Source organism: Bartonella saheliensis (assembly GCF_902162175.1).
In genome coordinates this window covers 1-107519 of record NZ_LR607199.1, presented here as the reverse complement: position 1 = coordinate 107519, position 107519 = coordinate 1, and the positions used below count along the sequence as shown (strand labels likewise).

Here is a 107519-nt window from a genome sequence, read left to right as displayed (position 1 = left end):
TTTGTAAAGAGCTCTAAAAGAGAAAATGATACAAAATCATTTGTAAATGATTATTAATATTAAAAATGATAATTTTATACAACATATTGATATATAATAGTTATTTATTATTTCTTTATTAAAACACCCTGTCATCTTCATATCAAGAAAGCTTTTTAAACATTAAATTACCATCACTGATGCGTTCACTTAATTCATGAAGACGGCTTTGAGCAACACTCTATTTTCTGTAAAATTTGAGATTTTTTTTTATATTTCTTAAGGAGCTATTCCTTATCTTTTTTCCGATAATTGGCAAAGTTATTGTATATGTAGCTGAAAAAGAAATACAAGGAAATCACATACTTGAAGAGATTTATAAAGATGATCATACATTTGTAAGTATGCACATGATTGACAGATATAATATTGAAAGGAGCACATCATATATCTATGATGAAAATCGCTATAACCGATAGAATAACGAAAATAAGTGAGTTAAAAAACTAGCTAATTTGGGTACTCAATTTTATTTCTTCAACTCTTTAAATGAATACAACTTTCCTGATGAAGATCTTGCAAAATCACGCAATTTCAAACTTTTAAGAGATATTGAATGCGCATCTAGAATGATCTGATGTGGTATTACTACACCACCTTCTTACCACCCAAACATATGGGAATAATTAATTCAGAATTCCTTAAAAAGATGAAGAAAAATGCCATTTAGTGAACACAGCAAGAGAAAAAATTCTCAGCAATTTTGATATCTTAGAAAAGCATCCAAGCGAAAATCCAGAGCTCCCTACGCATTCCTTGATGTTTCCCCGTAAGGACCGCCCAATAGCGCCCCTCTTATTAAAGCTTAGAGAGACAATACTGACATTGTTTATCATCAAAATTGGTCATTAATCCACATAATACATATTTTTTACAAAGCTTACAGACAGATATAAGGAAAAATATTGTTTCCTTAGTGATATCTTTTCTATATAAAAAGAAAAAAACTTGGGGGTTTTCTATGATTAATAATATTTACTGCGTTGGACGCAATTATGTGGAACATGCCCATGAACTAGGTAATGTTATAGAAGATGAACCCGTTATATTTAGCAAACCGAATAGCTCTCTCATCTTAGGAAATCAAATTGATCTCCCTAATTTTTCCAAAGAAATACATTTCGAAACTGAAATTGTACTCAGAATCTCAAAGGATACCTTTATGGTCAATGAGAGAGAAGCTGAAGAATGTTATGATGCTGTAGCAATAGGTCTTGATCTAACCGCTAGAGATTTGCAAACGAAACTAAAAGAAAAAAAGCTTCCTTGGCTTTTATCTAAAGGCTTTAAAGGAGCTGCATACGTCTCTGACTTCATAAAAAAAGAAAAAATGAATGCCCCAATAGCCTTTACAATGAAGTTGAATGGTGAAACGAGGCAAGTTGGCAATACGAAAAATATGATCTTTAGCTTTGAAAAAATAATATCATTTTTAAGTCACTACACTCAGCTAAGAGATGGTGATATCATATATACAGGCACTCCACAAGGCGTAGGAAAACTTTCCTCATTTGATGAAATAGAACTATATCTCGAAGATCAATTAATTTCAGAGCTAAAAGTAAAATGAATCATCAAATACTGACCTTTTTCATCGTTTCATTTTTTTTAGTCATCTCACCAGGGCCAAATATGGCCCTTATCATTGATAATGCAGCGAGATTGGGGAAAAAGAATGCATTTGCTAATGTTTTAGGATTGTGTACAGCAACATACGCGCATGGTGCATTTTCCATACTAGGTGTATCAGCAATTGTTCTCAATAACAAAACGCTCTTTTTTTTGGTAAAGCTCATGGGGAGCTGCTATTTATTATATATGGGCATTAAATCGATTAAATCTGGAATTAACACCTTAAACTCAAAAGAAATAATACAAAAAAATGAAAAGAATACTGAAGCTAAAGTGAAGTTTTTAACCAGCTACGTAGATGGTTTTATGACACAAATACTCAATCCTAAAGTATCTATGTTCTATATAGCGGCCTTTCCTAAATTTTTGGCGTCTGGCGGCGGTCATAAAAAAGGTTTTGAACTTGTAACGATACATTCCTTTAATATCTTTGCATGGTTTACTTTAATGACCATTTTTATATCATTTGCTCGCACCACTTTAAAAAAGAAAAAAATAAAAGGATGCATTAATATAGCGACAGGAACAGTTTTGTCTCTATTTTCTTTTTTCATTTTCTTTGGATAACACTTCCTCTTTGATAAGAGATCGCAAAGCTAATTCCGTGATTCTGTCTATCGTTATGAATATTTTAACCTCTAACAGAGTTTATACAATCGCCTATTCTTTCTTATTTTCTTTGTAAAAATGAATGACGCTGCATTTGTCTCTCATAATCTAAAGAACTCATATATAAACAATATGAATTTTTTTACAATATTTTATCAATATCTAAATGAAACTCTTAATTCATCACTTTAAAAGAAAAGAGCTCCTTTTTACCTATGATTGCATCATAAAAATAAAAAAATAATTTTAGAAAGCATTTATATTTTCTATCGTTAAAGACTTTTCCTTAAATTAAAATGACAATTCTCTAACGCTCCTTGAGGAAAAACCAAAGCGCTCTCTATTATGAATCATAACAATATACTGATTACAAAAGATAGATTTTATAAGATCGTAAAAATTCCTAATAAGTTTTTGAAATAATTTTAAAGGAGTACTCTTTATCGAGTCCTTTTTATGAGCCATTTATTTGTTATTAAAACAATAAAAAGCGCCCTCTTCAAATACCTGTTATGTTATTTCGAGAGAAAAACATTCTCTTTTTTCAAAACCATATTCTTTTCTTTATCCACACAAAATCATAAAAAATGTTTTTTTTCTTTACACCTCATTTATATCATGCTTCGATACGAAATATACCTTTTTAGTGTCATTTAATCTCAAAATAATTCAAAGGGAACCCCCAAAAAATGAACCGTAAACAAAATTTAAAAGATGATCCTCAAAAGAAACTACAACGTGGCCTTGATAACCGTCACGTACAACTTATAGCCCTTGGTGGGGCTATTGGAACGGGACTCTTCATGGGATCAGGAAAAACAATTAGTGTAGCAGGCCCTTCTATCATACTTGTTTATGCTATTATTGGATGTGCCCTATACTTTGTCATGCGTGCGATGGGAGAATTATTGCTTTCTAATCCACAATATCGGTCTCTTATTGATTTTTCAACCGATATGCTAGGACCGGGAATCGCTTTTTTTGTTGGCTGGAACTATTGGTTAAGCTGGGTTGTAACTGGAGCGGCAGATATTATTGCTATCATTAACTATATGCATTTCTGGTGGCCAACACTTAATCCATGGATTGTTGTTTTTGCGTGCATTGGTTTCTTTTTAGTCCTTAACCTCCTTGCCGTAAAGTTTTTCGGTGAACTTGAATTCTGGTTTGGTCTTATTAAAGTTGTAGCAATTTTAGCATTAGTTATTGTTGGATTTTATATGATCGCTACAGGCTTTACCTCTCCAAATGGTACGGTTGCTTCTCTCAGTCACGTATGGAATGGCGGAGATATATTCCCCCGAGGAATTACAGGTTTTTTTGCTGGATTTCAAATTGCCATTTTTTCTTTTGTTGGGATAGAAATTGCTGGAACAACAGCAGCTGAAGTCAAAGAACCTAAAAAAGTTCTCCCTAAAGCAATTAATGCAATACCTGTGCGTATTGTACTTTTTTACATCCTTTCTCTTGCTGTGATTATGTCCGTTACACCTTGGAATCAAATTGTTCCAGAAAAAAGCCCCTTTGTCTCGATGTTTTGGCTTGCAGGCATTCCAATAGCTGCGGGTTTAGTCAATTTTGTTGTTCTCACCTCGGCTGCCTCTTCAGCCAATAGTGGTATTTTTTCGACGAGCCGCATGATATACGGGCTTGCAACACAAAAAGGTGCCCCTCCAATTTTGGGCAAGCTTTCTAAATACCGTGTTCCAGCCAATGCCCTCTTCTTTTCTTGCTTATGTATTTTAGTAGGATATACAATTGCATCATCATCTCCAAGCATCATAAGTGCTTTTACAATTGTGACCTGCATTTCAGCCATTGCATTTTTATTCGTATGGTCTGTCATTTTGATTAGCTATATTGTGTATCGTCGCAATCACCCTCATTTACATGCTGAGTCCGTCTACAAAATGCCAGGTGGTGTCATCATGTGTGGGATTGTGTTAGTATTTTTTGCTTTCATGCTCTATTTGTTGACATTAGAACATGATACCTTCACAGCTTTAAAGTACAGTATCTTCTGGTTTATTTTCTTAGGCATAATGTATTTTATGTTTATAAGAAAAAAATTGCCCCAAAAAAATAAATAAAATCTATACAAAACGTCTCAAAAAAGGGTAACTAAGGTTACTCTTTTTTTTTTACTAAATCTTCTTTGACACCTTAAAAGCGGATTTTTCCTAGCACCGGTTTGTAAACAATCTGACCTGTTAAAGGAAATGCTGCTGATCGCTTATATGGTTCACCTACATAAAGCTCTATGGGTAACCTCTCCCCTAAGTACTGACCACATAAAATACCTAATATATAAAATTTTCTATGCTTTATCACTGCTCTAAACAAGGGGGCAGGACATAATAGGATAAGGCACGAGCTATTCTATAAAGAATTTTCTATAAACTTCACCTACATTATTTATTAAAACATATTTAGATTTTACCTAAAATCCCTGAAATTTTTTATATAAAAATACTTTTTAAATAAACTATAGATTCTTATTTTTTCAATACTATTTTATTATATTATTATATATTAATTATAGTTATTATGAATATAAAATTAAAATATAAAAATTATAAATAGTAACAAGTAAATCATTATTATTTATATAATATAATTTTAATATAAATATGTATAAATAACAATAAATTAAAATTTTATACTAAAGTTTATATGACATAAATTCTATATAAAATAATTATTTCATTAAATTATAAATTTTTTCTTTATTTAAATAAAATAATAGAAAAAAATTCCTTTACTAATCAGCCATATCGTGTTCCGATAGAAGAGATTGACTTTATTAGGATAATTTTTATTTTAAAATAACTAAAGGGAACTTCCCAAAAATGAACAAACAGAATTTAGAAAAAAAAACTAAGAAGAAGTTGCAACGTGGACTCCATAATCGCCACATACAACTTATAGCTCTTGGTGGAGCGATTGGAACAGGTCTCTTTATGGGATCAGGAAAAACAATCAGTGTAGCAGGTCCCTCAATCCTCCTCGTTTATGCGATTATTGGTTGTGCCCTATACTTTGTCATGCGTGCGATGGGAGAATTATTGCTTTCTAATACGCAATATCGATCTTTTATTGACTTCTCGACCGATCTTCTGGGGCCATGTGCCGGATTCTTTATCGGCTGGACATACTGGTTGTGTTGGATTGTCACTGGAACTGCTGAAATTATTGCTATTGTCAGTTATGCACACTTTTGGTGGCCTGAACTCAATCCATGGCTTCCTGTTATCATTGGCCTTATGTCCTTTTTAATCCTTAACCTCGTCGCCGTCAAACTCTTTGGAGAACTTGAATTTTGGTTTGGCTTTATCAAAATTATAGCAATTTTAGTTTTAATTGTTGTGGGATTTTATATGATCTTCACCGGTTTTATCTCTCCAAACGGTACGATTGCTTCCCTTAGCAATATATGGAATGGAGGAAATCTTTTCCCACGAGGAATTACTGGTTTTTTTGCTGGATTTCAAATTGCTATTTTTGCTTTTGTTGGCATTGAGCTGGCAGGAACAGCTGCTGCTGAAGTAAAAGAGCCTCAAAAAGCCCTACCACAAGCTGTCAATTCAATACCAGTCCGCATTGTATTCTTTTATCTTTTCTCTCTTCTCGTGATTATGTCTGTGACGCCTTGGGATCAAATCAGTCCAGAGAAAAGCCCTTTTGTAACAATGTATGCACTTATTGGTATTCCAACTGCAGCTGGTTTAATGAACTTTGTTGCCCTTACAGCAGCCGCTTCTTCCGCAAATAGTGGAATTTTTTCTACCAGCCGTATGGTATATGGGCTAGCAACACAAAAAGGAGCACCTAAATTTTTAGGGAAACTTTCTCGTAATCACGTTCCAGCCAACGCATTATTCTTTTCATGTTTATGCATCTTATTAGGTTATGCAGTTATAACGTTATCTCAAACCCTCATAGCTGCTTTTACAATTGTTACGACAATTGCCGCAACGTTATTTATATTTGTGTGGTCTATCATTTTAATTAGCTATATTGTCTATCGTCGCAATCGTCCTCTCCAGCACACTGTCTCTCCTTATAAAATGCCTGGAGGTATTGTTATGTGTTGGGCGCTTCTCGTTTTCTTTGCATTCATTATTTATTTATTGTCATTAGAGCCAGATACTGCCATAGCTTTAAAATACATTCCAGTATGGTTTATATTTTTAGGCATTGTATATTTTCTTTTTGGAAGAAAGAATTATGCAAAAACTTAAAAAATAAAGCTCTTTAAACAATAAAGATTTTGTTACAAGAAAACCTATAAAAAAGGGTAACTCAAGTTACCCTTTTTTGATATTTGTCTATAAAATTATAACGGTGATAAAATATCTCCGAGGAGACTTCAATTACGTTCTTTATCAACCAAAGCGTTAGATTTTATCCAAGGCATCATAGCACGAAGTTTTTTACCAACTTCTTCAATAGGATGATTATCGTTTAAACGCCGCATACTTTTAAAATGAGCCGCACCTGCCTTATATTCTTGAATCCAATTTGATGTAAATTTACCTGTTTGAATATCTTTCAATATACGTTTCATTTCTGCCCTGGTTTCATCCGTAATCACACGTGGACCAGACATGTATTCACCCCATTCAGCTGTATTAGAAATAGAATAATTCATATTTGCAATGCCCCCTTCATACATGAGATCAACAATCAGTTTAACCTCATGTAAACACTCAAAATAAGCCATTTCTGGTGCATAACCTGCTTGTGTTAGTGTTTCATACCCTGCTCGAATCAGCTCAACAAGACCACCACACAGAACCGCTTGTTCACCAAAAAGATCCGTTTCACACTCTTCTTTAAATGTTGTTTCAATCACCCCAGCACGTCCACCACCAAGTCCACATGCATAAGATAATGCTACACTATGAGCATGCCCCGAAGCATCTTGTGCCACCGCTATTAAGCAAGGAACACCACAACCCCGTTGGTATTCATGACGAACTGTATGCCCTGGACCTTTAGGAGCAATCATCACAATATCAACGGTTTTTTTAGGTTCAATCAAGCCAAAATGAATGCTTAAACCATGGGCAAAAGCAATCGCCGCCCCATCACGTAAATGGCCATGAATATGCTCTTTATAAATATCAGCTTGTAACTCATCTGGTGTTGCCATCATGATGAGATCTGCCCATTTTGCTGCTTCAGCAACACTCACCACTTCAAAACCATCAGCCTTAGCCTTTTTAACTGTTTCCGACCCTGAACGCAAAGCTATTTGCACATTTTGGACGCCGGAATCTTTCAAATTTAAAGCGTGCGCACGCCCTTGAGAACCATAACCAATAATGGCCACTTTTCTTCCTTTAATAAGATTAACATCCGCATCACGATCATAATAAACACGCATAAAAATACTTCCTTCTTTCTCTATTTAAACTGGATTTCAGATTATTTTCATTAAATAAGAAACATTATCTTTAGTGCATTGCACACTCATAAAGATAAAAAATGCTGCTTATAAAAACACAGCAATTGAATAATCTTTTAAAGTTTACATATTGCATAGAAAAACTGTAGCCCCCCAAATATTCCCAAAACATATATGAATCCCCAAATAAACTTCAACTGCTGTCCTACAAAGGCGATACTTACACAAAACAAGATTTCTAAAGAAAATATATCTGCTAAGATTTTATTCTTCTATCGCACAACAAAACGTTATAGCCTAAAAATTAAGATACAACATATAACTTCTAGCATGAACCAAATTAATATGGATAGCAAGAAAAATTACAAAATAACAAGCGTTGTTTTAAGGCAGCCTTCAAAAACATATATATAACAATATCTCTGAAATAACAAAAAATATACATTCCTTTACAACTTTTACTTTTTATATTCTCTAATAGCCTCGCCTGTCACACAAAACAAAAAGCCCAAAATGGAGCACTCTTATGTTATTCACCCACGCATTAAAAAAATATCTCACTATACTCGAGCTCTTTTCAAGAAGTCCTAGCCTAAAATTTGTAAAAGTCTAAGATTTATTAGGCCCTATTTCCTTCCTAAAACGATAAGTTGATATTATCACTCTAGTTTTTTCTCCAAATGTTACAGCAACGCGTATTGCATTGATCTCATTTATAAAAAGAATAGAATATTTATAATACGTGCTAACAGGACTATTTATTTAAACAGATATAAAATTATTTTTTTTTAAGATAAACTGAGCTTTATAAAAATTTCTTTTCCAATTTTATGGAGAGAAAAGGATTAAGATAATAACCGGAGAAAACGCCGAACAGTCTCATGTATTCCATACTCCAACGCATCAGCAATAAGCCCATGGCCAATAGAAACTTCATCAAGCCAGGGAATATTTTTGATCAGAGCAGGAAGATTCATAATCGTTAGATCATGTCCAGCATTCATACCTAACTGTAACTCTTTTGCTTTTTTTGCGGCTAAAACAAGTTTATCGAGCTCTTGATCTTGTTTTATTTTATTCTGAAATGCACCACCATAAGGTCCCGTATAAAATTCTACACGATCAGCCCCTATTGCTTTAGCAATATCAAGACCATCAATAGAAGGATTAGCAAATAGTGATACACGAATTTTTTTTTCCTTTAAACGCTGAATAATAGGGGCTAAAAATTCTGCATTCTGAGCAAAATCCCACCCATGATCAGATGTTGATTGATCTGGATCATCAGGAACAAGAGTGATCTGGTCAGCATAGTTTTCAGCAATACCCAAAAACTGCTCACTTGGATAACCTTCAATATTAAACTCAGCCGTAGGAAAAGTGTTCTTTATTAAACCGTATATATCTGGCAAATCCGCAAAACGAATATGCCTTTCATCGGGGCGCGGATGAACCGTCAAACCTGCCGCTCCAGCAGCAAGCGCTATATGACCAATATTCTTGATACTTGGCCACGGAAGATTACGTCGATTACGCAAAACAGCAACAGCATTAAGATTAACCGAAAGTTTTACTGCCATGCCCATTTCCATTTTCTACAGTGTGTAACAAGATAGAAAAAAGGCGTTTTCTACCTGAAACTTGGATGATACACATATTTTTTCTATCGAACAATCGTTAAACGCTCTGCTGCACGAGTAATGCCCGTATAAAGCCAGCGTGCATACATATCACGAAAGGCAAAACTTTCATCAAACAAAACGACATTATTCCATTGAGAACCTTGCGCTTTATGAACCGTCAAAGCATACCCATAATCAAAATCGTCATATCGCTTTTTTAATGCCCACGAAATTTCCTGGTCAGGGTTTTCAAAGGCTGCTTTTAAAAGTTTAATCTTTGTTACCCCACGCTCACTTTCTTCTGGTTTCACAAGAAGATTAATACTTGGTTTTACTGTCTCCTTCTGTGAAGTCATCACCTTCCATAAAGAGCCATTTAACAAACCTTTAGGAGGATCATTTCGCAAACACACAAGCTTATCTCCAGCTTGTGGATAATCTGCTGTAAATCCCTTTAACATACGCAAACGCTGATTATAAAGGTGGCGAGTACGATTAATCCCGACCAAGACCTGATCCGCATCCAAAACCAATTGTTGATTAACCTCTTTACGTGTCACAACGCGCGCTTCTCCATAGTCACCATAAGCAATATCGCGTCCTTCACGCACGTCCATAGCAAGCCGGATAATCGGATTATCTCTCGCTTGCCGATGAATTTCTGAGAGAAGAAAATCTGGCTCACTATTAGAAAAAAATCCTCCTCCTGAGATAGGAGGCAATTGACCTGGATCACCAAGAACAAGAATTGGCGTTCTAAAGCTCATTAAATCACGCGCTAATTGTTCATCAACCATTGAGCACTCATCAACAATAATGAGTTTAGCTTGTGCAGCAGCACTTCTTCGATTTAATGTAAATGTTGGAGCAATAGACTTTTTTCCCGTAATTTCATCAGAAACTTCTTCTTCTCCACGCGGACAATAAATTAGCGAATGAATCGTACAAGCATTGCTTGCACCTTTAGAACGCAAAACCTGCGCTGCCTTGCCCGTAAAAGCAGCAAACTGGACAGAACCATCAACGGTCTCTGCAAAATAGCGCGCAAGCGTCGTCTTACCCGTTCCCGCATAGCCAAAAAGACGAAAAAGTGGAGAACGCCCTTCCCTCAACCATGCAGCAACAGCTTTCAATGCATTATCTTGTTCCAACGAAAATTGCATAATTTATCAAAATAAGATTCGTATAAAAAGAGCAAGTATTTTGCCAACAAAACCACTCTCAAGAAAAAGTTTATCATTTAAGAATTTTTGATCTCAAGCCATCTCACTCCTGTCACGGAACAATCATTATAGCAATGGCTCATCTTGCAAACACTTCAATAATTTAAATTTATATCCAAGCGAAATTTGCACTAACCTCCCACCACCTCCCCGTGAGGCAAAATATCCTTTCCTACAGCAGATAGACAAACAAATGAATGAAAGACACACAATAAATGGAAACAGCCTATACATTTCTGCTACCTCATCTTGAGAACTAAAGAGGATGGCTAAAAAAAACTTTTAATATATAGAATTGCAAATTCTTCATGACAAAACATTCCCCTTATACAAGATATGAAAAGTATAATCTCATGGATTCTATTCCATACTTTACGCCATCAATCAGCTCCCTTACCCATAAAAACAAAACGCGCATATCACAATGAAAATAAATTGAATATAATCAATAAAGCTGTCAAAGCTTTTTGAAAAGGAGATTAAAAAATTTAATAACAGTTTCTTAATCCTATCGAAGACCGCAAAAAACTTCTAACACTCTCCCTCGCATCACAACTTTCAACATATGCGTGTTTCAAGTATGCATGACACTCAAATCAAAGAAATATGGCAGCACACACCCTTACAATAATCCAACAAATGATTGTACATACTTTAAAAGAAACTAAAAAATAAGGAGAAGAATTAAGAGAAATCATTCAATTAGATGATCTATTGAGCATGAAACCTCATGCTATTTTTGTCACACAGCGCGTTCAACTTTGATTGAAAAAGGAACGATAGAAAAAATATCAAGTTTGGAAAGTTCTACTGACTTTGCGCGGGATGTTTATGACAGCAATCCAATATATGAGAGCAAACTATTGTAATCAGAGAGAGTTTCTTTGCGCACCGCATCTAGGCTATGTGACTAGAGAAAACTTTGAGAATTATACTGAAAAAGCTTGCCAAAATATATATAGTGTCTTTTATGAAGAGCACTTAATGCCGACTAGCCAATGTTTGTAAAATTTATTCTTTATCGCTAACATATCAAATTTGCACGACACATCATAGCTTATTTCCTGAAATTAAGCGTATTTCTTAGCTTTCATATGAAGAGCAACATATTGACAGATTTTTATGTAATCAGCATAAAATACCTCATTTATTGTTGCAATCCTTATTCAAAAAGGCTACGAAGGCCCTTTATTTGGAGGGGGACATAGTGAGCAATAATAAATTTATAGAAAAAAGTTATTATCGATGGATTATATTGTTTGTTGCCACTATCGCTCAAGCATCAGCTTGCTTCTTTATTCAAGGAATTGGTCCTTTAGCTGAATTTTTTAAGAGGGATTTCTCGCTGAGTGACTCTCAAATAGGTTTGCTGTCTTCAGCGGCACAGTTCCTACCTATTATTGGGTTACTTATAGCTGGCGAATTACTCGATAAGTTTAACGAGCGCTATATTGTTGGCGTTGGCGCAATCGGCGTTTCTGTTGCTCTTTTGTTGGGAGCAATCGCAGATAACTATATTTCCCTTTTGGTTTGTTTGCTCATTGTAGGGGGATTTTATAGTTCTGCTCAACCCGGTGGTGCTAAATCTGTTTCTTCATGGTTTCCACAATCACAACGCGGATTTGCAATGGGAATAAGGCAAGCAGGGCTACCATTAGGTGGTGCATTAGCCGGGATAGTTCTTCCTGCTAGTGCGCTTGTCTATGGCATACAAGGTGCATTTTTGGTCGGTGCCATCGTTTCTTTTTTAGGTGGATGTATTTTTATTATTTTTTATCACTCACCAACAAAAGATATCACTATCGTTCCAGAAAAAAGGGGAAGAATTTCGTTTTATGAAAATGTAAGCTCTCGTCTTGCAATGCTGGCTGCGCCGCATATGAAGAATATTATTTTTTCAGGCGTTTCACTTGTGATCGTCCAATACGTTTTAACTATTTTTATAAGTATTTATTTTTATAGAATCTATCACCTGTCTCTAGATAAAAGTGCTTATTTGTTTTTTGTTTCACAAGCTTCTGGTGCCTTAGGAAGAGTTATTTTAGCAGCGTGGAGTGATCATTGTAGAAAAGGACGATTTTTTCCTGTCTTGTTTTGCATGATTGCAGTCGTTTTTGGGCTTTTAATATTAATTTTGGGCATGAGTGGATCCATAATTTATTTAACTCTTTTATCTGCTTGGTTAGGTTTTTTTGGAATGGGATGGTATGGCCCTTGGGTTGCTTACATTGTAGACTCTTCACCGAAAGAAAGCGTTGGCTTTTCTCTAGGGTTAGCGATGTCTGTAAATCAAATCGCAATTATGACTGCTCCACCATTATTTGGATTAATCCAAGATTTTACAGACACTTATTTACTAACATGGTTGATTTTAATTTTTATGACTGTTTTTTCACTTTTCTTAATAAAAAAGTAGACAAATATAATTGGGGAAGAAATTATAACGATAAATGAAAATACTTGAGAGTTGAGCAATAGCGAAAGAGACAAGCTTTGGAAAACTTTAGATCAATATTATTTATAATCCATACGGTGGGTATTGAATATTCGGTTGAGCTAAAAAAATGTATTATCTAAAAAATGCAACAAAATAGCTATGAATGTGAAGATATGAATTAAAAAAACAAACAGCGCGTACCAATAAATTCAAATATCATTAGGCACACGACTTACAACATTTTTTAGATGAACAAATAATCATACACTCCATGTCTTTAAATAAAGCCCCATGTCTTTAAATAAAAAATGAAAATCATAAAATGATCTCTAAGGACAATACAAACACTCCACAAAGAAGAGACAGAGATGAAGACTCCAAAGAGTTCATCATCTCTTTCCTTCACTATTTTGCTAACATATTCATTTTATACAAGAATTTTTCCCGCAGAAGAAACAGCATTTGCAACAGTTTCCTCACTTGCTTCATCGGGTAATAACATCTCATTATGAGCACATCCCGATGGGATCATAGGAAAACAGTTTTCTAAATGATAAACACGACAATCAAAAAGAACAGGCTTATCACAATCAATCATCTGCTGAATTTTATCATCAAGTTCATCGGGTTTTGAACAATAAATTCCCACCGCTCCATAAGCTTGTGCCAATTTCACAAAGTCAGGCATAGATTCTGTATAAGAATGAGAAAGACGATTACCATGCAGCAATTGCTGCCACTGGCGAACCATTCCCATGTACTGATTATTTAAAATAAAAATTTTTACAGGTGTGTCATGTTGAATAGCTGTTGCAAGTTCTTGAATATTCATCTGAATGGAAGCATCACCAGAGATACAAACAACAAGTGCATCAGGATGGGCTATTTGAACACCAATTGCCGCAGGAAGACCATACCCCATCGTTCCAAGACCACCAGAAGTCATCCAATGTTTTGGTTCATCAAAATGATAATACTGCGCTGCCCACATCTGATGCTGTCCGACATCCGTTGTAATATAAGCACGAGAATCTTTGGTCAGTGCATAAAGTCGTTCAAGAGCATATTGAGGCATGATAACATCTTTTTTTTCCATATATGCCAATGAATTACGCGCTCTCCAGCGATTAATTTGCGTCCACCATATTTTTCGACTTTCTTGATCAAACTTTGATTTCTGCTCATGCAAATGTTGCATTATATCTGCCAAAACATGCCCCACATCACCAATAAGTGGAACTTCTGCTTTGACAATTTTATTGATTGAAGAAGGATCAATATCAATATGAATAATACGTGCATGAGGTGCAAATGCATCAAGGCGCCCCGTGATACGATCATCAAACCGTGCTCCAACAGCCAACATGACATCACAATCATGCATAGCCATATTAGCCTCATAGGTTCCATGCATTCCCAGCATTCCCAGCCAATTTTTATGAGAAGCAGGATACGCACCAAGTCCCATTAAGGTTGAAGTAATGGGAAAATCTCCCCATTGAACCAAATTACGCAAAAGCCGGATAGCCTCCTCCCCCGATGAAATAACACCACCACCAGAATAAATAACAGGGCGTTTTGCCTCAACTAAAAGAGAAACAGCAGTTGCAATAGCCTCACGATTATTCCCTTTCAACGGTAGAGAAGAATGCAAAGCCTCTTGAACTTGAGGCGCTCTATAAAATCCTGAAGCAAATTGAACATCCTTGGGAATATCAATCAAAACCGGTCCTGGGCGTCCCGAACGCGCAAGAGAAAAAGCTTCATGAATAATATTCGCAAGATCATTGACATCTTTAACCAACCAATTACGCTTCGTACAAGGCTTTGTAATTCCAACTGTATCAGCCTCTTGAAAAGCATTTGTTCCAATTAGCGTTGTCGCTACCTGACCAGAAAAACAAACAAGAGGGATAGAATCCATGAGTGCATCTTGCAAAGGTGTCACAGCATTCGTTGCCCCTGGACCAGAAGTCACAAGCATAACGCCGACCTTTCCAGTGCTGCGTGCATAGCCTTCAGCGGCATGTCCCGCAGCTTGCTCATGACGCACCAAAATATGCTGGAGTGTATCTTGATGATAAAGAACGTCAAAAATAGGAAGAACAGCCCCACCAGGATAACCAAAAATATGTGTAACCCCTTGATCTATAAGAGCCTGAATCACTATTTCAGCCCCCGACATTACTTTTCCATCTGTACTCTCTTGCTGTCTTGGATTATTTATCATTTTTCCCACTCACCTACTTGATAGGACAATAAAAAAAGCCCCTAACGGAGCCCATAAAAAAAGACTCTCAAGGAGCCCTCTACACAACACATATTGTATGATCTCCCCCTTTATTCCAACGCATAAAGTATATAAAAAAACTCTTTATAAAGAAATTTTTAATTCCATTGACCCCATTCGTCAATAAAAAATTAATATTTTCTCAAAATTTCTTCTTAAAGCTCCAGTTCTTTCATCAAGAACTAAGCCTCCATTCTTCATCAAATTGATGACGAAACCATGTCATTTGTCTTTTTGCATATCTCCTTGTTTGTGTTTTCACCGCTTCCAGAGCATTTTCAAAGCTTCTATATCCATCTAAATAAGCCATAAATTCAGGTATACCAATCGCTTTCATCGCTGGTAACGAAGGAGAAAGCATCAGTTTCTTTATGGCCATCACCTCTTCTAAAGCCCCTCTTTCAATCATAGAGTCCAAGCGTTTATGAATACGTTCATAAAGCAAAGAGCGGGGTGGCATGAGAAGAATTTTTTTAGCACAATGGGACGCAATAAGAGGTGTTGTTTTTTGCTTCTGCCACCAACTGAGCTTTTCACCGGTTGCCTCATAAACTTCCAAAGCACGAACAATACGCTGTCCATCTTGCGAAGAAATCTTTTCAGCAACAACAGCATCAATCTGTAACAACTGGCGATAAAGACTTGCAACACCCTCTTTATCAAGCAGCAAACGCCATTTTTGCCGCACAATATCTGGAACATGAGGGATTTGCGAAATCCCCTCTAAAAGAGCACGAAAATAAAGTCCTGTTCCACCAACAAAAATAATGGATCTCGATGTAAAGGTAACCAACAACTTCTCAACATCAGACAACCATTGTCCTACCGAATAGTTCACTGCAGGATTCACATGACCATACAAATAATGTGGAACAATCGCAGTATCAGTCGCCCTCGGCCGAGCTGTTAAAATATTGAGAACATCATAAACCTGCATGGAATCCGTATTAATAATGAGAGCATTTTTTTCTTGGGCCATTTGCAAAGCAAGTTTTGATTTTCCACTCGCCGTGGGTCCTGCTATCAATGTAATTGTTCTCTGTGTCATGAAGAGCAATTCCTACTAATCAGAAACTTATTGCAACGTGCATAACTACCTGCAAAGACCCTGTATTTTTCTCCATTATCATAAAGTAAAAACTTTACAAAAATACGAATAAGACTTCACCTTCAAGATAAAGAAAACTTGTATGAAAATTATAAAAGAAAAAAATGGATCTAATAACAACATCAAAGGAATTTTCCAAGAATCTTTGCTATCATACTTCAATAATAAACCCTGGTCATAATTATTCTGTCCATCAGAGCATTAAAAATAGGCTCTTCGTTCTCATTTATGAAAATAATACTAAGCTAAATCTATACAATCAAACAGATTTATTTTTCCTATAACAACAGCATATTGCTCTGACTTATAATAAGAGACTCTGAAACTTTCTTTTTTATCACTACTTTTTTTCATTTATCATGAAGATAAGATGTAAAATGCTCTCTACAGTACAAAAGGTATCATTACAAAATGAAAATCTCCCTCGGTAAAACATTACTTATAATAGTAATTGAGCATTTCGCAATTTACCTGCAAGCTTCATAAGATTAATTTATTTTGCTTCCTTTCTCATAAGGCATAAGATCATTCACCTGCGCAATCCAAAGATATAAAAATCACTTAAAAAAAAGACAGTAAACAATTGCTAACTTATACTTTTATTCAGCGCAAAAATGGAGCCATCCAATGGACTTTATGTCATACAATCCATACGCTCCATCATGAAATGAGCTTAAAAATACTAGATAGATGTTACACTGAGCCACCTAAATACCTATATATTAAGGCTAATAAAAACAAAAAACGAATTCTTCAAACATCAATCCTATAAGGCATCAATCCATTGGGATCGTTACGAACCGTAACTCTCCATCTGGACGTGCTACGATGAAGAGAGCATTTTTGCGTCCAGCTTCACGTAATTTATGAAAACGCTTTTTAGCCTCATCAATTGTTGTAATAGCACTCTGATTGATATCAACAATCACTTCACCAACGCGAATACGCTTTTTATCCGCAGCACTATTTTGTGTAACAGATGTCACCACGAGTCCTCGAAGTTTATCTGAAATTGAATAACGATGACGCAAATCCTCTGTCAATTCAGATAACGTCATGCCCATCAATTGCATTGTCACACTTTTCGGCAGATCATTATTTTCTTTATCCTCGACTTCTTCTTCTGTATCTTCATTGTCATCGGTCTCAATCAAACGTCCAAGCTTAACTTTTACGGTTTTTTCTTGTCCATTCCGTAAAATAGTAACATCCACAACTCTCCCTTCTGCACTCTCCGCGACTAAACGGGGTAAATCATGTGCATGCTTAATTTTGGCATTCCCAAAAGACAGAATAACATCTCCTGTTTGCAACTGGCTATTATCGACATTGTTTTTTTCCGTCTGTTCTATTTTACCAGCCACCAACGCTCCTACAGCATTTTCCAGCTTCAAACTTTTTGCAATACCTTCTGTCACCGGCTGAATACGAATAGCCAGCCAACCACGTCTTATTTCTCCAAAGTCACGCAATTGATTAATAATAGAAAGGGCCATATCTGATGGAATAGCAAACCCAATACCAATCGATCCTCCAGAAGGAGAAACAATGGCTGTATTAATGCCAATGACTTCACCATTTCTATCAAATAACGGACCACCAGAATTACCTCGATTAATCGCTGCATCTGTTTGAATAAAATTATCATAAGGACCAGCATTAAGATCACGGTTACGTGCAGAAATAATACCAACCGTTACACTCCCCCCAAAACCATAAGGGTTACCAATCGCCATAACCCAATCACCAATACGTGCTTTTTCTGAATCACCAAAACGCACAGCTTTTAATTTTTTACTTCCCGCATCCACTTGAAGCAACGCCAAATCCGTTTTGCTATCCTTGCCAAGGAGCTTCGCCTTAAGTTTTGCACCATCCGTAAAATTCACTTCAATATCATCAGCATCAACGATAACATGATAATTTGTAACAATAAGCCCTTTTTGTGCATCAATTACAAAACCAGATCCCAAAGAACGCACCTTTTGAAATTGACTATTTTTTTCCCCCTCTTTAGGTGTAAAAAAATCATTAAAATATTCTTCTAGTAATGAATCTTTTGGAATAACGGGTATCGAAGTATTTTCATCCTGTTCTGTTCCTTCAACAGTCTGTGCCGTAGAAATATTCACAACCGTCTCCAAAAGCTCAGAAGCTAAATCAGGAACGGAAGGCAATGTTTTATTTGTCTCTGCACTCCAAGACAAACGCATGGATCCTGATAAAAACAAAAGCACACAAAAAATAACTCTTGTGATAAAAGACTTCAAAAATATATTTCTACTCACAATACTTCTACCCATGGCATGCCTTTAAACCAAAGCTGTAAAGAGCCTTACTTAATACTTATTATGCAAAATCAGTATGGCTTAACATTCTCTTACATTCATCATAAAAACAAGGAGCTCATAGAGGATACTGCTCATATAAGTACCCTCCATACACTGTTTCATCTATTCCCCGCTGGACTTTGAATCAGTTTTATTCAAATTAGGACTCATTGTTGATGAAAGTTTTTTCTTTGCTTGCGGAGAATTTCGAAAATAAAAAAAGAAATCCTCATTTGGTGAAATTACCATCGGTATTCTCTCTAAATTTTTATACTGCTCCATCGCTAACCAAAAATCGTAAAAAGATGGATTAGCTTCTCGCGCTTTGAGTAAAATGCGAATACTTTCAGCCTGTCCTTCACCACGGGTAATTTCAGCATCACGTTTTGCAGCCGCCACAATTTCTTCATATTCACGATTTGCCTCTGCGACAATACGGTCTCGTTCTTGTTGACCACGAGCGCGAATATTTTCCGCAACGGCTTCCCGCTCCGCAGCCATTTGCCGATAAACATCTTCTGAAACAGCATCAGTTAAATCGGTTTTTCGAATACGCACATCAACAATCTTAATACCCAGCGAACCAGCATCTATAGAAAATTGCCTTTGAACCTCAGCCATCATCGCACCTCGTTCATCCGATAAGGCTGCTTTAAATTCTCGCTTACCATAAACAGCTCGCAAGGCATCAATAAAGCGTGGTGCGAGATTTTCACGCGCTGCAATTTGCGGGCGCCCTGAAGCAATACGCTGTAAAAATAATTTAGGATCGGTAATACGATAAATGAAGAACGCATCCACCTCATAATAAGCCCCCCCACGAACTTGCACAGATTGTGTAGGAACATCGTAACGCAGCAGTCGATTATCCACCACAATCATCTTATCCACAAAAGGTATTTTCACATAAATTCCAGGATTAGATTCTACCTTAACAATCTGTCCAAAACGCTTAATAGCAACTTGTTGACGAGGATAGACAACAAAAAATGACATCCACAATATAATCAAAAAAATTATTATAGTACTAAAAACAAACAAAAAACGAGATTGCTGCATGATTAACGTCCTCCAGAAATCTGAGTGTCCAAGAGCGATGTAGAACGTGCTGATTTTATTTTTGCTTTTTCTGATAAATTATGACGCAGCAATTCATTCAAAGGAAGATAAGGCACCGCAGGAGAATTAATTTGATCGAGAACCAATTTATTGGGTGAAGAAAAAATACGCCCCATCGTCTCCATATAAAGACGATACCGTGCAGCCTCTGGTGAAATTGCAGCTTCACGAGCTATAGCCTGAAAACGTTCAGCACGCCCTGTTGCCTCTTCAATCATTTGTGCTTTTTCACCTTTTGCGATTTCCCGTGTCCGTGAAGCTTCACCATTTGCTAAACCAATCTTCGTAAAACGCACACGATTCCCTTCTTCAATCATTCGTCCACGTTCCTGCTCAGCCTGCTGAACAGAATTAAACGCCGCAGCAACTTTGGTAGGAGGAGCAGCTTCACTGATCGATACACGACTTATTTCAACCCCAAGTTGATACTTATCGACAGTCAACTGAGTAATCTTTCTCACATCGTTAGCAACTTCTTCTTTTTTATCGCGTAAAACATCATCAACAGGTCTTGAGCCAATGACTTCCCGCATTGCACTTTCGGCGACCTGACGAACAGTTCCCTCTTGATCATTTACATTGAATAAAAATTGTCCTGGATGTGAAATGCGATAGTAAACGGAAAAATTGACATTCACAATATTTTGATCACTCGACAGCATCAAACCTTCACTCTGTTGTCTCTGTCCAGGCTGTCCACCAATTGCAATTGTTTTTTCCGTTAAAGGTACTTTCATATAAGTTTCAATTGGCCAAAAATGAAAATGCAAACCATCACCGATAATTTCTTCTTTAGGAACACCGAAACGCAATTCTACTGCTTGCTCATTTTGTTGGACAATATAAAGTGACTGATAGAGAAAGAAACACACAGCAAGAAGAAGGAACAAAATAAAAACGCCCCCCCGACTAAATTGTTTAAAATGATCCTGCCCTTTACGCAAAATATCATCGAGATTGGGACCATTTCCGCCACCATTATTGCCACCAGAACCAAAAAGATTCTTAGCCGATGTCTTTTTGTCACCACTGTTCTTATTTTTATCGCCACTCCATGGGCCACCACCATTTTGATTTGTCCAGGGCATTATCACCTCTTTAACTGACTACCATTCATTCAAATACCGATCCTTCACTTAAAGCCTATAGGTTTTTTCTTATCTCAATTACGCAACAGATAAACCCTTTCCACTTCATATCACAAAAATTATTTCCGCTCATAAACAACAAAACGTGTTGGATGACTATCTTTATCCCCTTTGGGGATATCTTGTGTTTGCACGATAGTCCACTTTTCTTTATCAAAAATAGGAAAAAAACTATCACCTTCTATAGAAGCTAAAACTTCTGTAAGAAATATTTTATCAGCAAGTCCAAACCCTTGTTTAAAAATTTCACCCCCACCAATAATAAAAATTTCCTCTACATCATTTTGAGAAGCGGCATTTGTTGCAAGAGAACAAGCCTGTGATAAAGAATGCGCAACAATCGCCCCTTCAGCACTAAAAGTACAATCGCGCGTAATGACGATATTTGTGCGCTTTGGTAAAGGTCTCCCGATAGAATCCCAAGTTTTTCGCCCCATTATAATAGGCTTACCCAATGTCAGCGCCTTAAAGCGTTGCAAATCTGTTGATAAATGCCAAGGCATTGTACCTTTACAACCAATAACGCCATTTTCTGCAACAGCAGCAATTAAACAAATGGAAATCTTCATATTGCTACCGGGGCTTTAATATGGGGGTGTGCTTCATAATTAAGCAATTCAAAATCCTCAAATTTAAAAGAAAAAAGATCTGTTACCGCTGGATTTATACGCATACATGGCAAAGCATTTGGTATACGAGACAATTGATATTTTGCCTGTTCAAAATGATTAGAATAAAGATGAGCGTCCCCCAACGTATGAATAAAATCTCCAACTTTAAGGCCACTGACTTGCGCAATCATCATCGTTAACAATGCATAGGACGCAATATTAAATGGAACTCCTAAGAAAATATCTGCCGAACGCTGGTAAAGCTGACAGGATAATTTACCCTCAGCAATGTAAAATTGAAAGAAACAATGACAAGGCGGAAGAGCCATTTCTTCTATCAAGGCGGGGTTCCATGCTGATACAATGAGACGACGAGAATGAGGCGTCTCCTTAATCATAGTCAATAGATTACTGATTTGATCAATATGACGCCCATCAGGAGCTGGCCAAGAACGCCACTGATACCCATAAACAGGACCAAGATCTCCTTGTTTATCAGCCCATTCGTCCCAAATAGATACACCGTTCTCTTTCAACCATGCGATATTTGTATCGCCTTTAAGAAACCACAAAAGCTCATAAATAATTGAACGCAAGTGTAATTTCTTTGTCGTCAACAATGGAAATCCTACTTGTAAATCAAAGCGCATCTGATATCCAAAAATAGATCGCGTTCCAACACCCGTTCGATCTGTGCGATCAATGCCCTGATTTAAGACGTGAGATAAAAGACTAAGATATGACTTCATGGAGTTATTATGTCCGATTCTTTTCATTATAGAAAATAAAAACTATAAAATCTGTATAAACATAATTCAAATCTTTTTCCAAAAACATCTTACACAAGAAATTATCATGATCTGACTAAAATTTTGATGCAAAAAATAAAATACTATAGACAGCTTCTAAGAAAATAACATAGAGGGATAATGAACAAAGATGGATGAACGTAAAATGAAGGGATTGACTATGGAAAAACAAGAATCTTTAGCACCACATGATACAAGAAAACGTGTTCTTTCGATTATATCGAGTGCATCAGGAAATCTGGTGGAATGGTATGATTTTTATGTTTATTCTTTTACATCTATTTATTTTGCCTCACAGTTTTTTCCCTCCAATGGAGATGTTGTTACTGAACTTTTAAAATCTTCCTTCGTCTTTTTTATAGGTTTCCTTATGCGTCCAATTGGCGGTTGGCTCTTTGGGTTCATTGCGGATCGTTATGGACGTAAACGCTCTTTGCTGATTTCCGTTTTTATGATGTGTGGTGGTTCATTTCTCATCGCTCTTCTTCCTACATATGAAACGATTGGAGCAGTAGCACCAATTCTTCTCATTTTACTCCGCATGCTTCAAGGTCTCTCAGTCGGTGGTGAATACGGAACAACAGCGACTTATATGAGTGAAGTTGCTCTTAAAAAACGTCGTGGTTTCTTTAGCTCATTTCAATATGCCACGCTCATTGGAGGTCAACTCCTTGCAAGTTTGGTTATGTTTATTCTCGCCCTTTATCTCTCTGAAGATCAATTAAAATCATGGGGCTGGCGTATTCCTTTCGCGATTGGTGGATGTGGCGCAATTGTCGCGATTTATCTGCGTCGTTCACTTCACGAAACAACCACTAAAGAAAGCCGTTCTAAAAAACAAGCTGGGAGTCTTAAAGAACTTCTACGCAATCACACAAAAGCATTCCTTTTAGTTATCGGTTTTACAGCGGGAGGATCGCTCACATTTTATACCTGTACGACTTATATGCAAAAATATCTGATAACAACAACTGGATTTGATAAACATACTGCGACAACAATAATGACTGCCGCACTATTTGTTTTCATGCTACTCCAACCCCTCTTTGGTTCTCTTGCAGATAAAATTGGCACAAAAGCTTCACTGCTTATTTGGAGTTCCTTATCTATCATCTTTACAATTCCTGCACTTAAAATTATTGGAAGTACTAATAATATGTGGATTGCTCTCTCCATTATTATTGGCATGCTTTGTATTATGAGCTTTTATACGTCCGTCTCTGGTATCGTAAAAGCGGAAATGTTTCCTGCTTCAATCCGAGCAATGGGGGTTGGTCTCTCTTATGCTATTGCTAACGCACTATTTGGTGGTTCTGCTGAAGCTGTGGCGCTTGAATTTAAAAAAATCGGCTATGAATCTATATTTCATTTTTACATAGCAGGCATGATGATTATTGCCTTCATCGCAATTCTCTTAATGCCAGATGCTCGCAAAAAAGGATATTTACAAGGAGATGATATTGATTAACTTTTGATCCTAACAAAAAAGCCCAGAATACTGGGCTTTTTTGTATTGTTATACGGAAATTAAAGCTTAAAATTTTTTATTTTTATCCCTCTGAACACGCTAAAGAAGAAACTTTCTCTCTTCCCGCATAGGGCACTTATAAAAATAAGCGATAGCTCTGCATTGTTATAAAGAGATGATTCTTTGGCTGAGTTTCATTTGCTGAAGACAAAAAGACATTTGATTTATTTTCACACTTCTATTCCTTAATCCAAAATCAAAGCCCAAAAACTATCCTACAAGAAGTTTTATCAATAATAAAAATGACATATTGTCTTACACTTTTGTTTAATACGTTCTTTTATGGCTCCCTACATGCAAAACAAAGCCCCATAAAAATAGAAAATACCCCTTATGTTATGAACTTCCGTACTTTTTTAAGATACATTGCCATTCTCAAATAGACTCAAGTCCATTTCACGATAGCGCCTATAACGAGCATGACAGTAAAGCTTTCTGAAAAAATAAAATTGCACAATACATTGATTTATAACGATATATCTACCATCTTTCAACTTGAATTAGTTCATCAAGAGATTTTTACCCACACACCAATCTCACATGTAATAGCCAATAACGCCATTTTACAACACAGCATCAAACCTATAAGCTAGAAAATCTCCATATCCTTAAAAACACTCTCATATGCAAATAACTCACAATGAAACAAAAAATTTCTTAAAAGACCCTAAAAACACACATTTACACAATAGACTATAAGCTCACAGCAGCATTAATCGCTCTAGAAAATCTTACAACGAAAGTTCTAAACTTTAAATGTGCAAGTTCATTCTTTTACCATCGTAAGTTTTTAATCTCTATAAAAGAATGTAATCATGAAATAAAAGACGATTTAGTGATTAAAAATAAGTATAAATTAAGTAATAACTCTTACTGCAATTTAATTAAAATTTATTTTATTATTTATTGATAATATAAAAGTTATTTATGTTGTCTAAATTTCAAAGAAAATCTTTTTTAAAAGACTAAAAATATAATAAATCAACTTAAATATTTTTCTAAGAAATTATCATGATACAATTTCATTTTTATGCTATACATCATGTAACAACTTTTACGAGCAGAAAAGTTATCAATCTAAAAGGGGAACATTTCATGAATAACCAAACAACTTTAAATCCACATGATACAAGGAAACGTATTTTTGCTATCATATCCAGTGCCTCAGGAAATCTGGTAGAATGGTACGACTTTTATGCTTACTCCTTTGCATCGGTTTATTTTGCATCACAATTTTTTCCTAAAGATAATGATAACGTTACACAACTATTAAAAACTGCAGGAATATTTTTTATTGGCTTTCTTATGCGCCCTATTGGGGCATGGCTCTTTGGTTTCATTGCGGACCGCTATGGACGCAAACGTTCAATGCTGATTTCTGTTTTTATGATGTGCGGGGGATCTTTTCTCATTGCTATACTTCCCACTTACGAAACCTTGGGAATAACAGCAGCATTCCTGCTGCTTTTAATCCGCATGTTTCAAGGGCTCTCCGTCGGTGGTGAATATGGTACAACAGCAACTTATATGAGTGAGGTTGCTCTTAAAAAGCATCGCGGATTCTTTGCATCTTTCCAATATGCCACACTCATTACGGGACAGCTTCTTGCGAGTTTCATTATCTTTATTCTAGCACTTTATTTCACTGAAGATCAGTTAAAAGCATGGGGCTGGCGTATTCCTTTTATCATTGGTGGCTTTGGAGCAATGGTTGCGATATATCTGCGCAGTTCGCTCCATGAAACAACTACAGAAGAAAGCCGCTCGACACAACATGCTGGAAGTATTAGAGAACTTTTACGCAATCATACAACAGCTTTCTTTTTGGTTATTGGCTTTACAGCGGGAGGATCGCTCACATTTTATACATATACCACTTACATGCAAAAATATCTGATCACCACCACCGGCTTCGATAAACACACTGCGACGACAATAATGACTGCCGCACTCTTTATTTTTGTGTTACTCCAACCCCTCGTTGGTTCTCTAGCCGATAAAATTGGCACAAAGATTTTGCTTATTAGCTGGAGTGCCTTATCCATTATCTGCACAATTCCTGTCCTTAAAATGATTGGCAATGCTCACAATGCGTGGGCTGCACTATTAATCATTATCGGAATGCTGTGTATTATGAGTCTCTACACCTCCATTGCTGGTATCATAAAAGCAGAATTATTTCCTGCTTCAATCCGAGCAATCGGTGTTGGACTTGCTTTTGCCATTGGAAATGCACTGTTTGGAGGCTCTGCGGAATATGTAGCGCTTGGATTAAAAAATATGGGATACGAATCTGTTTTCTTTTTTTACATAATTGGTATGATGATTATTGCCCTCATCTCAATTCTTTTAATGCCAGATATAGACAAGGGGGGATATCTGAAAGATGATGAGATCCATTAAATTTTTACACACAATAAAAAGCCCAAATCCTTGGGCTTTTTATGAATATGATAACGTCTTAAAAAACAGACATAAAACAATTCATTTTCGACCGTTTACCATACAGGAAAAACTTTTATGCTTCTTGCGCAAGGTGGGGAATCTATAAATCTATCTTATTGAGATTTTTCAAAGATCTTTAATCACGAAGCGACAAAATCATAAAAAATTACACAACTTTTTGCACTGTTCAAATATCCTATAGGAAATTCTTAAACCCGTTATTTAACCATTCTTTTTACCAACATTTCATCCCGCTTAAATCTCCTATTCAATGCCCCCTTCCCCTTACATACACTGTGATGCACTTTATCCTACAACAGCAATAATGCCCTCAAAAGGCTCACACCTGTATACAAACAGACTCTCTTAAATAGCTTTCATAAAAAATTACTATGATATAATTAGATTTTAGTGATACAAATTATAAAACAAACTTAATAATAAAAAAATAAATTATAAATCTAAAAGGGGAACATTTCATGAAAAATGAAACAATTTCAGCATCACAGGATGCAAGAAAACGTATTTTTGCTATTATAGCAAGCGCATCAGGAAATCTCGTAGAATGGTATGATTTTTACGTTTATTCATTTGCATCAATTTATTTTGCCTCACAATTTTTTCCTTCAGATGGTGATACGATTACGCCCCTGTTAAAAACTGCAGGTGTCTTTTTTATTGGTTTTCTTATGCGCCCTATTGGAGCTTGGTTTTTAGGATTTATCGCCGATCGTTATGGACGTAAATTCTCAATGCTTGTCTCCATTTTTATGATGTGTGGAGGCTCTTTTTTCATTGCCATACTTCCCACCTATAAAACTTTGGGAATAACATCAGCAATCCTTTTACTTTTAGCTCGGATGATGCAAGGACTTTCAGCAGGTGGCGAATATGGGACAGCAGCCACTTATATAAGCGAAGTTTCCCTCAAAAAACATCGTGGGCTTTTTGCTTCTTTCCAATCTGGCACCCTTATTACAGGTCAACTTCTCGCCAGTTTTACTATATTTATTTTAGCAATTTATCTCACTGAAGATCAGTTAAAAGCATGGGGATGGCGTATTCCTTTTGTGATTGGTGGATGTGGAGCAATCATTGCAATTTATCTGCGCCGTTCACTTCACGAAACAACCACAAAAGAAAGCCGCTCTCAAAAACACTCTGGGAGTCTTAAGGAACTTCTCACCAAACATACAAAAGCCGTAGTCGTGATTGCTTGCTTTGCATCGGGAGGATCGCTCACATTTTATACCTTTACGACTTATATGCAGAAATATCTGATTACAACCACCGGCTTTGATAAACATACCGCAACAACGATTATGACAGCTGTACTGTTTATTTTCATCCTGTTTCAACCCATAGCAGGGATCATAGCCGATAAAATTGGAACAAAAACTTTACTCATCATTTGGAGTATACTCTCTGCGCTCTTTACATTTCCTGGACTTTGGATCATCGGTAATACCCATAGTATATGGGTTGCCTTATCTGTCATTATTGGCTTGCTCTTCATTATGAGCATGTATACATCCATCTCTGGTGTCGTAAAATCAGCCATGTTCCCCTCTTCCATACGTGCATTAGGCGTTAGCATCTCTCATGCTATTGGCAATGCCTTATTTGGTGGTTCTGCTGAATACGTCGCGTTTGGATTAAAAAAAGCTGGACATGAATCACTCTTTTATTTTTACATAACCATCGTGATGATCATGGCTTTCATTGCGCTTCTCTTTGTCCCAAGTATGCGTAAAGGAGGATACCTCCAAGAGGATGAAAAACGTTAACGCCTTTTATAAACAAAAAAGCCCAAAAAATTGGGCTTTTTTATCAGTATCATAAACTTAATATTGTTTAAATTTTATCAAGTGCATTGAGTTGCTTAGCGACTAAATAATAAAAAGTTACACGACTTTTTCTACGCTCTCCAGCCATCATCTGAGCAACCTTTGAAACAGCCATTTTAGCACTCTGCTCATCAGCTTCTAAAACATCTTGAACCCATTTTTCAACACGTTCTAACTCTTTTGGATCCGATGTTGCAACAAGCGCTGCATCCTGCTTTTTCATCACCAAAGCTAAACGATGGCTAAGTCGTTCGACTGCTGCTGCATCAGGGTTTGAATCATATACTTTAATATCTGCTAGATTATTTGTCATTTTGCATCATCTCCTCTTCAAAAATGAGCAGCTATACTTTTATAGCCGCATCATATAGCTCCATAAATAATTAGAGGATTAAAAATATTAACAACCCCCCTTTTCCTAAGGCTGTTCTTCATCTATATTTAGAGAGCTGGCTTTCCAGCTATGGTAATAAATGGACGGTGAAATAAACCTATTGGACCCGGGGGCGGTACCCGGCGCCTCCACCAAAATATAAACAACCCAAATTATATTTTGGTGGGGGCGAAATAGGATCGACAAGGGTGTAAAGATCGCTCTTTTACTCGGCATTGTACCACCGTTATCGGGCTAAATGAGTAGTTGCAAATGACAACTATGCGGAAGCACGTCTCGCCGCTTAAGGTGGTGTGAATGTTTCAAATTGACTCTTAAACCGTCGCAGGTTTAAGCGGGGTTGGAAGGCACCTGGCAACAGAAGCCTTCACTTTTTAAAATGTTATTGATTGATCTTTCAGACATTATCAGACATTATTTTTTATGTTTTTTGATTCAATGAGGTATCTTGTAGACAAAATACTGCTAACTTTTAAATACATTCTATTACACAATATCAACACATCAATACGGCTCATTCTGCTACGTGAAATAAAAGGAATAAACTTCGATGGTTAAAGATCAAATCCGTTACGATATTCTCGTTCAGGATGCGCTTCGTGGAGTTATCCGTAAAGTTTTATCGGAAGTTGCTAAAGCAGGACTTCCGGGCAATCATCATTTTTTTATAACTTTTTTTACAAATGCCCCAGGCGTTAAAATTTCTCCTCGGCTAAAAAATCGCTATCCTGAGCAAATGACGATTGTCCTGCAGCATCAGTTTAGAGATCTCAGTGTTTCAGAAACAGCCTTTGAAGTAACCCTCTCTTTCAGAGAAATTACCGAAAAACTCGTAATTCCTTTTACTTCCATTCAAGTTTTTTACGATCCTGTAGCAACATTTGAAGCAGCATTTGATCTGCCCTCAAAACTTCCCTCTGTAGAAAGTGAGATTTCAGAAAATATCCCATCTACGCCCCTCACTCCACCAAACAAACAGAAAAAAGACAATATGCTCACAAAAGAACAAAATCTCAGTACCGATAAAGAACCTTCAAATAACGATACAAAACAAAGTGCTGATGTTGTCTCTTTAGATTCTTTTCGGAAAAAATAATTTTTCTCATGACTGAACTGATAAATCTTCGACAATTTCGAAAGCAAAAAAAGCGTGTAGAAAAAGCTCTTCATGCCGAAGAAAATCGTTATCGTTTTGGACGAACAAAAACTGAAAAACTTTTCGAGCAACAAAAATCTTTCAAAACACAAAAATTTCTTGATCAAAATCGTTTACGAAACGATGAGTAAAGGGGAAAAAATGAACGAAAGTGTTTCTATTGATTGGTCAAAAGTCATTCCGCAAAAGATATCTGTTCGCGTTGATGGACACGCAACCAGCGTCTCTTTAGAACCGCCATTTTTAGATATTCTCAAAGATATAGCCCGCAAAAAGGGACAATCTTTAGCTTTTATTATCACTGATATTGATAGCCAAAGACCACAACAAGTCAATCTTTCAGCCTCGTTGCGCGTTTACGCCCTTCAAAGTATTCTTACTCAACGTCTTTAATACTTGCTTTTAACATCTCTCATTCCATTTAAGACTGTTGTAGCTTTTATAAAGAAAAGTTTTTTAAACCTAGCACTTTAATGAAAAAAAGATTACAAAAAAGGTATAATGAATAATTTTTCCGATCACATACCTTTCTTTGAAGAGGATGCTCCCCCAACCCATGATGAAAAAGACTCTGGGATTTCTTCCTATGTTCTAAAGGAAAAAAAATCACATAACACAGACTATTTAGAACAGCTCAATCCAGAACAGCAACAAGCTGTTATGAATACTGAAGGGCCTCTTTTAGTTCTTGCAGGTGCAGGCACTGGAAAAACACGCGTCTTAACAACCCGCATTTCTCATATTCTGCGCTCTGGATTGGCCTCTCCTCAACAAATACTTGCTGTCACTTTCACCAACAAAGCAGCCCGAGAAATGAAAACACGTATTGGTGAACTTATTGGTGAAGTTGTTGAAGGCATGCCTTGGCTTGGAACTTTTCATTCTACTGGTGCTAAAATTTTACGCCGTCACGCAGAACTTGTTGATTTAAAAAGAAACTTTACAATTCTTGATAGCGATGATGTTCTTCGACTTTTAAAACAACTTATTCAAGCTGAAGGATTAGACGACAAGCGTTGGCCCGCGCGAAATCTTGCCATGATGATTGATTCTTGGAAAAATCAAGGACTTTCACCAGAACATATCTCAAAAAGTGATGCGCATTCCTTTGGCAATGGCATGGGACGCGATCTTTATCACAGTTACCAAAATCGATTAAAAGATCTTAATGCTTGTGATTTTGGCGATCTTCTGCTTCATTCTATCTCTATCTTCCAACACAATCCAGATATTCTTCGCGAATATCATTCTCAATTTCGCTATATTCTTGTCGATGAATATCAAGATACAAATACAGCACAATATCTTTGGCTCCGCCTTTTAGCACAACATCCTCAAGGTCAAAATGTTAATCTTTGTTGTGTTGGCGATGATGACCAATCCATTTATGGATGGCGTGGTGCAAAAGTCGAAAACATATTACGGTTTGGAAAAGATTTTCCTTCTGCCCAAATTATTCGTCTAGAACGCAATTATCGCTCAACATCTCATATTCTTAAAGCTGCTTCTCATCTAATTGCTCATAATGAAGAAAGGCTGGGTAAAGTTCTTTTTTCTGCTCACATAAAGAGTGAGGAAGAAAAAGTAAAAATTCATTCAGCATGGGATTCAGCAGAAGAGGCGCGGGCCATTGGAGAAGAAATCGAACGCGCTCAACAAGCCGGTCATGCCTTAAATCATATGGCTATCTTGGTACGCGCATCATTTCAAATGCGTGAATTTGAAGATCGCTTTGTAACACTTGGTCTTAATTATCGCGTCATTGGTGGTCCGCGTTTTTATGAACGAATGGAAATACGTGATGCCATGGCTTATTTACGTGTTGTTGTCCAACCCGCTGATGATTTAGCTTTTGAGCGTATTATCAATACACCAAAACGTAGCATAGGCGATGCAACCTTGCGCATTCTTTATGAAAGTGCACGCGCACGTGCTGTTTCTCTCTTTTCTGCGGCCGCTGACATCATTGAAACAGACGAGCTAAAACCTAAGGCACGCAGTGCTTTACGAAACCTTATTGAAAATTTCCGCCGCTGGCAAAATATGCTGCAAGACACCCCCCACAGAGAGCTTGCTGAGATCGTCCTTGACGATTCTGGTTATACAACCATGTGGTTAGAAGATCGCTCACCAGAAGCGCCCACACGACTAGAGAATCTTAAGGAAATGATCCGTTCCATGGAACAATTTGAAAATCTTCAAAGCTTTTTAGAACATGTTGCACTGGTGATGGAAACGGAAAATAATGAAAACATGGATGCCGTCAACATCATGACACTTCATTCCGCTAAAGGGCTTGAATTTGAAACAGTTTTTCTTCCAGGCTGGGAAGAAGGGCTCTTTCCTCATCAGCGCTCATTAGATGAAGGTGGACGTTCAGGATTAGAAGAAGAACGACGTCTTGCTTATGTGGGGCTTACAAGAGCAAAAAAACATTTACATATATGGTTTGTATCCAACCGAAGAGTTCACGGACTTTGGCAATCTGCTCTTCCCTCCCGCTTTCTAGATGAATTACCAGCAGAACATATAGAAGCCATAGCCATGGAAACATCTTATGGTGGTTATGGAAAATCCTCGTTTCCGCATCATGATTCCTTTTATAATGACTATGTAACACCAAAACAAAAGCACACACAAAAATACAAAAATATTGAAGGAAAAATTATCGCTCAATCAATCTCTCACGCACCATCAAACTTTTCTATCAATGATCGAATTTTTCATATAAAATTTGGTTATGGCCGTATTACAGCGATAGACGATCATAAATTGACAATAATGTTTGAAAAAGCTGGAGAAAAGCGTGTACTGGATAATTTTGTCGATAAAGCTTAACGAAAGAAAACCATAATCCGTTTTATCAAAGGACTATTTTAATCTGAATGTCTTTTCCATTTGCAAACAAAAGCTTCAATGGGCAAGTTTTGTATATCAGGTAATGCGTTGTAAATTTTATCAAGCGGCCAATCCCACCAAGCCATATCTAAAAGATCTTCTATCACATGATTGGGAAAACGCATCCGCAATTGTTGAGCTGGAACCCCAGCAACAATCGTATAAGGCATAATATCTTTTGTTATAACAGCGTTAGCTCCAATAATTGCACCATGTCCAACTATTACCCCAGGCATAATAACTGCTCCATGCCCAATCCACACATCATGCCAAATGGTAACACGTTTTGCACAACGCCTTTCACGAAAAGAACAATCGAGTGACTTATAACGAAAATATTCGTTTGGACGATAGGTTATTTTATGGGTTGAAAGACGCTCTATGGGATGCTCTAATGCATTTATCCGTACATGAGATGCAATAGAACAAAAACGACCAATATCGCTATAAATAGCCTCACTGTTACGTTCTAAATAAGAAAAATCTCCAACGGTTACATCCCGCAAAATCACCCGCTCATTAATTTCCACATAGCGCCCTAATTTACAACCATGCAATCGCGCCGTTGTGTGAATACGTGGTTTATTTTCATGAAATCGAAGATCGTTTTCAATATTCATATTACCTTCCATCAATTATTTCATCAAGAGATATGGAAAGACATACCAAGCAAATCCATAAAATCAACCGTGAAACAAACATTGCAAAACAAACCAACCAATGCTAGATTTTTTCAACACTTTTAAGAGAGACAAGCGATGAAAAATGTAATCCGCATCTTAGGACTAACAGTTATATTTCTTACGGGGATTTTTATTTATGATAGGTTGATCAATAAACCTTTAGGTGATGACTTTACTCTCACCGATTCAAATGGACAAACTGTTACGCAAGCTGATGTTCGCAGTAAACCTTCAATTATTTTCTTCGGTTTTACGATGTGCCCTGAAATCTGTCCTACAACATTAATGAATCTTGATCGATGGCTTACAGCCCTTGGGCCAGAGAGTGATAAATTAGGAAAATGGTTTGTAACTGTTGACCCTGAGCGTGACACCCCTGAAGTCCTTCATGAATACCTCAGTAATTTTAACAATAAAATTATTGGCATTAGCGGAGATCCTAAAAAAGTTCATAAAATGGTCAGTTCTTTTAATATCTTTGCTGAAAAAGTACCAGGGACAGATGAAAACTATACTTACGATCATACGGCTGCAATTTTTTTGCTTAAAAAAGGTGGCAAACTCGCTGGTATTATACCTTATGAACCCAACGAGGATGATAATGAATTAAAAGACCAAATCGCCATTGAGCGACTTAAAAAACTTGTCTCAAACTAAATAAAAAAGCCAATTATAAAGAAAGAACAAGATGTCACAGCAAATTCGTCTATATTATACTGCTTCTAAAAATGAAGCAGAGCGATTTTATACGCTTATAGAAGCAGCTTTTGACGAAGAAGGATATCCTTTGGCTCTTACAGAGATTGATGAAAAAAACACCATCTATGAACTTTCACTCTATATAGACCAAAACAATGAAGAATATGTATCGAAACGTTTTGCACAGATCCTTTCTATAGATCCCCATAAAATTAACCATGAAATTTTACCCAATATTGATTGGGTGCAAAAAAGCCTAGAAGGACTACAACCTGTACATGCTGGTCCTTTTTTCCTTCATGGAAGCCATAACCGTAATGACATCCCACAAGGTGTTTTTCCCATTGAAATTGATGCAAATCAAGCTTTTGGCACTGGACATCATGGAACAACAGCCGGTTGTTTGGAAATGATTGCCAAAATCATGAAACACGAGAATCCACAAAATGCCCTTGACCTTGGTACAGGGAGTGGAGTCTTAGCCATTGGCATGGCAAAGCTCAAACCTATTGCTATACTTGCATCTGATATTGATCCCATTGCTATCAAAGTTGCACAACACAATATCGCACTCAATGGCGTAGAAAAATATATTAGGGCAATTACAGCCACAGGCTTTGCCCATGATGAAATTGCATCACGTGCGCCCTTTGATCTTATCATTGCCAATATCCTTGCCAATCCGCTTATTGAACTTGCACCAGAAATGGTTCAATTCCTTCAAAAAGGCGGATCACTTGTACTTTCTGGAATTCTTGAAGAACAACATGACCTTGTATTGGAAGCTTATGTAAAACAGGGATTAAAACATCTTGAAACATACCACCGTCAAGGATGGGTTACGATACATCTTAAATAAATGAAAAGGACGTTGTTATGTATCAATCTTTTGAAGCAACAACAAATCCCAGCCATGCTCTCGAGCGTATTTCTTCTCTTCGTAAAGAGCTTGATCGTCTTGGGCTTGATGGTTTTCTTGTTCCCCGTAGCGATGAACACCAAGGAGAATACGTCCCCCCCCATGCTCAACGCTTAAGCTGGCTTACTGGCTTTACGGGTTCAGCAGGGATCGCTCTTATTTTAAAAAATAAAGCTATTATCTTTACTGATGGACGCTACAAACTCCAAGTTCGCCAACAAACTGATCCTCATATTTTTGAATATGAAGATCTCGTAACGTGCCCCCCCTCACAATGGCTTGAAAAAAATGGAAAACAACTTTCTATCGGCTTTGATCCATGGCTTCACACCATTGCCGCTACAGATGTATTGAAAAAATCCTTAGAGATAAAAACAGGTGGAAAGCTTATAGCAGTTCAACAAAATCCTATCGATCTTATCTGGCATGATCAACCATCCTTACCACAATCTCCCCTATCGATTCATCCTCTCCAATATGCAGGATGGGATAGCGATGAAAAGCTCTCTTTAATTCGCAAAACCATACAACAAGCCCATTCAGATGCTTTTATTTTTACAGATCCCTCCTCTATTGCATGGATATTCAATATACGGGGTAATGATGTTTCCAACACACCTTTTGTTCTTTGTTTTGCCCTCATACCTATAAATGAAACACCAGCCTTATTCATTGACAGCAAAAAGCTTGGTGAAGAACAAAAACGATATCTGGAACGCTATACAAAATTATACGAACCAGAACAATTTATTGCAAAGATCAAAAATTATAGTCAAAAAGGCATGATTTTTGCTTTAGATCCACAGTTAACATGCGAAAAGTTACGCACTGTCCTTGAAGAAAGTTGCAAATCTTTCATCACACTGACCGATCCTGCTGCTCTACCCCGTGCCATTAAAAATAACACAGAACAAGAAGGTGCACGTAGAGCTCATCTATGCGATGGTGTTGCTCTTACCCGTTTTTTTGCTTGGTTAGACAAACAAACACCAAGCGCAATAAATGAAATTTCTGCTGCTCAAAAATTAGAAGAATTTCGCATAAATACAGCAAAAGACATGGGAAAAAAACTAGAAGATCTCTCTTTTGATACAATCTCAGCAGCAGGTGCAAATGGAGCAATTATCCATTACCGTGTAACAAATGAAACCAATAAACCACTCAAGGCTGGTGAACTTTATCTTGTGGATTCAGGTGGACAATACCGTGATGGTACCACAGATGTCACACGTACAGTAGCAATTGGCGATATTGGAGAAGAAGAAAAACGCTGTTTTACTCTGGTTCTTAAAGGCATGATTGCTCTTTCAACAGCACTCTTTCCAAAAGGAACACGCGGACAAGATATTGATGTTTTAGCACGCATTGCCTTGTGGAAAGCCGGTTTTGATTATGCCCATGGTACGGGTCATGGTGTTGGTTCTTATCTCTCTGTTCATGAAGGACCACAAAGTATTTCGCGCAAAGGATTCCAAGAATTAATCCCTGGAATGATTATTTCTAATGAACCTGGATATTATCGTGAAGGGGCATTTGGTATTCGTATTGAAAATTTACTCATTGTAAAGCCAGCACAAAAAATTGCTGGTGGAGAAAAAGAAATGCTCTCGTTTGAAACACTCACCCATTGCCCCATTGATCGAAAGCTCATCCTTCCAGAGCTTTTAACACAAGAAGAGCGACAATGGCTCAATAATTACCACGCACGTGTTTATCAGATGAATGCACCTTATTTAAATGAAGAAGAGAGAGAATGGGTAAAAGAGGCAACGATGCCTCTTTAAGTGAAGAAATACAAATATCTCTTAAAGCTTCCAACTAGAGCATCCCTCCCCCTTTTTCAAAGCAAAAATACGCACTGAACGTGAGGACATGCTCCTCACTATCTTATTATCTTAATAAAACACCATCTTACAACATAAAAAAAATAACTATAAATTAGCTTTCAATATCAGTAAATCATCTCTGATGAGGAAAAATAAAAGACGAGCATATCCATCATGCTTGAGAAGTCATCCCTCTTAACCATAATGTCCCTCAATCAGCTGTAGCCAAGCTTCTTCATCGATAACCTCAACACCTAACTCCCCAGCTTTAGTCAATTTTGATCCCGCTCCAGGCCCTGCAATAAGAAGATCTGTTTTTTTAGAAAGTGAAGCAGAAGTCTTTGCCCCTAATCGCTCTGCCAATGCTTTTGCTTCATCGCGAGACATACGCGTCAAAGTTCCTGTAAAAACTATGATCTTTCCCGCTAACGGTGAAGATGCAGCCAAAACAGGCTCCTCATCGAGAGGAATCACTTCTTCAAGCAAAACAGCCAAAACTTCACGATTATGGGCTTCCTTATAAAAATCAATAATCGCACTGCCTACCTGTGGTCCAATTCCTTCGATATTGGTAAGCTCTAGCCAAACTTCATTGCCTTCTTTATTTTCCTGCTCACATGGTATAAGTGCTTCCATTGCCGCAGTTTCAAAAGCCATATAAGTTTGATAAGCACGTGCAAGACGCCGCGCATTCACCTCACCAACATGCCGAATCCCTAAAGCAAACAAAAAACGGCTTAAGGGAATTTTGCGACGTGCATTAATGGCATCATAAAGTTTACGCACGGAAACAGCACCAAAACCTTCCATATTTTCCAAACGGACTAACGAATTTTCTTGGCGCCGTTGTAAAGTAAAAATATCAGCAGGTGTACGAATTCGAAGCGCTTCATCTTGAGCGTGGAAAAAAAATTCTACTTGTTTTTTACCTAAGCCCTCAATATCAAAAGCATTGCGTGCAACAAAATGACGAATACGCTCAATCGCTTGTGCAGGACAAATAAGCCCCCCTGTACAACGACGTACCGCTTCTTCTGCTTCACGAACCGCATGACTCCCACAAGCAGGGCAGAGATGAGGAAAAACAAAAGCAGAAGAGTCTTTTTGGCGTTTTTCTACAACAATATCAACAAGTTGAGGAATTACATCACCAGCACGTTGTATAATCACCGTATCGCCGATACGAATATCACGCCCCTCACGAATGGGCTCACCTTTATGACCAATTCCTTTAATATAATCCTCATTATGCAAACTAGCATTGGTCACCACCACCCCACCAACAGTAATAGGCGTAAGACGCGCAACAGGTGTTAATGCACCGGTGCGCCCCACTTGAATATCAATACCCTCTAAAAGAGTCATAGCCTTTTCTGCTGGAAATTTATGTGCAATAGCCCAACGCGGCGAACGAGAAACAAACCCCAAACGCTTTTGGAGCATCAAATCATTAACCTTATAAACAATGCCATCAATATCATAGTTTAAAGAATAACGGCGTTCTTCTATATCATGATAATAGGAAATAATTTCTTCTACTGTCTTAAAAGCTTTTGTTAATGGATTGATAATAAAGCCATATTCTTTGAGCTTTTTCATCATCTCCATTTGGCTTTCTGCAAATATTTCACTCACCTCACCACAAGCATAAGCAAAAAATTGCAGCTTTCTGCTGGCAGTTATCCGTGAATCCAATTGACGCAACGATCCAGCCGCTGCATTTCGAGGATTGGCAAAGGTTAACTTACCCTTCTCTTGCTGGCTGATATTAAGCGCTTGGAAATCCTCCCGCCCCATATAAACTTCACCGCGAACCTCAATTATATCAGGAACGTTTCCTTGCAAAACTTTTGGAATATCAGAAATTGTTCGTGCATTCGCTGTCACATTTTCACCAACAGTTCCATCACCCCTCGTTGCGGCACATACAAGCCGCCCTTTTTCATAGCGCAAAGACAACGATAAACCATCAATTTTTGGCTCCGCTGTTATTTCTAACATTTGTGTTTCTGGAAGCCGTAAAAAACGACGCACACGTTCAACAAATTCAGTAACATCTTCAAAGCTAAACGCATTATCAAGGGAAAGCATCGGTTGTGTATGAACAGATTTTTCAAACTTCTCTAAAACCGGTGCTCCAATTTTATGTGAAGGAGAGTCTATACGAACCAGTTCAGGAAAGAGAGCTTCAATTTCTGCGTTACGCCGGCGAAGAGCATCATATTCTGCATCAGAAATTTCAGGTTGATCATCACGATTATAAAGAACATCATGACGTGCAATCTCTTTTGCTAACCACTCTAATTCACTTTCTGCTTCAAGAGCAGTAAGGTTTTTAATTCTGTCCTTATTCATAAAATCTATTCCAAATGGTGGACTATCATCATAAAAATCTTAACTTTTTAATTAAAAAGTGAATTCAAATGAACACATGCTTTTGTCAGCCTTTTTATCTTATCTCAATGATAACTAAGTAAGAAGCTTTTGAGCAGCGGCTCGTGCCTCCTCAGTAATCTGTTCTCCTGCCAACATACGAGCAATTTCTTCTGCACGCTCCTGCTCTTCCATTTTATGAATAGCTGTAACAAAGCGCCCTTTATCATCACTTTCAATCTTTGAAATAAGAAAATGACTATGCGCTTTCGACGCAACTTGGGGTGCATGCGTAATGGCAAAAACCTGAATATTTTCCGACAAACGTTGCAACCGTTGCCCAATAGCGGCCGCAACAGCGCCCCCAGCACCTGTATCAATTTCATCAAAAATCAACGTAGGAGCTGATCCGCGATCAGATAACACAACCTTTAATGCCAATAAAAAGCGAGATAACTCACCACCAGAAGCAACACTCAGCATGGGTCCAGCCCGTGTTCCAGGATTGGTTCGAACCCAATATTCAATACGATCACACCCCTCTGCACTTCGCCTTTCAACATCAGTCTGCATTTCAACAATAAATTCTGCCTTTTCTAATTTCAATGCCGGCAACTCAGCCATAACACTTTCAGATAAATGCTTTGCTGTTTCTCGACGTTTTATTGTTAAAGCTTGTGCCAATGTATCATAATTTTTCTGTGCCTCTCTTGCCTCATCTTCAAAATGCGTTAACGTATTCTGAGCCTCTTCAAAATCAGTAAGTTCAGCATCCATTTTATCGCGTAACTGAACCAATTCATCCGCAGAAACTTGATATTTACGAGCAAAACCGCGAAGGGTAAAAAGGCGTTCTTCTATCCGTTCCAATTCATCAGGTTCAAAATCCAATGCCCGCATAGCCGCCTCAATCCCTTCCTGTGCTGTTGCAAGTGCATGCAATGCCTCATCAAGAGATTTCACCACTGGTGTAATAAGCTCTTCTGCTTCAGGAATTTTCCGCTCTAAACGCCTTACCAAATTAGATAACACCGGAATTGGCGATTTTTGACCACTTAAAAGATCATCTGCTTCTTTAATATCCGTCGCTATTTTTTCTAACTTAAGCATATCAGCACGACGCAAAGAAAGAGCCTCTTCTTCACCAACTTGAAAATCAAGTTTTTCAAGCTCTTCTACACATGCCCGAAGATAATCCATCTCACGCGTTGCATTCTCTACTTTAAAACGCTGTTGTTGCAAACGTTCTTCACATTCATGCCATACCCGATAACATTGACGTAAATTTTTCACATCATCTTCAAGTCCGCCAAAAGCATCTAATAACTGGCGATGCGTCGCAACATCAACAAGCGCACGATCATCATGCTGTCCATGGATTTCAACCAAGTGACGACCAACACTCCGCATTAAGGAAACACTCGCCACCTGATCATTGATAAAGACACGACTGCGTCCATCACTTGATTGCACACGTCGTAAAATGATATCCCCCTCATCATCAAGACCATTCTCACGAATAAGCTGACGTGCAGGATGTGAAAGAGGGACATCAAAAACAGCGGTGACCTGCCCGCGATCAGTGCCATGACGCACAAGCGAAGCATCCCCTCGTCCCCCAAGAGCTAGCGACAAAGCATCAAGTAAAATAGATTTTCCCGCCCCTGTTTCTCCAGTTAAAACCGTTAACCCCGCCGTAAAATGAATATCGAGCGTTTCGATCAAAACAATATTATGAATCGAAAGCTGTACCAGCATGAGAGAATCAACGTGCCCTCTTCTTATCACCACCTAAAGCATTTGAGATCCAAGAAGATTTATGCTCATGTGGCGATATTTTATTCTTCTGCAAAAGATTATAAGAAAATTTATACCACTCACTTTTGGGATAATTCCGTCCTAAAATAGCTGCTGCCGTCTGTGCTTCCGCCGTTAAACCAAGAGCCAGATTAACTTCTGTCAAGCGGAAAAGCGCTTCTTCAATTTGATTTGTATCGGAATACTCTTCAACGACGGTACGAAACCGTCTACTTGCAGCAAGATAACGTCGCCCTTCTTCATAATAACGGCCAATCTGCATTTCTTTACCAGCCAACTGTTCGCGCCCGAAACGTATTTTATCCTTAGCATCCTTGACATATTCAGAATTGGGATAACGCTCTATAAGGAGCTGCATCGCAGCAATAGCGCGTTTCGTATCACGTTGATCACGTGTAACATCAGGAATCCGACGAAAAGAAGAAAGACCTATAATATAATAAGCATAAGCAGAATCATCCGATCCAGGATAAAGAGTAATATAGCGTTGAGCCATACTAATTGAATCATCATATTTTCCAAGACGATAATTTGTAAAAGCCCCCATGACTAAAGATTTACGACCCCAGTCTGTATAAGCATACTGTTTCTCAATTGTAAGAAACTTTTTAGCAGCATCTCCAAGCCGCCCACTCTCAAGGCTCGCAAGCGCTTGATTATAGAGAACATCTGGTGGATCCATTTTTAAAACATAAGCAGATGGATCAAGGGTATTTTTCTCTTTAAAGAGACATCCCGCTAACATACAGGTGCTTCCCAAAAGCACCACCCCTAATATCTTGCGTACAATGTTAGATTTTCTATATGCCATATTTCTAATGCACACATGAGATTTTTTCATAGTTTTTCCGGCCTCCACAGAACATCATCTTGCAGCAAAAATAATTTATTAAAAGCTTTTATACCACATCACTTTAAAATGCACATAACCAATTTAGCAGTTTAGGTCAATCATCCCCTTAAAAATCAAATAAACAATAAAAAAATCTTGTCAATTTTCTTTTACTCTTTCTATAAGAAGCTTTTTTCGTAATGTGATTCGTCTGCCAAAACAGCCTTCACCAATTGCGAATTCATTCTATGCCCACTACAAGAGGAACGAAATAATCCAATAAAAGGCGCACCAAGGAGAGCAGTATCACCAATCGCATCAAGCATTTTATGTCGAACACATTCATTTTCCCAATAAGGACCATCGGAATTTAAAATTTTGTCATTAAAACCGATAACAAGAGAATTTTCTAAAGAAGCGCCTCTCGCCTTTCCAGAACGCCGTAATTTCTCTACATCTTTGATAAAACCAAAAGTACGTGCACGTGACAAATCATCTCGAAACCCTCGTGTAGTAAGATCAAAACTGAAATGTTGCTTACCAATGGCAGGAGAAGGAAAAGAGATCGTTATATCAAAACGACGTCCATCAAATGGCAAAAGCTCTGCAAAACCATGTGCTCCTTCAACCCGTAACGGCTTTTTTATCATGAAATAAGAACGATATGCATTTTGCTGAACAATGCCAACATCTTCAAAAGCTTGGCAATATTGCCATGCAGAACCATCTAAAATCGGGATCTCATTATGCGACACTTCAATAACAAGATTGTCCAAATTATAAGCAGCAATAGCTGCCATCAAATGTTCAATTGTTTCAACCCTTACTTCTCCATCTCCAAGCACCGTTGATAACTCAGTTTTTCCCGTTTGCGATGCATGGGCTTGAAATATTTTCTCTGTTCCGTCTAATCCACAACGCTTAAAAAGGATACCACACCCAACATCTGCTGGACAAACCTTGACCTCTGACAAACAGCCACTGTGAACGCCAACCCCCTTAAATGTTACTGCTTTTTTAAGAGTAGACTGATATTTTGGCACCAAATTCATCATATTATTTTATTGCATTTCTTTTACATCTTTTAATAAAATTTATAAAACCATAAAAAAATATTCATAGTAAATAATAAAAAAAACCGCTTATTATAAGCGGTTTTTTTAAAACAAAGTATTTTATCTAAAACAACAGTATATTTTACTTCATAATTTCTGACTCATCGTTAAAGAGATCATAAAACTTCTTACTTTCCCTCATTTTTTTACCAATTAATTTGCCTGACGACGTAAAAATGCTGGTATTTCTAACTGATCTTCCTCACTGATAAAAGTACGCTGATCCTGTGGAACTTGAGGATGCAATTCTCCAGAACGACGTGGAACGTAAACAGAAGCATCTTGAGAAAGCGCCTGAGAGTTCTTATTGTAAGAAGACTCTTGCTGCTGTGAAGATCTCACAGCAGGTTCCAGCCTTGCTTCTGGCTCTTCATCCTCGCGATGTGTCAAGCTCTGTTTCAAACGCTGCCAGAGATTACGAGGACCTTGATCAGTCACAGATGATCTTTGTCTCTGTCCATGAGCAACAGGAGGAAAATCCTTTAACTCAGGCATCCGCATTGGAGCACGCGCTTGCATCTGTTGCGTTTGTCTTTGTTGTACTAGCTTTTCTTTTTGCTTCACAACCCCTGTCATCTCATCAAGAACATGCGCTGTAGCCTCCATACTCACGGGAGCCGCCATAGCTTGTTGAGAAGTACGACTTACTTGCATACGTGGAGTATTTGATATCTGATCCTGCACAACATTTGAACCATAAGAAACAGCTTTTGTCGCACTTCGCGTCGTCATTGCTTCTGCAGGCTGTGCAAAAATTTGACTTTTAGGACGGAATTGTTCACCTGTTGGCTTACCTTTTTCTATTTCAAGTGATTCAATGACTTCAACCATTGATTCAGAACGTAAGGGCGATGACTGAACATGAAAAGAACTATGTGACGTTCCAGAATCGTTCTTGCGTATTGAAGAGGTCGGTCTTTGAATCTGAGGCTGAGATGGCTGAACCACATCACTAACCTCACGATCAATACCGGTAGCAACCACAGAAACACGAATAACACCTTCCAATGACTCATCATCAATGGCCCCAAAAATCACATTCGCATCAGCATCTACTTCTTCACGAATACGATTAGCAGCTTCATCAACCTCAAAGAGAGTCATATCACGCCCGCCCGTAATAGAAATCAATAAACCACGCGCTCCACGCATAGAAGTATCATCCAACAATGGATTCGCAATAGCCGCTTCAGCAGCAGCTAAAGCACGCCCCTCACCAGATGCCTCACCTGTTCCCATCATGGCGCGCCCCATTTCGTGCATAACAGAACGAACATCAGCAAAATCGAGGTTAATCAAGCCCTCTTTAATCATCAAATCCGTAATGGAAGCAACACCAGAATAAAGCACTTGATCAGCCATAGCAAAAGCATCAGCAAACGTTGTTTTATCATTTGCGATACGGAAAAGATTTTGATTAGGAATAACAATCAATGTATCGACAGATTTTTGTAATTCTTCAATACCAGCCTCGGCCGTTTTCATACGACGAGCCCCTTCAAACTGAAATGGCTTTGTCACCACACCAACGGTTAAAATACCTTTTTCACGCGCTGCACGTGCAACAACGGGAGCAGCGCCTGTTCCAGTACCTCCTCCCATACCAGCCGTAATAAAAACCATATGAGAATCTGCAAGATGATCAATAATTTCATCAATACATTCCTCTGCCGCGGCTTGCCCAACTTCTGGTAAAGCCCCAGCACCCAAACCTTCTGTCACAGCAGCACCAAGCTGAATAACACGTTCAGCCTTTGACATAGCCAAAGCCTGTGCATCCGTATTTGCAACAACAAAGTCAACTCCCTGAAGACCAGCATTTATCATATTATTCACGGCATTCCCGCCACCACCGCCAACACCAAAAACGGTAATGCGTGGCTTCAATTCCGCGATATCTGGCCGATGCAGATTAATCGTCATTTTCTTTTCCTTCTCATAAGACACCGCAAGCCAAAGCGATGAAATTTATCCAACTAAACTTAACTAAAAACTCTCACGCAACCACTGACCAACACGCTGAAAATACCCACGCGTGCCCATCGATAAATGATTTCCTGCCGCCTGCATTGTTTTTTCTTCAAAACCCACCAATTGCGGATAAATTAACAACCCCACAGCAGATGTAAACGCCGCCCCTTTTGCAAGAGAAGGAAGCCTCGAAACCCCTAAAGGCCGCCCGATACGAACATTTCTTCCTAATATAGTACGTGCCATTTCCGGCAATCCTGTTAACTGGCTTGCTCCCCCTGTCAAAATAACACGCTTACCAATGACGTGACCAAAACCAGAACGATTTAAACAATCACGAACCATTTCTAAAATTTCTTCAACACGCGCACGAATGATGCGCCCAAGAACCGCACGAGGATATTGAATTTCACGCTGTTCACTCCCAATTTCTGCTACATTAATCATTTGTCGCTCATCAGCACTTGTTAAAAGTGCTGAACCATAAACAACTTTCAAACGTTCCGCCTCTGTTAGAGACATAGAAAATCCGCGCGCAACATCAAGAGTGACATGATGCCCACCAACTGCCAGAGCATCTGCATGAACAAATTTTCCCTCAAAAAATACTGAAAATGTTGTTGTCCCACCACCAAAATCAATACAAGCAGCTCCTAAATGCGCCTCATCATTCATCAAGACAGCAAGACCACTTGCAAAGGGAGTAGCAACCATTGCTTCAACACTCAAATGCGCACGATTAATACACGTTTCTAAATTACGCAACGAGGCTGTTTCTGCTGTTACTACATGCACATTGACGCCAAATGTTTCCCCTGCCATGCCGACGGGGTCAGAAATTCCTTTATCTCCATCCAAGATATAAGAAACTGGAACTGAGTGCATAATATGACGTTCAGCATCAAAAGCTTTACGCGAAACATCTGAAAAGGCCATACGCATATCACGCTTAGTGACTTCACGACCATTCAAATCGACCTTTCCCTGAATCAAAGCACTTTGTAATCGACTTGAAGAAAAATTCACAATTACTGAATCCACCACCAAACCAGCCATTTTTTCTGCCGCATCAACAGCCAAGCGTATTGATTGTTCTGCTGCAAACATATCCATGACAACACCGGATTTAATACCGCGTGAACGCTGTACTCCAAAGCCTAGAATTTCCATAGAATGCGTACGACCATGTAAATAGTGCGCATATTTCAAAGGACGCAAACAGGCAATAAGACAGACAATCTTACTTGAGCCAACATCAAGAACCGTTAAAAAACGTGTCTTACGCCCCCCCCAATGATGTGATCTGAGCAACATCATGGGTTTCCTACCTTTCGCGCTTTTAAAATACGTTCTTCTTCTGTCACACGAGCTTGATAACGCTCCAACGTTTCATCTGATAAAGAAACAGTAATTCGATCAGCAAGACGTAAATCAACACTGAGAATATCGCGTGATAAAAGATCTTGCATTGTACCGGATGAAATAAGAGAGGAAAGTCTTTCAAGAGCACCATTTTCAGGCAACATAACGCGCATTCCATTATTCAAAACAAGATCCCAACGCCGATCACCTACCCGCACAAAAGCACGAACACGATCATACACTTGCCGATAAACTGACAATGCTTGAATAAATCCTTTAGCGGCACTTTGCGCACCCTGCCCAACCACAAGAGGCAAATCCCGAACAATTCCTCCTTTAAAGGGCACAATAACACGCCCCGTATGATCAACAATATCCATTATGCTATCATGTTGCCAAATAGCATAAGGCTCACGCTCCACGATGGAAATACGCATTCTATTGGGATAAATTTTCTGAACATTTGCCGATTGAACCCAAGCCTGTTTTTCCAAAAGAGAACGTGCTTTTTCAACATCAAAAGTGAATATAGAAGGCGCAACATCAAGTTTTAGCATTTTCAAAATATCTTGCTTTGTCAAACGCTTATTACCACTAATATCAACTTGCGTGACCACAAAACCACTATCTGATATAATCGTGTTTATGATCATAGCCATCTGACCACTTGATGAAAGTCCATAAAAAGCTATCACAAAGAAAAACCATACAACAGCAAAAGAGCCCAAATGACGTGGAATATGAATGTTGACAAAAACAAACTCAAACATAAACCGAAGAAAACGACGATAAAGACGTGGCAAAGCCGGCACTGAAAGCACCTCCATCGGAATATTTATTTTATTAACATTCAACGCATACATGATGCGTCCTCCACCATCCATTGAACAATATCGCCGTAAGTACGACCGCTCGCTTTTGCAATATCAGGAAGAAGAGACGTCGATGTCATACCGGGTTGCGTATTAATTTCAAGCCAAACCAATTCTCCCGTTTTCTCATTAAAACGAAAATCAGAACGGCTAACACCTCGACACCCTATCGCCTGATGGGCTGCTAAAGACATTCTTTGCACACTTTGGTAAATATTTAGTGAAAGTTGTGCAGGACAAATGTGAAGAGAACCACCTATCTTATATTTTGAGTCATAATCGTAGAATGGAAAATATTGGCTGGGAAGAATTTCACACACATCCAGCACTTCATTGCCTAAAACAGCACACGTCAATTCACGACCAGGAATATATTTTTCAACCATCACCTCATCGGCATATCCCCAATCAGCTCCCCCAATACTATACGGTGGTGCAGCTTCATTTTCCTGGACAATGACAACACCAAAGCTTGATCCTTCACACACAGGTTTAATGACATAAGGAGGCTCCATGGGATGCGTTTGCCCAACAGCAAAGCGGTTCATAATACGAGAAGGAGCAACACAAACCCCAACACTTGCAACAATAATTTTTGCACGCCCCTTATCCATAGCCAAAGCAGATGCCATCACACCAGAATGGGTATAAGGAATTTTTAAATATTCAAGAATCCCCTGAATCCGACCATCTTCACCAAATGGACCATGCAATGCATTAAAAGCAATATCGGGCTGCAACTGTTCAAGAACAGAAGCGATATGAGGGTTAACATCCACGCGGCTCACACGATACCCTTGTGCCTCAAGAACATCAGCACAAGCCGCCCCTGAAGATAAACTTACAGAGCGTTCAGAAGAAAAACCTCCCATTAACACAGCTATATGTTTATCTTTCATAATAAATCACCCTCTTTCGCATACTATATGTAGCCTATATAGAAGACATCAGCACCACATACAGAAAAAACACAGTTTATCCTTGCGAATCAATAACCTAGCATTTTGCATAATGAATCAGACTCAAAAGCCTGATGCAAGATGTTCTTTGTTAATTTATTGATTCTTAATAGAAATTTTTCATTATCTCTTTGAAATGACTCAATTTTTTATTTGCACTTTTTTAGTGAACAATAAATCAATGAAATGGATCAAAAGGAGAAACATTTCGACCCTGCTCAAATTGACCAATACGCTCTATTTCCCATTGTAAAAGGTGAGCCGAATGTGCAAAAACACGCGCACGCACTGTTTCTCCCAATGCTTCAAGATCATAGCCTGTTGCTTGCCCTGTATTAATCATAAAATTACAGTGCATTTCACTCATTTGAGCGCCACCAATCCGTAAACCACGACACCCTGCTTCATCAATCACACGCCACGCAGATGTATCTTTAGGATTTTTAAAAGTTGATCCCCCTGTCTTTTCGCGGATAGGTTGCACAGTTTCTCTGTGGAGAGCAACTTCATCCATAGCAGCACGAATAGCATCTTTATGACCAGCTTCCCCCTCCAACAAAGCAGCCGTAAAAATAAAATCTTTAGGAATATCACAATAACGATAGGAGTAATGCATATCTTTTAAACTCAAGATATGACGTTGTCCCTTACGATCCAGCGCATAGACCTCAACAACACGTGCTGCGGTTTCAACACCATTTGCACCCGCGTTCATTTTGAGAGCTCCTCCAAGACCACCAGGAATACCATGATAAAAATGGAAACCTGCAATTTCAGCCTTTAAAGCAGCGGCAGCTAAATGTTTATCCGCCGTACCAGCGCCAACTAAAAAGCTTTTTGAAGAAACTTGCTGTACTTGCCCAAAATTTTTAGGTGAAAGACGAATCACAACCCCAGGAACGCCCCCATCACGCACCAGAAGATTAGAACCAATACCTACAATTGTTACAGGGATAGATTCAGGCAAATTTTGAAGAAAAAAGGCTAAATCTTCTTCATCAACAGGCTGATAAAAAAGCTCTGCCAAACCACCGGTGCGAAACCATGTCACCTTACGCATCTCAACATTCGGCGTAAGCTTGCCTCTTATACCTCCCAACAGCGGCTGCAATTGCGCCAATAGCGCCTCACCATCAATGTGCTGAAAATTTATCATGACCATCAAGTCCCGACAACTGATGAGGCAACGCACAAGCCCATTGTGTAATATTGCCAGCACCAAGAAAAACAACATAATCCTCTGCCTGAGCAAACTTTGAGACAAGAGACACAACATCTTCCAGACCGTGTATCAAACGCACATCACGATGACCAGCCATTTTAATATGCTCTACCAATTCTTGCGAACCAACCCCTACAATAGGCTCTTCTCCAGCCGCATAAACAGGGGCAATCAACACTGTATCAGCATCATTAAAACAAGTAGCAAACTCATCAAATAAATGATGCAAACGCGAATAACGATGGGGCTGTGCAATAGCAATGACACGCCCTTTTGCACTCTCACGTGCAGCACGCAAAACAGCTTTTATTTCAACAGGGTGATGCCCATAATCATCAAATATTTCAATGCCACGCCAACTTCCTGTTCGTGTAAAACGCCGTTTTACGCCTCCAAATTCCGCTAACCCCTTCTTTATTAATTCATTTGAAATACCAAGTTCATGCGCAATGGCTATCGCTGCTGTTGCATTGGCAACATTATGCTCTCCTGCCATGGGCAAAAGCAAATTTTTCAACTCAATCTTTCTTCCTGTCTTGCGTGAACGAATAAGAACATCAAAATAGGTTTTTTGACCATCCATCGAAAGATTAAGAAAACGAACATCCGCTTGTGGGTTTGCACCATAAGTAATCACCCAACGATCATCAATACGGCCCGCCAATGACTGAACCTCTGGATGATCAAGGCACAAAACAGCAAAACCATAAAAAGGAACATTTTCGACAAATTGCCGAAAAGCTGCGCGGACAGCATCAAAACTTCCATAATGATCCAAATGCTCAGCATCAATATTGGTAACAACAGCAATATCAGCAGGCAGCTTTAAAAATGTTCCATCGCTTTCATCGGCTTCAACAATCATCCAATCGCCCTCTCCTGTCCGAGAATTCGTACCATAAGCATTAATAATACCGCCATTAATCACCACTGGATCAAAACGACCAGCATCAAGAAGTGCTGCAACCATTGATGTGGTCGTTGTTTTACCATGTGTACCACCCACTGCAATTGCGCGCCGAAATCGCATCAACTCGGCAAGCATTTCTGCACGTCGGACAAGTGGCAAATGTCTTTCTTTTGCAGCAATATACTCAGGATTTGTTTTTTTAACGGCAGTAGAAAAAACAACAACCTCTGCATTTCCTAAATTTTCAGCACAATGACCAATATGAACGTTAATTCCTTTTCTCCGCAAACGTTCAACATTGGCACTCTCAATTTGATCGGACCCTTGAACTTTATAGCCAAGATTATAAAAAACCTCCGCAATTCCACTCATACCAATCCCCCCGATTCCAATAAAATGGATAACGCCTATATCAAGTGGCATTTTCATCAAAAAGCTCCTCTTTTATATCTGACAACAATCGCCCTGCAATTAAGGATTCAGCCATATCAGCAAGGCATCGAGTTGCATGGGGTTGCCCAACTTTTTTTGCAGCAAGCGCTTGTTCTTCCAATAAATGGGGGGCACAACAAGCCTGCGTTAAAAGAACAGAAAGCTTTTCTGCATCTAAATCTTTTTCTAATATAATTTGTGCACCACCCACACGTGCAAGAAGAGCAGCGTTAGCGGCTTGATCATGATCCAAAGCATGAGGATAAGGAACAAGCAAAGCAGGTCGACCAATCACCGCTATCTCACAAACCGATGAAGCCCCAGCACGCGACAAAATAAAATGGGCATGCGCCATACGTTCAGCCATATCATCAAAGAAAGGAGCAACTTCAGCTTGTACGCCCATATCGCAATAGGTTTTAATCAATTTTTCAGCGTCACCACGAATTTGCTGTACAATACGTAAGCGTTTACGGTTCTGATCATCAAGTAAAGCAATCGCTTCTGGAACAATATGTGAAAAAAAAGAAGCCCCTTGACTACCCCCAAAAATCAAAAAATAAAATGGTTCATCACCTGTAGAAGGCTGATAGGAAATTTCAGCCGCCTTCAACACAGCCTCACGCACTGGATTCCCCGTTAAAAGTGTTTTATGAGCATAAGGGCCATGTAAGGACAACAAACCACCAGCGATTGCACGTACAAAAATTGCCAACACTCGGTTAGCACGCCCCATAACAGCATTTTGCTCATGAATAAATGTTACACGCCGCATTAAGGCCGCAATAAAAAGAGGAGGAAAACTCGGATACCCCCCAAAACCACCCACCAGAACAGGACGTAATTTATAAAACAGCCCCAACGATTGCCCCATACCTTTAAGCAAAGACCAAAACGTTTTTATCAAAGCAAAAGGATGGCGTCGTGTAAATGTTGCCGATGAAACGATATGTATATGCTCTTTATCAAAGCTGCGTACAAAAGATCGCGCTCTTTCATCTGTTATTAAATGAACATCATATCCACGTCGCTTTAATTCAACAGCAAGTGCTTCAGCAGGAAAAAGATGTCCACCTGTCCCCCCTGCCACTAAAACAATAACTTTTTTATCATTCATGAAGAGCTATCCAAGACAGAAGAAGAAAAAGCTGAAAGACGGGACTCTGGCCAACGACGTGTTAAACTGAGTAAAATTCCCATTGAAAACGCAATTGCCACCATTGATGAACCACCATAAGAAATAAACGGCAATGTCATGCCTTTGGGAGGGATTAAGTGAAGATTAACAGCCATATTAATCGCTGATTGAAAGCCTATCATCATGGCTATGCCCGTAATACCTAGACGTATAAAGGAATCACGCGTATTCATAGCTATATATAATGAACGCATAACGATAAAGCCAAAAAGCATCATAATTAACAAACAAAGAATAATACCATATTCTTCAGCAGCAACAGAAAATACAAAATCTGTATGGCTATCAGGAATGATCCGTTTTACTGTTCCCTCTCCAGGACCTTGCCCAAACCAACCACCATTTAAAATAGCCTCACGTCCTACATCCACTTGAAAGGTATCTCCTTCCCCTGTCAAAAAACCATTGATACGATCGCGCACATGAGGCAGAAAAAGATAAGCGAGAATAATTCCTACAACGCCGAAAATGAGAAAGAAAAAAATAACCGTAAGAGGCACACCAGCAATAAAAAACAGCCCTCCCCATGTTGCACTTATTAAAATTGTTTGTCCAATATCAGGCTGTAAAACCAGAAGAACACAACAAATAGCATAAAGCAGAGTTGCTAACATATAACCTGGAATTCCCCTCCTGCGTATCTGTTCTGAAAAAAGCCAAGCCGACATCACCACAAAAGCCGGCTTCATAAACTCTGAAGCTTGTACAGAAAAACCAAAGAGCAAAATCCACCGCCGTGCTCCCTTTAATTCAGGACCCCAAAATAGGGTTGCAACCATAAGAACAAGCGTTACAATAAGCAAAAGAGCACATAAACGACGAATATTAGGAAGCGAAAAAAAGGAAATGGTAACCATCGTAAAAAATGCTGAAATGCTAAAAATGATATGCCAGCGAACAAAATAAAAACTATCAGCAATTCCGATTTTTTTTGCAATAGTGGGGCTCGCAGCAAAAGACAGCATAATGCCAATCCCCATTAAAATTAAACAAGCAGCAAAAATAGAGCGATCAATCGTCCACCACCAATTCGCAATTGGGTCTCTATCTGCACGCGTAATCATTTATATCCACCTTATCCGTTTTATAAATTATCTCAAAGTGATAAGGTTCCCCAACCTGTCTAACAAACACTTTAAACACTAAATTACACGAAAAAAGATTCTGGAGTCTTAACGCAAAAATATTTTTTTATAAGTAATGCTGCTTGTTATTGTAATTGCTTCACCAAAGAGATAAATGCTTCGCCCCGCACCTCATAATTTTTAAATTGGTCATAACTTGCGCAAGCAGGTGACAAAAGAACCACCACCTCCTTTGCTTTGCAATGCATTGCGTCAATGGTAGCTTCACGCACCGCATTTTCTAAAGTTAAGCTCATAGAAAAGGGAAAAGAAGATCCAATCATGCACGCAAATTCTTCTGCTGCACTCCCAATCAAATAAGCTTTACGAATTTTAGGAAAAAACTCTCTAAGAGATTCAATTCCTCCCTTTTTTGCCTGCCCCCCAACAATCCAAAAAATATCATTAAAAGCGCAAAGTGCTGGCGCTGTTGCATCTGCATTCGTCGCCTTGCTATCATTAATAAATAAAACCGCCCCCATTTGACGCACCTGCTGCATACGATGAGGTAATCCTTTATAGCTTGCTAAATGCTTGCTTATAGAGGGATCGGTTATTTTTAAAGCCTGCAACGTTGCCAAAGCCATAAGAGCATTTTGCGCATTATGACCTCCGCGCAAAGCAGCTACAGCAGCAAGATCTGCAAGCATATGTCGCTGTCCTTGACGGACAGAAAAGAGCTTGGTCCCCTCTGCATAAAAACCATTTTCTAGCAAGTGATCCTTAGAAATGGCCTCAATTTGATGCCCCTCGTGAAGCAATTGTTGATACAACATCTCACAAGCTGCATCATCAACGGAAATAAAAGCCTGAGAAGCCTGAGCAACCAAATGCCTTTTGGTTTGCACATAATGCGCAAAACTCCCATGACGATCAATATGATCAGGTGTCAAATTTAATAAAAGCCCAATGGTTGGCTGAAGAGAGGGCGTAAGATCAATTTGAAATGATGAACATTCAATCACATAGATACGTTTTTTAACAAAAGGCTTAAGCATCAATATTGCATTTCCAATATTTCCCCCCATTTGCACATCATAACCCATTTTTTCCAACAAATGTGCAAGCAAAGCCGTTGTTGTCGACTTTCCATTCGTCCCCGTAATCGCAATGAAAGGAACATCCTCATCACAAAAACCATAACGCTGTAAAAAATGATGGCGCGCACGAACAAATAATTCAATATCACCGATAATTTCTATATTTGCTTGACGTGCTTTTTCAACAACCCAATGGGGTTTAGGATAATTTAAAGGAACGCCAGGTGCGAGAATCAATGCTACAAATTCTAACCAATCTTCACTGTGAAGATCTCTTGTTGGAATATTTTGCCGAAAAGCTTCTTGCACGCTCGCAGGATGATCATCCCATGCGACCACTTCTGCACCGCCACGCATCAACGCTTTTGCCGTTGCTAATCCAGACTTCCCTAATCCAAACAGAGCAACTTTTTTCCCCTTATAACACGCAACAGAAATCAAAATCTCACCGCAATTTAAGTGTTGAAAGCCCAATGAGAGCAAGAACAATCGAAATAATCCAGAAGCGTATCACCACTTGGCTTTCAGTCCAGCCTTTTTTCTCAAAATGATGATGGATTGGTGCCATAAGAAACACGCGCTTTCTTGTCAATTTAAAATAACCAACCTGAATAACGACCGAAAAAGCTTCCACAACAAACAGCCCACCAATAAGAGCCAACACAATTTCGTGCTTTGTAGCAACCGCAACAGTCCCCAATAGTCCACCAAGAGCCAACGAACCAGTATCCCCCATAAAAATAGCAGCAGGTGGGGCATTAAACCATAAAAAGCCAAGCCCTGCCCCCACAACAGCTCCCAATAAAACAGCCAGTTCACCTGTTCCCGATACGTAGTGTATTTGGAGGTAATCAGCAAAATTCATATTACCACAAAGATAAGCAATCAGAGCAAAAGATAAGGCCGCAACCATCACAGGAACAATCGCAAGCCCATCAAGTCCATCCGTCAAATTAACGGCATTCCCCGTCGCGACAATGACAAAAGCAGAAAAAGGAATAAAAAACCAGCCCAAATTGATAAGATAATCTTTCAAAAAAGGCAAAGCGAATCCAGATGAGCCAATTTGCAGGATGACAAAAGCAGCAATTGCTGCAACAACAAACTCTAGGCTCAACCGTGCTTTCCCAGAAAATCCTTTGTCTGTTTGTTTTGTAACCTTAAGATAATCATCATAAAATCCAATTGCCCCAAAAGAAAGCATAACCAAGAGCGATACCCAAAAATAAATATTCGATAAATTACACCACAAAAATGCCGATACAACAATGCCGGTTAAAATCATTAATCCACCCATTGTAGGTGTTCCAGCCTTTTTAAAATGTGTTTGAGGACCATCGGCACGAATTGGTTGTCCTTTGCCCTGACGCAACTTAAGAGACGCAATGATGCTAGGTCCAAACAAAAAAACAATGAGTCCAGAAGTTAGCATCGCTGCTATCGTACGAAAAGTAATGTAACGGAAAACATTCACACCTGGAATCCAATCACTAAACGAAGAAAAAAACAGCATCATGGAACAAAAAACCTCTTAAAACTATGAAGAAACCGCTTTATAGCGCTCAAGTAATGCCGTCACAATATTTGATGAACAAAGGCTATTGGATGATTTAATCATCAAGAGATCCCCAGGAAAAATTTCTGCCAAAAGAAGCGGTAAAATTTTCTCAATATTTTCAGCATAATGAACCTCAACATCAGCAGATAAATCACTGACTAAAGATTTCATCGCCTCACCAAATAAAAAAACGGGATTAGCACCAGAAAGACGTATTGGCTCCCTTAAATCACGATGAAGCTTTTCACTATATCCCCCTAACTCTAGCATATCCCCTAAAACAGCAATTCGCCGCCCTCCTTCCCCAACTGGTCCTGTCGCAAGAAGCTCAAGAGCCGCACGCATAGATGCGGGATTAGCATTATAGCTTTCATCAATGAGATAAAATTCGCCGCCATTCAATAAAGACAATCGATAACGAACACCCCGCCCTTTTTGAGAAGAAAAATGACTCAAAGAAAGCACAATAGGATCTAAATCAACACCAATGGCATCACAAGCCGCAAGAACAGCTAAACTATTTTGCACAATATGGCGTCCAGGAGCACCAATTTTGACCTGCCTCTCCTGTCCTTCAATACGTACCATCATAGAAGAACAATCGGTTAAAAGACATATATCCCGCGCTTGATAATCAGCATTTTCAGCCTCACCAAAGCTTAAGATCTTTTTCACACCGCATTGCTTTGCTTTTTGAACGAGATAAGAAAAAAAATCACTATCTGCATTTAAAATGGCAATGCCCCCTTCATCCAATCCTTCAAAAATTTCAGCTTTTGCCTCTGCTATTTCTTCAAGATCTTTGAAAAAACCCATATGTCCTGCACAAATATGCGTAATGAGAGCAACATGCGGACACACCAATTTAACCAGAGAGCGAATTTCATCTTTATGATTCATGCCAATTTCAAAGATACCATAATCACTCTCCATCGGCATCCGCGCTAAAGTAAGCGGAACCCCCCAGCAATTATTGAAAGAAGCGAGATTGGCATGAACCTTTCCAGTTGTTGCAAGGACTTGTTTTAAAGCTTCTTTTGTTGTTGTTTTTCCCACCGATCCTGTTATCGCGATAATTTTAGCTCTTGAACGTTTGCGTGCAGCTTTCCCAAGTTTTTCTAGGGCTTGCAAAACATCAGGAACAACAATCAATGGAGCCGATATCTTTTCCATATCCTTCAAACGATTTTCCGCAACAATGAGAACGCCTGCACCTCGTGCATAAGCCTGCGCAGCAAAATCATGACCATCAAGATGATTTCCCTTAATACAGAAAAAAATATCGCCTTCTACAAGAGTACGACTATCAATGGAAACCCCAGAAAAAGTTTCCGGTAAATTCCCCACGACAAAGCCACCGATTGCGGTAACAAGTGCTTGTTTATCCCATAAAGCTGTCATCTCCTCTGGTCCTCTAGAGCTTCTATCGCTTTCAGACGATCTGAAAAAGGATAAGTTGTCTGCCCTATAATTTGGCCATCTTCATGACCTTTCCCAGCAATAATGAGTGTATCACCAGCTTTCAAAAGCCCCACCGCATAAGAAATAGCCTCACCACGATCTGCTATCTCTATGGCTGTTGGTACCGCCTGCAAAATATCCTTGCGTATTTTTTCTGGTATTTCTGTGCGCGGATTATCATCCGTTACAATAACAATATCCGCTTTATCTGCTGCAATTTTTCCCATCAAAGCTCTTTTTCCTTGATCTCGATCCCCTCCACAACCAAAAACAACAACCAAACGCCCTTGTGTAAAGGGACGAACAGAAAGCAAAACCTGCTCCAAAGCTTCTGGTTTATGGGCATAATCAATATAAACAGGTGCATTATTTTCTGTCTTTCCAATAAGCTCTAACCGACCAGGGGCCCCTTGCAAAATTTCAAGTGCAGAAAAAACCTTATCAGGAGAAAGACCTGTTGCAATGGCTAGTCCAGCCGCCACAAGTGCATTGGCCACCTGAAAATCTCCAGCTAAAGGCAAATCAAATGTATAAATCTTATTTTCCACACGACATTCGATACACTGTTTTGAGCGTTGATGTTCAACGCGATTAATTGTGATAAATTGTCCCTTACGTCCAATAGTCAAGACACGGCGACGCGCTTGTGTAACAGCATCAATAACTTTTTGTGAATAGACATCATCAGCAAAAATCAAAGCAGGAGCAGATACAGGCAAAAGTGTATCAAACAACCTCATTTTAGCCCGTAAATAATCCTCTACACATCTGTGATAATCCATGTGATCTCGCCCTAAATTGGTAAAAGCACCAGCCGTTAAACGCACTCCATCAAGGCGTCCTTGATCAAGCCCATGTGAAGAAGCTTCAAGAGCTACATGAGTCACACCTTCATGAGAAATTTCACAAAGAAGACGGTGCAAGACAACCGGATCAGGTGTTGTAAGAGAACCATAATCATTCCGGTGAGGTGAAACAACACCAACCGTTCCTATACTAGCAGCACACAATCCAACATGAGTCCAAATTTGCCGAACAAAAGAGACAACAGATGTTTTACCACTTGTACCGGTTACAGCAACCACCGTTTCAGGCTGAGAACCATAAAAACGTGCAGCAGCCAATGCAAGACTATGACGAACATTAGAAACACGTAAAATTGGAACAGATAACCCCTCAAGAATCTCCTCGCGATCAGTAACAATTGCGCGTGCTCCCCGCTTTATCGCATCATTGATATAGTCTCTTCCATCCCCTTGTTTTCCTCGAATAGCGACAAAAACATAGCCCGGTAAGACTTGTCGAGAATCTGCACTGATCCCTGTTATTTCCATTGAAGAAAGCTTCTGATCTTCAAGACATTCTGTAAAAACTGTTCCAAACAACATAACGACGCACCTTTATATTCATTTTACCGCTGTTTAACAAAACTTGAATGGCTCTTGTCACCTAAAAAAGGCTCATATTCTTTTTTAAAATCGGGTTTTATACCAAGAAAACTGGCTGAACGACGAACAATATTCGCAAGCATTGGTCCAGCATTCATCCCTGCTGTTGCGGAATGTTTTCCTTCCTCTGGCTTAGGTTCATCAATAATTGTTAAAACAACATAAGCAGGATCATCAATCGGAAAAGCAGCCAGAAAACTATTGAAGTTTTTTGTTTTTGAATATTTCCCATTTTCAACTTTCTCAGCTGTTCCTGTCTTTCCGCCCACCCGATAGCCCTCTACTTTAGCATTACGTCCAGAACCAATATCACTATTTAATTTATAAAGGTAACGCATATTTTGGCTTGTTTTGGCCTTCAAAACCTGTTTTGCATGGTGCAAAGTTTGTTCTTTTGTCCGTTTTAAAAATGTCGGTGCAATCAACCAACCACCATTCATTAAAGCAGCAGCCCCAACAGCTGTTTGCAAAGGTGTTGTCGCCATACCATGCCCAAAAGAAATTGTCATAGAATGGATATCCTTCCAATGATGAGGCACAATAGGATGGGCAACTTCAGGCAATTCTGTTCTAAGGCGATCTAAAAGCCCAAGTTTTTGTAAAAAATCACGATGTTTATCAATCCCTATCGCTAGAGCCTCTTTAGCAGAACCAATGTTGGAAGAATAAATAAAAACCTCCCATAACGTTAAAGGACGATTTTTTCCGTGAAAATCATGAATCGTATAGCCACTACTTGCTTTTATGGGCTTTGAAGCATCAATAACACTGTTTAAATGAAAAATACCGGAATCAAGAGCCATAGCGGTCGTAAAACTTTTAATGATCGACCCCATTTCAAAGGTTCCAGCCGTCATCCGATTAAGACGATCACTTTTTAAAGCTTCAATAGGATTTCCAGGATCAAAATCTGGAAGTGATGCCAAAGCCAAAATTTCCCCCGTATGTATATTTAAAATAACAGCACCTGCAGCAATTGCCTTATAACGCTTCATAGCCTGAATAAGTTCATCATGAACAATTGCCTGAAGTCGCACATCAATCGAAAGCTGAACTGGTTTTAGCGATTCTTCCACGGCAAGACCAGCTGCACGCAAAGCACTCAAGCCCGTATCATCAATATATTTTTCCATACCTGCAATGCCCTGATTATCCACATTGACCATGCCAAGAATATGGGAAGTTATAGGTCCATCAGGATAAAAACGACGAATTTCAGTCCGAAAACCAACTCCTGGAATACCAAGAGCCATAATTTGCGTTTTCTGCATGGGTGTTAACCCACGCTGTATCCAAGAAAAACCGGTTTTTCTTTTTAAACGCTTATAAGTTTCCTGCCAATTCAGATCAGGCAAAACTGTTGAAAGCAATTCAATTGTTTCATCTACATCAATAATACGTCGTGGCTCAGCAAAAAGTGAATAGGTTTTAATATCTGTTGCTAATAAACGACCATTACGATCAACAATATCAGGTCGTGCCGTCAATTGAAGAATGCTTGGTCCCTTTGCTTCTTCAATCTGTCCACCTTCCAACCCATAAGAAATAAGGCAAGCTCCCATGATGCCATATAAAACCAAAAAACAGAACAATGAAAAAAGCAAACGTGGACGGCTAGAGTACGGACGACGAATAGAAACATTAGGATGATTCAACGAATCCTTTAAGTACTTTTTTTTCTGTGAGGATAAACAAGCCGATTTCATTGCTGTACGCCTTTTTGAACAGCACGATTAACTTGAGAAGCCCTATTATTTGCCAAAATATCCTGATGATCTTCCAAGATATTTTGTTTAATGATTTCTTCAATTGGATCGTGTTCTCGTACCGGAATATCTTTAAGCTCTACGATTTGATGCGGCTCTATAACCTCTAACCCAAGTTGTTTTTGATAACGTTTTGCAAGTTTTTGCATGCGTGAAGGCTTTATCATGACAGCCCACTCAGCATGAAGCAAACTCACCGTATTTTTTGCTGCAGCAATTTCATGCTCAAGATGACGAACCTCGCTCATACGTTTTTGAACATCATATTTTACTTTATAAGTAAGACCAGCCATACAAATCATAATCATCACTAAAATCATATCAAATGTACGGAAAACTGTCATTTCTTGCCACCTTCAAAACCGGCAATCTCTGCTAAACCAAATAACTTCATATCCTCCCCAAGAGCTTCTGCTTCAGTCCGCACCCCCATACGCAATCTCGCAGAACGTGAACGAGGATTTTGCTGTAATTCCTCTTTATTTGCGGTTATTCCCCCTTTAAACAAAGGAAAAAATGTTGCTGGAGAATGCTTTATTTCAGGCAAATGGCGTGATCTCATACCTTCTCCAGAACGAGAGACAAAAAACCTTTTGACCATACGATCTTCAAGAGAATGAAAACTAACAACACCCAAACGACCTCCAGCTTTTAAAACGCGTTCAGCAGCAAATAAACCACGCGCTAATTCACCAATTTCATCATTAACATAGATACGAAGAGCCTGAAATACACGTGTTGCAGGATGAATGCGATCTCCAGGCTTTCGCCCTACCAACAACTCAATGGCATGCGCAAGATCACCAGTACGCAAAAAAGGCTGAACAACACGACGCTTTTCAATCATTCGTGCAATTCGTCCCGCATAACGCTCTTCTCCTAAGATCTTAAAAATACGCGCTAAATCTCTTGCCTGTAGATGATTTACAACATCGCTCGCTGTAAAACCCGTCTGAGCCATTCGCATATCTAAGGGACCATCTTTTTGAAAAGAAAAGCCTCTTTCTGCTTCATCAAGCTGCATTGAGGAAACACCAATATCCAGAATAACCGCATCCACTTTCTCTTCAACAACACGATCAAGCTGTGAAAATTTCATATGAACCAAACGAAGCCGTGGAAAAAATTCATCAACAAGAGATTGCCCCGCACCAATAGCGTGAGGATCACGATCAAGAGCAATCACCTGTGCCCCTGCCTTTAACAAGGCGCGCGTATAACCACCAGCACCAAAGGTGCCATCAATCACTTTTGCTCCAACCAATGGCATAAGCCCAGCCAAAACTGGCTGTAACAACACTGGAATATGGCGTTCAGCTCTTTGATCCTGTTTTATCAAAATAATCCGTCTTGAAGTTATGCTGTTTCAAATCAACAGCTCTCTCATAACAACCGATATAAGAATAACCCAACCCTTAAACTTTCATATTAATAGCTATAAAGGAGAAAAGCTAAAGTTATCCCAAGACATATCCTAGTGTATTATACTTAAAGAAATGTTATAATTTTTTAAAACACTCTTTATTCAAGTGCTTATTTCAAACACAGACTTCATAAAAGCCTATACATCATTGAACGTATAAAATATCACGTATCATCATGAAATATCAGTCGGCCTATAAGCCGGGTTCTGTATAGTAAAGCTCATACTTTACATGGCAACCATTCATCTGGGACGGATGTTACCATCCGCCTCATGCAACCTACCCGAATGACTCGCCCGGAAATCGGCTGCAATTAAATCTTGCACGTCATTTCTATTTGGTCTTGCTCCCGGTGGGGTTTACCTTGCCACATTCATTACTGAATGCGCGGTGGGCTCTTACTCCACCCTTTCACCCTTACCTATAAAAATAGGCGGTTTACTTTCTGTGGCACTTTCCCTAGGGTCACCCCCGCCGGGTGTTACCCGGCACCGTCTTTCCATGGAGCCCGGACTTTCCTCACCTGCCGCTTTTCAGCATTGGACAAGCGCGGTTGCCCAGCCAACTGACGCGTTAAATCATAAAACATTTTCTGCTCCGTGAAAAGAGCATCTTAAAATATTTTATAGCTATTCCCTTTCAAAAAGCATTTTTATTTTAATGAAGCTAAATACATTTTCACTTTTGCGCAATATTTTGCCGAAATGGAATTCATTTTTTTTGCCGCATGACCTGCGTTATATTTAAGGATTGTACCACATGTACTTCCACCACTGAGCTTATAGGCCCGCGCCAAATAACGCATACCATATTCAAGATTGGTCGCAGGATCGTACAAATCTTTTACAGAACCACTAAATCCCAACCCTCGCGCCGTAGAAGGTTTTATTTGCATTAAACCTATTTCGCCCGCGGCCCCTTTTATGCTTGCCTTATAATTACTTTCAACTTTTACAACAGCATGGGCTAAATTAACGGGAACATTATGCTTCGTTGCAAGTTTTCGAATAAGAAACTCATAAGGACGCGCAGGTATCTTAGAATCAACAATCACTGAGCCTTCTTTTGATTCTGCAATATTTAAGGCACTATGAGTCCAGTTTATATCAAATATAAAAAATACAGCACATGCTGTATTTAACAAGATTTTTAAAAATTGCATTTTCTTTCTCTTCACAACATTCTCAAATTCTATCCGCAAATAATTTGCAAGCATATTGTACAAAAAAGAAAGCAAAAGAACGGCTTGAAAAAGGAAATACTAAGACAATTTCAAGATAAAACTCTATATTAAAAGCAAATCTCTTTATGCACAAATTATAGATTTCCCTATATCATAAAATAAGAAAATTAAAGAGACTATAGTTAAGCTTATAGCATATTCAATGAATATAATATACTCTATCCATTTCTACTATTGCTGTTTTATTACCAATTTTTAGAGTACAAAGATAGCAATTTAAGTAGACATAATATTTTTTACAGACGATGATTAAATTCTTTGTTGAAATCAATCCCACAAAGCAATAGAGACAAAATCATCTTTATTGAAGAGCTTCAATATCGCAAAAGTTTCACAAAAATAAAAACCGCTATTTATGCTTCTCACGCGCCAATAAATGACCGCAACACTCTTTATCCTCAATAAACCATTAACCAAAACCAATCTCCCCCCCACCATCGTGCAAAAAAGCCCATAAATATACCAAAACTCTCATACTCTTTATCAATTTAAAAGATAGCAATAGCCCTTGGTCTTTGAGATAACTTAAAGACGCTTTTTACGTCTTTCTAAAAAGAGCTTTTATCCACAAAAGCCCCCCCGCTTTGTGTTGTGTAAAAAACTGATTTTGATTTCTTTAACAGATTGAAAACAAAAGAATTCTATAATATTCGAGATTCCCACTTCACATATAAAAGGATAAATGACTATTAAAAACAATATCCTTCTTTGTTCATACAACAAAGCTTAATAATTATTTTTATCTGTTTTTTAATTCTCAAAAATACAATATCCTCAAAACCTTTTAAAGAAAAATGGACCTCTCAACCTCATCTAAATATTTTTTACTTGATCCCAGATTATCATCTTATCAGTCTTGCACCCCATCTTTACAAATCGTATAAATGAATAAACATCTTAAAGTCCACAAGAAAAGGAAGATCAAGCCTTTTGGGAGTTTTCTATTCTCTTAACTCAAACAAAAAAATAACGGACATATAAAATCCGCTTAATATATTTTATTATAACAATTCATGCCTTTGCTTTGCTAGCAATAAGCGCTCTCAAATTATTCACCCCTTTATGAAAAGTCTGTTTTGATTTAAGCTGCTTTTTATTCTTTTTGTCACTGTAATCATTGATAATACAGTTAACCAGAATAGTTCTCGATAAACTTGCGATCACTCTTGTAATGATCACAACATGATTCTTATAACCCGATTGTTTTATCTTTTAGATAATATAAACTTTACTAATGATCTTACAATTTAACTATTTTCTTTGCACTTTTCAAAACGTTACGAAAAGCTCTACCCCTTAAAATCACATCCAAGAAACACGATTAAAAAATAATTAAAAATAAGCATTCGCAATGGAAGGACGAGACATCGCTTTTGTGAGAGCCATAGCGACAGTTTCACCAAACTTGTGTGCTTCTTCACGACTCTGACCACTTTCAGAAGCAAATGAAACCGCATCGCGACGCACTTGCTCAATAAACAGCTCTCGCTGCTGAGGACTCATCTTAGAAAGACGCTCAATAACATCTGGAAAAGCCATTGCCCATCTCTCTAGCAATAAAGCCTCTGTTACCTCAACTTGCTGAGAAGAAGAAGGAGAAGAAGAAGAGAACATGTAGTTGGAAAGAAGCTTATGAACCACAACACTCTGAGAAGCAAAAATGCCTACGCCAAAAAGAAGAAACATAAATAAAATAACAGCAATACGACCGGAGAAAAATCCCATCATCTCTCACCTAAAGATCACAGAATCAAACACAGATTCCCTTTATAGCACTCAATAATTTTTCAATAAAGAAAAACTCTCATTATGAATAATAAACACGATAACACTAACCACTCAGCAAACGCTTATCCCCCTAGGACTACATACTACGTAATAATAAACTTTACACCTTTTAAGGACCCTGAAAACATCTTACCAAGCCCTAAAAACAATTTACAAAAAAACCTGACTGAGGAAATCCTCAGTCAGGCCAGACAATCTAGGGGATCCACGCGGGGGGGGGGGAGGAGGTTCCCCGATCGTCTTCTCACATCGACCACTAAGATAGCCGATGCAATATTCTTGCTATGGAATAAAATGCTTTAAACAACAAGAAATTCTTATCATCTTCTACGCAAAAAAACAAAAAAGAATTATAAATTGTTTAAAAATGGTGAAATTTAGGCAAAAAAAATTTAAAATGCACCAATTTGAAGCAATTTTATTCCCCTAAGATATTGATCAGAATCTACAACCATCATAATTTTTATAATAATTTCTTTCATAACTCTGGTGATCATCATTAAAAAACAAGTAATCTGTATATATTCATCCTATAAAAAATAGAATCAGCAGAATCACTTGTCCAACAGAGCGATCACCACAAAAGAAAAATGTCGTCTTTAAGCCTTATACAATAACAGTAAAAACAGCTGTTCAAAAGAACAGATAAAATTATTTAAAATAAAAACAATAAATTAGAGAGAAAAATCTTATCTATCTTCATAAAATTTTCTGAAAATGGCCCTTTAAAAATACTATCAAATCTCTTGACTCTTAGTATCAATGAAGAGAGTTTAAATAGCTTATGAAAAAATGAAACTTCTGAAGGTATTTATTTCGAATCATACCCTATAATCATTCCCAATAACGATAAACTACCTTACAATAGCCAACCAACCCCTCTATTATCGTAACAAAAACGATGAATGCAGATATTTCCTTTTAATCTTTGCCATTTAAACTGTCTTACAAAATGATCAATAAAACAATTTTTGTATTCAAAAATTTCTCTACTCTTTTCATATATCAAGATATTGATTTTAATAATTATTGATCGTTTTCATATTAAATGACGGTCCCCAACCTTATAAGCACCCCTATTTAAAATCTTCCAATATGAATCAATCACAGCCACACTATCGCACGTCATAAATAAGATTGGCATGGGAATAAAAGTAATAAAAAAGAATCAAAATATCTCCGATGAGCCATTTTAAAGCAAGGGTGATACAATATTGAAAATTGGAAATAAAATGATAATGCTAGCTTATTAACTTTTATTTAAACGAAAAAAGATACTGCCCTATGAATTTTACGCTATATCACTCATAAGCTGTACCAAAAGATGCCCCTGCGTAAGCAAAAAAAAAGAAATTCACTTTTGGCAAGAAAAATGGACTTATTTAATAACCTTCATGATTTTTCATGATCAAGAGATATAACGCTTTCATTTTCTTATTGCTTTCAACCACGGATTACCCATAGATCACCGCCAATCTAATTTTTATAAATATAACACAAAGCATATATATATGAATGCTTGTAAGATAAGATTGAAAAGCACCATCTTTAACATTTATGAAGGTACAAACCACCACCATATTATATTGTAGCTGCTCTCATATTGAGAAATATGTAGGAAAGGTTCATAGCCTTTTTCAAACGATTTTATTGACACAAAACCTCTTTTGTAACAGAAAAACAGACGCTTTTGGAATTTTAAAAGATCATTCATCTTTTAAAATCAATTTATTGATGAATTAATAACACGATATCAAGACACCTGAAATGATAATTCTTACAGCCTTACTCTATAAGAATTACAAAGGCCTCCACGCCGCTATGAAATACCAATACCCTCATATAAAGGCATAATACGAATACAAAAAAAACAATAACTTCTCAATAATTGAATAAAGTTTTATCTCTGCGCTATTCCTTGAGAAAGATCATAGAATAAAGCATATTAACAAACATGGTTTATACAAAATCGATTTGTTTATCTTTAATATCATCAACCAATAAACGTGGATCACGAGCAAGCCAAATTGTCACCACACACGCCTCACTGTTTTTACTTTGTATAGGAGTAAGACAAACTGTTTGTTCTAAAACAAGCCCCGCATTTTTAAGCCACTGTTCTATTTGTAAAGCCGAAAATCCAAGATGTATCGGCTCTTGATCAGAAGATGAAGATTCAACTTTATGATCACAAAAATCCACAATTAATAAACGCCCATGAGGACGCAAAATATCTGATATCTTATGAAGAACCATTTCAGGGTTTTCAAGAAAATGTAAAACCCAATGAAGAATGACTAAATCAAAAGTTGTCTCTCCAACAGGCAAGTGCAAAACATCACGATCAAGCACAACTTCAACCGCATGCGTATAAAGATCAGAAAACAATTTTAAGACAGAATCTCCCCCCATCCCAATATTCAGCATCGTCTGAAATGGCTTATCACCCACGATTTTAAGTAAAGCACTTTCCACACCATGATCTGCCATATAGGATGACCGTAAAACATCCCATTGCGACGTATTTTTTAAGAAATGTTTTTTTCTCGTTTTTTGACGCTGCTTTTTGATATCCTTCAAACGTTCTAAATCGTGTGCTAACAACATATCATGCTTTGGCAAAGACGAAAGAATGCTCATTACAATATCTTTACCCCAAAAATCATGACAAAGCTTAAAATAAAGACAACCTCCCTTCTGATAATGCTCAATCAATCGTGCTTCGTACAATAAACATAAATATCGTGATATACACGCTTGCGACTGATCAAGAATAAAAATAAAATCAGGGATTGTTAAATCTTCATGATTTAAGAGTCTGAGAACACGTAAATGGCTCACTTCTGCAACCGCTTTCAGCAGTACAATCATTGCATCTAAACTTGCACTTTTTTTCATAATTATTCCCTAAACTTCTCTATAAAGATTTGTTTATAGGAACAAAAGTCAAGCATAATGCGCATATTCTTCATCTATTTCATTCCCACTATTTTATCATCCTATGAAAATGAGCCACTGTAAAAGATGAACAGATCTTATCAAATTTATCAAAAAATAATTATAATATATTGATTTATAATAGTTATTTATATTTTTTAACTTAAATAACAAGCTAAAATATCGTCATTTTTTCTCATTTCAAACCTATTCATGGTAAATCAAACAACACCATTCTCTTGCCCTTCAGAAACGGCAACCTATGGATAAATGAAATGCCTCTTCATAACTATCTCAAAACAAAAACGATCTAACATGGGGAGAGAATAAATAATAGGATGGCTTTACTTGTCGCTTTTAATAAAAGACGCTCATGCTTAATGACCAGAGCATTTGCAGAATAGCAATTTTCTATAAAAAGATTCTCCCTCTTCATGGCAATTTTCCAGCAAGAACAGCTATATCACGAGTAGAATGGCGTTATTTACACCATGGACTCATGAAAGAGTCTCTCCTCTTTCCAATAAATAAAAACTTCCATAAAACACACACGACTCTATTGATGAATATCATCAACACAAAAACACTCTTATTTTCTCGATAAAGTTCCAATAAGATTAAGAAATTTTAGCGTGTAAGAGGCTTATAATTTACATGCTTAGGATTAAGGGATTCTGCCCCAAGGCGGCGAACTTTATCAGCCTCATATTCAGCAAAATTCCCTTCAAACCATTCCACATGACCATCACCTTCAAAGGCTAAAATATGCGTTGCCAATCGATCAAGAAACATACGATCATGCGATATAATCACTGCACAACCAGCAAAATTTTCTAATGCATCTTCCAATGCACCCAACGTTTCAGTATCAAGATCATTTGTCGGTTCATCAAGAAGCAGCACATTCCCCCCCTCTTTTAGAAGTTTCGCCAAATGGACGCGATTGCGCTGCCCTCCTGATAAATTTGCTACTCTTTGCTGTTGATCGGTCCCCTTGAAATTAAAAGCACCGCAATAAGCACGACTATTCATCTCATATTTGCCTAACTTAATAATATCATTTCCACCAGAAATCTCCTCCCAAACAGTCTTATCTCCTGCTAAGGAATCGCGACTTTGATCCACATAACTCATGTGAACGGTTTCACCGATCCGTATTTGACCTGAATCGGGCTGTTCTTGTCCCGTCAACATTTTAAACAAGGTCGACTTTCCCATACCATTAGCCCCAATAACGCCGACAATGCCCCCAGCAGGAAGTTTAAAAGAGAGAGAATCAATCAACACCCGTTCACCATAAGCTTTAGAGAGATGATCAACTTCAATAACAACCTGTCCTAATCTTTCTCCAATAGGAATAATGATTTGCGCCTCTCCAGGACGGCGTTCACGTGCTGCCTGAACCAATTCATCATAAGCTTTAATCCGCGCTTTTGACTTTGCTTGTCTCCCTTTTGGACTAGAAGCAATCCATTCTTTCTCACGCAATAAAGCACGTTGACGCGCAGCCTCTTCACGCCCTTCTTGAGCCAAACGTTTAGCTTTAGCCCCTAAATAAGCAGAATAGTTCCCCTCATAAGGGATACCTTTACCGCGATCTAACTCTAAAATCCACCCCGTAACATTGTCGAGAAAATAACGATCATGGGTTATCAAAAGTACAGCACCAGGATATTCACGCAGATACCTTTCAAGCCAAGCCGTCGTTTCAGCATCTAAGTGGTTTGTCGGTTCATCCAAAAGCAATAAATCAGGTTTTGACAAAAGCAACTTGCAAAGCGCCACACGCCGCTTTTCACCACCCGAAAGTTTTGTCACATCTGCTTCAGCTGGCGGACAACCAAGAGCAGCCATCGCCATTTCCACTTGATTTTCTAAATCCCAAAGGTTCTGACTGTCAATAATATCCTGAAGCTTTGCACTTTCATCAGCCGTTTCCTCACTATAATTCATCATCAATTCGTTATAACGCTCGACAATTGCCTGTTTATCTGCAACACCTTCCATCACATTGCCACGCACATCTTTGCTTGCATCAAGCAAAGGTTCTTGCGGTAAATAGCCACAACGAGCCCCTTCAGAAAGCCATGCTTCTCCCGTATATTCTTTATCTAGCCCAGCCATAATCCGTAAAATAGTCGATTTACCTGCACCATTTGGCCCTAGAATGCCGATCTTCGCATCTGGATAAAAAGACAAATGAATATTTTCTAAAATTTTTTTATTGCCGTAAAACTTGTTGAGCCCAGCCATATGGTAGATAAATTGACGTGCCATAAATTTCTCTTTATATTGTGCTATATTAAAGATTAGGATTTTGAAAAAATTACTTTCGCTTTTTGAAACTATACAGTAAATAGAGCTTACATGGTCTCAAAAGCTTTTTGCTTTAATATTGGTACATTTTTTCTTATCTCACAAGCCCCAGTATGGTTTTAAATGCAAAAAAACATTCCTTCAAAAAGTAAAAAGAAAATCTTTTTAGCGGTACCAGAAACATGTTATCAAACATTACCCCTCTTTTCCATACCAGATATAACATTATATTTTTACCGTATTAAACCAACCTATCAATGTAATATGGGACCAGAAAGAAAAGTAGTTCTCTATGCGCCTTCTTTTTTTTCTTTATGGGCTTTATATTACGCAGTAAAAAATCCTTCTCTCTTTTCATCAATTTTTTGTTACGGAAAACAATGGACTTCCCCCCTTGCCTTGATGTGGCTTAAATTGCGTTTACAAAACGACTGCCGCCTTATGGGATCTGACGTCCCAAGCCCAATGATCATGAAAGCCTTGCGTCAACATGTCGCAACAAATAACGACAGTACACTTCCCATTGGTATGTGGTTACACTTCGTAAAAAACTATAAAATGAATTGTAAAAACTTATCTATTCCCCTCTTTTGGCTTGATAATTATAAAAATAAGATCCATCTTCAACAAGTCATTTCAAAACTTCAAGACGAAATATAGCTTTTTAAAAATACGATAAAAGCTCATCTCCTATAGGAATATATTTATGGAAAAAAAAGCCTTACTCGTCATTGATGTGCAAAATGACTTCTTACCTGGTGGAGCACTTGCAGTACCACAAGGTGATGTTATTTTACCCACTGTCAATAATCTCATTAATCGTTTTGACCACGTTATCTTAACCCAGGACTGGCACCCCAAAAACCATTGCAGCTTTGCTTCCTGCTATCCTGAAAAAAAGCCCTATGATACCATTAATCTTGACTATGGTCCTCAAATACTTTGGCCTGATCATTGCATACAAGGAACACAAGGAGCAGAATTTCACCCATCTCTCAGAGTAGAAAAGGCACAACTTATCCTTAGAAAAGGTTATAATCAAAAAATGGATAGTTATTCTGCTTTTCTTGAAAATGATCAAAAAACACCAACAGGTTTACAAGTTTATCTCAAAGAACATGGTTTTACCAAGCTCGTTATGTGTGGCTTAGCAACTGACTTTTGTGTTGGATTTTCTGCTCTACACGCCATACAATATGGTTTTCAAGTCAGTGTTTCATTAAATGCCTGCGCTGGTATTGATGTAAACGAATCTCTAAACATGATGCTTAAAACAATGAACGAAGCTGGTATCGAACTGTTAATGGTCTCCTAAAATATTGTTTTCTGGCCATCTATTATAAGGCAATGATTGATAAGAAATAAACTATTCTCTTACACGTCACACATAGGATCAATATAGAAATAAAAATCATTCAAGAAAGCAGCAAAAACGCTTCTTATGCATCGTTAAAGATAAGAGCTGTCATCGACCTGAAAGCGGGTAAAAAGTATAATGCCCGTTTGCACCTTGTGTTTAAGTCAAAGCCTCCAAGAAATTTTACATTATTCCTTCCACGAGAAAAATCATGCTATCAATTCAACTTTAAAATAAGGACGCTAATAAAAAAAGGCAATGGCATTTTATTTTGCATGAAAGATCTCTCATATTACGAATATGTGATAAACGAACTCATTAAAAAATATTAAGTTTCAATGCGTTAATATGAACCATGTTTATCCAGTTGACGACGCTTAAAACGAATCGAAGAATATAATGCCATTCCAATAATACAGACTCCCACAAGTCCTGTTAAAACTTCAGGAACCGATATAATCGTTTGTAGATACATAATCACGGCAAGAACTAAAATTGCATAAAAAGCACCATGCTCCAAATAACGATAATGCAACAATGTCCCTGATTCGACCAACATAATTGTCATCGAACGAACGTAAAATGCACCAATTCCAAGACCAATTGCGATAATAAAAAGATTGTGTGAAAAGGCAAAAGCACCAACCACACCATCGAAAGAAAAACTCGCATCGAGAACTTCTAAATAAAGGAATGCCCCAAGTCCCCCTTGAGCCACTGTCGTCAAAGTTCTCTTAGGATTATCCAAGAAATGACCGACAGCTTCAACAGCTATAAAAGTCAAAAGCCCATAAAGGGCTGCTAATAAAAAAGTAACTTTATCTTCCGCAACAATCTGCCCTGATACGAATAAGATCAAAATCAAAACAATTGCAATATCCATTCCAACAAGTGCTCCAAACTTTTGAGCAGGTCTCTCTATAACATTAAGCCAATGGACCTCTTTTTCAGAATCAAAAAAATATTTTAAGCCAACCATCATAAGGAAAGTTCCTCCAAAAGCGGCAATTCCCATATGCGCATCGGTTAAAACTTCGGCATATCGATGTGGTTCCCCTATTGCTAATTTAACTGCCGCAATTGGATTAATCCCAACAGCCACGACAACCACTAACAGCGGGAAAACAATCCGCATCCCAAATACAGCGATCAAAATACCCCATATAAGAAAACGACGACGCCATAACGGACTCATTTTACCAAGAACACGTGCATTAATAATAGAATTATCAAAGGATAAAGAAATTTCCAAAACCCCTAAGACACAGCAAATAAAAAAATATTTAAAAAAACCAGTAATGCTTCCCGTTTCAAACCAACCGATAGCCCCTCCTAAAAAAACACCAATAATGGTGAAAAAAAAAGCAAAACCAAAATAGCGTAATAGGGACATGATCATTCCTCAAAGTTTATTTTCTAATTCACCTACAGCACACACATAGTACAAATCAAAAGCTTGTACTTCTTTAAAGTTGCATCTCTTAATGCAGAGGTGTATAGAATATATATAGTAAAGTTACATGAAAATTTTCTCAAAAAAGCAAAAGACAAATGCAATAAACAGAGAGTTTTGTTTTGAAATGAATGTTAATCGTCAATACAAGAGAGTTGAGAGAGTATTTTTTATCCATTAAAATAAAAAAATAAAGAAAAATTAAAGCGATAAATATTGACATTATGTCATAGAATATTAATACATAGTGTGCTTTTATTATTTAATGATTTATACCATGATGATTTACTGAGGGAGATAATTCGTGGCACGTCCTGAAACTGAATCAAAAACCATATTTGGAAAACGTTTACGTTATGTACGTCTTGCTTTAGGCGATCCATCACGTGAAACCTTAGCTAAAAGTTTTAGTATGACAAAAAATTCCATTGCTTTTTATGAGCGTGGAGAGAGAGAACCCAATCTTAGTGTCTTACAAACATATCGCACGTTATATGGTGTCAACATTAATTGGCTTTTAACCGGACAAGGAAAAATGTTTGACGCCGAATATACAAAAGGTGATTTTGACTGGAATTATTTTATAAAAAAAATTGAGGGACTAGAAGAAACACTTACCAAGTGTGATCGTAATGAAAAACTAAATCAAGAAAAAATCGACAGCTCTTATGAAAAATTGCAGCAATATTTATCAAGACAAGGTTTATCAAATGGCCTTAACCCTAAAACTGCAACATCTCTGATCGATATGAAAGCCAAAATGGCTAATTCTTATACCCTTAGCTTATTCATTGATTTACTCATTCGAAGCGTATCCCAAAAAGAAGTTATTGCTAATCAATAAACGCCTACTTAAAAAGAAAAAACAAGAAATAATTAAGCGCCACCAGCATGGAGACAAGTATCTTTCCTCTATCCATGCTGGTAGGGATTTGTGCACTCTATAAAATTTACTTCTGTAAAAGAAAAATATTTTTATTGTAAATGAACATATAGTGTCATTAAATTAGAAAAATAATTTTATAGTATAAAATTCTTATTCATATCTTATTGACAAGAAAATTTTTCTTGTTAGAAGAATAATAGCTCTCATAGAAATTACTTTTTAAGGTCAGAAAATTTAAGGGGAATATATTGACGACTTCCTATAGAGACATACATTAGTATTTGTAAATGGGTTAGTTGAGTATTCATCCTGAAAATTATCAGCTATTTTATGAGGTAGGAAACATGTATTTTGAGGTGTTTCAAGGTGTTCACAATCAGTGGTATTGGCGTTTAATCTCAGGTGATGCACAAAAAGTTGCTTTTTCGAGTAAAGGATATCCAACAAAACAAGATATCTTAATGAATATTGAGCAAATTAAAGAAATTACTCATAAAGCGCTTATTAAAGAACTGCAGTCTTAACGTTCTTTACTATTAAAATGTAAGAGTTTAATTTTTAGAATAAGATTTCTGGTTACATTTTTGTAATGAATAAACGGTGATTTATTTTTCTCATAATAAGGACGTTTTTTGCGTTATTTTTAACATATATGCGTAACAATTAAATATTTGTAGAGTGGGTGTTTATATTCAAATATAATTGAGTTTTGATAGCCTCTATCAAGCAGAAAATCCCTCAGACACTGTGTCTCTTCATAGAACAAACGCCCATAAAGAGAAAATAAATTATAAACTAGGAATGTGGGGGCTTTCCTAGCTATCAATATCATTTGCGTTCGTCGTTCTATTTTTATCGGACCATCATAACTGACTTATCCCTTCATCTTCATAAAAATCAAATATCTCTTTCTTTTTTATTATCATGCAATTTTTTATGCCTATTTCTTGAAACTATCGCAATATTATACCTAAAGCCTAAGAAGAATACGCAAAATTGTTTTCTAAAATAATATAAATCACCACAACAATAGCCGGATCGTATAGATCCCCTTTTTAATACTCTAGCATAACTATAAACTGGGACATCATCATAAATTTTATTTTGTCTCCAACAATTACCTCTTTACCAACTTTAACGATTTTATAAATTATTGATCAGAATAACCTTGAATATTCTTTTCCAAGACAACCTCTCCACAAGCATCATCATGGACTTTATGAAAATTTATCTCTTTCTTATTATTTCTAACCTTTCTAACGCATCTAAAAATCCTTTAATGAATAAATTGGATGCAAATATGAATACGATCAACCTTTATTATCTTCAGATTTAAGCACCTTTTGATATTTTTTTTCATTTTCTTCATATTGCTTAATTTGTTTTTTTAGTTTTTTTATTGCTTGATCACGTCTTTTAATCACCATATTTTGCTCTCTAAAAGTTCTATCTCGTTCTTCAGTCATCTTCATAGAATCCTTTAAAAACTCATGCTTTATCCTTCTGGATTCCTCTTTTAGAACTTTAATTTGACTGCGATAATATAAAGAAAACCGAAATATAACTCCAATAAACAACAAAACAATAATCATTGCTCCCAATAAAATTTCGTTTACACTCATTTTTATCTCCTCTCATTGCCGCTCAAGTGATCATCTTAAGCAATTTGTTTTTGATTCATCCTCCATCAAAAAAGAAGGCAATAAACTACATATTCCAAGTGCGAATAATCGCCCTTAGCATTCGTATTTTCTTCATTAAGACATTGATAAATGACGCAAAAACACTCTGAAAGCGACTAATTCTATACGCTCTCACTAATTACTTGCGACATATTTATTGATTCCAAAATATAAAAAATAAGGAACTTCTAACAAAACGAATAACGTGATAAAATCAATACACGCCTTCCTTGAAATGTCTCTATCTTCCTCTTTTACGCTATATGGAATATGGGTATATGTAGAAATTTTTTCATTATTAACAAAAACCTTCAATGCCATAAAACACAGCTTTTCTGTAAAGCTTTACCTTCCCACAAATCTTTACATCACCACAAACCAAAGCATTTTTATAAACACAAGCCTTTCTATAACCACGAGTATCTTTACAAACTTCAATATATTGAGCATTCAAAATTTAGCTAAAACAACTACATTAGTATAAACATATGCCTCTCCACTCATATTCAATATAAAGCTCCCCGCTCTCATAAACATGTAAATTCTTGCTCCCCTAGACGACCCTATAGCGCATTGTCATAAATAAAAAATATCATCATAAACAGACTTCATTATAAACCCTCGCATCATCAAAAGAGCATCCAACCTCATAGGAGCATTGGTCGCATGTATCACATTCTAGCAAACGACTACCTTCATGCTCCAAATTATTTTTTGTGTTCTATAAAAACACCAAAATCATTTTTTTGATATTTCCAAAGTTTTTTAACGTACACATACGACATACCTCTAATAGTGACCTAATTTATTACAATAAAAGAGAAATGAGCATTTTAAACCTATGAATTTATGTTTTTTTTCTACAACCACGACTTTATATCTTAAGGCTGTAAAGCTTTGTTATATGCTCACATACCGACTTAACACAGAATTTTTACAAACGCTGATGTTGGGGTATATCTTGATTTATAATGCTGCTACGTATACTATCACAGCGAAATCTTATGAACACACGCATGCGTATTACCGTTTCTGGTATACGTGCTGATTTCTTCACAACCGTGGAACTAAGGAACCATTTTTATTGATTCGAATCTAAAAGTGTATGGGGATATTTTGTTATTAGTTAAAAACAACTCTATATGCTTCATTAGCGAAGAGCTACGCATGGATATTTTCACGCTCCTTGTATCATATATTCTGGATTCGCGACGCAATATTAACGCTATAGCGTAAATGTGTAAAGGTCTAAAAATGACAAAGACTGAAAAAGATTGGTTCCAACGCTTAATTGAATTGATAAAAAGTGACGGACGGACGATGATCGAAATAAGTAGAGCAGCAGGATGTGGACAAAACTATGTCCAACAAATGATAAAAGGAGGAAAGAGACCTTCAGTCGATAAACTGATGGCTATTCTAAATACACTCGGAAATGCTAGCGCCATATATGTCATAACTGGCTTCAACATCTCCGATGAAGACTTAAAACTTATAGCTTTGATTTCGTCTGGAGATAAAAAGAAGATTGAGGCTTTAAATGTTCTGTTGAATGAGAAGCAGTTGTAGAACTTTCTACTCTATCCAATATTGCTTGCTTTTGAGAGGTTGATAAAGATTCCCATTTCACAATAATATCTGATAAAGTTGCCTCAAATTTTTCATCACTCTTCATAGTCACACTCCATATTGTCAAACTATATAACGCTAAAGCGTTTAAACATATCTCATACCTTAGAAAAAAATATTTGCAATAGGCAGTATGGAAGCAATTGTGTACAAACTCATTTTATAAAATAAGATAAAATTCTATGGGTTATGTAGCATGGTGAAAAAGAAAGCATCGCTTGGTCCCAGCTTTCTTATGAAAATTGGTACGATCTATCAACAACGCAAAAAATATTACGAAAACCTTGTGATTCGGACCAGTAACAAATTAATGTGAAAATATCCCTGAAGATACTCCTGAACTCTTTATAAAAGAACACAAAAAAAGCTTATTTCAAAAGAAAAATATCCCATAATCTTATTCTACATAGAGCTATCTACGTTTTTTGAACAATATTACAAAACAAGAATATAATAATATTATAGGAATAAATCCTTATAAACAGCCATGTTCCTTAAAGCCCTGTCATGCATTTACAAGGTAATCTCCCTCTAAAAACACTCTTTACATACTGATTCTCTATCATGAATAAAAATGGTGATGTTTAAAAAATAAAATGAATCATCACCTATGATTTCCACACGCTAAATTGTATGTAAATTTACAAAAAGGAAGAAATTCTCTCACGGAAATAAAAAATTATAATCTTTGAAAAAAAGTATATTTTTCTAACAAAAAATCACTTTCTTTGTCAGTCATTTTTCAGAAAAGAGAAAACTCTTTTCACAATTAATATAAAAAATGGAAGATTTACCGAAATACGGATGATTCCTTATAAGAATAAGGTCAAAAAAGATTTTGTGCGTTCAATAACAATTTGAGCATGAAGCAGAAAATGTTATTTAAACATCTCAAAAGACAGAGATTATTCAAAGAAAGTAGATTGACATTCACTGTTTTTCGGAACATTTGTTATGAACAAACATAAATAAACCCACCTTATGAAGGGGTTAAACTCCTGCTTTAGGAAAAACATCACACAGAAAAAATAAACAACAGCACATGAATTAAGAACGTAAGCAGCAACACACATTAAATTAATCCAGATGTTCCGATGTTGCAAATGAAAGCGTTTTTTTGATGAGACTGAAAAGCATATTATCATTTTATATATTGAAATAGCTGATAGAAAAACACTGCAACAAAAAATAACAAAACAATTTAGAACAAACGGAGAAATAAATCAAAAAACGAAGGAAAGGAGCATCTTCAAACTTTTACTAAGTTATTCATCTTCCTATTGGCAATCCCCTATTGGTGGGCCCGGAGGGACTCGAACCCCCAACCAAGCGGTTATGAGCCGCTGGCTCTAACCAATTGAGCTACAGGCCCCATATAGGTGGTCTCTCTCTAAACTAAAATGCTCTATGATACAAGAGCTGACGTGGATTATAACCCATCTTTTTCTCTTTTCTATTGGTTTTTTTTCTAATGCCCTAATTTCTTTACAAGAACTCTCAAAAATGAGAGAGTAGTCATAACAAATGTAAAGGAATAGATATGATAGAAAAGAAAACTCAACCACTGAAGAATTATTTGGTTAAAATAGCTATATTAACATTCACACTCTTAGCCACTTCATTGACTATTGTACGTGCTTATGCTGAAGAAAATAAAAGAGATTCAACGATTACAGTGACTGCAATCGGAGAAAGTCAAGCGGCACCGGATATGGCAATTATTAATCTCGCCGTTGTCACCCATGACAAAACAGCTCAAAAAGCATTAGCGTCCAATAATCAATCGATCAACGATATTATAAAAGCTTTTAAAAATAATGGCATCCAAGCCAATGATTTACAAACATCAGGTTTATCTATTTATCAATCATCCCACGAAAAAAAGAATAATGAAAAACTCTATCACGTTTCAAATTCTTTAACTGTACGCATTCGTGATCTTAGTAATGCTGGTAAAATCTTTGATCAGGCGATGGCCTTGGGAGTTAATTCAGTGAATGGTATTACTTTTACCAATGCAGATACAAAGCCATTTTATCAAGAAGCACGTAAAAAAGCCATTACTGAAGCCATTGAAAAAGCGCAAACAATAGCAAAAGCTGCTGATTTAAAATTAGGAAAAATTATTGAGATCAATGAAAAAGATGATTACTATCGTCCAACCCCACGTCTCATGAGTAGAGCAGCAGATGCAAGCTACGCAGATACAAACTTTTCAGGGGGTGAATTAAATTATAATGTAAGTGTCACTGTCGTCTTTGCGATTGATTAAATCACCAAGCATTGTATAAAACACTCATATCACTGGCCTTCGTATAGGAGACCAGTAATATGAGTGAGGTAATCTTCTTCAGATGATAATTCATCTTCGTAGATCTCTATAGATCCACGAGCAGAAATATGTGCTTTATGCACCGTCTGACAATCTCCTGATACCAATGGATGCCACCATGGGAGATCTTTTCCTTCATGAATTAATTTATAAGCACAAGTTCCAGGAAGCCAACGCGCGGCTTTAACTGTTGTAATATCTAACGATATACAATCTGCTACAATTGATTTACGGTGAACATAGTCTCGACATTGGCAAGTTTCCCCATCTAAAAGACGACAAGCAATACTGGTCGCATAGAGATCACCCGTATCATCATCCTCAACTTTGTGGAGACAACAACGACCACAGCCATCACAAAGGCTTTCCCACTCAGAGAAGGAAAGTTCTTCTAATTTTTTTACTTTCCAAAAAGGAAGTTCTCCACTCATAAACTTAAGCACACCTTTTTTAATGAAGATAATGAATAAAAAAGAAAAAATTAGAAGTTTAATTTCTATAATTTCATCGATTTCTATCTCTTAAAAAACTTCAACTCAATGCGTACTTCATACAATTTTCTTAAAATTAATCTGAAGAAAAAAAGCATATTCAAAAAATAGCGCATACAAATGAATATAACTCATTGAAAAATCCCTTTGTAAACTGACAAGGAATAAAATGCGTTGTGTAAAAACAAGTAAATAATTCTTGCAAAGAATACATCTTTCTCACTTAAAAGACAGTACGCTATACGAAAATTTATTTTTGAGATATCTCATCTTTAAAAAAACAAACCGCTTCAGGCAAGATAATATTTTATCGTTTATTTCTTAAAAAACCTCCCTCACCTCTCTGCTCCATGACCACCCTTTGCTTATATCTATTCTTTTGAGACAGAGAAGTACAAAACCTCAAAGCTATAAAAACGTTAAATATCGTAAGTTTTCTAGATTATTTGAAGCCTTCCCATCTGTTTCTCAAAAAACATCTAAGTTCACAGTAACAAACCTCCTCCTCTATGAAGAAGAAAGGGAAATGATTAAAATACATCAATTTCTTTATTTAAGAATCGAGAAAACTGCGTAATTTCCGTGAGCGGCTAGGATGCTTCAATTTACGAAGTGCCTTTGCTTCAATCTGACGAATACGTTCTCTTGTCACTGAGAACTGTTGTCCTACTTCTTCTAGTGTATGGTCTGTATTCATCCCTATCCCAAAACGCATCCGCAAAACACGCTCTTCGCGTGGTGTTAATGAAGCAAGAACGCGTGTTGTCGTATCACGTAAATTTGCTTGAATAGCAGCATCAATGGGTAATAATGCATTCCTATCCTCAATAAAGTCACCCAAATGAGAATCATCTTCATCACCAACAGGTGTTTCAAGTGAAATAGGTTCCTTTGCAATTTTAAGAACCTTTCTCACTTTTTCTAACGGCATAGAAAGCTTACTCGATAATTCTTCTGGTGTTGGCTCTCGTCCAATTTCATGAAGGATCTGACGTGAAGTACGAACGATTTTATTAATTGTTTCAATCATATGAACAGGGATACGAATAGTGCGTGCCTGATCAGCAATTGACCGTGTAATAGCTTGACGAATCCACCATGTGGCATAAGTTGAAAATTTGTAGCCGCGCCGATATTCAAACTTATCCACAGCCTTCATCAAACCGATATTTCCCTCTTGAATAAGGTCAAGAAACTGCAAACCACGATTCGTATATTTTTTTGCAATTGAAATGACAAGACGTAAATTAGATTCGACCATCTCTTTTTTTGCAATGGTTGATTCACGTTCACCTTTCTGCACCTGCATCACAATCCGGCGAAATTCTCCAATCGAAATAGCCGTTTCTTGCGCAAGATTTTGTATTTCACTCCGCAATTTTTGAATTTCTTTTGCTTCACGCATTGAAAATTCTTTCCAACCCGGTGCAGGCAAAGCGGCAATATAATTCATCCAATCCGCATCCAATTCACGTCCTTGATATTCCTTTAAAAAATCTTCATGGCCAATGCCATAACTGTTCGCAATTCGTTTCAGCTTACCTTCATTATGAATAAGTCTCTTATTGATGTCATAAAGCTGTTCAACCAAAGCTTCAATACGATTTTGGTTCAAAGAAAGAGACTTTACGGCTTGAATCAATTCACCCTTTAGTTGAATATATTTTTTCTTTTGAGAAGCTGTAAGAGCCCCTTCTTTACGCTCTGCCAAACTGCTTTCAACATGCTGATCTTGTAATTTGCGTAATTTTACATAGGTCTGAGCAATAAAATCCAATGTTTCCATAACTTGAGGACAAAGTTCATTTTCCATTGCGGCAAGGGATAAGTTAACATCATCATCATCTTCTTCATCATCTTCTTCAATGCTTCTTTCTCCTATATTTTCCCCCATATTACGTATAGAAGAAGACATCTTTTCTTCTTTTATCTTATCAACTTCACTTCGCTCAATAACAGGAGCCTGCTTTGCTTCTGGACCAGCATAAGTCGTTTCAAGATCAATAATTTCACGAAGAAGAATGCGCTGTTCTTTTAGCTCATCACGCCAGATAATCAGGGCCTGAAAAGTCAAAGGGCTCTCACAAAGTCCCGCAATCATTGTCTCACGCCCTGCCTCAATACGCTTAGCAATGGCAATTTCGCCTTCCCGTGAGAGAAGCTCAACAGCTCCCATCTCACGTAAATACATACGCACCGGATCATCCGTACGATCTGTTACTTCGCGTTTATTCGTTGTCGTTGCAAGTGCGTGGCTAGAGGCCTCTACTAAATCTCCCCCCTCTACCGTAACTTCATCTTCATAATTTTCGGACTCAACTTCATCCTCATCATCGACAACATTAACCCCCATCTCAGAAAACATCGCCAAGATATCTTCAATTTGTTCGGACGTAACCTCATCGGAAGGAAGAACGGCATTGAGTTCATCCATCGTTACGTAACCATTTTTTTTGGCAAGTTTAATCATTTTCTTGATGGCATCATCAGAAAAATCAAGAAGAGGACTATCCAAACTCGCTTGGGTTGTTACTTCCGTATTATCTTTCTGTTTAACCTTTGTTGCCATACCATAAACTCCACTCGATCACTTCATAGCTTCCATGTAACCATAGTTTCCATGTGACCAGCTTTTTTGTTCTCACTTAAATCAACCAATAGTTTCTCATATATACTTCCTTTTAAGAGATTACTATTGGAAAGAATACATTTTGTATACGCCTTAATATCCAGATAAACTTATCATCCAGACAAAAACGCGGGAAAACTCCAGAAGTTTCCCCGACACCTCTCAGCCCTTCTGAGATAATCTCTGTACCCTATTATTAAGAACCAATTTCCCGCTTTTCCTAAAATTCATTCTAAAATTTCATTATCACCTTTATGAAAATGTCATTCCACATACACTTCCTTATCTAAAATTTAAGTGACTGATTCGCACTAAAAAAGCGAATCATTTTATCGTATCTTGTGTATTCCCGTCTATTTTTTCATCCAACCAACTTCCAAATCCTTCAATTAATGCTTCTGTTGCCTGCATCTCTTCCAGCTCATTTTTTATCTCACGAAGCAGATCAAAAACCTCACTCTTAGGATTTTCTATAAGTTGCTCTTCAATATCCTGTAACCTCTTATGTAGGTGGTGTTCCTGAAGATGCAAGTAGACAGCTTGTTTTAATATAGCACGTGCATCTTCTATAGGAGCTCCAGCAAAGATAATACGCATACCAATATTTTGCACAAGATGTTTCATACGCTCTAATAAAGCTTTTTGTCCTCTTTTTTCTAAGAACGCAACCATTGTTTCTTTATCATGAAGGGGCTGATTTCCAAGAATTTCCAACATCGTTTGATGAAAATACATCAATTGTGTATTTTTTAATTCTAACTCAGAGAGAATCTCAAAATTTTCATGCCATAACTCAGGATAGTAAGCTAAAGTAAGTAAAATCACAGCTTCACGTAAAGGAATAGCCTGCGAAGAATTGCGTACTATTTCAGAATTTTCTAACAGAGAAAAGGGTTGATCTTTCAAGATCCTATTGGGTAAAGCCTGTTCATAGCGTCCTCCTCCCTTCTTTTTTTTTGAAAAAAAGGGACGAAAAAACTCAAAAAGGCGTTGTTTTATATCTTGCAAATAATAACGACGGACATCTTCATCCTTAATCGTAAAAATTTTCTGTTTGAGTTGTTTTTCAAGCGCCGCACGTGTCTCTGGTGTTTCAAAATTCTTTCCATAGGTCGCCCGCCACCATAAAAGCTCAATCAAAGGAATAGCTTTTTGCAAAAAAGAAGAAAAAAGGGGCGCACCACCATCACAAACAATTTCATCAGGATCTTTTCCTTGTGGCAACAAAACAAAGTGGACACAAACCCCAACCTTTAAAAGAGGCAATACCCGATCAGCAACGCGAAAAGCAGCCTTTAAACCAGCATCATCACCATCAAAACACAAAATAGGCTCCTTGCTCATCTGCCATAAAAGCTCAATTTGCGCTTCCGTTAATGCTGTTCCTAAGGGAGCTACGACTCCCTCAAAACCGGCCTTAGTCAATGCAATGACATCCATATACCCCTCGACAACCAGAAGGGAATGAATTTTTTCATCACCAACAAAGCGACTATTTTTGCGCGCCGCTGCCGCATTATAAAGTATATTTCCTTTATGAAAGAGCACTGTTTCAGGACTGTTAAGATATTTTGCGCGTGTCTCTTTTTCTAACGCACGCCCTCCAAAAGCCACCACACGTCCACGCAAATCTTCGATAGGAAACATAATGCGATTTCTAAATCGATCATAAGAAGCTGCCCTCTCCTCATGTGCTGTGAGAAGTCCACATTCTTCCATTTGTTTTATTGAAATACCACGGGCACTTAAAGCTTCTTTCAAAGCTGTACGCCTTACCGGTGCAAAACCAATTCGAAAACGCTCTATAAGCTTTTGCGTAACACCACGCTCCTCCAGATAACGACGTGCCTGCGCCCCTTCTTGATCGCGTAAATGATATTGAAAAAAATCTGTCGCAATCTTCATCACATCATAAAGGTCGGCTTTTTCCATTTGACGTTGATGACTTTGTGGATCCAAAACAGGGAGTTTCATTCCTGCAAAATCAGCCAAACGCTCGACACTTTCTGAAAAATGCAATCCATCAAGCTCGCACAGGAAGGTAAAAATATCTCCGCTGACCCCACAACCAAAACAATAATAACGCCCTTTATGATCATTACAATGAAAACTGGGCGTTTTCTCACCATGAAATGGACAACAACACCAAAAATCTCCCCGTGAAGGCTTACTTTTTCGAGGATCAAAGTCCACCCGTTGACCAATCACTGTTGAAATTGGAAGTCTGCTACGTAGTTCATTAAGAAAATCAGGCGGAAAACGCATTATCTCTCACAGAGTTTAAAAATTCTTTTTTGCATATTTAACGACTTTAGAGCATAATTCCAAGACTTCCTCTTAAGCTGTTGTAAAATTTTAATCTATCAACTGCCTATAATTTTAGAAATGGAGAGTAAAAAGTGATCGAATTTATTGTTCAATATCCGTGGTTAGAAGCTATTTCTTGGCTTGTTATTCTTACTATATTTGCCCTTTTAATCAACTTTGTAGGACGAAAATTACTCATCCACGGAGCAAAAAAACTTTCTTCTCTCCTTCCCAAGAACACAACAACCGATATTAAAAATGCTATTCAATACCTAGCAAATATCATTTCAGCTTTTATTCTTTCAATCGGTGTTAATTTTATACCAACATTGCCCGATGCATTCAGCACTGTCATCAATAATGTTGCCAACGCCTTCATTATCTTTTTTGTTGTTCTAACAATTTCTGCCTGTCTCAATATTATTAATATCCTTTATGAGCAACGGCCAACAGCCCGACTAAAACCGATAAAAGGCTATATTCAAATTGCTAAAATTGCACTTTTTGCGATTGCGGCCGTTCTAATGGTCGCCACCTTAATTGATCGTTCCCCTCTTATTCTTTTCTCCGGTCTTGGTGCAATGGCCGCAGTTCTCATGTTAATTTTTCAAGATACACTTCTTTCTCTTGTTGCCGGTATTCAAATTTCATCCACCGATATGGTTCGTGTTGGTGATTGGATTGAAATTCCCAATCTCGGTGCTGATGGTGATGTTATTGAAATTGCCCTTCATACTGTTAAAGTTCAAAATTTCGACAACACCATCACCTCAGTACCGATCCGCAAACTTGTAACCGACCCTTTTAAGAATTGGCGTGGAATGCAAGAATCAGGTGGCAGACGCATCAAGCGCTCCCTTTTTATTGATCAATCTAGTATCCATTTTCTCACAGAAGAAGAACAAAAATATCTTTCCCGATTTAATTTACTAGAAAATTATTTCACGCAAAAAAGAGCAGAAATTGATCAATGGAATGCTCAATTAGATAAAAATCATGATGTTGTCGCCAATACACGCCGTTTAACCAACATTGGAACTTTTCGTGCTTATGTTTTTGCTTATCTCAAACAGCATCTCAACATCAACCCCAATATGACCTTTATGGCCCGACAATTGCCCCCTACAGAAAATGGTTTACCCTTGGAAATCTATTGCTTTACGAACACTACTGTTTGGCTAGACTATGAACAAATTCAAGGTGATATTTTTGACCATCTTTATTCCATTCTTCACTGTTTTGGTCTAAAGGTTTTTCAAAATCCAAGCGGTTCTGATTTTAATCAAGCATTCAAAGTAAAAGTAAAGTAAAAGCAATAAACTTCAAGTTATCAATTTTGAATTAACCCTATTCATAAACAAAAGAGAAAGAAAAAGTATCATGAATGGTTCATTGGTACTCCTTCATCTTGCTGGCGCTGTTTCTTTACTTCTCTGGGCAACACGCATGGTGCGCACAGGAATTGAACGCGCCTATGGTGACAGACTTAAATATAACCTGCGCCACGTCATTTCAAAACCACTGTTTGCTGTAAGTTTTGGGCTTTTTACAGCGATGATCTTACAGAGCTCTACAGCCATAACGCTTCTCGTTGGTTCTTTTGTTGAATCTGGTTTTGTCTCTGGAATAGCAGGACTTATGGCTGTACGTGGAGGAGAATTAGGTTCAGCACTCGTTGTTAAAATTCTCACCTACGATCTCACACTTGTTGTTCCCCTTTGTCTTTTGATCGGTACTTGTATCTTCATGACAACAGAAAAACGTGAGTGGCGCCAAATAGGACGTATTGTCATCGGTATTGGTCTTTTGATTTTATCTTTACAAATGATCAGTACAGCGACAGAACCTTTGCGAGATAGCGAAATTTTGCCGAGCATTATTCGTTACCTTTCAACCGATCCTGTTTCAACTTTTTTGTTAGCTGCAGCTTTAACCTATCTCTTGCATTCATCCATTGCAGGAATCATTTTGCTGGTTAATTTTGCCAACTACGACCTTATCCATACACAACTTTGCGTTATCATGGTTCTTGGTGTCAACTTTGGCTCTTCTCTTATAGCCCCGCTTTTAACGCGCAATGCTTCTCCCAATACCCGCCTTGTTCCCTTGGGGAATTTACTCATGCGTGGCGCCGGTTCAATCCTTGTGCTAATCTTATATCTGTCTTTTCAACCACCCATCACATGGCTTGGCAACAACGCTCCTACTCAAGTGATCAACGCCCATATCATTTTTAATGTTTTCATTCTCCTCGCTGGAATACCACTTTCAAAATGGATTTTGAAATTAACCACTCAAATCGTTCATATGAGTACAAAAAAAACGCAAACCGATAAAACGCTTAATTTATCGGATCAAACAGCTCTTGATGATAGCGTTCTTGAACGCCCAGCTTTAGCGCTCTCCAATGTCATGCGTGAAGTTATTCATATTTGTGATCTTGTCGACATCATGTTGGAAAAAATCATGGGACTTTATGAAGAGCCAAATCCCCATATTATTGCTGAGCTCAATCAACTAAACATCATATTGGACAAAAAACATATCGCCATCAAACTTTATCTTGCACGATTAGCAGGACAAAAATTATCAGATGAAGAAGCTCTTAAAACACAAGAACTTTTAGGCGCCTGTATAAAATTAGACCAAGCAGGCGATATCATTATTCACAATATGCTGATGTTGATTAAAAAGAAACAACAAAAAAATCTAAAGTTCAGCAACGAAGGCTGGGATGATCTCCTTCGTTTCCATGCCATTGTACTGGCCAACGCGCATATCGCATTTAATGTTCTCGTCTCCCGTGACACCCACACGGCCCATCTATTGGTGCAAAAAAAAGATCAACTAAGAAACTTAGAAAAAGAGATGAGTTTAAAACATTTTAAACGCTTACGTGAAGGAGATCTTAAAAATATAGAATCATCCAGCCTTCATCTTGATACTGTCCGTGACCTTAAACAAATTAACTCTCTGTTGACCTCAATGATCTACCCTATTTTAGAAGAACAAGGGCTTCTTCAAAGTTCGCGCCTACGCAATCCTGCTGAAGAACAGATAGAAAAATCTTAAACTTATAAAATAAAACACATTCCATCAATTATTCAATTTTGAACCTTCAAATATCTTGCTTAATATATTGATGTAATAAGTTTTAAATGAGCTCTCTTTAATCGTATAAATTTCTTTCATTTTTAATCTATTCATAATGAATTTCTTAAAATTATTTGCTTGCACTTAAGCGATTTGCCCCATAACCCAAGCTCTTGAACAAAGAAGGTCTCATTCTCTCAACGCAAAAACTGTGATTCATATAAATCAATAGATTGATTTATAATGATAATTTACTCATTTATATTGAATGATCCCCCCAAGAAGATCCTTTCATTCCAAAGCCGTTCTCTATTAAATCAATCTAAACCATTCACTTACACATTAAAATGCGAATAATTCTGCGTGGAATAAGATGATACAAAAAAGGACTAAAAAAGCACCTCTTATGAACTGTCTTAGGAACCAAGAACTATTCAGAGCAAGTGTGTGATATATCGACCTACTCTTTTATGATGCCTATAGATGGGGGACCTCAATGAATTTATCACCCCTTACGAACAGCGTCATAAAATGAAGCTTGGAAGCTTTGAAAGAGGGGGTGTAAGGAAATGGCAAAAAGTATGATCGTGCCAGCCTAAATTCACCTTGTAAAAAAGCGTCCACTTCACAGGATTAAAAAAGTAAAGAAATATCCCAATAAGCAATGCAAAATCTCCCCTAATTACACCGTTTATATCCATAAACATTTGTATCAATCTTTGTAGAGATTAAACTTATTTGGCAAGCTTAAAAGCTTTAAATATTCATTTGGCTTATTGTTTTAATCACAATTATTTTTTAAAACTTTGGATAAAACGCTTATTTTAAAGCTCTTATAAATAAACTTTATAAATTATTAAAGTATTTTCTTTTTTATTCATATTCTTAATTAAATATATTCTATATAAATTAAAAATTTTTATATATAATAATAATAATTTTATTATACACTGATATAAATATTATATATTATTTCAATATATAGGAAATCAATAAGTAAAGTATTTAATAAAAATATCCTTTTCACTGGGTAAAAAGGGAATAAACCTTGATCTTTACAAAGTTTACTCTAGTTACAATCTAAATTCAGGCAAAGGAGAGTATCATGGAAAATGCAAATATCGGTTGGATTGCAGCTATCATTATCGGCGCGGTTGCAGGTTGGGCTGCACAGTATATTATGAAAAGCCAAACAGGAATATTATTAAATATTATCTTAGGAATTATTGGCGCCGCCTTAGCAAGCTTCCTTTTTAGTCTTTTAGGCGTAAGTTTTGCTGGTTGGCTCGGTTATCTTATTTCAGGTTTTATAGGAGCCTGTATTCTTATATGGATAGGACGAAAAATTCGATCATAGGGCATTATTTATTCAATCACCTTTTGGTATTCAGTAAAACAATTGGAATATTTTGAAATATTTCCCCATAATGCGTTGATATCATTTTTGTTATGATGGTGAAGTGCTTAAGTTATGATTTCTAGCATACACCATCATACATCTTAACAAAAAGTAGTAAAAACTTTTATAATGCACCCTTCTATATCCATAACCTACGCATATCAGGAAGGGTGTATACGTTATTTTAATGAAATACGAACTTACTTTGTACCGTATTTTGCACAAAACCTGCAAATCCAGCTCATCACACTGTCATCTCAATCTACAAAAGCGATTAAAATCAATCATGATGATTAAAGATCCTACCACGTAATACTTAATGTCTATACACTTCATCAACAAGAGCATTTTTACTAAAAAAACGAAGAGCTCTTTTGTATTCTTAAAAGATAAAGATAGGGAGTAAGCGAAAAATGATAAAAATAATTTTTCTTGCATGAAAAATAAAAAAATAAACACTATAAAATTGATATCCTCCTTTTTCTTTTCCATATTTTTATTATTATTCATTAAAGAGATTAAAAGCATTGAATAAAAAATTTAAAGGGTGATATATTCTTTTACATTGGCTTTTAATGATGAAAATATATTAACAATTATCAATATAACTTAAAATATATCTAAATAATGCTTCCTGTATTATAAAATAATACTCTACCCATTCCTCTTACTATCAAGAAAATTCTATAATGCATTATATGAAAGCACTTTAGATAAAGCATAAATAGATTATTTGATTCTCTTAATGAAAAGAACTCTATAACCTATTTTTTACATATCTTCTTTTAGAGATCTTTTTTTTCGATTTTCCATTTGATACTTTCTTGTTAAAATCTTGCTGCTTTTATACGCCTGTACTACAATAAAACCATCTCTTTAGTGTACTCAGCATAACATGTGGAATAGGATTCTAGATGTGGAGTAAAACGATGTCTGATCTTGAAGATTCCATCTTACCACCTCTGAAGTGGTTCTTTGATCAAAATCCCCCCCTACCAGAAAACATTCGGGATTGGCTCATGGAATCTGGCTCGATGACGCTTCGATTAAAAAAATATTGCACCTGCTTCCAAGTTCAACAACAGCGCGAATGTTTTATTACACGAGATAAATTAAAGGAAGAAGCAGAACATCTCCCCAAAAGCGCGCGTTATTGGTTACGCGAAGTTATATTGATGGGCGATAATAAACCTTGGCTCCTTGGACGCACTGTCATTCCACAAGAAACCCTTCATCACAATCAAGCCTTGATGCATTTAGGAACGACTCCCTTAGGCCACTATTTATTTAACAGTGACAAACTAACCCGTGATTACATTCATATTGGTCAACAAGGCACGCTATGGGCACGCCGTTCCCGTTTGCGGCTAACGGGGAAGCCATTGTTGCTCACTGAGCTGTTTTTAACAGACTCACCACTGTATACCCATAAATGAGGATACTCATTTTATTCTGCACAATGTATAGATTTTTCATAGTATTAAGGGGGTATCAGAGCCAAAAATTCTTAAAACCGTCTCAAAACAAATTACAAACAAGGACTTCTATTCGAAATATCTCTTTATCTCAGCTTAAAAATATTTTTTATAAAAAAGCGTTTTGAAATTTTTCTGTCCTTATCACAATCATGAAAACCAGCGCCTGAATTAAGCGGGTACGCCCATATTGATAAAACCGTCTGCATTTAAACTTCTTGCCAAATAATCACCATTCTTGGAAAATAACAGTCATTCTTTATCAAAGAAATGCTTTGAATTATCACAAAAGACAACAATACGCGCTGACAAAAAGTTTGAAATTTTTATGTATTAGCTTTTTCTCATCATCTTATTTTTTTATCTTTAACAGTGAAGACAATAAATCTTTTTAAAAGTAAAAATCCCTATAATCTTTTTTTTATGATATAATAGTTTTAAAGAACAAAAAAATATAAGATAGAACAAACATTCTATTTCCCTATGAGCCCCAAAAAAAACAACCGACTCATTTCAAAAGATTATTGTCCAATTCCTTTAAGTTGATAAGACCTATTGCAACTTTTTACGAAGACTATTGCACACTTTAGAAAAATTCATTTGCCCTGCGTAGCGTTCCTTAAGCCACGCCATTACTTTACCGATATCACGTAATCTTTTAGCTTTCGTTTGTGCCAAAGCTTCACAAATAACCTGTTCTACTTCCCTCTCTTTAAGCTGGTAGGGAAGAAATTCACGAATAACTTCTATTTCTGCTTGTTCTTTCTCTGCTAACTCCAAGCAACCAGATTCTTTATACACACGCATTAGCGCTTCACGCTGTTGAAGCATTTTTGTAAAAACAGACTGTATCTGCTGATCATCGACTTCTAGCTTTCCTTCATCATAATAAAGAATATCACGATCCCGAACTGCAGCATTCATCAAACGAAGTGTAGCAAGACGCGCACTATCCTGCACTTTCAAAGCAGCCTTAAGAGCCCCATCAATCTGATCACGCAACATAAATTTATCCAATTTTGTTCAAACGGAAAATGCCTTTTAACCAATCTTTATCCATCTTGCAATGGAGGATAAAAAAATAATTGAGGACTCGATCTTAGAAAAGATAAAAACAAGACTTTACCTCTTCATGGAATATCCTTATACTCCTTATTTTAAGCAAAACATGACTAGAATAATAGACACAGCATCTGTTAGAAGTATAATTTTTGTGTAAAGTTTTATACCTTTCAGAAAGAAAATTGTGGATACACACTATGATACAAACAGTTTCATCGAGCAGCCCTTGGAGTGTTAGCAAACCCACAGCCCTCTTAGTCCTTGCTGATGGAACCGTCATTGAAGGCAAAGGAGCAGGTGCAACGGGTATTGCTGAAGCTGAAGTGTGTTTTAATACCGCTATCACGGGCTATGAAGAAATCCTCACAGACCCATCATACACACAACAAATCGTTAATTTTACATTTCCTCATATAGGAAATGTAGGGGCAAATAGTGAAGATATTGAAGCTCTCACGCCTCTCAACAATCACGGTGCTGTTGGCGCTATTTTTAAGGCAGATATTACATATCCTTCAAACTATCGTGCCAATGAAAACCTTCATCAATGGCTAAAAAACCGTAAAATTATTGCACTTTGTGGTATTGATACACGCGCACTCACAATTCTTATTCGTGAAAAAGGTGCGCAAAATGCTGTCATTGCGCATGATCCTGGTGGGAATTTTGATATTCCTTCTTTAAAAAAACGTGCACAAAAATGGCATGGTCTTGTCAATCTTGATCTTACGAAAGAAGTGACATCTCAATCGTCAATGCAATGGGATGAAAAACCATGGCGTTGGAATAAAGGATATAGCACAAACAATGTGCACAATCTTCATATTGTTGCCATTGACTATGGTATTAAACGCAATATTCTTCGCCTTATGGCAACACAAAAGGCACGCATTACTGTTGTGCCCGCCCACACAACGGCACAAGAAATTCTGGCAATGAATCCTGATGGTGTTTGTCTTTCTAATGGGCCAGGAGATCCAGCAGCAACAGCTCAATATGCCATCCCAACAATCAACACATTGATTGATCATAATCTACCAATTTTTGGAATATGTCTTGGTCATCAACTTCTCGCCCTCACGGTTGGCGCAAAAACCGTAAAAATGCACCAAGGACATCATGGAGCAAACCACCCTGTTAAAGATCTTAACAGTGGAAAAGTTGAAATTGTATCGATGAATCACGGTTTTGCTGTCGATACCACCTCTTTACCAAAACATGTTCAAGAAACACACGTCTCTCTCTTTGATGGTTCAAACTGTGGTATTAGAATCATTGGAAAACCTGTTTTTTCTGTTCAATATCACCCCGAAGCTTCTCCGGGACCACAAGATAGTCACTACCTCTTTCAACATTTTTCTGATCTCATTATGCATTATAAAAAAATATCTTAAAATAAAATGCCTCACCTTCTCGCTTCTCGTCTTCGAATTATATCGTTTTTCTACCCATAACAATATTTTTACTGACAACTTATGGAATAAGTATTATCTTCATTATTTTACAACTTAAATGAGAATGCTGGATAGTGTAAAATTCTCATTCTCTCCTCCTGTTTGTTCCCATGCCTTTTCTTTTAGGATTGTATCAATAAAAATCACGAGCTTACACACCGCACAAACAAGATGAGTATCAATATTTAGTGCCTAACTTAAGAGCTGTCGTAACATTGAAAACCAGTAAAGTGAATGATGATGTATCTTTTACAAATTAAAGAGAAGTGTATTGTGGATCTTATACCATTTATAGAAACTATCCCCTTCTATTCTGTATCTACATGATCACGAAATTGGTGCTGCCCCATTGAAAACGATCCTCTCAAAACAAGAGTTAGATTTACAATACAGTTCTAAATATTCTACTCTGGCTTAGAGACATCATTTCTATTAAAGTTAAAATTTTTTCTCATCATCAGAATATACAATAAGGTTAAAGAAGCATCATCAGAATAACTTAACACTATAAAAACGGAGCATATTTATTGAGGCCATCAATGATTATATGCTATTATCAAATCCAATAATGATCTAACGAATAAGCATGAGAAAATACCACTTTTAGTAAGAATTGACCATGAGCTGTGAATTTAAAAATGGTGTATAAAATGCGAAAAATATCCCTATTAATTCTCACTTTAATGTTCGTGACAGGATGTGATATTCAAAATTCTGATTCACAAGAGGGTGTTTTAGAAAATAAAATAGAAACCCAACAAATAACCAACGTAGAGTTAGATTCTTACACTTTAAATAAATTAAATGCTCTTCTCCAAAAGCGTTCAAAAATAAATGATCACGAAAAAGGAGCCCTGATTGATTTTTTTTCTAAAGCTTTTCTAGGAACACCTTACAAAGCAAATATGTTACAAGGCTCAGAAAAGACACCAGAAAAACTCATCATTGATTTTAGAGGCTTAGATTGCTTCACTTATCTGGACTATGTTGAAGCATTGCGCAAATCAAACTCTCCAAAAGAATTTATCAATAACGTTATAAAAACGCGTTACATTAAGGGTAAAATTCATTTTTTAAATCGAAAACATTTTTTTACAGACTGGGCTTATAGAGAATATAAACATGCCACTGATATTACCGCTGAAATAAGCCCTCACGCAATCAGCGTAGAAAAATATCTCAATAAAAAAGCTGATGATGGAAACTATCTTCCTGGACTTCCTGTTGTAAAACGCACAATAACGTATATTCCCAGTAACTTTATTAATGAAGAAGTTATAAGTCGTTTAAAATCAGGTGATTTCATTGGTATTTATACAAAACTTGCTGGATTGGATGTAACACATGTGGGGCTCTTTATCATGACAGATAAAGGCCCAATGTTACGAAATGCCTCTTCACGAAAAGAAAATAAAAAAGTCGTTGATTCCCCTTTTATGGATTATGTTGCAAAAATACCAGGAATCATTGTTTTAAGGGCTCTTTAATAACATCATAGCAATATGAAAATAACTTCTCTATTCTTAATAGAGATACTGAGGTTATTCAATAAACCTCTCACTTCATACAAACGACACAAATAAAATCATTTTTGAAAAATTACAGATCTACAATTACCTTTACTGACTGAAAGCTGAAGGCATACAAAACTCTGTTGTCGTATCACGCGTCCTTTTTATATTCTCAACCCAAAATTATCTGTAGGTTAGCGCGCTCTAACTTTTATGAATATAAAAGGCATATTTTTGTAGGGATAAGTAAAGCCAGATATGTTATGATTGTTATCTCATAAAGTATTTTATATAAAATTTATAATTAAGCTTCATGCCCTCCTCGTCCTAAAAAACAAGAGATCTATTCCCAGTAGTCCCATAAACAGTCCATCTTCTTAAGGGAATCTCAGCGGCAAACCATTTCATGTGCTTCACTTAAAGCTCTACCGATAAGCCTTACTACTGAATATTTACAGCACACTCTAAAAGAAGTTAACAAATTAAATTTTATAGGTCTTATCTCACCACACCTTCAAAGAATAGTGTACGGCAACAGAATAAATTTTGTCTTAGATACTCTAATTTAACCTTCCACTTTATTGATGCCATAAACAAAATCAATGAAAGAACATCATTGTATTTTCAAGAAATATAAACTGTCTCACTGTAAAAAATTAATATTCGTAATGTGACAGGTAATTTGAAAAAACTTTTTATATAAAAGGTATCATTGTTGTACCAGGAGGCAATTTAGCCTCATCTTCAGGCTCGACATGAATAGAAATACGCACATTATCAAATTCTTTTTGAAGAACACCTTCAATTTTATCACAAATTTTATGGGCTTCTCCGACCTGCATGACAGCTGGAACAACCAAATGAAACTCTATAAAAGTAACTCTACCAGCAACACGTGTGCGTAAATCATGGATTTCAAGTGCGCCATCTGCATTCGCAGAAATCAACTCCCGAATCCGCATGGTTTCATTCAATTCAACGCCGACATCCATTAATCCTTGAATAGCATTCCTAATCACCTTCCAACCCTGTAAGAGAATATTAACAGCAACGATTATCGCTAAAATAGGATCTAAAACGCTCCATCCCCCTATAAAACCAGCAATCAGACCAATTAAAATTGCAAGCGAAGTAAAAACATCCGTTATAAAATGCACACCATCAGCTTTAAGAGCCGGTGAGCGATGATGTTTCCCCTGCCAAAGCAGAACCATTCCCCACATGCAATTTATAACAGTTGCAACAAGATGAATAACAAGCCACATTCCAGGTTTCTGCAATAATTTAACGGTGGAAAGCGCTATCCATGCCTCTCTTAAAATAACAATTGCTGCAATAATAATGAGTACCCCTTCAAGAATTGCAGAAAAATATTCTGCTTTATGGTGTCCAAAAGGATGATCATGGTCTGCTGGTTTCATACTCACCTTAACAGCCCACCATGCCACCAATGATGCAAGAATATTGACAATTGATTCCAACGTATCAGAATAAAGTGCAACCGACCCTGTGATGTGATAAGCCCAATATTTCAAAGCAAAAACAATACACGCGATAAAAATAGAGTATAAAGTTAAACTCTGTATATTGATTTTCACATTCATGAAACTCATCCTTTTCTTCACGAAACAAGGAATAATATTTTTCAACCCTATAACGATATTTGTGACATATCGCCAATATTTTCTCAATATTACAGAAGTTTCACCATACACTAAACGCCTCAACATACCCCTCTTATCGCAAAAAACTCCCCAGTTACATGGATATTAGCAATAAAGGGACATCAGCAATAAAGGATGAAAAGAGTAAAGCATAAACAAACAAATCCCCTTCATGAATCATCTTTTGAACAACTTAAAGCCATCTCACATTTTATGAACGAAAAAACTACTTTTGCTCAAATTTTGTTCAAATGTATCATGATCACACATTATTATGTACATTTTATAATGTACATAATAACCCCATCTATAGGCATCTTTGCCCCCTAGGAAAAATGACTCATCACTCTCCTGTACCCTTACAGCTTAAGAAAATTTTAAAATATGATTGCCAAAAAACTTAGAAAAAGGAGATCAATCATCCCCAAAAAAGAATCTGGGCATTGGGGACCCAGATTCTTTTCCCTTATCCTTAAGGGCATACAGAACTTGGGAAATAGCGGGGACCCAAGACACTGCACCCGATACGAAAATAAAATTCATTATCCCGCATCAGTGTTTTCACAATACACCTATTTATATAGGTTGTCAATATAGATTCTACCATAAGTTTTAAAAAATAAAGCAAATTCTAACAACTGGAAATTGAAAGAAAAAAGCATTAAGAATCTCGCATGCATTTAAATATTACAACAATTGACGAAACAAATGACCCACGCCTAAAAGACTATCATAATATCCGTGAAAAAGATCTTGTTGGACGACAACAGCAATTTATTGCTGAAGGTAAAATAACGTTATCTGCATTATTGCATTCAAAAGAATTTTCTCCTCTCTCGCTGCTTATCCTAGCAAAACGCCTCCCTGGACTTCTACCGCTTTTAGACAAAACACAGCCTCGATGTCCCATTTATTGCGTTCCACAAAAAGTCATGGATGATATCACCGGTTTCCATGTTCATCGTGGTGTTCTAGGTATTGGTAAACGCAAAGCGCTCCCATCATTACAAAGTTTTTTACAAAATCTTCCAGAAAAAGCTTTGATTCTGGTTTTATGTGGTATCTCGAATCATGATAATATGGGATCAATTTTTCGTAATGCAGCAGCCTTTGCCAGTCACGGCATTATTGTCGACAAAACCTCTTGCGATCCACTTTATCGCAAATCAATCAGAGTTTCTGCCGGCGCTGCTCTAAAAGTACCCTATACGCAAAATGCTGATATAAATGACATTATAGCTGCTCTAAACAATGAAAACTTTCATCTTTATGCGCTCTCCCCTTCTGCCTCACACACGCTCAAGCAAGCAAACAAAACCAAAAGAATGGCCCTTATTTTTGGAACAGAAGGTGATGGCTTACCACCTCATATACTACAACAATCACAAGCCTTACGGATTCCCATGACTGATGGCTTTGATAGCCTCAATGTTGCCACAGCCTCAGGAATTGCTCTCGCCCATTTTACCGACTTTGAACACCCAAGATGATGAGATTTTAAGTTGTAACAAATATCCAATGATGTGTATTCTTTACCAACCCCCAAAGTTGCTATCCCCTAGTATTTTAGAGCATTCATCAAAGACATTTTTACATTTCTTTTATCATTTTTTCCTACCATAATCACACCTATCCACCATCATCCCCCTTGTAATGGACAAAAGACATGATTTTGATAGATTCAATCATAAAACAAATTTACATTGAGAAAATCTTACACAAATTTTTCATTCAGATTGAAGGGTAAAATTATCATTATACATTAATTTACTATCTTTTTATGAAACTGTTGTTTTAAGCTTAGAGGAAACAGAATCTTCTGTTTCAAGATTGCACAAAACACGCTTCAACATCATTTCAATGTCAGCCGCACGTTCTGAATGCGTTACAAATCCTCCCCCAAGAATACGCGCCTCATGGCCATTTCCATCATAAAGAACGCAAGCTTGCCCTGGTGCCACACCATTTTCACATTCCAGCAGATCAACGGAAAAAACCCCTTCTTTATAATGCAAACGCGCAAGATGAGGCGGACGCGTTGAACGCACCTTGACCGCCACCTCAATACCTTGAGAAGGAAAATTATCCAACGACTCATCACCAAGCCAATTCACATCACGTAAAAAAAGCTTATGTGTTTCTAACATTTCACGCGGACCAACAATAACACGGGCATTTTCCACATCGAGATAAACCACATAAAGCGCTTCCCCCGTTGACACCCCAATACCACGACGTTGACCAACAGTATAATTAACAATCCCTGAATGTTTGCCTAAAATCTTTCCATCGATATGGACAATAAAACCAGGATTAGCAGCCTCTGGACGCAGTTTTGCGATAACATCTGAATATTTTCCCTGTGGAACAAAACAAATATCCTGACTATCATGCTTATTGGCAACCGCAAAGCCCATTTCTGCAGCCATTTCACGAACGCGCGCCTTTGGAAGATCGCCAAGGGGGAAACGCAAATAATCAATCTGTTCTTGTGTTGTTGCAAAAAGAAAATAACTTTGATCACGATCGTTATCGAGAGGACGAAAGAGTGCTCGATGTGCCCCATGAGAACGCGAACGAATATAATGTCCCGTTGCCAAAGCATCTGCCCCCAATTCACGCGCTGTTGCTAACAAATCAGCAAACTTAACTGTCTGATTGCATGCAATACATGGAACTGGAGTCTCTCCATGAGCATAGCTTTCTGCAAAAGGATCAATAACAGCTTCACGAAAGCGTTTCTCATAATCAAGAACATAATGCGGTATTCCCAATGTTTCTGCAACACGGCGCGCATCTTCAATATCTTGTCCCGCACAACACGCTCCTACCCGATGCGTTGCAGCCCCATGATCATAAAGCTGCAATGTAATGCCAATGACATTATACCCTTCCTTTTTTAAAAGACCTGCAACGACCGATGAATCAACCCCCCCTGACATTGCAACAACAATGCGAGAATCCTCAGGTTGTCCTGGTAAATCAAGACTATTTAAAAACATATACTCATTCTCTATTTAGTGCTCTATTAATGGATACCCATATGTTAACATTCTGATAGACGCTTCTTCACCACTTTCATACCATCGATTGCCTTTATATTGCTTTTTTACCCTTTCCACAACCATAGCATCACTTTTCTTAAAAGCAGCTGTAAATAAAAAAGAGTGATAGAAATAAGGCACCATGGTAATCACTTGGGGGAAATCACTTAGAAAAATCATTGAGGAAAATTTTTTCTTTTTTAAAATCTAGCAAAATGTTGCAAGAGACGCCTCTTCACAGTTCGCTTGAGCCTCTTTTTAAATGTTTAATCACTTTATTAATTTTTTCTTTCAGCGCGTTTAGCTCTTTTTTAAATTTCATGCTCTATAAACGAATCAAGTCCTTGACTAAAGGTAGAGGATACGAATGACCAATTTGATAAAAACACAAATGAAATATGTTATTGGGCCAGATGGAAGTCCACTTACAATCGCCGACTTACCGCCACAAACAACACGGCGCTGGGTGATTCGTCGCAAAGCTGAAGTTGTTGCGGCTGTCAGAGGCGGATTGTTAAGCCTTGACGAAGCGTGTCAACGTTACACTTTAACCGTGGAAGAATTTCTTTCATGGCAAAGTTTGATCGATGAACACGGCTTAGCGGGATTACGAACGACCAAGATTCAACACTACAGGCATTAAGTTGCCGTTGATCATGATCTGATAACATAAAGACTTTATAAAAACAGCCAAACTCAATAAAAGTTTGGCTGTTTTTATATTATTTTAATAGATAAATCTAAAAAAAATAACTAACTCAATGATTGTTTTTGATCACTCATCCCCTGAATTAGCCAACCATTAAATTAGATTGAATCGAAATATCTTCATCATCCGTAGCAGTCTTTTTTTCTCGTGCTTCCAAAAGCTGTGCATGCTGTAGCTCTGTATGCGCTTCATGAAGAGCAATTTCAGCATTTGTTTTTTGAAGCTGTAAATCACGAATGGAATTAAGCAAATTATCACGTCTTTGCCGAGCAGCACGCGCAAGAGCAGAATAAGCAAAATGGTGAACATCATTGTTTCCAGATTTGCGTTCTTCATGAGAAATTTGTGTTTCCAATTCTAACACCATTCGTTCAAATTCTGCGATCATCATCTCAAGCTGTGCAATTTCACGGCGCTTTCCACGCACTTGAAACATTCTCAATCGCACCATATTCTCCCGTGGCTTCATACTCACTACTCCTTGATTGTGCCAACTCAAAACGCGCATTCATACTCAATTCATATCGGTTTAGTTATATATCTAGCCGAAAAAACAGTCTATTAATGAGACCATATTCCGCCCTTCCTTAAAGCATCTGCAAACACAACCTTCTTTAAAGAGCCATAACTATTTCTTCACTTTTCCTCCCACTATAAAATGAAGAGGTTTAAAGCTCCGTAAATAAACACTAAAATTGTAAAAAAGTAATTTATAAGGCTTTTTTTTAGATTAAAATTTATAAAAGAAAACCTTCATCTCTTATTATGTTAAAAAATACGCAATTTTTTAAAAATAATTTTATAGCCTCTTTCAAAAATAACAATATTTTGTTAACCACTATCATGGATAGTGGGGAATTTGGTAGTGATTGTTACGCGTACTACTAAAATATTCATAAACGCTTATCACTAAGTGTTTGATTTCATGAATTGCTTTTATCAACGATGGTTTTACCAACTGTTGATAAAATAGAAATGCTCCTTGTGATTCGTAAAGGAGCAAAGTGAGGGATCTAAAATGCGCGTATTATTAATTGAAGATGATAGAGCAGTTACTCAAAGCATTGAGTTGATGTTAAAGTCAGCCAATTTTAATGTTTATATCACTGATCTTGGTGAAGAAGGTATCGATTTAGGGAAACTCTATGATTATGATATCATTTTGCTTGATCTGAATTTACCTGATATGTCAGGGTATGATGTTTTGCGAACTCTAAGGTTGGCAAAAATAAAAACGCCTGTCCTTATCCTTTCCGGTATGAATGCCATTGAGGATAAAGTTCGTGGTTTTGGTTCTGGGGCAGACGATTATATGACAAAACCTTTTCATAAGGATGAGCTTATTGCGCGTATTCATGCGGTTGTTCGTCGTTCTAAAGGACATGCACAATCCGTTATTGTTACTGGTGATCTCACTGTTAACCTTGACGCAAAGACCGTCGAAGTTGCAGGACGCCCTGTTCACTTAACGGGTAAAGAATACCAAATGCTAGAGCTTCTCTCTTTGCGCAAAGGCACAACACTTACCAAAGAAATGTTTCTCAATCATCTCTATGGTGGAATGGATGAGCCAGAGCTGAAAATTATCGATGTTTTTATCTGTAAACTACGGAAAAAATTGGAAGCAGTCTCTTCTAATGCAAATTACATTGATACCGTTTGGGGACGTGGTTATGTGTTGCGTGATCCAATTGAAGAGAACGTACGGAAAACCGCTTAAACAGTGAAGATATACATTGTAAAATCTCGGGATGTAGCGGGCCGAGATTTTTCTCAAAATTTTTTTTCGTCACGAATAAAAACTTGCACACAAAAAATCTCATATAGAAAGCGCTTAAAGCTTAAGAAGTAGCCACACTCTATTCACAAATATAATTTTATCTCTCTTAAACTTGATTGAAGTTTCTTGCCCTCAACACGGCTTAAGCGCTTCTCTCTTAATTCAAAGCTTTTTTATACTTTCTAAAACAATACAATGATCCCTTTCATCAATATTTATTTTCATCTCTGTTACTTCAGCAAGTAACATTGTGTAATAAAATTGGATGACATGCGCATCAATAAGCTCTTCTTTAACTTCTCCATGATATAACGCAAGAAAATGTGGGGGTATACGGAGATTTTCACCCAGAATCTCAAATCGGAAAGAAGGTTTATTTTCCTCTTGCTCAATCATAACAACAATTTCACCACCACGAGAAACTGTTGCATTCGCAATCAATAATAAATTAAGCAAAAGTTTAACTTCATTTTTTTGTAATAAAAGAGAGGGAGCCTGCCATTTTAAAGTTGCTTTTTCTTGCCGCATATATTGTTGAGCAACTTGCTCTGCGGCACGTGTATCTATTTGTCCTCCACTTGCACCAGCAAAACCAAAAGCCAATCGTGCAAATTGTAGACGTGCAGAAGCACTCGCAACAGATAAACGCACCAATTGCAGAGCCTCTTCTTCAGCATCTCCCTCGTCATAAAGCTCCATTGCATTTTGAATAGCCCCCACAGGTGAAATTAAATCATGGCAAATACGACTACAAAGCAAAGCAGCAAGATCCATAGGCTTCAAAGAAATAGCGAACGTCATAACAGTTGAAAACTCCTAAATTCAAAAAAACAAACTTTATTTTAAAGAAAAACTCTTAACATCTGATGCATAAGAGAAAACATTGACAATCATGCTAAAAAAAATTCAGAAATAAATTCAAGAATTTAAATAACCTTACATCTTATTTTTTATTTGAATAGAATGAAAATTCTAATATTATCTTTTTGTTTGTCACTAATAAAAGGAGAAAACTCTATGGCTCTCTCTCTGCTAAAGTACTGGTACAAAAATATTATATCTTTAATCTTCCTTTTATTCGTCACCATAAACACGACATATGCTCAACTAAAACCGATAGAGCAAAACGAGCCTCATTATTCACTTCAAGAAATTATTGATTCTGGTCATATTTTTTTTGGAAAAACAACCAGTGGTCTAGCGATCGCAATTCAAAATATTTTTTCACAATATGGCTATCCCAATGCCTATATTTTAGGAGAAGAAGCTTCTGGTGCCTTTTTTGCTGGATTAACCTATGGCGAAGGAAAAGTTTTTACCAAAAATTATGGTCAGCATAAAGTTTTTTGGCAAGGTCCTTCAGTAGGCTGGGATTTTGGTGGCCAAGGTTCTCGTCTCATGATCTTGGTTTACAATCTTAAGAGCATAAATAATTTATGGGGACGCTATGGTGGTATTTCAGGTTCAGCCTATTTAATTGCAGGTGTTGGTTTTCATGTGCTCAAATACCATGATACCTTGTTAATCCCAATACGGACAGGAATTGGTGCACGCCTTGGTATCAACATAGGATATTTAAAATTAACACCTAGACCAACATGGAATCCGTTTTAAATGTATTCTTATTTGAAAAGGGGTATTATGCTTATTCAATCGTTTCTTTTTTTTATTCTTGGGGTTGCCTCCATTTCTTGGTTACTGGTGCTTTTATCCCCTCTTATTTGGCGTAAAGCCGTTCATTTTGCGCATAAAGATATTTGTGCACAAATTCCATTATCACTCACGGAAATACAAGCAAACCAAGATTTTATCCGCGCACAACATGCCGTAGAATTAGCAAAAAACCAACAAAAGTACGAATCTTTGCAAAAAAAATACGCCCAACAAAAAATGTACTTGAGCCAAGTAACAGAACAACTTTATCAGCCATACCTCCCCGCACAAAACACTTCCCCCAAAGAATCGATTGCCATCAAACAAAATATTGTCAAAACAAACAGCTTCAAAGGAAATCAAAAGGAAATCAAAAATGATGCGTGAAAAAATCGCACACTATCAGCAACGTTTACAAAAAATCCAAACCCATGAGCTTGATACAACGGCTAACCACCAACTGCTGGAAGAACTCCGAGAAGAAACAAAAGATCTTGCAGCAACGTTAGCAGCCCAAATAGCGCTACAGGAGGGGCATACATCACCTATCAACGCACTGATTCAAAAATCTAAAAGCAAAAATGACTTAGCATCACGTATTCGCAAAAAAATAACTTGTCTCTCTTCTAAAAGCCCCATTAAATAAGTTATCTCTTAAAACACCTTCAATGAAGGTTCATTGTGGTTCTCATAGTTCACATGCCTTTTACCAAATGTGACTTTCTCGCTAAACTAAAGAAAAAATTTCTTACCCTACACCGATTCAAAAAAATCCCTCTTCTTATCTAACGTTTCCGCTTGTCTATCCTATCAGCACCCTAAAGGACAGCCTTTCATGAGTCCTAAAGGAAATAACACTTGAAAATACTCATCATACATTCTAGCAAAAATACCATCTAAGATGTCCCCATAAAGCTTTTACACAAATTTTAAAGATAAAAGCACACTTTCAAAAGTGATAAAAATCTCTTATTTTTTGGATAATCATCTCTTGATCCGTTTGCGCCAAGTAAGGATGCATCGGTAAACTTAACACACATTCTCCTAAAGATTCTGAAACAGAAAGGGAATCTTTTACATAAGGAAAGCGTTTATAAGCTGGTTGTTGATGTAAAGGAGTTTTATAATAAACCATTGTAGGGATGGAGTTTTTTTGTAAAAAATCTTTTAATTTATCACGCTCTTTTACCTTAATTGTATATTGTGCATAAGCAGAACGAATATTTTCTTCCACTTTTGGAACTGTAACAATATCTCTCAAACCATTGGAATAGCGTTGAGCAATTTCTCCACGCTTTTCCATTTCATCTTCAAAAATCATAAACTTTTCGAGTAAAATTGCAGCCTGTATACTATCAAGACGTGAATTCATACCAATCCGTACATTATCATATTGTGTTTCACCTTTCCCATGAAACAAAATAGAGCGTAAAAGTTCAGCTAAATCATCATCATTGGTGATCATAGCACCTCCATCGCCATAACACCCTAATGGTTTTGCAGGATAAAAACTTGTGGCAGCTACATCACCAAAAGCACCACACATCGTATTACCGCTTCTTCCCCCCATAGATTGAGCAGCATCTTCAATAACAAAAAGATTTTCCTTTGCAGCCACTTGAGCAATTTGCACATAGTCAGCAGGAAGCCCAAATAAATCAACAGCAATAATAGCCTTTGGCTTTAACCGTCCTTCTTTTTTAATCATTTCGATAGCATGAGAAAGTTTTTCAACATCAATATTAAATGTATCGGGTAAAACATCCACAAAAACAGGCTCAGCTCCCACCAAAGCAACGACTTCAGCCGTCGCCGAAAACGTAAAGCTAGGACAAAACACAGCATCCCCTGGACCAATATTTTTAGCCATAAGAGGCATCTTCAAAGCATCTGTTCCATTAGCACATGCAATGACATGTTTAACGCCAAGATACTCAGCCAATTTTTCTTCAAACTCTGTTACTTTTGGCCCCAAAATATACTGACCACTCGCGACCACATGCGCAATTGCAGAATTAATTTTATCTTCAATACGCGCCCGCTGCGCCCCAAGGTCGATGAATTGCATATTAACTCCATTGATCATCACAAGAATACAAAAGTACTACTTATCTCTTTTATTTATCATAATTAACACTAGCAGCTGTTAAAATCCGTAAAACCGCAATAGCATCATCACCATTTGTACGAGGTAATTGACGCGTTTGAATACAATGAAGAAAATGCCGTAATTCGCAAGTAAGCGGCAAATCTTCACAAACATCAATGTAACTCAGCCCATCCATGCTAAAAGCCCACTCTTGATTCTCTTTCCAAACGGCAAAATGGTGCATTGCTAATTTACGGCTCCACGGTTCCATATCATCAAAAACGAGCATAGCCTTTGTCCCCACAACAGTTAAACGCCTCTCACGATAAGGGCTCAAACGTGAAGCAAAAAGATGGCTACGTACACCATTTGGAAAAGTCATATGGACATGAGAAAAATCAGAAATCTGATCAACGACAGCAGCCCCCTCACCGCGAATTTCGGAGGGTTCACATCCTGTCAACGCTAAAATCATTGAGAGATCATGAGGGGCAAGATCCCATAAAGCATCACTGTGTGTGTGAAATTTTCCAAAGCCTAATCGATGAGAGTAGATATATCTCACCTCCCCCAATTCTCCGTTTTTCACCAATTCACACATTTTTTCAAAAGCCGGATGAAACCGTAAAATATGGCCCACCATAAAAACGCGCTCACAGTCCTTAGCCTCCTGAATTTGGCGTTTAGCATCAACAACATTCAAGGCTATTGGTTTTTCCACCAAAACATCTTTGCCATTTTTAACAGCACGCAGCACATTTTGCGTATGAAATTGTGGCGGCAGCGCTAATACAAGTGCATCAATATGTTGGTGAGTAAAAAGATCATCTGGTGGAACAACCTCTACCCCATACATCGCTGCAAAACTGGCAGAACGATCAGCATCAATATCAGAAACTGCTGCTAAAGCCCCAAGAGAGTGGAGTGTCCGTATATGGTTTTCACCCCAATGACCGCATCCTAAAACCGCTACACGTGGCACCATTTTTATGCCTTACCTTACCTTATCATATAAAATTATACTTTTACATATCTAGGATAAAATAGAATGACAAGAGAAAAGCTTAAAAACGATGCTTGACATCTCACTATTCTACCCCTTATATCCGCAGAGGATATAATTATTTGCACTTATAATTTGTTTTGGCGGAGTAGCTCAGTAGGTTAGAGCAGAGGAATCATAATCCTTGTGTCGGGGGTTCAAATCCCTCCTCCGCTACCATTTTTTCATAGTATGTAGCTTGCCAGCAGGTTTTGTATATTTTGCCACTAGGTTTTGTACCAATTTATTTTCTTTCACATGATTTTTAAGGGGTTCTCAAAGGGGCTTCAAAGGCCTTTCAAAGGGTGTTTTAAGATTCGTCATTTTTTATGAGAACCTATGGGATTTTGCTTCTCAATCATCGGATCATTATTTTGCGCTCAAGCGGATATTTCTGGAAAGTTGTCGTTATCCGTTAGGTCATAGAAGCATGTAAAGTCAGATTGGAAAGCCAGAGGGACGATTCCTGTTGGTCCATGACGTTGCTTGGCTATGATAACCTCAGCTTTGCCCTTCACTTGCTCCATTGCTTCTTTCCATTTGTGATATTCAGCACTGCCTTCTTTGGGCTCTTCATTGTTGAGATAATATTCTTCACGATAAACAAACAACACAATATCGGCATCTTGCTCGATTGAACCTGATTCACGTAAATCGGAAAGTTGGGGACGTTTATCTGTTCTATTTTCAACTTGTCGCGATAATTGCGAAAGCGCAATGATGGGAATATTGAGTTCCTTTGCAAGCGCTTTAAGCCCCATAGTAATGGCTGTAATCTCTTGAACGCGGTTTTCAGAAGAACGCTTTGAACCGCTTGTCATCAGTTG

83 protein-coding genes, 2 tRNA genes and 2 other RNA genes are annotated in these 107519 nt (G+C 37.4%); 36 read left to right on the top strand and 51 right to left on the bottom strand.

Annotated elements, in window-relative coordinates; all coding sequences use genetic code 11:
- Window positions 1-236: 236 nt before the first annotated feature.
- The 5 genes from FS875_RS10960 (at window position 237) to FS875_RS03340 (ending at window position 6521) form a co-directional block, all read left to right on the top strand.
- A complete protein-coding gene (locus FS875_RS10960) occupies window positions 237-458 on the top strand; it encodes a 2OG-Fe dioxygenase family protein (RefSeq protein ID WP_144753037.1) in 222 nt (73 codons plus the stop codon).
- 542 nt (window positions 459-1000) lie between these two features.
- Window positions 1001-1609, top strand: a complete 609-nt coding sequence (locus tag FS875_RS03355; protein WP_144753034.1) for a fumarylacetoacetate hydrolase family protein — start codon at window positions 1001-1003, stop codon at window positions 1607-1609.
- A complete protein-coding gene (locus tag FS875_RS03350) occupies window positions 1606-2238 on the top strand; it encodes a LysE family translocator (RefSeq protein ID WP_139413425.1) in 633 nt (210 codons plus the stop codon). The genes FS875_RS03355 and FS875_RS03350 overlap by 4 nt, the downstream gene beginning before the upstream one ends.
- Window positions 2239-2969: 731 nt before the next feature.
- Complete coding sequence (locus FS875_RS03345; RefSeq protein ID WP_144753030.1) at window positions 2970-4370, top strand: amino acid permease; 1401 nt, start codon at window positions 2970-2972, stop codon at window positions 4368-4370.
- A gap of 759 nt (window positions 4371-5129) precedes the next feature.
- The gene (locus FS875_RS03340; protein ID WP_144753027.1) at window positions 5130-6521 is read left to right on the top strand and encodes an amino acid permease; all 1392 of its coding nucleotides are present in this window, start codon (window positions 5130-5132) and stop codon (window positions 6519-6521) included.
- Between the two features lie 128 nt (window positions 6522-6649).
- On the opposite strand, the gene ilvC is transcribed toward FS875_RS03340, so the two are convergent.
- From ilvC to FS875_RS03325, 3 genes are all read right to left on the bottom strand, one after another.
- Window positions 6650-7669, bottom strand: coding sequence for a ketol-acid reductoisomerase (ilvC, locus tag FS875_RS03335; protein WP_144753024.1), 1020 nt, complete (start codon window positions 7667-7669; stop codon window positions 6650-6652).
- Window positions 7670-8535: 866 nt separating this feature from the next.
- Complete coding sequence (locus FS875_RS03330) at window positions 8536-9270, bottom strand: pyridoxine 5'-phosphate synthase (RefSeq protein WP_144753021.1); 735 nt, start codon at window positions 9268-9270, stop codon at window positions 8536-8538.
- A gap of 83 nt (window positions 9271-9353) precedes the next feature.
- Window positions 9354-10475 carry an ATP-dependent DNA helicase gene (locus FS875_RS03325; protein WP_144753017.1) on the bottom strand — a complete coding sequence of 374 codons (1122 nt, stop codon included), beginning with the start codon at window positions 10473-10475 and terminating at the stop codon, window positions 9354-9356.
- 1267 nt (window positions 10476-11742) lie between these two features.
- Between FS875_RS03325 and FS875_RS03315 the strand changes: the two genes are divergently transcribed.
- Entirely contained in the window at window positions 11743-12951 is a 1209-nt protein-coding gene (locus tag FS875_RS03315; RefSeq protein WP_144753014.1) for an MFS transporter, read from the top strand.
- Window positions 12952-13399: 448 nt separating this feature from the next.
- On the opposite strand, the gene FS875_RS03310 is transcribed toward FS875_RS03315, so the two are convergent.
- The 7 genes from FS875_RS03310 to FS875_RS03280 all read right to left on the bottom strand — a co-directional run bounded on the left by FS875_RS03310 (window position 13400) and on the right by FS875_RS03280 (window position 22327).
- Window positions 13400-15202: an acetolactate synthase 3 large subunit gene (locus tag FS875_RS03310; protein WP_144753011.1), complete on the bottom strand. Its 1803-nt coding sequence runs from the start codon at window positions 15200-15202 to the stop codon at window positions 13400-13402.
- A 235-nt stretch (window positions 15203-15437) separates the two neighbouring features.
- Entirely contained in the window at window positions 15438-16310 is an 873-nt protein-coding gene (miaA, locus tag FS875_RS03305; protein WP_144753008.1) for a tRNA (adenosine(37)-N6)-dimethylallyltransferase MiaA, read from the bottom strand.
- Between the two features lie 836 nt (window positions 16311-17146).
- Window positions 17147-18673 carry a Do family serine endopeptidase gene (locus tag FS875_RS03300; RefSeq protein ID WP_144753004.1) on the bottom strand — a complete coding sequence of 509 codons (1527 nt, stop codon included), beginning with the start codon at window positions 18671-18673 and terminating at the stop codon, window positions 17147-17149.
- A gap of 150 nt (window positions 18674-18823) precedes the next feature.
- Window positions 18824-19759, bottom strand: coding sequence for a protease modulator HflC (hflC, locus tag FS875_RS03295; protein WP_144753001.1), 936 nt, complete (start codon window positions 19757-19759; stop codon window positions 18824-18826).
- A 2-nt stretch (window positions 19760-19761) separates the two neighbouring features.
- Window positions 19762-20907: an FtsH protease activity modulator HflK gene (hflK, locus tag FS875_RS03290; protein WP_144752998.1), complete on the bottom strand. Its 1146-nt coding sequence runs from the start codon at window positions 20905-20907 to the stop codon at window positions 19762-19764.
- A 119-nt stretch (window positions 20908-21026) separates the two neighbouring features.
- On the bottom strand, window positions 21027-21536 hold the full coding sequence (locus FS875_RS03285) for a dihydrofolate reductase (protein WP_144752995.1): 510 nt from the start codon (window positions 21534-21536) through the stop codon (window positions 21027-21029).
- Entirely contained in the window at window positions 21533-22327 is a 795-nt protein-coding gene (locus FS875_RS03280) for a thymidylate synthase (protein WP_144752992.1), read from the bottom strand. Before FS875_RS03280 ends, FS875_RS03285 begins: the two co-directional genes overlap by 4 nt.
- A 220-nt stretch (window positions 22328-22547) precedes the next feature.
- Here FS875_RS03280 and FS875_RS03275 point away from each other — a divergent pair, with 220 nt between their 5' ends.
- From FS875_RS03275 to FS875_RS03265, 3 genes are all read left to right on the top strand, one after another.
- Window positions 22548-23855, top strand: coding sequence for an MFS family transporter (locus tag FS875_RS03275; RefSeq protein WP_144753046.1), 1308 nt, complete (start codon window positions 22548-22550; stop codon window positions 23853-23855).
- Between the two features lie 1155 nt (window positions 23856-25010).
- Entirely contained in the window at window positions 25011-26318 is a 1308-nt protein-coding gene (locus FS875_RS03270; RefSeq protein WP_144752989.1) for an MFS family transporter, read from the top strand.
- A gap of 521 nt (window positions 26319-26839) precedes the next feature.
- Entirely contained in the window at window positions 26840-28147 is a 1308-nt protein-coding gene (locus tag FS875_RS03265; protein WP_144752986.1) for an MFS transporter, read from the top strand.
- 67 nt (window positions 28148-28214) lie between these two features.
- Here FS875_RS03265 and FS875_RS03260 read toward each other — a convergent pair whose 3' ends face one another.
- Window positions 28215-28520, bottom strand: coding sequence for a DUF2853 family protein (locus FS875_RS03260; protein WP_144752983.1), 306 nt, complete (start codon window positions 28518-28520; stop codon window positions 28215-28217).
- 96 nt (window positions 28521-28616) lie between these two features.
- On the opposite strand from FS875_RS03260, the gene ssrA reads away from it, so the two are divergent.
- The 5 genes from ssrA (at window position 28617) to FS875_RS03235 (ending at window position 32595) form a co-directional block, all read left to right on the top strand.
- Window positions 28617-28973, top strand: a transfer-messenger RNA (tmRNA) gene (gene ssrA, locus FS875_RS03255).
- 178 nt (window positions 28974-29151) lie between these two features.
- Window positions 29152-29697, top strand: a complete 546-nt coding sequence (locus FS875_RS03250) for an SspB family protein (protein WP_144752980.1) — start codon at window positions 29152-29154, stop codon at window positions 29695-29697.
- Between the two features lie 8 nt (window positions 29698-29705).
- Window positions 29706-29888, top strand: a complete 183-nt coding sequence (locus FS875_RS03245; protein WP_144752977.1) for a DUF4169 family protein — start codon at window positions 29706-29708, stop codon at window positions 29886-29888.
- Between the two features lie 10 nt (window positions 29889-29898).
- Window positions 29899-30150, top strand: coding sequence for a ribbon-helix-helix domain-containing protein (locus FS875_RS03240; RefSeq protein ID WP_144752974.1), 252 nt, complete (start codon window positions 29899-29901; stop codon window positions 30148-30150).
- 108 nt (window positions 30151-30258) lie between these two features.
- Window positions 30259-32595: an ATP-dependent helicase gene (locus FS875_RS03235; protein ID WP_144752971.1), complete on the top strand. Its 2337-nt coding sequence runs from the start codon at window positions 30259-30261 to the stop codon at window positions 32593-32595.
- A gap of 38 nt (window positions 32596-32633) precedes the next feature.
- On the opposite strand, the gene FS875_RS03230 is transcribed toward FS875_RS03235, so the two are convergent.
- Window positions 32634-33275 (bottom strand): LbetaH domain-containing protein, encoded by a 642-nt coding sequence (locus FS875_RS03230; RefSeq protein ID WP_144752968.1) that lies wholly within the window; start codon window positions 33273-33275, stop codon window positions 32634-32636.
- 138 nt (window positions 33276-33413) lie between these two features.
- Here FS875_RS03230 and FS875_RS03225 point away from each other — a divergent pair, with 138 nt between their 5' ends.
- Genes FS875_RS03225 through FS875_RS03215 form a run of 3 tightly spaced genes read left to right on the top strand, consistent with a single transcriptional unit; the run spans window position 33414 to window position 36740 of the window.
- Window positions 33414-33995, top strand: a complete 582-nt coding sequence (locus tag FS875_RS03225) for an SCO family protein (RefSeq protein WP_144752965.1) — start codon at window positions 33414-33416, stop codon at window positions 33993-33995.
- A gap of 31 nt (window positions 33996-34026) precedes the next feature.
- Window positions 34027-34896 (top strand): 50S ribosomal protein L11 methyltransferase, encoded by an 870-nt coding sequence (locus FS875_RS03220; RefSeq protein WP_144752962.1) that lies wholly within the window; start codon window positions 34027-34029, stop codon window positions 34894-34896.
- A 17-nt stretch (window positions 34897-34913) separates the two neighbouring features.
- Window positions 34914-36740: an aminopeptidase P family protein gene (locus tag FS875_RS03215; protein ID WP_144752959.1), complete on the top strand. Its 1827-nt coding sequence runs from the start codon at window positions 34914-34916 to the stop codon at window positions 36738-36740.
- Between the two features lie 237 nt (window positions 36741-36977).
- On the opposite strand, the gene ligA is transcribed toward FS875_RS03215, so the two are convergent.
- The 24 genes from ligA to ettA all read right to left on the bottom strand — a co-directional run bounded on the left by ligA (window position 36978) and on the right by ettA (window position 69912).
- Window positions 36978-39137: an NAD-dependent DNA ligase LigA gene (gene ligA / locus FS875_RS03210; RefSeq protein ID WP_144752956.1), complete on the bottom strand. Its 2160-nt coding sequence runs from the start codon at window positions 39135-39137 to the stop codon at window positions 36978-36980.
- A 114-nt stretch (window positions 39138-39251) separates the two neighbouring features.
- Window positions 39252-40913 (bottom strand): DNA repair protein RecN, encoded by a 1662-nt coding sequence (gene recN / locus FS875_RS03205; protein ID WP_144753043.1) that lies wholly within the window; start codon window positions 40911-40913, stop codon window positions 39252-39254.
- Window positions 40914-40920: 7 nt separating this feature from the next.
- Window positions 40921-41814, bottom strand: coding sequence for an outer membrane protein assembly factor BamD (locus FS875_RS03200; RefSeq protein WP_144752952.1), 894 nt, complete (start codon window positions 41812-41814; stop codon window positions 40921-40923).
- A gap of 170 nt (window positions 41815-41984) precedes the next feature.
- Window positions 41985-42860: a UDP-3-O-acyl-N-acetylglucosamine deacetylase gene (gene lpxC / locus FS875_RS03195; RefSeq protein ID WP_144752949.1), complete on the bottom strand. Its 876-nt coding sequence runs from the start codon at window positions 42858-42860 to the stop codon at window positions 41985-41987.
- A 213-nt stretch (window positions 42861-43073) separates the two neighbouring features.
- Complete coding sequence (ftsZ, locus tag FS875_RS03190; protein WP_144752946.1) at window positions 43074-44843, bottom strand: cell division protein FtsZ; 1770 nt, start codon at window positions 44841-44843, stop codon at window positions 43074-43076.
- Window positions 44844-44906: 63 nt separating this feature from the next.
- Window positions 44907-46208: a cell division protein FtsA gene (gene ftsA / locus FS875_RS03185; protein WP_144752943.1), complete on the bottom strand. Its 1302-nt coding sequence runs from the start codon at window positions 46206-46208 to the stop codon at window positions 44907-44909.
- Window positions 46205-47116: a cell division protein FtsQ/DivIB gene (locus FS875_RS03180; protein ID WP_144752940.1), complete on the bottom strand. Its 912-nt coding sequence runs from the start codon at window positions 47114-47116 to the stop codon at window positions 46205-46207. The genes ftsA and FS875_RS03180 overlap by 4 nt, the downstream gene beginning before the upstream one ends.
- Window positions 47104-48024, bottom strand: a complete 921-nt coding sequence (locus FS875_RS03175) for a D-alanine--D-alanine ligase (protein WP_144752937.1) — start codon at window positions 48022-48024, stop codon at window positions 47104-47106. The genes FS875_RS03180 and FS875_RS03175 overlap by 13 nt, the downstream gene beginning before the upstream one ends.
- 238 nt (window positions 48025-48262) lie before the next feature.
- The gene (gene murB / locus FS875_RS03170) at window positions 48263-49240 is read right to left on the bottom strand and encodes a UDP-N-acetylmuramate dehydrogenase (protein ID WP_144752934.1); all 978 of its coding nucleotides are present in this window, start codon (window positions 49238-49240) and stop codon (window positions 48263-48265) included.
- The gene (gene murC / locus FS875_RS03165) at window positions 49218-50645 is read right to left on the bottom strand and encodes a UDP-N-acetylmuramate--L-alanine ligase (RefSeq protein WP_144752931.1); all 1428 of its coding nucleotides are present in this window, start codon (window positions 50643-50645) and stop codon (window positions 49218-49220) included. The genes murB and murC overlap by 23 nt, the downstream gene beginning before the upstream one ends.
- Window positions 50629-51765: an undecaprenyldiphospho-muramoylpentapeptide beta-N-acetylglucosaminyltransferase gene (murG, locus tag FS875_RS03160; RefSeq protein ID WP_144752928.1), complete on the bottom strand. Its 1137-nt coding sequence runs from the start codon at window positions 51763-51765 to the stop codon at window positions 50629-50631. Before murG ends, murC begins: the two co-directional genes overlap by 17 nt.
- A complete protein-coding gene (locus tag FS875_RS03155; RefSeq protein WP_144752925.1) occupies window positions 51762-52910 on the bottom strand; it encodes an FtsW/RodA/SpoVE family cell cycle protein in 1149 nt (382 codons plus the stop codon). The genes murG and FS875_RS03155 overlap by 4 nt, the downstream gene beginning before the upstream one ends.
- Window positions 52911-53056: 146 nt before the next feature.
- On the bottom strand, window positions 53057-54451 hold the full coding sequence (gene murD / locus FS875_RS03150) for a UDP-N-acetylmuramoyl-L-alanine--D-glutamate ligase (protein WP_144752922.1): 1395 nt from the start codon (window positions 54449-54451) through the stop codon (window positions 53057-53059).
- Window positions 54452-54455: 4 nt separating this feature from the next.
- The gene (mraY, locus tag FS875_RS03145; RefSeq protein WP_144752919.1) at window positions 54456-55526 is read right to left on the bottom strand and encodes a phospho-N-acetylmuramoyl-pentapeptide-transferase; all 1071 of its coding nucleotides are present in this window, start codon (window positions 55524-55526) and stop codon (window positions 54456-54458) included.
- A 21-nt stretch (window positions 55527-55547) separates the two neighbouring features.
- Entirely contained in the window at window positions 55548-56969 is a 1422-nt protein-coding gene (locus FS875_RS03140) for a UDP-N-acetylmuramoylalanyl-D-glutamyl-2,6-diaminopimelate--D-alanyl-D-alanine ligase (RefSeq protein ID WP_144752916.1), read from the bottom strand.
- The gene (locus FS875_RS03135; protein ID WP_144752913.1) at window positions 56966-58417 is read right to left on the bottom strand and encodes a UDP-N-acetylmuramoyl-L-alanyl-D-glutamate--2,6-diaminopimelate ligase; all 1452 of its coding nucleotides are present in this window, start codon (window positions 58415-58417) and stop codon (window positions 56966-56968) included. The genes FS875_RS03140 and FS875_RS03135 overlap by 4 nt, the downstream gene beginning before the upstream one ends.
- A 23-nt stretch (window positions 58418-58440) precedes the next feature.
- Window positions 58441-60183: a peptidoglycan D,D-transpeptidase FtsI family protein gene (locus FS875_RS03130; protein ID WP_144752910.1), complete on the bottom strand. Its 1743-nt coding sequence runs from the start codon at window positions 60181-60183 to the stop codon at window positions 58441-58443.
- Entirely contained in the window at window positions 60180-60587 is a 408-nt protein-coding gene (gene ftsL, locus FS875_RS03125; protein ID WP_144752907.1) for a cell division protein FtsL, read from the bottom strand. The genes FS875_RS03130 and ftsL overlap by 4 nt, the downstream gene beginning before the upstream one ends.
- Window positions 60584-61582 carry a 16S rRNA (cytosine(1402)-N(4))-methyltransferase RsmH gene (gene rsmH, locus FS875_RS03120; RefSeq protein WP_144752904.1) on the bottom strand — a complete coding sequence of 333 codons (999 nt, stop codon included), beginning with the start codon at window positions 61580-61582 and terminating at the stop codon, window positions 60584-60586. The genes ftsL and rsmH overlap by 4 nt, the downstream gene beginning before the upstream one ends.
- 264 nt (window positions 61583-61846) lie before the next feature.
- Window positions 61847-62236: RNase P RNA component class A (gene rnpB / locus FS875_RS03115), an RNA gene on the bottom strand.
- An 83-nt stretch (window positions 62237-62319) separates the two neighbouring features.
- Window positions 62320-62829 carry a lytic transglycosylase domain-containing protein gene (locus FS875_RS03110; protein ID WP_144752901.1) on the bottom strand — a complete coding sequence of 170 codons (510 nt, stop codon included), beginning with the start codon at window positions 62827-62829 and terminating at the stop codon, window positions 62320-62322.
- A gap of 1413 nt (window positions 62830-64242) precedes the next feature.
- The gene (locus FS875_RS03105; RefSeq protein WP_144753040.1) at window positions 64243-64635 is read right to left on the bottom strand and encodes a hypothetical protein; all 393 of its coding nucleotides are present in this window, start codon (window positions 64633-64635) and stop codon (window positions 64243-64245) included.
- Window positions 64636-66657: 2022 nt separating this feature from the next.
- Window positions 66658-67596 (bottom strand): ArsR/SmtB family transcription factor, encoded by a 939-nt coding sequence (locus tag FS875_RS03100; protein ID WP_144752898.1) that lies wholly within the window; start codon window positions 67594-67596, stop codon window positions 66658-66660.
- A gap of 666 nt (window positions 67597-68262) precedes the next feature.
- The gene (gene ettA / locus FS875_RS03095; RefSeq protein ID WP_144752895.1) at window positions 68263-69912 is read right to left on the bottom strand and encodes an energy-dependent translational throttle protein EttA; all 1650 of its coding nucleotides are present in this window, start codon (window positions 69910-69912) and stop codon (window positions 68263-68265) included.
- Window positions 69913-70074: 162 nt separating this feature from the next.
- On the opposite strand from ettA, the gene FS875_RS03090 reads away from it, so the two are divergent.
- A complete protein-coding gene (locus tag FS875_RS03090) occupies window positions 70075-70611 on the top strand; it encodes a hypothetical protein (protein WP_144752892.1) in 537 nt (178 codons plus the stop codon).
- A 46-nt stretch (window positions 70612-70657) separates the two neighbouring features.
- Window positions 70658-71266: a bifunctional nicotinamidase/pyrazinamidase gene (pncA, locus tag FS875_RS03085; protein WP_144752889.1), complete on the top strand. Its 609-nt coding sequence runs from the start codon at window positions 70658-70660 to the stop codon at window positions 71264-71266.
- 385 nt (window positions 71267-71651) lie between these two features.
- On the opposite strand, the gene FS875_RS03080 is transcribed toward pncA, so the two are convergent.
- The gene (locus tag FS875_RS03080; RefSeq protein WP_144752886.1) at window positions 71652-72701 is read right to left on the bottom strand and encodes a DUF475 domain-containing protein; all 1050 of its coding nucleotides are present in this window, start codon (window positions 72699-72701) and stop codon (window positions 71652-71654) included.
- Window positions 72702-73065: 364 nt separating this feature from the next.
- On the opposite strand from FS875_RS03080, the gene FS875_RS03075 reads away from it, so the two are divergent.
- Entirely contained in the window at window positions 73066-73605 is a 540-nt protein-coding gene (locus tag FS875_RS03075; RefSeq protein ID WP_144752883.1) for a helix-turn-helix domain-containing protein, read from the top strand.
- 386 nt (window positions 73606-73991) lie between these two features.
- Window positions 73992-74171 (top strand): YegP family protein, encoded by a 180-nt coding sequence (locus FS875_RS03070; RefSeq protein ID WP_120122553.1) that lies wholly within the window; start codon window positions 73992-73994, stop codon window positions 74169-74171.
- 786 nt (window positions 74172-74957) lie between these two features.
- Here FS875_RS03070 and FS875_RS03065 read toward each other — a convergent pair.
- Window positions 74958-75269 (bottom strand): hypothetical protein, encoded by a 312-nt coding sequence (locus FS875_RS03065; RefSeq protein ID WP_144752880.1) that lies wholly within the window; start codon window positions 75267-75269, stop codon window positions 74958-74960.
- A 1314-nt stretch (window positions 75270-76583) separates the two neighbouring features.
- Between FS875_RS03065 and FS875_RS03055 the strand changes: the two genes are divergently transcribed.
- Window positions 76584-76898 (top strand): helix-turn-helix domain-containing protein, encoded by a 315-nt coding sequence (locus tag FS875_RS03055; RefSeq protein WP_005773173.1) that lies wholly within the window; start codon window positions 76584-76586, stop codon window positions 76896-76898.
- Here the strand turns inward: FS875_RS03055 and FS875_RS10440 are convergent.
- Both FS875_RS10440 and FS875_RS03045 read right to left on the bottom strand, forming a co-directional pair.
- On the bottom strand, window positions 76822-77004 hold the full coding sequence (locus FS875_RS10440; protein WP_144752877.1) for a hypothetical protein: 183 nt from the start codon (window positions 77002-77004) through the stop codon (window positions 76822-76824). The genes FS875_RS03055 and FS875_RS10440 overlap by 77 nt on opposite strands.
- Before the next feature lie 1249 nt (window positions 77005-78253).
- Window positions 78254-78330: transfer RNA gene (locus FS875_RS03045), tRNA-Ile, on the bottom strand.
- Between the two features lie 168 nt (window positions 78331-78498).
- Here FS875_RS03045 and FS875_RS03040 point away from each other — a divergent pair.
- Window positions 78499-79230, top strand: a complete 732-nt coding sequence (locus FS875_RS03040) for an SIMPL domain-containing protein (RefSeq protein ID WP_144752874.1) — start codon at window positions 78499-78501, stop codon at window positions 79228-79230.
- A gap of 29 nt (window positions 79231-79259) precedes the next feature.
- On the opposite strand, the gene FS875_RS03035 is transcribed toward FS875_RS03040, so the two are convergent.
- The 3 genes from FS875_RS03035 to dnaG form a co-directional block, all read right to left on the bottom strand.
- Window positions 79260-79721: a YcgN family cysteine cluster protein gene (locus tag FS875_RS03035; protein WP_144752872.1), complete on the bottom strand. Its 462-nt coding sequence runs from the start codon at window positions 79719-79721 to the stop codon at window positions 79260-79262.
- Window positions 79722-80334: 613 nt separating this feature from the next.
- Entirely contained in the window at window positions 80335-82350 is a 2016-nt protein-coding gene (gene rpoD / locus FS875_RS03030) for an RNA polymerase sigma factor RpoD (protein ID WP_144752869.1), read from the bottom strand.
- Between the two features lie 384 nt (window positions 82351-82734).
- Window positions 82735-84675, bottom strand: a complete 1941-nt coding sequence (gene dnaG, locus FS875_RS03025) for a DNA primase (protein WP_144752867.1) — start codon at window positions 84673-84675, stop codon at window positions 82735-82737.
- 134 nt (window positions 84676-84809) lie between these two features.
- Here dnaG and FS875_RS03020 point away from each other — a divergent pair, with 134 nt between their 5' ends.
- From FS875_RS03020 to ubiC, 4 genes are all read left to right on the top strand, one after another.
- Complete coding sequence (locus FS875_RS03020; RefSeq protein WP_144752864.1) at window positions 84810-86027, top strand: mechanosensitive ion channel family protein; 1218 nt, start codon at window positions 84810-84812, stop codon at window positions 86025-86027.
- 70 nt (window positions 86028-86097) lie between these two features.
- Window positions 86098-87789, top strand: coding sequence for a Na/Pi cotransporter family protein (locus FS875_RS03015; protein WP_144752861.1), 1692 nt, complete (start codon window positions 86098-86100; stop codon window positions 87787-87789).
- 1126 nt (window positions 87790-88915) lie between these two features.
- Window positions 88916-89167 carry a GlsB/YeaQ/YmgE family stress response membrane protein gene (locus tag FS875_RS03010; protein ID WP_144752858.1) on the top strand — a complete coding sequence of 84 codons (252 nt, stop codon included), beginning with the start codon at window positions 88916-88918 and terminating at the stop codon, window positions 89165-89167.
- 971 nt (window positions 89168-90138) lie between these two features.
- Window positions 90139-90645, top strand: coding sequence for a chorismate lyase (gene ubiC, locus FS875_RS03005; protein ID WP_144752855.1), 507 nt, complete (start codon window positions 90139-90141; stop codon window positions 90643-90645).
- A 591-nt stretch (window positions 90646-91236) separates the two neighbouring features.
- Here the strand turns inward: ubiC and FS875_RS03000 are convergent.
- Entirely contained in the window at window positions 91237-91689 is a 453-nt protein-coding gene (locus tag FS875_RS03000) for a GatB/YqeY domain-containing protein (RefSeq protein ID WP_144752852.1), read from the bottom strand.
- Between the two features lie 254 nt (window positions 91690-91943).
- Between FS875_RS03000 and carA the strand changes: the two genes are divergently transcribed.
- Both carA and FS875_RS02990 read left to right on the top strand, forming a co-directional pair.
- A complete protein-coding gene (gene carA / locus FS875_RS02995) occupies window positions 91944-93140 on the top strand; it encodes a glutamine-hydrolyzing carbamoyl-phosphate synthase small subunit (RefSeq protein ID WP_144752849.1) in 1197 nt (398 codons plus the stop codon).
- Between the two features lie 710 nt (window positions 93141-93850).
- On the top strand, window positions 93851-94687 hold the full coding sequence (locus tag FS875_RS02990; RefSeq protein ID WP_144752846.1) for a DUF1460 domain-containing protein: 837 nt from the start codon (window positions 93851-93853) through the stop codon (window positions 94685-94687).
- A gap of 719 nt (window positions 94688-95406) precedes the next feature.
- Here FS875_RS02990 and FS875_RS02985 read toward each other — a convergent pair.
- Window positions 95407-96315, bottom strand: coding sequence for a cation diffusion facilitator family transporter (locus tag FS875_RS02985; protein ID WP_144752843.1), 909 nt, complete (start codon window positions 96313-96315; stop codon window positions 95407-95409).
- A gap of 734 nt (window positions 96316-97049) precedes the next feature.
- Between FS875_RS02985 and FS875_RS02980 the strand changes: the two genes are divergently transcribed.
- Entirely contained in the window at window positions 97050-97865 is an 816-nt protein-coding gene (locus FS875_RS02980; RefSeq protein WP_144752840.1) for a TrmH family RNA methyltransferase, read from the top strand.
- Window positions 97866-98153: 288 nt separating this feature from the next.
- Here FS875_RS02980 and mnmA read toward each other — a convergent pair whose 3' ends face one another.
- Window positions 98154-99377 carry a tRNA 2-thiouridine(34) synthase MnmA gene (gene mnmA / locus FS875_RS02975; RefSeq protein ID WP_144752837.1) on the bottom strand — a complete coding sequence of 408 codons (1224 nt, stop codon included), beginning with the start codon at window positions 99375-99377 and terminating at the stop codon, window positions 98154-98156.
- Between the two features lie 409 nt (window positions 99378-99786).
- On the opposite strand from mnmA, the gene sciP reads away from it, so the two are divergent.
- Window positions 99787-100062, top strand: a complete 276-nt coding sequence (gene sciP, locus FS875_RS02970) for a CtrA inhibitor SciP (protein WP_120101864.1) — start codon at window positions 99787-99789, stop codon at window positions 100060-100062.
- A 148-nt stretch (window positions 100063-100210) separates the two neighbouring features.
- Here the strand turns inward: sciP and FS875_RS02965 are convergent, their stop codons facing one another.
- The gene (locus FS875_RS02965) at window positions 100211-100564 is read right to left on the bottom strand and encodes a flagellar export protein FliJ (protein ID WP_246067845.1); all 354 of its coding nucleotides are present in this window, start codon (window positions 100562-100564) and stop codon (window positions 100211-100213) included.
- A 582-nt stretch (window positions 100565-101146) separates the two neighbouring features.
- On the opposite strand from FS875_RS02965, the gene ctrA reads away from it, so the two are divergent.
- Window positions 101147-101848, top strand: a complete 702-nt coding sequence (gene ctrA / locus FS875_RS02960; RefSeq protein WP_120122575.1) for a response regulator transcription factor CtrA — start codon at window positions 101147-101149, stop codon at window positions 101846-101848.
- A gap of 222 nt (window positions 101849-102070) precedes the next feature.
- On the opposite strand, the gene chpT is transcribed toward ctrA, so the two are convergent.
- Entirely contained in the window at window positions 102071-102709 is a 639-nt protein-coding gene (gene chpT, locus FS875_RS02955) for a histidine phosphotransferase ChpT (protein ID WP_144752833.1), read from the bottom strand.
- 216 nt (window positions 102710-102925) lie between these two features.
- Here chpT and FS875_RS02950 point away from each other — a divergent pair, with 216 nt between their 5' ends.
- Genes FS875_RS02950 through FS875_RS02940 form a run of 3 tightly spaced genes read left to right on the top strand, consistent with a single transcriptional unit; the run spans window position 102926 to window position 104207 of the window.
- Window positions 102926-103522 carry a DUF1134 domain-containing protein gene (locus FS875_RS02950; RefSeq protein ID WP_144752830.1) on the top strand — a complete coding sequence of 199 codons (597 nt, stop codon included), beginning with the start codon at window positions 102926-102928 and terminating at the stop codon, window positions 103520-103522.
- Window positions 103523-103549: 27 nt separating this feature from the next.
- A complete protein-coding gene (locus tag FS875_RS02945; protein WP_144752827.1) occupies window positions 103550-103948 on the top strand; it encodes a hypothetical protein in 399 nt (132 codons plus the stop codon).
- Window positions 103938-104207 carry a hypothetical protein gene (locus tag FS875_RS02940; protein ID WP_144752824.1) on the top strand — a complete coding sequence of 90 codons (270 nt, stop codon included), beginning with the start codon at window positions 103938-103940 and terminating at the stop codon, window positions 104205-104207. The genes FS875_RS02945 and FS875_RS02940 overlap by 11 nt, the downstream gene beginning before the upstream one ends.
- Before the next feature lie 303 nt (window positions 104208-104510).
- Here FS875_RS02940 and FS875_RS02935 read toward each other — a convergent pair whose 3' ends face one another.
- Window positions 104511-105629 (bottom strand): DegT/DnrJ/EryC1/StrS family aminotransferase, encoded by a 1119-nt coding sequence (locus FS875_RS02935; RefSeq protein ID WP_144752821.1) that lies wholly within the window; start codon window positions 105627-105629, stop codon window positions 104511-104513.
- 49 nt (window positions 105630-105678) lie between these two features.
- Window positions 105679-106635: a Gfo/Idh/MocA family protein gene (locus FS875_RS02930; protein ID WP_144752818.1), complete on the bottom strand. Its 957-nt coding sequence runs from the start codon at window positions 106633-106635 to the stop codon at window positions 105679-105681.
- Window positions 106636-106795: 160 nt separating this feature from the next.
- Between FS875_RS02930 and FS875_RS02925 the strand changes: the two genes are divergently transcribed.
- Window positions 106796-106872: transfer RNA gene (locus FS875_RS02925), tRNA-Met, on the top strand.
- 200 nt (window positions 106873-107072) lie between these two features.
- Here FS875_RS02925 and FS875_RS02920 read toward each other — a convergent pair.
- Window positions 107073-107519, bottom strand: a 447-nt coding sequence (locus FS875_RS02920; protein ID WP_281282239.1) for a DnaB-like helicase C-terminal domain-containing protein, incomplete at its 5' end; no start/stop codon positions are given.

Coding starts and splice junctions, on each gene's coding strand:
- FS875_RS03355 (WP_144753034.1), top strand. CDS start 1,001: ATGATTAATAATATTTACTGCGTTGGACGCAATTATGTGGAACATGCC.
- FS875_RS03350 (WP_139413425.1), top strand. CDS start 1,606: ATGAATCATCAAATACTGACCTTTTTCATCGTTTCATTTTTTTTAGTC.
- FS875_RS03345 (WP_144753030.1), top strand. CDS start 2,970: ATGAACCGTAAACAAAATTTAAAAGATGATCCTCAAAAGAAACTACAA.
- FS875_RS03340 (WP_144753027.1), top strand. CDS start 5,130: ATGAACAAACAGAATTTAGAAAAAAAAACTAAGAAGAAGTTGCAACGT.
- ilvC (WP_144753024.1), bottom strand. CDS start 7,669: ATGCGTGTTTATTATGATCGTGATGCGGATGTTAATCTTATTAAAGGA.
- FS875_RS03330 (WP_144753021.1), bottom strand. CDS start 9,270: ATGGCAGTAAAACTTTCGGTTAATCTTAATGCTGTTGCTGTTTTGCGT.
- FS875_RS03325 (WP_144753017.1), bottom strand. CDS start 10,475: ATGCAATTTTCGTTGGAACAAGATAATGCATTGAAAGCTGTTGCTGCA.
- FS875_RS03310 (WP_144753011.1), bottom strand. CDS start 15,202: ATGATAAATAATCCAAGACAGCAAGAGAGTACAGATGGAAAAGTAATG.
- miaA (WP_144753008.1), bottom strand. CDS start 16,310: ATGACACAGAGAACAATTACATTGATAGCAGGACCCACGGCGAGTGGA.
- FS875_RS03300 (WP_144753004.1), bottom strand. CDS start 18,673: ATGGGTAGAAGTATTGTGAGTAGAAATATATTTTTGAAGTCTTTTATC.
- hflC (WP_144753001.1), bottom strand. CDS start 19,759: ATGCAGCAATCTCGTTTTTTGTTTGTTTTTAGTACTATAATAATTTTT.
- hflK (WP_144752998.1), bottom strand. CDS start 20,907: ATGCCCTGGACAAATCAAAATGGTGGTGGCCCATGGAGTGGCGATAAA.
- FS875_RS03285 (WP_144752995.1), bottom strand. CDS start 21,536: ATGAAGATTTCCATTTGTTTAATTGCTGCTGTTGCAGAAAATGGCGTT.
- FS875_RS03280 (WP_144752992.1), bottom strand. CDS start 22,327: ATGAAGTCATATCTTAGTCTTTTATCTCACGTCTTAAATCAGGGCATT.
- FS875_RS03275 (WP_144753046.1), top strand. CDS start 22,548: ATGGAAAAACAAGAATCTTTAGCACCACATGATACAAGAAAACGTGTT.
- FS875_RS03270 (WP_144752989.1), top strand. CDS start 25,011: ATGAATAACCAAACAACTTTAAATCCACATGATACAAGGAAACGTATT.
- FS875_RS03265 (WP_144752986.1), top strand. CDS start 26,840: ATGAAAAATGAAACAATTTCAGCATCACAGGATGCAAGAAAACGTATT.
- FS875_RS03260 (WP_144752983.1), bottom strand. CDS start 28,520: ATGACAAATAATCTAGCAGATATTAAAGTATATGATTCAAACCCTGAT.
- FS875_RS03250 (WP_144752980.1), top strand. CDS start 29,152: ATGGTTAAAGATCAAATCCGTTACGATATTCTCGTTCAGGATGCGCTT.
- FS875_RS03245 (WP_144752977.1), top strand. CDS start 29,706: ATGACTGAACTGATAAATCTTCGACAATTTCGAAAGCAAAAAAAGCGT.
- FS875_RS03240 (WP_144752974.1), top strand. CDS start 29,899: ATGAACGAAAGTGTTTCTATTGATTGGTCAAAAGTCATTCCGCAAAAG.
- FS875_RS03235 (WP_144752971.1), top strand. CDS start 30,259: ATGAATAATTTTTCCGATCACATACCTTTCTTTGAAGAGGATGCTCCC.
- FS875_RS03230 (WP_144752968.1), bottom strand. CDS start 33,275: ATGAATATTGAAAACGATCTTCGATTTCATGAAAATAAACCACGTATT.
- FS875_RS03225 (WP_144752965.1), top strand. CDS start 33,414: ATGAAAAATGTAATCCGCATCTTAGGACTAACAGTTATATTTCTTACG.
- FS875_RS03220 (WP_144752962.1), top strand. CDS start 34,027: ATGTCACAGCAAATTCGTCTATATTATACTGCTTCTAAAAATGAAGCA.
- FS875_RS03215 (WP_144752959.1), top strand. CDS start 34,914: ATGTATCAATCTTTTGAAGCAACAACAAATCCCAGCCATGCTCTCGAG.
- ligA (WP_144752956.1), bottom strand. CDS start 39,137: ATGAATAAGGACAGAATTAAAAACCTTACTGCTCTTGAAGCAGAAAGT.
- recN (WP_144753043.1), bottom strand. CDS start 40,913: ATGCTGGTACAGCTTTCGATTCATAATATTGTTTTGATCGAAACGCTC.
- FS875_RS03200 (WP_144752952.1), bottom strand. CDS start 41,814: ATGAAAAAATCTCATGTGTGCATTAGAAATATGGCATATAGAAAATCT.
- lpxC (WP_144752949.1), bottom strand. CDS start 42,860: ATGATGAATTTGGTGCCAAAATATCAGTCTACTCTTAAAAAAGCAGTA.
- ftsZ (WP_144752946.1), bottom strand. CDS start 44,843: ATGACGATTAATCTGCATCGGCCAGATATCGCGGAATTGAAGCCACGC.
- ftsA (WP_144752943.1), bottom strand. CDS start 46,208: ATGATGTTGCTCAGATCACATCATTGGGGGGGGCGTAAGACACGTTTT.
- FS875_RS03180 (WP_144752940.1), bottom strand. CDS start 47,116: ATGTATGCGTTGAATGTTAATAAAATAAATATTCCGATGGAGGTGCTT.
- FS875_RS03175 (WP_144752937.1), bottom strand. CDS start 48,024: ATGAAAGATAAACATATAGCTGTGTTAATGGGAGGTTTTTCTTCTGAA.
- murB (WP_144752934.1), bottom strand. CDS start 49,240: ATGATAAATTTTCAGCACATTGATGGTGAGGCGCTATTGGCGCAATTG.
- murC (WP_144752931.1), bottom strand. CDS start 50,645: ATGAAAATGCCACTTGATATAGGCGTTATCCATTTTATTGGAATCGGG.
- murG (WP_144752928.1), bottom strand. CDS start 51,765: ATGAATGATAAAAAAGTTATTGTTTTAGTGGCAGGGGGGACAGGTGGA.
- FS875_RS03155 (WP_144752925.1), bottom strand. CDS start 52,910: ATGATTACGCGTGCAGATAGAGACCCAATTGCGAATTGGTGGTGGACG.
- mraY (WP_144752919.1), bottom strand. CDS start 55,526: ATGATGCTGTTTTTTTCTTCGTTTAGTGATTGGATTCCAGGTGTGAAT.
- FS875_RS03140 (WP_144752916.1), bottom strand. CDS start 56,969: ATGACAGCTTTATGGGATAAACAAGCACTTGTTACCGCAATCGGTGGC.
- FS875_RS03135 (WP_144752913.1), bottom strand. CDS start 58,417: ATGTTGTTTGGAACAGTTTTTACAGAATGTCTTGAAGATCAGAAGCTT.
- FS875_RS03130 (WP_144752910.1), bottom strand. CDS start 60,183: ATGAAATCGGCTTGTTTATCCTCACAGAAAAAAAAGTACTTAAAGGAT.
- ftsL (WP_144752907.1), bottom strand. CDS start 60,587: ATGACAGTTTTCCGTACATTTGATATGATTTTAGTGATGATTATGATT.
- FS875_RS03110 (WP_144752901.1), bottom strand. CDS start 62,829: ATGCAATTTTTAAAAATCTTGTTAAATACAGCATGTGCTGTATTTTTT.
- FS875_RS03105 (WP_144753040.1), bottom strand. CDS start 64,635: ATGGGATTTTTCTCCGGTCGTATTGCTGTTATTTTATTTATGTTTCTT.
- FS875_RS03100 (WP_144752898.1), bottom strand. CDS start 67,596: ATGAAAAAAAGTGCAAGTTTAGATGCAATGATTGTACTGCTGAAAGCG.
- ettA (WP_144752895.1), bottom strand. CDS start 69,912: ATGGCACGTCAATTTATCTACCATATGGCTGGGCTCAACAAGTTTTAC.
- FS875_RS03090 (WP_144752892.1), top strand. CDS start 70,075: ATGCAAAAAAACATTCCTTCAAAAAGTAAAAAGAAAATCTTTTTAGCG.
- pncA (WP_144752889.1), top strand. CDS start 70,658: ATGGAAAAAAAAGCCTTACTCGTCATTGATGTGCAAAATGACTTCTTA.
- FS875_RS03080 (WP_144752886.1), bottom strand. CDS start 72,701: ATGTCCCTATTACGCTATTTTGGTTTTGCTTTTTTTTTCACCATTATT.
- FS875_RS03070 (WP_120122553.1), top strand. CDS start 73,992: ATGTATTTTGAGGTGTTTCAAGGTGTTCACAATCAGTGGTATTGGCGT.
- FS875_RS03065 (WP_144752880.1), bottom strand. CDS start 75,269: ATGAGTGTAAACGAAATTTTATTGGGAGCAATGATTATTGTTTTGTTG.
- FS875_RS03055 (WP_005773173.1), top strand. CDS start 76,584: ATGACAAAGACTGAAAAAGATTGGTTCCAACGCTTAATTGAATTGATA.
- FS875_RS10440 (WP_144752877.1), bottom strand. CDS start 77,004: ATGAAGAGTGATGAAAAATTTGAGGCAACTTTATCAGATATTATTGTG.
- FS875_RS03040 (WP_144752874.1), top strand. CDS start 78,499: ATGATAGAAAAGAAAACTCAACCACTGAAGAATTATTTGGTTAAAATA.
- FS875_RS03035 (WP_144752872.1), bottom strand. CDS start 79,721: ATGAGTGGAGAACTTCCTTTTTGGAAAGTAAAAAAATTAGAAGAACTT.
- rpoD (WP_144752869.1), bottom strand. CDS start 82,350: ATGGCAACAAAGGTTAAACAGAAAGATAATACGGAAGTAACAACCCAA.
- dnaG (WP_144752867.1), bottom strand. CDS start 84,675: ATGCGTTTTCCGCCTGATTTTCTTAATGAACTACGTAGCAGACTTCCA.
- FS875_RS03015 (WP_144752861.1), top strand. CDS start 86,098: ATGAATGGTTCATTGGTACTCCTTCATCTTGCTGGCGCTGTTTCTTTA.
- FS875_RS03010 (WP_144752858.1), top strand. CDS start 88,916: ATGGAAAATGCAAATATCGGTTGGATTGCAGCTATCATTATCGGCGCG.
- ubiC (WP_144752855.1), top strand. CDS start 90,139: ATGTCTGATCTTGAAGATTCCATCTTACCACCTCTGAAGTGGTTCTTT.
- FS875_RS03000 (WP_144752852.1), bottom strand. CDS start 91,689: ATGTTGCGTGATCAGATTGATGGGGCTCTTAAGGCTGCTTTGAAAGTG.
- carA (WP_144752849.1), top strand. CDS start 91,944: ATGATACAAACAGTTTCATCGAGCAGCCCTTGGAGTGTTAGCAAACCC.
- FS875_RS02990 (WP_144752846.1), top strand. CDS start 93,851: ATGCGAAAAATATCCCTATTAATTCTCACTTTAATGTTCGTGACAGGA.
- FS875_RS02985 (WP_144752843.1), bottom strand. CDS start 96,315: ATGAATGTGAAAATCAATATACAGAGTTTAACTTTATACTCTATTTTT.
- FS875_RS02980 (WP_144752840.1), top strand. CDS start 97,050: ATGCATTTAAATATTACAACAATTGACGAAACAAATGACCCACGCCTA.
- mnmA (WP_144752837.1), bottom strand. CDS start 99,377: ATGTTTTTAAATAGTCTTGATTTACCAGGACAACCTGAGGATTCTCGC.
- sciP (WP_120101864.1), top strand. CDS start 99,787: ATGACCAATTTGATAAAAACACAAATGAAATATGTTATTGGGCCAGAT.
- FS875_RS02965 (WP_246067845.1), bottom strand. CDS start 100,564: ATGTTTCAAGTGCGTGGAAAGCGCCGTGAAATTGCACAGCTTGAGATG.
- ctrA (WP_120122575.1), top strand. CDS start 101,147: ATGCGCGTATTATTAATTGAAGATGATAGAGCAGTTACTCAAAGCATT.
- chpT (WP_144752833.1), bottom strand. CDS start 102,709: ATGACGTTCGCTATTTCTTTGAAGCCTATGGATCTTGCTGCTTTGCTT.
- FS875_RS02950 (WP_144752830.1), top strand. CDS start 102,926: ATGGCTCTCTCTCTGCTAAAGTACTGGTACAAAAATATTATATCTTTA.
- FS875_RS02945 (WP_144752827.1), top strand. CDS start 103,550: ATGCTTATTCAATCGTTTCTTTTTTTTATTCTTGGGGTTGCCTCCATT.
- FS875_RS02940 (WP_144752824.1), top strand. CDS start 103,938: ATGATGCGTGAAAAAATCGCACACTATCAGCAACGTTTACAAAAAATC.
- FS875_RS02935 (WP_144752821.1), bottom strand. CDS start 105,629: ATGCAATTCATCGACCTTGGGGCGCAGCGGGCGCGTATTGAAGATAAA.
- FS875_RS02930 (WP_144752818.1), bottom strand. CDS start 106,635: ATGGTGCCACGTGTAGCGGTTTTAGGATGCGGTCATTGGGGTGAAAAC.